This is a genomic window from Halobacillus sp. Marseille-P3879, assembly GCF_900240285.1.
Classification (GTDB): domain Bacteria; phylum Bacillota; class Bacilli; order Bacillales; family Halobacillaceae; genus Halobacillus_A.
Map to the genome: position 1 here is coordinate 1 of NZ_OESS01000001.1, position 113911 is coordinate 113911.

A 113911-nucleotide genomic window follows, 5' to 3' on the forward strand; every position below is an offset into this window, starting at 1 on the left:
CATTCCACCAGCGTCACCCCCGAAGGGGATCAGCTGGTTTCCTGCGCTCGACTTGCATGTATTAGGCACGCCGCCAGCGTTCGTCCTGAGCCAGGATCAAACTCTCCATAAAAGTTGAGAATGACTTACTTGTGCACGGATGCACTGACTTCAACGTTGCAACAGGACGTTGCGAACTTCGTTGAAGATCCTTTAGCTCTGCACACCGAATGTGCTTGTTTTACTTCCTTCTATATTATAAAAAGAATTGACGTACTGGTTGGTTCGTTCAGTTTTCAAAGATCAAATTTTCGTTTGCCGCTTCAAAATGGCGACTTAATTAATATATCATCATATCAAGTTGAAGTCAACAACTTTTTATGATTTTTTTGTTCCGGCTTTCTGTGCCGTTGCCGCTCTCTTAACGCGACAAGAAATAATATACCACGTACTCCAAAATATATGCAACCCTTTTTTAATAAAAAAATAAATTTCTCCAAACAAAAAGGCTGAGGAACTCCCCATGCCCTTTATAAGACCCATATGTGAATAGCTACCAGGGATAGCACTCCTGGAAGACCAAGCAATGCCGAAGCAGCTGTGGTAAACACATTAATCGGAATATGAAGTCCAAATTGAGCCCCAAACAGATTCACGAAAAACAACAATATCACGGCAATGACCACTCTCATTAATGCTCGTCCCACCCATTTAATTGGTGAAGCTGGCATTCCTACAATTAACAATAAAGGTATGGCAAGGCCTAGTAATAGAACGACTAATACCGGATCCATAAAAAATCCCCCTGTGCGAATAACTTTTCTTAGTACAAGTTATGTGCGTACACGAGAGGGTATGATCATTATTTATGATAGAGCGTTAATGTTTCGATGTCTTGCTTCTCTAAGTAAGTAAAAATATTTAGCTTTTGCCAGAGATAAGTCCAATAAGCCTTCTTCGCTAGGTTCTATGCTATGTTCAATTATGTTCTCGAGTGTTTCCCATTCATATTTCAATCGTTTAATGTCTGCTAATAACTTTTGGTCCATGGCTTTCTTTTTAACTTTTTTCTTCGTTAACAAGATGATCCACCCTTTATGTCACATTAACAAACAGCATGCTTTCCTTTTTCAACTATATAATGGATAAAGGAAGAAGACCACTACCTATCAATGTTCTTATGAAACTTTCCTATAGTATAAAAAGGAGAAACTTCCTCAATGGAAGTTCCTTTTTATAAATCCCGCCGTCCTTCAAGTGCTTTAGACAGCGTTACTTCATCTGCATACTCCAGGTCGCCGCCAACAGGGAGACCATGAGCGATCCTCGTCATTCTGATACCGGAAGGCTTAACGAGTCTTGAAATATACATCGCTGTAGCTTCCCCTTCAATATTAGGGTTGGTGGCCAGGATCAGCTCTTCCACCCCTTCATCCTTCAGCCTGTTGATGAGACTGGGTACATTAATATCTTCAGGGCCTATACCATCCATCGGAGAAATTGCGCCATGAAGCACATGATATTTACCGCTGAACTCTTTCATTTTTTCCATAGCGATGACGTCCTTAGGATCCTGAACTACACAAATAATAGAAGAATCGCGTGCTTCATCCTGACAGATCGAGCACGGATCCTGATCCGTAATATGTCCGCAGGTGCTGCAATGAGTTAGTTCCCGCTTAGCATTCACCAGCGCTTTCCCGAAGTCGAGCACGTCATCTTCTTCCATTTCAAGGACGAAAAAAGCCAGGCGGACAGCCGTCTTAGGGCCTATCCCTGGCAGCTTCGTAAAACTGTCGATCAGTTTTGATATTGGTTCTGGATAATACATGGAAACTCCTCCTAGAACATTCCTCCAGGCATCCCTTTCGTGAATTCACCCATCGTATCATTTGTTTTATCGTCTACTTGTTTTAAAACATCGTTTGTTGCTGCAATAATTAAATCCTGAAGCATCTCCACATCATCTGGATCCACTACTTCTTCATTAATTTCAACATCCGTAATTTCTTTCTTTCCATTGGCAGATACTTTCACCATTCCGCCGCCGGCTGTTGCCTCAAATGACATTTCATAAAGCTCTTCTTGAGCCTTCATCATTTTCTTCTGCATTTTCTGCATTTGCTTCATCATATTGTTCATGTTTCCTCCACCACGCATGGTAAAACTCCTCCTTTAATATCTTTCATTAATCTTGGATTTCAATAAGGTCATCGCCTGCAAGCTTTCTTGCTTCTGAAATGAGGGGGTCTTCTTCTTTACCTTCCTCATTAGAAGGTTCGCTGCCTTCTTCATCGCTGTTGTTTTTTTGTTTTCTGACATATTCTTCACGAAGCTCTTTCCATTTCTGAACGGGAATGGGGATCACCGTTAACGGTTTACCTGTAAATTCAGTGAGCATCGGTTCAATCGTTTTCTGATGTTCAAGAGCTAATGAACAATGAATATCATATCGGAATGCTACGATCAGCGCTTTAGAAGAAGCAGCACTCGGCTTGCTGTTTAATAATATAGCATGAGCAGGTGCATTACTTTGCTTAAGTCGATCCATAAAAGCGGGCCACTGCCCCTGAACCTGCTTCAATTCGTCCTTAGATGCTTCACTTAACACCATTCGTATCCGATCATAAGGAACATTATACCCGTTTTTGTTCGATCGTGCAGGTGTGCGCTTTTGAGATTGAGCCTGTGCCGCCCCTCCTGACTGTGCAGGAGGGTTTGCTTTAAGCTGTGCCAGTTCCTGCTCCATCTTCTCAAGCTTTTGAGAAAGCTTCGTTACAGCTTCTGAGTCATGACTCTCTTCAACAGCAGCGGGCGGCGTGTCGACAATATTTAAGATAGCAATTTCGATAAATACTTTAGGACTGGTCGTCCATTTCATCTCCTGCTGGCATTTATTGAACTCACGGATCGTCTGCTGAACCCATTGAGACTGTAAACGGTCGGCCAGACTTTTAAATGACTCATCGGGGATCGCTCTTTCCAGGTTGTGCTCAAGATCAGGGGCACTTTGGTAAAGTAAAATATCCCGAAGATAGTAAATGAGGTCAAAAACAAAGCGGCCGGGGTCTTTCCCCTGCTGGATCAGCTCGTCCACAATGCTTAACGCTTGATTAATCTCTTTATCGTTAAGGGCCTCAATCACTTCTGAAAGCTTCCGCTGCGAAACAGAACCTGTGACCGCCAATACATCTTCAACCAGAACTTGGTCTTCACTATAAGAGATTGCCTGGTCTAATAAGCTTAAGGCATCACGCATTCCGCCCTCAGCTGAGAGCGCTACGATCTCCAATGCTTCCCGGGCGATCGACACGTTTTCCGCGTCTACAATTTTCTCCATGCGGTCCACCATCGCCTGCTGGGTGATCCGTTTGAAGTCGAACCGCTGGCACCGTGAAATAATCGTAAGCGGAATTTTATGAGGTTCCGTTGTAGCTAAAATAAAGATGACATGCTTAGGAGGTTCTTCCAATGTCTTCAACAATGCATTGAAGGCTCCCATGGAAAGCATATGCACCTCATCAATAATATACACTTTATAAGAGACAGCGCTTGGGGCGTATTTGACTTTATCGCGAATTTCGCGGATCTGTTCCACTCCGTTATTCGAGGCAGCATCAATTTCAATGACATCTGAAATCGAGCCATCTTGAATACCAAGACAGGCGGAACACTCATTACAAGGCTCTTTTGCCGGACCCTGTTCACAGTTTACAGCTTTCGAAAAAATCTTTGCCGCACTGGTCTTCCCTGTACCACGAGGGCCTGAGAATAAATAGGCATGAGAAAATTTATCCTGGGCGATCGCATTTTGCAGCGTTCGCGTAATGTGGGCTTGTCCCACTACATCTTCAAAGTTTCTAGGCCGCCAAACACGATACAGTGCCTGATAACTCATTCAACCGCGCTCCCTTTTTAGTCTCTCATTTATTATAACTGATTTAAGGATGGGATGTGAACCTTTAGAAGCAAGGCCTGCTCCTTCCTTTACGGCGAGGGTTATATTTAATAATACCGGCGATTCGTCATGTGAAAATAAGGTGAGATTTCACCGTTTTTTATTTTTAAATTGTAAACGGGGTACTCCTAGTGAAAGCCGCTCGTTTTCCTGCCGCCTTTACAAAAAAAAGAGCTGCTATAACAGCAGCTCTTCTTTAGTATATGTAACCGTGCACCCACTTTCGATGGCTCGAACCCAAGCGTTACTCATGTTCATGGCTCGACCCAGGCACTCCCGCGGCACACGGGATGATCAGCTTACTGCTGCTTCCTTCCGGATCTGACAGGGTTCACTGGTTCCCGTTGCGCAGGACCTGGGTGTCAACACCACTCTCATGAGGCAGACCTTGAATTCGAACCACCTCGAGTGGGGATTCGGCCTCGCTATAGCGGATTGCGAGTACAGGGCACCGCTACCTCCCCGCTTAGCACGGTATTTTCAAGTATAGCGAGTTTTATCAAAAAATGCAATGGTTACATTTATATAATTGTTTCCAATTTATTTCTTTTTTCGTTTGGCTCTCAGTTCTTTAAAAAAAAGGGTCAGCATTTGGCCGCATTGCTCGCCAAGGACACCTGCCGTTACTTCAGCCTGATGATTAAACCGCTCTTCCTGCAGCAGATTCATTAATGTACCCGCACAGCCCGCTTTCGGATCAGAGGCTCCATAAACGACACGTGGTATTCTCGATTGAACGATCGCACCGGCACACATCGGACAAGGTTCCAGAGTGACATAAAGCGTACAATCTTCTAACCTCCAGCTTCCTATTTTCTGATTCGCTTCTTCAATAGCAATAAATTCTGCATGGGAGGAAGCTAATTGAGAAGTTTCACGCTTATTGTACCCCGCAGCTGCGACCTCGCCGTTATGTACAATCACGGCTCCAATAGGAACTTCACCGATCTCTTCTGCCAGACGGGCCTGATCTATAGCAAGTCCCATATAGTATTCATCGTTCGACAAAAAATCATCTCCATTATCAATATATTTTCGTATAAATGGCCCAAGTTCTTTCATATATTCATTGTAGTTGAGGAAGGAGTGTCTATATTATGCATATCCATGTTGTTTCCGAAGGGGAATCCGTTTATGCAATTGCAAATTTATATGAAGTCTCTCCAAATCAAATTGTGGAGGCAAATGAGCTCGAAACACCGTCCGATTTAGTTATTGGTCAAGCACTTGTCATCCCTATGGAAGGCCGGTTTTATTTTGTACAGCCTGGGGACACCCTTTATGAAATTGCCCAGCTTTTTAACACGAGTGTCGACGAGCTGATCCAGGTTAATCAGCTGCAGCCGGGAGCTATGCTGCCTGTAGGATACCGTCTCTACATCCCTCAGGAACCGAAGACGGATATTACATCTAATGCTTACATTGAACCAACCGGGGGTCAAGTATCCGAGAATTTAAAGAACTCAGCTGAGCGAAGAGCTGCCTTACTTACGTATTTGGGACCTTTTAGTTATCGAATAAATGAAGACGGTTCATTAGAAGCACCACCACTCGACGACTTTCCTGCGATTGCTCAAAATAATAACACATCCTTAATGATGATAGTGACGAATTTAACAGATGAGGGATTCAGTGATGAGCTTGGAGAAACAATACTTACGGATGAACAACTGCAGGATACAATCTTAGATAACATTATACAAACAGCTCAAGAGGTTGGCTATCAAGATATTCACTTTGATTTTGAATTCCTGCCTCCAGACCTTGGTGAACAGTACAATCAGTTTTTACGAAAAGCAAAACAGCGCCTGGCAAATGAAGGCCTGTTTATTTCGACGGCCCTTGCCCCGAAAACAAGCGCAGAGCAAGAAGGAGCATGGTATGAAGCGCATGACTATCAAGCCCACGGAGAAATCGTTGACTTTGTCGTGTTAATGACATATGAATGGGGGTACAGCGGCAGTGAACCTATGGCTGTGTCCCCTATTAATAATGTCAGGGAAGTCGTCGAATATGCTTTAACTGAAATGCCGCCTGAAAAAATACTGCTCGGACAGAATTTGTACGGATATGATTGGACTTTGCCTTTTGAAGTAGGAGAAGACACTGCTGAAGCCGTTAGTCCTCAACGCGCCATTCAACTGGCCCGGGAAAACAACGCTGCGATTTCCTACGACGATGAAGCACAGGCTCCATATTTTACTTACTATGATACTGAGGGGAACGAACACGAAGTATGGTTTGAGGATGCCAGGTCGATCCAGGAAAAATTCGATCTAATAAAAGAACTGAATTTAAAAGGCATCAGCTACTGGAAGCTCGGCCTCTCCTTTCCGCAAAACTGGGAGCTATTAAACAGTAACTTTAACATTGTAAAAAATGAATAAATCAGAAAGAAGGCAGCTGTATCAGCTGCCTTCTTCACTTGCCTACAAATGTTACAGCACGCTCACGGACTTCTGCATCGTGATAAGCTTTCTCTATCCCATGCTCCTCAACTTCACTCTTATATACAATACGATATGGAATTCTTACTTCAAACTCGTGCTCAAAAGGAAATGGGTCCAGAGCTACCCTTTCTTCATCCAGCCATTTTGGCATAATGCCTTCCGGTGCTACATCAAATTGCTGTCGGAAGCCGTTACGAAACCAGGAGACTTCTTCCACTTTTGCGATCCCGGGATCCTGCATGCAAACATACAAAGACAGGTCATCACAGAATTGAAGCCGCTCGAAGTGAAGCTGGTAAATGTCAGAAGGAACTTCCATTTTCATGGCTGCTTCCAGCTCCTGCCTTCGGTTCTCCTCCTCCTCAATAAACTGCTGAATAACCGGATCTTTATCATCTTTGGAAAAAAACGACTGATAGTGAGAGCTGCACAGCATAGCTGCATAGTTGGACCGTTCAGCTACTTCCTGAATTCCGTTTTGATAAGCCTGAAGCTTATCTGTTAAAGGATAATCAATAAATGAATAAGGACGTTCTTTCTCCTCATTCCACCTCGGATGTCGATCCAGCGGAATCCATGCTCGGTCGTGTTGAGAAACAGCCCAGTCAGCTTCTTCACGAAGTTTTGAACGAAGCAAGAATTTCTTTTTCCAATGCAATACAATTTCTCCGGATACTAAAGCGTGATCATGCTGTGCGATTAATAAAAAATGATCCTCTTTTTCATTTACAATCATATGACTCCCCCCGATCATTTTAATCCTTCTTTTTATCTTATTATAGTTTATTCGACGATCGCACACTATACGACTCTGGAAGATAGTTAAAAATTCTATAATTCATTGATAGTAATCAAGAAAGCCGCCAAGGAGGATTTCCCTGGCGGCTTTCCTTACATATTCCTTACTCTTATTGATATTAGTTAAGAAGTTTATTGGCTTCCTGATTGAACGCTGGGATATCATCCGGCTGACGGCTGGTTACTAGCTGATTGCCGCATACGACAACTTCTTCATCTTTAAACTTAACACCTGCATATTCCATATCGACCGCAATGGATTTAAATCCTGTCGCAGAACGCCCTTCCAGCGATTTTGCTGTAATGAGCAGCTGCGGACCGTGGCAGATCGCGAAAACGGGTTTCTTTTCATCCATGAAATGCTTCGCAAATTTAACAAATTTCTCATCACCGCGAAGCTGGTCAGGAGAGAAGCCGCCAGGAATAAACAGAGCATCGAAGTCTTCGGCTTTGACATCATCAATGGAAGAATCAATTGTAACCGTCGTTTGACCTTGTTTTCCAGTCACTTCTTTTCCTGCTTCCCATTCAATCGTAGTCACTTCATGCCCCTGCTTGGAGAAAGCATCAGCAGGCTGAGTGTATTCCACATCTTCAAACAATGACGTCATAACGCATGCAATTTTACTCATATTGCTATCACTCCTTGAATGTATTAAAGAAAGTCACAAATTTCATGTTCCCCAATTTATGGATATTAAACCTTAGATAACTCCAATAATGGAGGTAAACTTATGAATAATCTGCCATCGAAAATGTTTGAAAGGCTGAATGCTCCTGATTTTTATATAATTCTTCTCCAGCGATTTTATTGATTATATGAACATTACGATGCACTGATAAGCCCAGATTGGTGGCACCTGCGCCGTGGGAATGGACAAGGTTGGTTAGAGTGAAAAAGTGATGATCACGTTCATCTTTGAATTCGAGCTGATAATCCCGTGTCACTTTAAAGCTTCTTTCATCCTCCCACTTAATTTTCTCCCCAAAACGTTTCATAAACCAGTCCGGAATATTCGGTTTGTACCCTGTTGCGAGTATCACTTTATCCGTATGATAATTGAATTCCTGTTCCTCCTGCAGCTGTTCACATTTTAGATTATAACCTGATCCACTGCGTTCCACGGCCTTTACTTCCGTCATTGGATTAATCAAGACGTGACTTTTTCTGCCGGCAACTGTCTTGTGATACAGCTGAGTATAGAGTCTGGTCAGCGTTTCAGGATCTATTCCCTTTCTAAGAGCCCCGAGTGTTTCCAGGTTTTTCTGCCGCTGTTCAAAGGATAGGGAGTGAAAATAATCCACGTATTCCGGAGTAAAAAACTCCTGGGCGAACTTTGCTTGATCAAGTTGAAAAAGCCCTCCCGTTCTTGAAAGAAGCGTCAGTTCCATATCTTTTCGCTTCTGTTCCTCCAACAAATCTAAAAATACTTCAAGTGCGCTCTGACCAGAACCGACAACCGTTACATGCTTTGATTGAAGCAAGTTCTTTTTCTCAAATAAATATCGGCTCGTATGAATCACATCCTCACTCGGCAAGTCATCCATGCCTTCTAAAATGAGCGGTTTACTTCCTGTACCGAGGACGACGTGTTTAGAATAGTGGCTCTCCGTTTGGTTTGAGTCTTTGTCCAGAGCTACAACCTCGTAATGATCATTATGATCAATAACATCCACAACAGGATGGTTAAAATGTAATCCACTTAATTGTTGCGACACCCACTGCAGATAATGATTATATTCCTCCCGAGGGATCTTAAAATGCTTATGAAAATAAAAAGGGAACATACGATTATGCTCATGTAAATAATTCATAAACGTATAAGGGCTTTTCGGGTTTGCAAAAGTGGTGAGGTCGGCTAAAAAAGGGACCTGTAAATCCGCACCATCAATGAGCATACCAGGATGCCATTCCAACCGAGGGGTATCATCAAAAAATAAAGAAGATAATTCTGTTTCATCTAATAATGCAGCTAATCCTAAATTATAAGGACCAATTCCAATTCCTATTACGTCATATACTTTCGACACTTCTATCACTTCCTTTACACTAACTTGCGTATGTCGAGAACTCTATGTAAACAGTTGTCTATCTTGCATCTTTAGTTATTCCCTAATTGCCCGTCAAATAAGCTCATTTTAATAAATCCCAGAGAGTAGTTGTTTCACGTGAAACAATTTTAGACAAAGAAAAGCACACAGCAGTAAACTGTGTGCTTAATCTCGATTATTCTTCTAGTGTTGACGTATCTCCCGTCGGCAATCCAAGTTCCCATGATTTCAGGAGGCGTCTCATAATTTTACCGCTTCGTGTTTTAGGAATTGTATCTTTAATTTCAATTTCACGAGGAGCTGCGTGGGCACTTAAGCCTTTTTTCACAAATTGACGGATATCCTCGAGTAAATCATCAGATTCACTATAGCCCTCTCTTAAAGTGATGAAGGCTTTAATGATTTCACCGCGTTCAGGATCCGGTTTTCCGATAACTCCCGCCTCAGCTACTGCTTCATGTTCAATTAATTTACTCTCGACTTCGAACGGACCAACTCGTTCTCCTGAAGTATTGATCACATCATCAAGACGTCCCTGGAACCAGAAGTATCCTTCTTCATCTTGATAAGCACTATCTCCCGACACATACCAGCCATTAATAAAGTAGCTTTCGTATTTGCCCGGGTTATTCCAAATGGCTCTCATCATAGACGGCCATCCTTCTCTAATTGCCAGGTTCCCCATCTGGTTGGCAGGAAGCTTGTTACCTTCATTATCTACGATCGCTGCTTCAATTCCCGGTAACGGCTTACCCATCGATCCCGGCCGCATATCCATAGCTGGATAGTTACAGATCAGCATTGCACCTGTTTCTGTCATCCACCATGTATCATGAATGCGCAGGTCAAAAGCTTTAAGACCCCACGTAATAACCTCAGGGTTCAGCGGCTCTCCTACACTTAAAATATGACGAAGAGAGGAAAGGTCGTGCTTTTGTGCTGCTTCCTCTCCAGCACTTAACAATTTTCGAAATGCGGTAGGTGCGGAATACCAGACGCTTACGTTCTGATCTGCGATCGTGCCATACCAGTCATCCGGGCTGAAACGTCCGCCTCTAATCACATTCGTAACCCCATTTAACCACGGGGCAAAAATTCCATAGCTTGTTCCTGTAACCCAGCCAGGGTCTGCTGTACACCAATAAACATCATCCTCTTTAAGGTCAAGCACCCATTTCCCTGTCTGATAATGTTGAATCATCGCGTTATGAACATGATAGACCCCTTTAGGCTTACCAGTTGAACCAGAAGTATAGTGAAGAAGCATACCGTCCTCAAGATCCACCCACTCCAGTTCAAAGTCCTCAGAGGCTTTTTCCATTTCTTTTTCAAAGCTGATGTACCTGCTGTCATCTGGATCACCGCCGACAAGAACAATCTTCTCTAAGTTCGGAAGCTCATTCTGCGGTACACGATCAAGTAATTCCGGTGTCGTAATCAGCATTTTGGCTTCACTGTCCTCGAGCCTGTCACGTACCGCCTGCTCCATAAAGGCTTCAAATAGAGGACCAGCGATCGCACCCGTTTTCAAGATGCCTAAAAAAGCCGCATAGAATTCAGGGCTGCGGTGCATGAACAGAAAGACACGATCTCCTTTTTCAATACCTTGATCTTTTAATACGTTTGCAAATTGATTACTCTTTCTTTTTAATTGGTCAAAAGTTAATACTTCTTCCCGGTCAGGCGATGTGTAAATCAGCGCCGCTTTATCTTTTTTCGCAGGATCTGCAGCATGCTTATCAATCGTTTCATAAGCAATGTTTACTTTTCCTGTTTCGCTCCATGTAAAGTTAGCTTTCGCTTCATCCCATTTAAAGTTGTTGTACGTTTGTTCATAATTTTCTAAGTTGTGATTTCCTGATCTTGCTTTAATTGGTTGCATGTCCATAGTATCACCTCATAGAATGAATTTTTGTAAACGGTTTCTTCTGATTTCTGAAAAAAGCCCTGCTTGCATTTTTTGTTGAAACAGAGCTGCCTTCATGATTTTTTCAAAAAATTTCGTGAATTAATTACTATTTTAGTAGAAAGCGATTTATTTTTAAAGGGAAATGCCCGAAGATTTACATAATTAGTTCTTATTCACCTTTTCACACATTGACTTCCACACCCACGGTCCCTATAATAGACATGCTTCATAGGTGATTATTTCACTACAACATAAAGAAGGAGGGAACATCCTTTGGCAGGACGTAAAGATGAACAATTAACGGATTTAACCCTGTTAGGCAGCCAGAATAACGAATATTCCTTTGAATATAATCCAGACGTATTAGAGACGTTTGATAACCAGCATCCAAACCGTGATTATTTTGTAAAATTTAACTGTCCTGAGTTTACCACCCTTTGTCCTAAAACAGGTCAGCCTGATTTTGCCACGATTTACATCAGCTACATCCCAGACGTAAAGATGGTGGAAAGTAAATCGCTGAAGCTTTATTTATTCAGCTTTCGAAATCACGGAGACTTTCACGAGGACAGCGTCAATACAATTATGAATGATTTAATAAAACTAATGGATCCCCGCTATATTGAAGTCTGGGGTAAATTTACTCCAAGAGGCGGTATTTCCATCGATCCTTATTGCAACTACGGTAAACCAAATACCAAATTTGAAGAGATGGCTTCTCACCGCTTAATGAATCATGATCTCTATCCAGAAAAAATCGATAACCGATAAAAAAAAGATCTCCGGAGGTGGAGATCTTTTTGTTGCTTTTTCAAGCTTTTCCGCTGCCGGAGGGAGTGAAAAGGATTGTAGGAAACCACTCTTTACGATACACCGCTGTAACGGTTCATTTGATGACTATTGGCTGGTTTCGTTAAGATGTGTTTTCATTCTATCCCTGAACAGCGAAAACTTAATTAAGCATAAAAATATACTTAGACTTCTACAGGACAAGTGACTAAAGGCTGGCCCTGCAACGAGCTTTTTGGGGCATGGAGGGTCTTTTTATTTCTTCTTGTTGTTGTATTGCATATAAGCAACCTGGGTTACGAGGAAATCTTCCATGCCATGTTTTCCATCTGCTCCGCCGAGCCCGGATTTTCTCATGCCGGCATGATAACCCTGGACAGCTTCAAAATTCTCACGGTTCACAAAAGTTTCTCCAAATTTAAGCTCGTTTACTACACGCATAGCTTCGTTCAAATCTTCTGTATAAACAGAAGAGGAGAGACCGAATTCGGTATCGTTCCCTTTATCTATCGCTTCATCAAGGGTTTGAAAAGTGCTGATCGGGATTACCGGGCCAAAGATCTCCTCCTGCATCACGGTGGAGTCATGAGAGACATTCGTAAGGATCGTCGGCTTATAAAAGTAACCCTTCGCAAGGGAAGCTCGTTCACCGCCTACTGCAACTTGCGCTCCTTCTTTAATGGCATCAGTAACCATGCCTTCGACAGTTTCAAGCCGATCTTTACTTACGAGCGGACCAACATCGGCGTCTTTATTTTGACGCGGATCATCAATTGTAAGCTGTTCAAATGACTGCTTAAGCTTTTCTATTAGTTCATCAGCGACACTTTCATGAACATAGACCCGCTCCGCATTTGTACATGCCTGCCCATTATTTGCCAGCCTGGATGTTGTTATGCTCTCCACTGCTGTGTCCAGATCCGCATTAGCTGTAACAATAGCCGGGGCTTTCCCGCCGAGCTCGAGATTTACTTTTGTTATATTCTGTGCAGCAGCTTCCATAACCTTCGTTCCTGCAGGGACACTTCCCGTCATAGAAACCATCTGCACCTTCTCATGTTTGGCCAGACTATTTCCAATTTCTGAACCTGTTCCTGTCACCACGTTATACACGCCTCTTGGAATCTCTTCCATGGAATCAATGATTTTAGTAAATTCCATCGCTGTGTTCGGCGTTTGTTGACTTGGTTTAAGGACGATTGTACATCCTGTTACTAACGCAGTAGCTACCTTTCTCGCCAGAATAAATACAGGAAAATTCCATGGTACAATTCCAGCTACAACCCCAATCGGTTTTTTATAAATAAAAATGTTTTCATTTGGTCGATCACTTGGGACAATTTCCCCTTCTATTCGTCTCGCCCACTCTGACATGTAACGGAAATAATCAATAGCTAAATCAATTTCCCCGCTTGCCAGCTCATAATCCTTCCCTTGTTCTTCCTGGAGTAATTCGATGAAAGTATCCCGTTTATTTTCTATTTCGTCTCCAAGCTTTCTCACCATTTTCCCGCGTTCTATATTTGGTGTTAACTCCCATTCTTTTTGGGCTTGAAAAGCTGCCTCTACCGCATGATCTACGTCTTGAGAGGTACCTTTAGGAGTTTTGGAAATCACTTCTTCCGTCGCAGGGTTGACAATATCGATCCATTCCTCACCGCTTGATTCAGTATATTGACCATTGATATAAAGTTTGTGTTCGATCATAATAGTTCCTCCTCGTGACGTTCTACGTTGCTCATTCCACTTTCTGCCTTTTTTTAAACAGACAACACAGGTGTTCCATGAGCTCAGCAAAATTCGTTATACTAAAAGAATAGCAAGGGAGGGCTTCTTATGGATAAAGAAAATCAAATGTTTATTGTACTGAGTTTTGTTGGCACCGCGAATATTATTGCTGCTGTTATTCTTCTTGTAACGGTTCATAATCCGCTCGTTTCTGCTTTGCTGATCGTATCAGGAATTCTCCTCATCATTGGAGGTCTGGCTGACAAAAAAGCGCGCAAAAAAAGAAAAGGGAACTCCTGATCTGCCCTTTTCTTAAGTGACTACCATTCTAATATAAATCCTTTTACTTGTTTGGCACTGCCGCTGTCCTGTTTTTGTTGAGCAATGAAGTACGGGTTGTCCTCTTCCAGCTCATATTTAAGTGAGTCAGGCTCTAAGTACAGCTTGTACTCTAAGTCATTCACTTTATGAAGAGTGATGTCAGCAATTGTCTCTTGATTATTGTCTTCATCAATTAAGAAAATATCAATTTGATCATAGCCCTGACTGATCAGGCGGTCTTTTAAATCCATACGTAATTCCCCCAAAAGTCTCATAGTCAACTACTACTTATATACCCCATTTCCCGCCTTTCAAACTAAAGAAGCGTGAAATGATAAAAAGCGGGGAACCCCCGCTTTTTACTTAATAACCGTATCCACCGCCGCCGACGTATGCTGCACCAATAATAATTAATAAAATAAACAGCACAACCAACAGCGCGAATCCTCCACCATATCCTCCGCTCATATTGTGTACCCCCTTCCATACTTTCTTTACTACGTTATGTAGAAATAAGTATCCGGTAAGGGCGTTTGCGGAGTTCTCAAAATATTTTAGGAATCTACCCAGCTGCCTTCTCAAACGAGAAAGACCTTCTTCAACGCAAGCCAGGCAAAATACAAGGCCTGGGCGAAAAAGATGACACCGAATACAGGGGTTGGTATCAGCGGCACGATTCTTGCCAGGTTCGCTGCATCACCTGCCTGAGCAGGAGCAAAGAGACTAAGGATCATGATTTCAAATGCACTGCTAACCGCTTCTACCATAATTAAACAGGCTATAAATACGAGCACGTATTGAATTACGGTCTGATGGCCCGTGCGCAGCAGCCAAATAAAGCCCGCGCCAAACGTCACGATCCAAAAAACACCATAGATGTTTCGCACCCAAAATACAACATTTATAAGCAGGATAGCTAACAAAATATATACCATCCATCGGTAATGACCTTTGACGATGAGATAAAAAAAGAAGAATCCCATAAAAGACGCGAACACATACCCTGATAAACTAGTCAGAAATTGACTGAGCCATGAGGCGTGGCCCGTCATCGTCACCCCTGAAGTATTAGCGAACAGGGAAATGTTCCGGACTTCTCCCCCTGTTAACAGAGCCACTAGCGAGTGTCCTGTTTCATGAATCATCGTATTAATCATGGCAAAGTACTTTCCAAACACAGGAGCCTGAGTAAGTAAAAAAGCCAAAATAAGACTAATTATAATCTGCAGCTTCATAAAAAGTTCCCTTCCTTAAATCTATTTCTATTTTACTTGCCTTTTTCTCCTTCGTATAATAGTTACTAATGAAGGTTTGAGGAGACTAATCATGTATACGAATATAAAAGCGTTTTGTTTCATTGTGCTGCTTGTCCTGACAGGCTGCCAGCAGTCAACAGAACAAGAAGTGGAGCTTACGATCTCAGCAGCCTCCAGTACAATAGACGTAATGGAGGAAATCATAGAAAAATATGAAAGTGATCATAACGTAACGATTACATTGAATTCAGGGAGCTCAGGCAAACTAGCCCAACAAATTCAGCACGGCGCCCCTGTTGATCTATTTATCTCAGCAAATGAGCAGTGGTCCAACCGGTTGGCAGCGGGTGAAAATATCCGCCCTGATACTCAGACCTCTATTGTTAAGAATACGCTTGTATTAATTGCACCGGCTGAGAAACAGACATCAATCGATAATTTAAACCAGCTTACGACGAAAGAAGACCAAACTATTGCTTTAGGAGAACCAGATAGTGCTCCAGCAGGCAAGTACGCTAAACAAGCCCTTATGAACGCCGGAATCTGGGGTGAAGTTTCAGATCAGCTTGTTTACGGAAATGACGTAAGACAAGTACTCGCTTATGTCGAATCAGGGAACGCAGACTACGGACTCGTCTATGCCAGCGACGCCCAAATTACCGACAAGGTGAAAATCATTGCAGAAATCGACACGAATACCCATGACCCAATTATTTATCCAGCAGCTGTAACGAGTCAAAGTAATAACACCGAAGCGGCAGAAGATTTTCTTCGTTATTTAAAAACAGATATTCCCCAGGAAATCTTTAAATCTTATGGATTTAAGCTAGAACAGGAATGATACTTAATGTCAACTTCGCCTCTAATTCTATCATTACAAACCGCCAGCATCGCTACTTTGATCGTATTCATAACTGGAATTTCCCTGGCACGGCTGATCAGCCGGAAATTATTTCCCGGGAAAAGTATCATTGAATCCATCCTTTTGCTTCCAATGGTTCTCCCTCCTACGGTAATTGGATTTGGTCTACTATATTTATTCGGTAACAATGGACCGATCGGCCGGCTGCTGACCGACTGGTTTGGTATTCAGGTCGTTTTTTCCTGGCTTGGTGTCGTGATTGCAGCTATTGTCGTTTCTTTTCCTTTAATGTATCAGAGTGCATCGGCTTCTTTTCAAAACTATGATCCTCAAATTGAAAAAGCAGCGCTAACACTTGGAGCTTCAAAGTGGAAAGTCTTCTTTACAATCTCCTTTCCGTTAGCCTGGCCCGGGTTATTGGCCGGTACGGTTTTAACATTCGCCCGTGCATTAGGCGAATTTGGAGCTACGTTAATGCTTGCCGGTTATATACCCGGCAAGACAGATACCATCCCATTAGCCATTTACTTTGCTGTGGAATCAGGGAGAATGGAAGAGGCCCGCACCTGGGTAATTGTTATCCTGATTCTTGGATTCAGTTCGATTCTCTGGTTAAATTGGTGGAGTAAACGAAATATTCTTAGCTTTAGAAGCGGTAAATGAGGAGTTAAATAATGATGTTACAAGTACAAATAAGTAAAAAGCTGTCCCACTTCAGCCTGGACGTTTCTTTTAAGGTCACTGACGAAACCGTCATTTTGTTCGGTCCCTCGGGCTCCGGCAAAACGACAATTTTAAATTGCATTGCCGGGCTGAGTGTCCCTGATCAAGGGGAAATTCTTTTAAACGATACAGTTTTAACAAAAAACCACCGCTCTCTCGTCCCAGCGCAGAAACGGCGTACAGGCTATGTTTTTCAAGATTATGCCCTGTTTCCTCACAAGACAATAGTAGACAATATCCGCTACGGAGCCGATGATGAATACCTTGTCCACCACCTGCTTCAGATGTTGAACATTCATCACCTCCGCTCTCATTATCCACAGCAAATATCTGGAGGAGAAAAGCAAAGAGCCGCCTTAGCCCGGGCTTTAGCAGCTAAGCCCAGAGTTTTGTTACTCGATGAGCCCTTTTCATCCCTGGATGAAACAACTAAACACCATTGTCAGCAGGAGTTAATTCGACTGAAAGAAGAATGGAAGATTCCCATTATACTGGTCACTCACGATCAAAAAGAAGCAAAGCAGCTGGGGGATCGTATACTACAGATAGAAAAAGGGAAACTTATATAGTCGAACCACCTGCTTTATTACGATAACTCTTTTCTACACTTTTTAAAGGAGTGAGCATTCTGAAACCATCATGGATGTCCAATAAATATGTACGGTTGATTTTCCGGTGGATTATGATTGCTTTTATTTGTGCTATGATTTTAATAGGTGCTATTGTTGCTTACCTTTTTATTGCTGATAAATTCTATCAGGAAGAGAAAGATAACTTTAATGAAAACGGCGAAACTTCAATGATCCAAAAGAAGGACCAGCCGGTGTTCATCGAGTAAAGAGCCTCTCATAAAAGAAAGGCTCTTGAATTTAAACAACTTTTACGTACTTCTCATGGGCCGTAATGTAGAAGACCTGTCCCTTTGAATTCTTTACTTTATATTGACTGAATCCACTCACGGTAACAAGCGCAATAATTTCTGGAAAACCATACCCCTTTTGAACCTGTCCTGCCACCTCTTGATCCTTCCACGAGGGCGACTGGTAAAACCTTAAGTCTCCAGGGTAGATTGATTCCACTCTCCGCCCGATATACCATGACTGATTATCCTCTTTGCCTTTCTCGTGAAAGGGAACGTTAAAATAATTACAAATCCCTTTCGCGTGTTCTATCGCTGTTTCACTTTGAAACTGTTTGTCCACCATCAATAAAGCTTCTTTTGGATGGTCCATAAAACCACTCTCTGTTAAAACGGCAGGCATGGAGGTTTCACGAAGCACATGAAAATCAGCTTCTTTTATCCCGCGGTATTTTTGCTTTGTTCCTTGTTTTAGAGATTCTCCGATACAATGAGCCAGACGCCCGGCTTTTTTATTTAAGTGACCAGGGTAGACATAAATCTCGATTCCACTTGGGTTTGTTCCATTAAACGAACCATCAAATGCATTATAATGTACTGAAATATATGCATCTGCACCAGCTTGATTCGCAAGGTTCGTTCTCACTGCAAGCGGGACATCCTCATCCCCAGGAGCTACAAGCAATGTGCTGAAACCACACTTTTTCAACAATTTGTTTAATTGTTGAACGACCTCCCTATTAAACTCATTTTCTTTAACCACCCTGTTCAAGTCCTTAATATAGGGTGACTTCTTACCTTTTGTATTCATACCATGACCATCATCTAATGCAATCAATAGACTCAACCATCCACTCTCCCTTTTTCTTTTTTGCGCGTTACGCGTAACTATTAATATTAATAATATGTCGCCAATGTAGGCAAGTCAAGACTTTTTTCACAATACGCACAATTATTTACACAATTTGTGTAAATATAGTATGATGAAGCAAATGGCAAAAATGAAGGTGAAAAGAATGAACGCACTTGGAGAACGGTTAAAAGAAGCCCGCCAAAGAAAAGGATGGAGTCAGACCTTTGTCTGTGAACAGTTAAAGATTTCGAATTCCAGGTTATCGGGGTACGAACGAAATTACCGTGAACCTGACACAAAGATGTTAACGACGCTTGCTTCCTTTTACCAAGTATCGGTCGACTGGCTGACGGGTCTCTCTAATCAACATACTCACCCAAAGAGCTCTACGACTTTTCAAGACCCAGAGGTTCAACGCTGGTATAAGAATCTACCGGCTGCTAATGAAAACGATGTTAAGAAGCTTATGCGTATATGGGAAGTTATATCAGTCGATGAAAAAAGCTGAATCGGCGATCGATTCAGCTTTTCATTTATTTATAACATATAGTTTTTTGAAGATAATTTATTTGTCCTCCCGCTCTTTAGAAGATTTCGTAAAACCTTCTCTTCGATTCACGATCTCAAATAATCCGGTGCCCGACAGGCCTGCTCCAGCTCCTGCCCATAATCTCAGAATCAGTTCCATATCTGTCAGCGGGTAGGCTAAAGATCCAAGTAATAGTCCAGTCCCTACGCTTAGTAGAGGTACATAGTTTTTCGGAAGCTTAACCGTCCGTTTAACAACTTCTACACTTCCTGCCACGAAAGGACTTAACACGGTTACAAACAGCAGGAGATCCTGCATAATTGCATGCTCCAGGGGGTCCACCCCCTTTTATAAATCAAGACTGGATCGAATCACTCTCTCCCTGTCTTATATTAATATAGTACTCAGTTTAAAAGCAGATGTGTGAACGTTTGTCACTGTTTAGCACATTTTAGTTGACTTTTTCCTAAAAAATGAAACTTATGTTACCTTTATAATCATTCTCTTAAAACTTTCCCCTTATCAAACTTACCACAAGGGGAATTTCCTAGTGGCAGATCATTTTCTATCTGCACGTGGTTCATTACGTTTTTTCATTTCTGGGTATCCGCCTTTCCAATTCTAGGTATGAACACATAATTTACCTTATCGAATAGCTAAGGTGGTGAGCTTATGAATTACGGTTGCGGATGCGGTGGTTATGGCGGTTACGGCTACAAAGGTGGCGGCTTTGCCTTAATTGTTGTGTTGTTCATACTTTTGATTATCGTTGGGGCTGCAATTTGTTAAAGTTATGAAATAAAATACAAATCCACCTATAAATCATCACCCCGAAGCCAAGGATTCCTTGGCTTTTTTTATGTGTAAAAACATCAAATCCCTCACACAGTAATGACTGATTCAGTCAATCTTCGAACATGGTCTTAAATTGGTCGGTGCCTAGCGCCGAAAGACTTTTTAAGTAGAAAGAAGATAACGGTACAGCGAACTAAAACGTCATGATTCGCCTTTTCATCTACGTGTCGTTTACCATTGACTTCCCTATACCTTTAAACATTATAAAAAACGCTTTTTCGATTCTTGTAACAACAAGAACGAAAAAAGCGCCTTTTAGTATAACGTACACCCTATTATTAACGTTCAAAACCGCTCGCCCTCGTCTTTTACTTACGATAGTTTACACGGCTTAAACGCTGGTATTTCGCTGTTAAACGCCCCCGGCAGGATTCGAACCTGCGACACACGGTTTAGGAAACCGATGCTCTATCCCCTGAGCTACGGGGGCACATGAATTATATTATACAAAAGTACGCCCCAATTGAAAAGTGAATTTATTTGAGAAATCCATTCAATCTATTACTTCCCCTTCTTTCGTGTGGTAAAATGATACTTGTCTGTCTAAACGTATCGAATTTTGTTTTTTATCGGATATAAGGAGGATAAGAGATGAGACAATTACCTTTCATTGCTGTGGAAGGCCCAATTGGAGTTGGTAAAACGTCTCTGTCTAAAAAGCTCGCCTCCCAGTTTGATTTTCACTTACTTAAGGAAATCGTTGAGGAGAATCCGTTTTTAGGCAAGTTTTACGAAAATATCGATGAATGGAGTTTCCAGACCGAGATGTTTTTTCTGTGCAACCGGGTAAAACAACTGGAAGACATTGATCGTGATTATTTAACACAGGGCAAGCCTGTTGTAGCTGATTACCACATTTCTAAAAACATGATCTTCGCACGCCGTACATTGCGTGAAGATCAATTTCATAAATATGCTCAAATCTTTGATATACTCACGAGTGACATGCCAAAGCCTAATATGGTCGTTTACTTACAGGCGAGCCTTGATACGCTTCTAGAGCGCATTCGCATGAGAAGCAGGGATGTAGAAGCAAATATTCAGCCATCCTATTTAGAACAGCTCTCAGAGGACTATGAGGCCTTTATGACTCAATTTGAAGCCACTCATCCGGATATTCCTGTTATCCGTATTAACGGGGATGAACTTGACTTCGTTAAGCATCAGGATGATTTACACTATATCGTCGATCAAGTGCAGTACCACTTGAATAAAGGAGAAGTATTGAAATGAACGCACGTGAACGTTACGGAATTCCCCATGATAGTGTCATCACTATTGCCGGCACAGTAGGCGTAGGGAAATCCACAATGACCAACGCTTTAGCGGAGGCCCTCAACTTTAGAACTTCTTTCGAAAAAGTCGAAACGAACCCATACCTCGACAAATTTTATAATGACTTTGAGCGTTGGAGCTTCCACCTGCAAATTTATTTTCTTGCTGAACGTTTTAAAGAGCAGAAGAAGATTTTTGAATATGGCGGAGGTTTTATTCAGGATCGTTCAATTTACGAGGATACAGGAATTTTTGCCCAAATGCATTATGAAAAAGGTACAATGTCCGAGATCGATTACAAGACATATACGAACCTTTTTGAAGCCATGGTCATGACTCCTTACTTTCCTCATCCAGACCTGCTTATTTACCTTGAGGGCTCTTTTGATGATATTCTCAGCCGTATTCAAGAGCGAGGCAGGGAAATGGAGCAGCAGACACCCGTGGAATACTGGGAGGAAATGTTTAAGCGTTATGAGAACTGGATTGATAATTTTAATTCCTGCCCGGTGCTGCGTCTAAATATTGCAGATTATGATGTCTTAAATGATGACTCCAGCATTGAACCTGTATTAGAAAAAATCGGACACTTTATCCAGCAGTCCCGCAAATGGCGCTCCAGTCACCTATTAACTTAATACTATTGCATAAGTCCAAGCATTTCCTTCATGCTTGGACTTTTATTATTGAATTTTTATGTATATTCAGCTATCGAGAAGGTTAGTTGAGATCCGGTTTCGAGATGACGGGTGGAAATGCTCTTTTTTGAAACTTCATAAAGGTCTGTTCGTAGTTAAGTAAAGGAGGCTGTGTGGTGAGTAAATACATTAAATACTCGATAATTGCTGGATTAATTACATTCGCTTTGTGTTTGTTTGTTCTCTTAGCAATCAACTCTCCTTCTCCATATATAGGAAGTCTTGTTGTGGGCTTTGTAATATTTGAAATAAGTTTTTACCATTTCTTTGGAAGAGAAAAGGAAAAACAAAAGTTGATGTAAGGCTCAATATATTTGTGTTATTTGCGTATTAGAGAGAATATGCAATCTAAGCTACTTATCATACGAGAAAACATTGAATTAGGAAAAACCAGATCTGCGAAAAGTCTTCGAAATCATCTAGGGTGAGGTAAAATTATATACGGGGGCAGATATATATGATAGATTTCACACTGTTCGCTTTGAGTATTGTCATAGCTATATATATTATCTTTAACAACAGAAATAAAATCAGAGAATTAACATCATCTCAAATTATAGTTGTAGGTTTTTCCTATCTTATTACGGTTTTTATAGCGTTTATTTGTATTTATTATGGAGGGAATTGGATTGCTGAACAATTTTCAATTATCATCTTTAAATATATCATTTTCCTTATAATTGTTTTCATAACTATATACTTTTGCAAGAGTATTTTGAGAAAAATGATAAACAAGATTACAAATGGTGTTCTTCCGGGTAGTTGGAAGTAAACTTCTACAAATTGAGGTAAAAGCAAAAAATCAGTAAGACTGCTTCTATTCCGAGCCTTAAGCAATCAGGATGCTAATGAGGAACAAGGGAAAGAGAACAGATAATTCAGACTGAGGAATAAGAGATTTAATGAACTTATGTAGATATTAAGGAGAAGTAATATGAATAAGATACTTTTTTTCTTTTGTAATTTAATAGTCATTATAGGGATTTGTACGATATTTACTACAAGCATTCTGAATAAGGTGCTTCCTATGCTGGGAAAGGCTGCTTATCAAGCCGCAGCTGCTGGGAGCTACTTACGAAATGACTACATAATGAACTTCACTACTATCAACATATTTGCAATTTTATTGATAGCACTTGGCTTGGTATCAAGTTATAAGATTTATAAACAAGGTTTGTAGTAATTAAAATTTGTTCAAGAATAGGGATACATTTCACAATAGACTCGCTTTTATTACATAGTTCGAAGGGAAGAGAATAATGACAGTGAGATTAGACCGAATGAATTCAGAGGAATTTCAAAAATATTTAAGTTTTGCAATTAAGCATTTTGCCGAAGAACAAATAAAGTCTGGTAATTGGAAGCCGGAAGAGGCTGTTAGCAAGGCAACAGAAGAATATGAAAAATTGCTCCCTGAAGGACAAGATACGGAAAATAATCATTTATTCACAGTTCGAGATAGAAGCAAAGAAGTTGGCATGATTTGGTTTGCACAAATAACGAATGAAAAAGGTTTTATTTATGGTATAAACATTTGGGAAGGAAACCAAGGCAAAGGTTACGGTAAAAAAGCTATGCAAGAAATTGAAATCTTAGCTAAGAATTTGGGTTTAAAAAGTATAGGTCTCCACGTCTTTGCTCACAACAACATGGCACGAGATTTATATGAAAAGGTAGGATATACAGAAAAAAATATTAAGATGGAAAAAACTTTATAAGTCATAAAGCTTTTTAGGTGAAAGGGAGCTAAAGAATGAAACAAGCACTAATTTTTGATATGGATGGCACACTTTTTCAGACAGATAAAATATTAGAATTATCACTTGATGATACTTTCAGCCATTTACGGTCATTAAATAAATGGGATACGGCTACACCTATAGAGAAATACCGGGAGATTATGGGGGTGCCCTTACCAAAAGTTTGGGAAGCTTTACTACCCAATCATTCGATTGAGGAAAGAGAACAAACTGATGCTTTTTTTCTAGAAAGGCTGATTGAGAATATTAGAAATGGAAAAGGTGCTTTATATCCTAACGTAACTGAAGTCTTTAGTTATCTGAAAGAAAATAATTGTTCCATATACATAGCAAGTAATGGTTTAACCGAATATTTAAAGGCAATTGTTAGTTATTACAAATTAGATAGATGGGTTACGGAAACGTTTAGTATTCAACAGATTAATTCTTTGAATAAATCGGACTTGGTTCAAAGTATTATACAGAAATACGGGATTATTACAGGAGCAGTAGTTGGAGACCGGCTATCCGATATAAATGCAGCTAAAGATAATGATTTGGTTTCCATTGGATGTAACTTTGACTTTTCACGAGAAGATGAACTATCCCAGGCTGATATAGTAATTGATAATTTATTAGAGCTACAAACAATTTCATCTAAATTAAGCCAATAATATATTAAACAAACGAGCTTTAAAAAGAGCATAAAATAAGAAAAAACCGCTGCAAATGCAGCGGCTGTTGTTCTCTATAATCTCCAATATTTATGCGCGATTGTTGATAATAATGGCGGAGGAGGAGGGATTCGAACCCCCGCGGGCCGTGAAGCCCCTGGCGGTTTTCAAGACCGCTCCCTTCAGCCGGACTTGGGTACTCCTCCGTGTGACCGACAATAAATAATATATCATGGCTTATTAGATCCGTCAATTATTTTGTCGATTTTTTTGTAAAAATGTTTGCGAACAATCAGCTGCCTGCTTATTATACTAATTTGGAGATATAGAGTCAATACGGTGTCATGGCGAAAGTACATTTATTAAAAAAGGAACTGCCTCATCTTAAGAAGCAGTTCCTCTCTATCTATATTACTTAATAACGTCCTTGCCGCCCATGTATGGTCGAAGGACTTCAGGTACTACCACAGAGCCATCCTCCTGCTGATAATTTTCAAGAATAGCTGCAACAGTACGGCCGATAGCCAAGCCGGAACCGTTTAGTGTATGAACGAATTCAGGCTTTCCTTTTTCCTCGCGACGGAAGCGGATTGAGGCCCGGCGTGCCTGGAAGTCCTCAAAATTTGAGCATGAACTGATTTCACGGTACGTGTCGTTGCTTGGGATCCATACTTCGATATCGTACTTCTTCGCTGCAGTAAAGCCCAGGTCTCCTGTGCACATACTCATCACCCTGTAAGGAAGCTTGAGCAACTGCAGCACCTTCTCGGCGTGACCTGTCAGCTCTTCCAGTACGTCATAAGAATCCTCCGGCTTTGTGAACTGAACGAGCTCTACTTTGTTAAACTGATGCTGGCGGATCAGTCCACGTGTGTCACGGCCGGCTGAACCCGCTTCAGAGCGGAAATTCGTGCTGAAGGCCACAAATTTCTGCGGAAGCTGGTCCACGTTTAAGATTTCTTCACGGTAATAGTTGGTCACAGGGACTTCTGCAGTCGGCACGAGAAAATATTCCCAATCCTCAATCTTAAAGGCATCTTCCTCAAATTTAGGAAGCTGGCCTGTGCCTGTCATGGACGTGCGGTTAACAAGCTGAGGAGGCAGCATTTCTTGATAGCTATGTTCGTCAGAATGAAGATCCATCATGAAATTAAGTAAGGCTCTTTCTAAACGGGCGCCAAGCCCTTTATAGAATACAAAACGGCTGCCAGTCACTTTAGATGCACTTTCAAAATCTAAAATCCCTAAATCTGCAGCTACATCCCAGTGAGGCTTTGCTTCAAAGCTAAATTCCGGAACTTCTCCCCACTTGCGGTCCTCGATATTATCTTCTTCATCTTCCCCGACCGGAACGCTTTCATGAGGAATATTAGGAATCGACAGGAGCAGGGTTTCGAGTCGTTCCTCTACTTGCTTTAATTCGGTATCAAGCTCTTTAACTCGATCACCGACCTGGCGCATTTCTTTAATTTTCTCATCAGCATCCTGTTTTTCTCTTTTTAAAGCTGAAATTTCTTTAGAGACTTCATTTCGCTTCGCTTTTAGCTCTTCTGTTTCTTGAATTAATTCTCGGCGGCGGCTGTCCAGGTCGCCGAAAGTATCAAGCTCCGAGAGGTCTTCACCTCGATTTTGCAGCTTTTTTTTCACTTCGTCAAAGTTTTGACGTAAATATTTCATATCCAACATAGCCGTTGCCTCCTTTTTTTATTAAAAATAAAAAACTCCCGCCCCTTTTATAGAAAAAGGGACGAGAGCTTGGTTATCAATTTCCCGCGATACCACCCTGGTTGAAGGTACACTGACCTTCCGGCTTAACTCTCATAACGGTGAGGCGCCGGTTTATCCTACGTAAGCTTTCAGATAAACTACTCGAGGATGGATTCTCAAAATATTCTTCATCAGTTCCCACCAGCCACTGACTCTCTTAGGAAGAATGCATTTGATACTAGTTCCTGTCATCATATCTTCATATAGCATGATCTTTCAAATAAGAATAGCTGATATTCGATTAAGATGCAAGTGATTTTTTTGAAGCTTCCACCATTTCAACAAAATGCTCAGTTAATCTGTGGTCATCTGTTAACTCTGGATGGAATGAGCAGGCAAGGAAATTCCCCTGTTTTGCTGCCACGATACTGCCTTCGTAGGTAGCCAGCACAGAAGTTGTATCTCCTACTCCTTCAATATAGGGTGCACGGATAAAGACCGCGTTATACTGATCGGCGATGCCTTTAATATCAAGCGGAGCTTCAAAGCTTTCGCGCTGGCGGCCAAAGGCGTTCCTGCGCACCCGGATATCCATTAAACCTAAGTGGACATCATAAGACCCATCAATTTCAGAAGCTAACAAAATTAACCCGGCACATGTTCCAAAAATCGGCTTTCCCTGCTGCCCGAATTGACGAATAGGCTCAAGGAAATTGTATTTATCAATAAGACGACGGATCGTGGTGCTCTCACCACCTGGAATGATTAAACCGTCTATCTCTTCTAATTGTTCAATTTTCTTAACAACAATACCTTTTGCTCCAGATGCTTCTACAGAACGGATGTGTTCGCGAAAAGCTCCTTGGAGCCCTAACACACCAATTGTAGTCATGATGCATGTCTCCTTTTATATCATAAGATACCCTAAGCTTGCAGCTGCGGGAGGCAGGCTTGACCACCGCACTCCGCTTTCTTTAATTATTGACTTCTTTCCTGCATGCGCTGGTCGTCTGTCAGCGTGCTCATCTCAAGGCCTTTCATAGCTGTACCAAGACCTTTGGAGATTTCAGCGATTAGTTTATAGTCATCGTAGTGAGTCGTAGCTTCTACGATCGCACGTGCGAATTTAGCAGGGTTGTCTGATTTGAAAATTCCTGATCCGACAAATACCCCGTCTGCTCCTAACTGCATCATTAGAGAAGCATCAGATGGAGTAGCGATTCCGCCTGCAGCAAAGTTTACAACCGGCAGACGTCCTTCTTCACGGATTTCTAAAAGAAGGTCGAATGGTGCGCCGTTTTCTTTGGCGTATACCATGACTTCATCTTCAGACATGTTTTGCAGCTGGCGAATTTGAGACTGAATTTCACGCATGTGGCTTACAGCTTCAACGATGTTGCCTGTACCTGGTTCCCCTTTAGTACGAAGCATGGAAGCTCCTTCGCGAATACGGCGGGTAGCTTCGCCGATGTTACGGCATCCACATACAAATGGAACCGTGTAGTCATCTTTTTTAATGTGGTAGATTTCATCAGCTGGAGTTAATACTTCACTCTCATCGATGTAATCCACTCCCATGGATTCCAGTACACGAGCTTCTGTAATATGGCCGATACGTGCTTTTGCCATAACTGGAATAGATACAGCGTTCATTACTTCTTCTACAATTGTAGGGTCTGCCATACGAGCTACGCCGCCAGCCGCACGAATATCGGATGGAACGCGTTCAAGTGCCATTACAGCTACTGCTCCTGCTTCTTCAGCAATCTTAGCCTGTTCCGCGTTAACGACGTCCATAATGACGCCACCTTTTTGCATTTCTGCCATTCCGCGCTTTACGCGGTCTGTACCTGTTTGAGCCATGATAATTCCTCCCTGAGAATCTATAGTTGTCGATCATAATGATCTGAAATCATTTTTCCTAAACTCTATTGTAACGCATCCGGGCGTTAAATCCTACTAGATAAATTGGATTTTTTACAGTTTAGAACCAGCCCTTCACTACACTTACGGCGCTTGAGAAAATGTCACTGAAAAAGTCGCCGACCGCACCTATAGTTAGCATAAACCAGTTTGCTTTTTCTACCCCTGAAGAAGTTACAACATCTACTTCTGTACGGAGTTTCTCACCTGTATGAAGGTCGCTGTATGTTTCTTCCCCATTGTAGACAAGCTTTGCGGTTCCTACTTTTTCTCCTGCTTCAAATGGTGCTTCAAGCTGTCCATTCTTATCCAAGGCTTCTTCTGATAAGTTCACTTCAACTTCATACTGATCTTCTTCTCCGTTCTTCACCGGAGCAGAAATCGCTGCAGATGTTTCAAGCTCTACTGCATCTTCTTTTCCTTTTGAAACATCAAGCTCTGTTTGGCCGTCAATCTGGTGCCCAGCCTGAAACAGTTCTTTTTTTTCAAATTCACCAAACCCATATTCAAAGAGTTTTCTTGTCTCAGCAAATCGTGCTTCCTCACTGTCTGTCTTCATTACCACTGAAATGAGGCGCTGTCCGTCGCGCTCCGCTGTTCCTGTAAAGCAGTAGCCGGCAAGATCTGTAAAGCCTGTTTTAAGCCCGTCTACCCCTTCGTAGCTGTATTGAGCAAGCTGGCCAGGCATCCCGGGAAGCATGCGGTTCCAGTTAATAATATTCTGGTCGTCAAACTGTGTTTCCGGCACCGAGGAGATCTCCAGGGCTTCAGGATAGTCATTAACAAGATGATAAGCTAAAATCGCTGCAGATCGTGCAGATAAAAGGTTCGTATCGTCTCTTTCTGTGCCTTCAGGAACATTATCCCCAAGATCACTGTTCTCAAGGCCGGAAGAGTTGACAAATTGATAGTCTTCCATCCCCAATTCTTCGGCTTTCTCATTCATCATTTTGACAAATTCGCCTTCAGATCCTGCCACCAGTTCAGCAAGAGCGATTGAGGTGGCATTATCGGAATTAATCGCCATCGCTTCATACAGTTCACGGACTGTATAATCCTGGCCTTGTGTTAAGCCGACTCCGGAAAATGTAGAGTCAGCGGATATGCTATATGGATAATCACTAATTTGTGTTTCTGTGTCCCATTCTATTTCGCCTTCTTCTATTGCTTCTAATACGAGGTATTCCGTCATCATTTTCGCCATACTAGCTGGAGGTAATGTTAAATCAGAATCTTTCTCGTATAAAATTTTTCCTGATTCTGCATCCACCAGTATTGCTGAATCGGCTTCAACATCTACTGTGTCTGCGTATGTAGTTTCAGGATTTCCAAAAACCGTAATGACACTCAAAATCAAGGCCATCCCCAGGGCCATCGATGCTTGTAATCTTTGCTTCAACTCTCTCAACCTCCACGGAATATAAATAATATGCATCTTTGTTATTCTACCATATGCCACCATAAAAAAATAGACAGGGAATAGTCCCTGTCTACCTTTTATTTTACGGGTCAAATGGAGTAGTTTGGTGCCTCTTTTGTAATTTGAACATCGTGGGGATGGCTTTCTCTTAAACCTGCCCCTGTAATTCTAGTAAATTTGGCATCTTTACGAAGGGTCTCAATTTCACGGGCTCCACAATATCCCATGCCTGCCCGCAGACCGCCGAGTAATTGATGGATCGAATCTCCTAATGGTCCCTTATAAGGCATGCGGCCTTCGATGCCTTCTGGTACCAGTTTCTTCGCTTCGGATTCGCTTTGGAAATAACGGTCTTTCGAACCGGATTCCATCGCACCGACAGACCCCATTCCGCGGTAGACTTTAAAGCGGCGGCCTTGATAAATTTCCGTTTCTCCCGGGCTTTCTGAGACACCTGCTAGAAGACTTCCGAGCATCACAGCATGAGCGCCGGCAGCAATAGCTTTCACCATATCACCGGAATATTTAATGCCTCCGTCGGCAATTACAGGAATGCCGTGTTCAGCCGCTTCTGCTGCACAATCGTTAACAGCCGTAATCTGCGGCACTCCTACACCTGCTACGACACGGGTCGTACAGATCGAACCAGGGCCAATTCCCACTTTAACAACGTCTGCTCCTGCTTCTGCCAGTTCACGGGTGGCTTCCGCTGTAGCTACGTTTCCAGCGATAATATTTATGGCAGGATATTTCGCTCGAATACGTTTCACCTGTTCAATAACTCCCTGAGAGTGACCATGAGCAGTATCAACGACAAGAGCATCTACCTGAGCCTCAATAAGCTTGTCGATTCTTGTCATCGCGTCAGCTGTAACTCCTACTGCAGCAGCTACAAGCAAGCGTCCCTGTTCATCTTTCGCTGCCAGCGGGAACTCGATAACTTTCTCGATATCCTTAATCGTTATGAGCCCTTTTAACACACCCTGCTCGTCCACCATCGGCAGCTTCTCGATCTTATACTTCTGCAGGATTTTCTCCGCTTCATCCAGTGTGGTTCCTACAGGTGCTGTGACTAGGTCTTCGCTTGTCATCACTTCACTGATCGCACGAGAATAATCGTCCATAAACCGCAGATCACGGTTGGTAATAATTCCAACGAGTTTCTGTTCATCTTCGTTATTTACAATCGGAACACCGGAAATTCTGAATTTGCCCATCAAATGCTCGGCATCAAACACTTGATGCTCCGGAGTTAAAAAGAACGGATTGGTAATTACGCCGCTCTCAGACCGTTTTACACGATCCACCTGTTCTGCCTGTTCTTCAATGGACATATTTTTATGAATCACGCCTAAACCGCCCTGACGAGCCATACCAATTGCCATCGGAGCTTCCGTTACCGTGTCCATGCCTGCACTTATAATCGGCATGTTAAGCTTTAACGTGGGTGATAATTCAGTCGCTAGCGATACATCTCTCGGGAGCACATCAGACTTAGCCGGCAGCAAAAGAACATCATCAAACGTTAATCCTTCTTTTGTAAACTTATCCTCACGCATGCTTGATCCTCTCCTTAAATAGTTTGGGTAAATATGGGTAAAGTAAGTGGGTAATGGTTATACACTTTCTTATTGTTAATTACAATACGACAATAAAACTGCTTTTTCAAGAAGAAAATCAGCTGTACAGCTTGAAATAACAGGAAAGGAGAACAACGTTGACTAACCAGGGCCTGGCTTTTCTTACTTACTTAAAATCAACAGCTCATACGAGAGAATACTTACATTATTGTTATCGTCATCATGGAGAGGAACAGGCAAAACAGCTCGCTTATGAAAATGCGGAACGGTTTAGTTACGGTCTTCAATTAGGGGAAGAATTTCTAACGGCCGCTGAGCAGACCCCTTTTAGTGTAAAGCCTTTGCTTTATTACTATAGCTTAACCCATTTTCTAAAAAGCTGTATCGTAACAGTTGATCCTGAGTATCCCTCTACATCCAAGGTGCTCGCTCACGGCTTATCTACGCGCAAAAGAAAAAAACAGCATTACCGTTTCTTAGAAGATGAAATCCGAATCCAGCCGCATGGACTATTTCCTTATGCAGCTGCCAGCCTGTTTCACATTACGTCGTTTCCTAATAAAGTGTCTATGGATCACTTACTTCAGCCTCTAGATTTCATGAAGCCGATTTATCATTATAAACAAAAAACATCCATAAATGAGCCGTTTTTTCCAGACTTGGCCTCGTCATTTGCTGTGCTTTACAATTTAAGCATGCTTGTTCGGTATGAAGGCGAGTGGTGGGGGGAGATGATCCAGCTGCGTGACCGGGAAGATTACGTTTTTATTCATCACTTTCTTGCTTCGATCCCTGAACAAATTTATGATCTTACTTCGAATTGGTTAAAAAACCAGTCTCCTTATTAAGAGACTGGTTCAGAGTTAGTTTCGCTGAAAAGAGACTTCCGTGACCTGTTTTATGTCTCGTACACTTCGTCAATATGAAGATCCGCACGCTCCTTTAAAGCGACAATTTCTTCACTATCTTCCAGTCTTACCATCGGCCGGGCAGGATACGCGGGATCAATAAACACAATTTCCGCCATTTGATTGGTTGTTAACCTTACCTTCGTGCCTGTCGAATAATTAGTCATTTCATTGATGAAGGCGTTAACCACCTGGTGGTCATACCTTCCAAATTGCTCCTGCCTCATTTCCTCTAATACTTTAAACGGCGATTGCTTTTTTCGATAAAAGCGTTCAGAAGTCATGGCGTGATACATATCGCTGACTGCAATGATTTGACTAAATCGATGAATCTTTCCTTTTCTCAGCCCTAGAGGGTACCCGCTGCCGTCCAATCGCTCATGATGCTGCAGAACACCAAGCTTTGCCTGTGCTCCTAAGGATGCAATATTTTCAACAAGGCGATAGGAATAGACGGCATGCTTTTTCACTTCTTCATGTTCTATTTCTGTCAGCGGCTCTTTCTTTTGTGTGATCATTGGATCAATCCGGGCCATTCCGCTGTCACTCAACAGTCCGGCAAGCCCTGCCTGAATCCACTCTCCACGAGAGTATCCTAATGCCGATGCTATATAAGCTGAGATTAATCCCATGGCTACACTGTGATGAGCACCGTAGGTTTCCTTTGTAGAAAAGTGATGCAGCAAAAATAATTCTCGCTTAGACTCTACTGCTTTTTCAATGAGAGGGACCATAAATTCTCTTATTTCATGCATCTTAATGGAAGCACCGCCCTGCCAGCTCTCAAACCATGCTTCATATTTTTTTACAGCTTCTAAATAGTGATCATAGAAGGGGAGGGCATTTTGTGCTTGAGACGCACTGGCTTCTTTACTCTTCTCAACTTTTTGTTCAGTTGGAACGAAAGGTTTTCCATTTGATAATTTTGGCCCTACTTCGACTGTCTCCACCTGAAACTTATGTAATACTGAAAGATGAACCGACTGGACGATTGTGTTTTTAGGAATGATTGGTTTTTTTGTTTTACCCGTCACTTCTTGAATAATAAGGCAGCCTTGCTGCAGCTGGGATGGATGTACTTTCAAAATACTCACACCTCGTTTATATGTATAAAAAAAGCCGCCCTGCCTTTGAAGTAAGGTGCAGGCGGCATTTTTTAAAATGATTTATTGTTCAGTTGGATCGTCTGACTCTTCGATTTTCTCTTCATCCTCTGTTACATCAGCGGAGGATTCAGATGATTCGATCGCTTCTTCAAGCATTTCTTCTTCTTCTTTCTCTGATTCTATGCGAGCTACAGTCGCTACTTCTTCTTCTTCCTGAAGGCGGATCAGGCGGACACCCTGCGTATTTCTTCCGGTTTCAGAAATACTTTCAACCGGCATACGGATAAGTACGCCCTGAGCTGTAATAATCATAACATCTTCCTGACCGGTTACAGCTTTCGTGGCGACAACATGTCCGTTTTTCTCGGTAAGATTACACGTAATGATCCCTTTACCGCCCCGGTTTGTAATCCGGTAATCTTCCGCGGAGGTACGTTTACCGAAACCTTTGTTGGTTACAGTCAGTACCTGGAGATCATTACTTATAATTTCCATGGATACCACTTTATCATCCTCGCGCAGCGAGATCCCTTTGACCCCGGCTGCTGTACGGCCCATCGTACGAATCTGATCCTCGTTAAACCGGATCACGTATCCGTTCTTCGTACCGATCATAATATCCTGAGCTCCGTCCGTAAGTTTCACAGAGATCAGTTCATCATCCTCACGAAGACCAAGAGCGATTAGACCGCCTTTGCGGATATTCGCGAATTGAGAAATGCTCGTACGTTTGGTAATTCCACTTCTCGTCGTAAAGATAAAGTACCAATCATCTACGAAATCTTCAACGGCAATCACAGCATTAATCCATTCATCCCGTTCAATGTTCAGCATATTGATGATTGGAATCCCTTTCGCTGTACGGCTGAATTCAGGGACCTCATACCCTTTCGCTCTGTACACCTTCCCTTTATTCGAGAAGAACAGCAGCGTATTATGAGTAGAAGTGGATAAGAGATGTTCAACAAAGTCTTCTTCATGCGTGCCCATCCCTTGAACGCCACGCCCGCCTCTACGCTGAGAACGGTATGTGCTAGCCGGAAGTCGTTTAACGTAACCCTGGTGAGTTAATGTTACGATGACTGTTTCTTCCGGGATTAGATCTTCATCCTCGATGAAGTCGGTTCCGCCCAGCACAATTTCAGTGCGGCGCTCATCGTTAAAGCGTTCTTTAATTTCAAGCAGCTCTTCACGAATGATTTCAAGCACCTTCTCTTCATCCGCCAGGATCGCTTTCAGTTCAGCAATCAATGCTACAAGATCCTGGTATTCTTCTTCGATTTTTTCCCGTTCAAGACCGGTTAATCGCTGCAGACGCATATCCAAAATCGCCTGAGCTTGCTTTTCAGATAAGCCGAAACGCTCGATTAATCCATTTCTGGCAATCTCAGTCGTTTGAGAACCGCGGATTAATTGAATCACTTCATCGAGATGGTCAAGAGCCACGCGCAAGCCTTCTAATATATGAGCCCGTGCTTCTGCTTTTCTTAATTCGTAAGCGGTCCGGCGCTTAATAACAACCTTCTGGTGCTCTAAATAATGCTCCAAGCACTGTTTTAAATTTAAAACCTTAGGCTGTCCGTCAACGAGCGCCAGCATGTTAATTCCAAATGAGGTTTGAAGGGCCGTCATTTTGTATAAATTATTAAGAAGAACATTTGGATTGGCATCTTTACGCAGTTCAACGACAACGCGCAGTCCGTTGCGGTCGGACTCATCCCGCAAATCCGTAATGCCGTCAATCTTCTTATCTCTCGCCAATTCGGCAATTTTTTCAACAAGACGGGCTTTGTTCACCTGATAAGGAAGTTCCGTGACAATCAGGCGGGACTTGCCGTTCGCCTGTTCTTCAATATCCACCTTAGCCCGGATCGTGATCGATCCTTTCCCAGTTTCATAGGCTTTACGGATACCGCTCAGGCCGAGAATTTGACCGTGTGTAGGGAAATCAGGACCATAAATATAATCTTCCATTAATTCCTGAATCGTAATCTCAGGGTCTTTACTTAGTGCCAGCACGCCATCAATTACTTCTCCTAATTGATGAGGCGGAATGTTGGTCGCCATTCCTACAGCAATACCGGCTCCTCCATTTACGAGTAAGTTTGGAAATCTTGCCGGGAGTACAAGGGGTTCTTTTTCTGTACCGTCATAGTTATCGTCATAATCAATCGTGTCTTTATTAATATCACGAAGGATTTCCATCGAAATCTTTGACATACGGGCTTCCGTGTAACGCATCGCAGCCGCTGCATCTCCATCCACAGAACCAAAGTTTCCGTGACCGTCAACAAGCATGTTGCGATAAGCGAAATCCTGAGCCATACGCACCATCGTGTCATATACTGCAGAATCCCCGTGGGGGTGGTACTTACCGATAACTTCCCCTACAATACGAGCTGATTTCTTATATGCTTTATCTGCATGCATGCCTAAGTCGTGCATGGCATACAATATTCTTCGGTGTACTGGCTTTAAACCATCGCGAACGTCAGGAAGGGCACGAGCGACAATAACACTCATCGCGTAGTCAAGAAATGAAGTTCTCATTTCATTACTTATATTTACTTCCTCCACGCGTGGGCGTTCTGGTTGATCGACCATTTCATTACCTCCTAGTTACCTGTAGGGTGTTCCTGCTTGCTCAACTAAAGGAGCAGCTTCATTAAATATCTAAGTTCTTCACATATTGTGCGTTTTCCTGAATGAAGTTACGACGAGGCTCGACTTTATCTCCCATAAGAATATCGAAAGTTTCGTCTGCACTGATCGCATCTTCAAGATTAACCTGCAGCAGCGTACGGGTCTCAGGATCCATCGTTGTTTCCCACAGCTGTTCAGGGTTCATCTCTCCAAGCCCCTTATAGCGTTGAACACCTGGTTTAGGAGAGGCAGGCAGCTTGGCATATAATTCATCAAGCTGCTTATCACTATAAGTGTAGTACACAGCTTTCCCCTGCTGAATCTTATAGAGCGGCGGCTGCGCAATATATATATAGCCGTGCTCGATCAACGGGCGCATATAGCGGTAGAAGAATGTAAGCAGCAGCGTACGGATATGCGCCCCGTCCACATCGGCATCTGTCATAATAACAATTTTATGGTAACGGGCTTTAGAAATATCAAACTCTTCTCCAATTCCTGTGCCCAGTGCTGTAATAATCGTACGGACTTCATTATTAGATAAAATTTTATCAAGACGAGCTTTTTCAACGTTAATAATTTTACCACGCAGCGGCAGGATTGCTTGAAAATGACGGTCCCGTCCCTGCTTCGCTGAACCGCCGGCTGAGTCCCCCTCAACGATATATAACTCAGAAATGTTAGCATCCTTGGAAGAACAGTCGGCAAGCTTACCAGGTAAGTTGGATACTTCGAGCGCATTCTTTCGGCGCGTCAGTTCGCGGGCTTTTTTCGCAGCCATCCGCGCTCTTGAAGCCATTAATCCTTTTTCTACAACCTTTTTCGCTACATCTGGATTCTCAAATAAGAATTTAGATAATCCCTCAGAGAAAAGCCCATCAGTAATCGTACGAGCTTCACTATTGCCTAATTTTGTTTTTGTCTGGCCTTCGAACTGAGGATCCGGATGTTTAATTGAAATAATAGCTGTTAACCCTTCACGGACATCTTCCCCAGTTAAGTTGGGATCCGTTTCTTTAAACATATTATTTTTACGAGCATAGTCATTGATAACACGCGTCAAGCCTGTTTTAAACCCGGATTCGTGCGTTCCGCCTTCATACGTATGAATATTATTGGCATAGGAATAAAGGTTGCTCGCAAATCCATCGTTGTACTGCATCGCGATCTCAAGGGAAATACCATCCTGCTCATCTTCAATAAAGAAGGCTTCATGAAGAGGGTCACGGGTACGGTTCATATGTTCAACATAAGAAACAATCCCGCCTTCATAGTAAAAGTTCTGAGCTTCTCTTTCTTCGTCTCGCTTATCTTCAATCGTGATCGTAAGTCCTTTATTTAAGAAAGCCAATTCACGAATACGGTTGGCCAGTGTTTCGTAGTTATACTCTTGCGTTTCAGAGAAAATTTCTTTATCGGGTGTAAATTGAATGCGCGTCCCGGTAATATCCGTTTCGTCGATAACTTTCAAGTCTTCCTGAGGCACGCCGCGATGGTATTCCTGATAATGAACTTTTCCATCGCGATGGACAAAAATCTCCAGCTTGGAAGAAAGGGCGTTTACAACAGAAGCCCCGACACCGTGAAGACCGCCTGAGACTTTATAACCTCCGCCGCCGAACTTACCGCCGGCATGGAGAACAGTCATAATCACTTCTACTGCAGGGCGTCCGGCTTTTTCGTGCATACCAACAGGCACACCACGCCCGTTATCAATTACAGTGATGGAGTTGTCTTCCTCAATGATCACCTGGATATGATCACAGAATCCTGCCATTGCTTCATCAATACTGTTATCAACGATTTCCCACACCAGGTGGTGAAGACCTTTCTCGTTCGTCGAACCAATATACATTCCCGGGCGTTTACGTACGGCTTCCAACCCTTCAAGCACCTGTATCTGATTCTCATCATACGCCTGCTTTTCTTCTAGTATTTCTTCCTTCATGGTACGTTCACCTACATTCCTCAAGTGATATATGCCTAAGCTTCCGTTTCGTCCGTATAATCTTCTAATTTATTCAAGCTTGTCATCATGTTCGCTCGTTTCTTCAAGGTATAAACTGACAGCGGACTAAAATATATATAATCTTTCGTTATCACAACAGCCTTTGCTTCATTTTCATCCGTTTCGACCACCTGCTTATTCTTACGCTGGTTAAAAATCATCTCTTCAACAATGGAAGAAGATGATAATAAATTGTGGTCAATAATGCTTACAACATCTTCCGACTGGATCACATGGTCATCCCCAATATGAATGAACAACTTGTCACCTCATTTCTGAACTTCGATTGTACCGGATGAGACATGAAAGATTTCTGCTTCTTTCAGCGCTTCATGTTCAATCCCATCGATGCTCGTCGTCGATACAAACGTTTGTACTTTTCCTTGAATGGTATGGAGCAGGTGCGACTGTCGATAATCATCAAGTTCACTAAGCACATCATCTAACAAAAGAACGGGATACTCTCCAACTTCACTATGAATCAACTCTATTTCTGCAAGTTTCAAAGAGAGAGCGGTGGTCCGCTGCTGGCCTTGTGAACCATACGTCTGAACATCCTTGCCGTTAACGTAAAAAACCAGGTCGTCCCTGTGGGGTCCTGCCAGCGTAGTTCCGCGTTCAACTTCTTTTGCTTCTATATCATGAAACTTTTTTTCAAAGTTTATCTTTAGTGTTTCCAAATCCATATCCTCTGATACTTGAATACTAGCATCATAAGCAATTTCTAAAGATTCCACCTGCCTGCTGATCCCCTCATGGATCGGGACCGCCCAGGTTCGCAGGAGCTGAAGGAATTTAAACCTGCGTTCAACAATTGTAACGGCATGCTCAATCAGCTGATCTGTCAATATTTGAAGCATTGTCCGATCAGCCGATGGTTTGCGCTGCAGTTCCTTAAGCAGATGATTCCGCTGCTTTAGAACCTTTTGAAACTGTCCTAGATGGTAGATGTACCGGGGCTGAATCTGACCGATTTCCATGTCAATAAACCGACGACGCACCTGAGGGTTCCCCTTTACCAGGTTTAAATCCTCAGGTGCAAACATTACGACATTTAACGCACCGATATAATCACTCAGTCTCTTTTGCTCAATATGGTTAAGCTTTGCTTTCTTTCCTTTTTTCGAGAAAATGATCTCAAGAGGAAAACGCCGATTACGCTTAAACACGCTACCTTTTATTTTACCATACTCTGCGTCCCATTGTATGAGTTCTTTATCACGCGGCGTTCTATGGGACTTTGTAAAAGCTAATGCATAGATCGCTTCCATCAAGTTCGTTTTCCCTTGAGCATTTTCTCCAACAATTATATTTATCTTATCGTCAAATTTCAGTGAGAGCTGGTCATAATTTCGATAAGACCGCATCGATAATTCATTGATATACATAAAAAGGCCACTTCCGGCTACTCTTCCCGGACAACCTCATAATTTCCAAACTCTGGAATACTCACTACATCTCCCAGGTACAGCTTGCGTCCACGGCGCTGCTCTCGTTCACCATTTACGTAGACGTCAAACTCGGCTAGAAATACTTTGACCATCCCACCTGATTCCACTACATTGCTCAATTTCAGAAATTGACCAAGCTGGATATATTCTGTAGATATTTCTATACGTTCGTTCATATATTCACCCTATTTTTCATGGTTTGTCTTACTCTCTATTTTACTAAAGATAGGGCGGAAAAAAAAGAAAACCAAAAAATAAAACAAAAAATAGCTAAATTGCCCGCAATTTCATAAAAAAAAAAAAAAAACCGCCATGATTTTTAGATCACAGCGGTGTGAATTACTTTTTAATACGTACGAACAGGAAGAATGAGCTGCAGTATTTGGTCGTCATCCACAGGACGGATTAAGAAAGGACGCATTGCCCCGGTGAATTCAACTTTTACCTGATCATAATTGACAGCTTTTAAGGCATCCATCATATATTTGGCGCTAAATGAAATCTTTAACTCTTCTCCATCAATTTCATCAGCGACCACTTCTTCAACGACATTCCCTACCTCCGGCGAATTTCCGTTGATTTCAATTTGGTTGCCTTCTTTTGTTATTAATCTTACAACATTATTGCGGTTCTCTTTCGCTAATAAAGAAGCACGATCGATAGACTGAAGTAACTCTTTCGTATCAATTTTTACAACCGTTTTGCTTTGATCAGGAATCAGACGTGAAGTTTCTGGATAATTCCCGTCCAGTAAACGTGAGAGAAAATATAGGTGTTTCGTTCTAAACAGTACCTGGTTCTCTGTAACACTGATTTCAATAGGTTCATCGGAATCCGCCAGTATCTTGTTTAATTCATTCAAGCTTTTTCCTGGAATTACGACTGCTGGAATATTGCTTTCTCCATCTTTATTTTCAAGAGGAATTCTACGGGCAGCTAACCGGTGGCTGTCTGTGGCCGTAAAGTGAAGTTCTTCATTTTCTAACTTCACGTGAACTCCGGTAAGAATTGGTCTTGTCTCTGAAGAAGAAACAGCAAATACGGTTTGACGAATTAAGCTTTTTAATAGATCAATAGGAAGTTCAAAGCTGTCCTCAGTATGTAATTGAGGAAGCTGCGGATATTCTTCTGCATCCTGGCCATTTAAATGAAATTCTGCTTTACCGGAACGAATTGTTACATTTCGTTTGTCATCACTTTCAATATCCACATTTTTCTGAGGAAGTTTACGTACGATATCAGGGAAATACTTAGCCTGCAGTACGACACTTCCAGGTTCAATGTTTTCTACATAAACAATCCCATTCTCTTCAGCAGGGATAAACGATTCGATCGATATATCAGAATCACTTCCTGTCAGTTTTACCCCATTTGCTGTAGCTTCTAATTTAATTCCTGTCAGTATTGGAATAGTAGTTCGTGAAGATATGGCCTTCATTACATTTTGAACGCTTTCCATCAATTGTTCTCTCTGTATTGAAAATTTCATGGGAGAAACTCCTCCTGTATATATATTAATTATTATTAAAAAAATAGTAATAGAAGTAATAGGCACTGTGGATTTGTGGATAACCTATTTTTATTAAAGTCAACTCGATCTATCCACATGTGGACAAGTTGTTGATCAACGTGACCCACTTATTCACACTATTCAGCTAGTGTGCTTTCAGCTGTTCTGTAATTTCATCAAGTTCTTTTTGCAGCTGCTGATCGGTAGAAATCATCTTAGAGATTTTTTCATGGGCGTGAATGACCGTTGTGTGGTCACGACCCCCAAACTCCTCTCCTATTTTAGGAAGAGAGAAATCTGTTAATTCTCTTGATAGATACATAGCGATTTGACGTGGGAAGGCCACAGATTTCGTCCGTTTTTTAGCAGGAAAATCTTCCAAACGCACATTATACTTTTCCCCTACCATTTCCTGAATGGCTTCGATTGTAATCACTCGTGGTTTAGAGCTTGGAATGATATCTTTTAATGCTTCTGCAGCGAGAGAAGCATTAATATCATGATTAATTAAAGAAGAATAAGCAACAACACGAATAAGTGCACCTTCAAGCTCACGAATGTTTGTATCAATCTGGTTGGCTATATAAAGCATAACCTCATTAGGAATATCGAGCCCTTCAGCCTTCGCTTTTTTCCGTAAAATGGCGATTCTTGTTTCTAAGTCCGGCGGGGTGATATCGGTAATCAAGCCCCATTCAAATCTTGAACGCAAGCGATCCTCTAAAGTAGGAATTTCTTTAGGAGGGCGGTCACTGGAGATGACGATCTGCTTGCTTTCCTCGTGTAACGTATTAAATGTATGGAAAAATTCTTCCTGGGTTTGTTCTTTTCCAGCTAAGAATTGAATATCATCTATTAATAAAACGTCGACACTTCGATATTTGTTTCGAAAATTGACGGCTTTGTTGTCACGAATGGAATTGATGAACTCATTCGTGAATTTTTCCGAAGATAAATAAACCACTTTGGCGTTTGGATTATGGTCTAATACATAGTGGCCGATAGCGTGCATCAGGTGGGTTTTGCCCAGCCCGACACCCCCGTAGATAAAGAGAGGATTGTAGGCTTTTGCAGGCGCTTCAGCTACAGCCAGCGAAGCGGCATGAGCGAATCTGTTGCCAGAGCCAATCACAAATGTATCAAATGTGTACTTGGAATTAAGCATGCTTTGAGTCGACTCATCATTGCCCGAATTCCGTACATCAGGTGCTTTCTTATCAGCCAGCTTCACGTCATCAAGCTGATCATCCTTTGTTTCCGGAATAATAAATTTAGTGTTCAGCTCAGCTCCGGTTACTTCATGTAATGTTTCAATGATGAGGCCTTCATATTGATTTTCCAGCCAATCCCGTGCGAATTCATTTGGAGCTACGATGATTAAGGTATTTTCGTTTAGAGAATCTGCTTTTGTTGCTTTCAACCACGTTTCGAAACTAGGTTTACTAATCTTCTCTTTCATCTTTTCTAACGTGTTGTCCCATAATTCGTGTATATTCTCCAAGATTTCACCCCTTTCTCCCGTTTAAAGAAAACAAAAAAACCTTCCGTTCTCTTTTTCGAACGACGTCAAAAGATCGAAAGGCTATTGTACAATGTTTGTTTAATGTGTAAAGGATGCTCCTTCGTGATTGGATGTGGATGCATGCATACTTATACAAAGGAGAATCATCCAGGTTATTTTCATTATCCACACAGATGTTGATAAGTGTTTTAACAAGTGTGTTAATAAATGTCCACACGTTATCCACAGATTGTGTATAGTTTTTTGACTGCACGAATTTAATTCATGGTTAAACACAAATATAATACCAGATAAAATCAGTTCATGCAATGGTTTTAAAGAACTTATCCACAAGCCCCACAACTTGTAGACAATCTTTTTCCACAATACTAGATTTTGTGATTATCTTGTCGATATTTGTTGTGGATACTGTAAAATGGACGAAAAAGTTATTCACAGTCCGTGTGAATGTTCGCTAAAAGATTCTATCATTCGACATAATGTGTTATGCAACAGATACTGTTATATAACGGGTCGGTTTACTTAAATCAAGGGGCCTGTTAGTTGAAGAGCCATGCTGTAGGATCCGTACAATCAGATCATTTCCAGAAGAGTGATTAGAAGAATTTATTACAAACGATTGGACATTTTGGAGAAAATCAACACCATTTCATAGAGATTCTATCGAAGAAATTTTTATCCATTCACACCATCCATAGAGGAAAAGGCTGGCTGCCGTTTCTCTTTTCAGCAATAGAATGTAGTGAATCTATTCGGACAAATGGTGATTGACATAGAATGAGCAATTGATTATAATTATCGGGACTGCCTTTTAGATGTATGTTATGTAATTGGAATTTTCCTCAGGAGGTGTATATATAATGAAACGCACATTTCAACCAAATAAGCGTAAACGTAAGAAAGTACATGGATTCCGCAGCCGCATGAGCACAAAGAATGGTCGTAAAGTTCTTGCTCGCCGCCGCAGCAAAGGAAGAAAAGTTATATCAGCATAGGCCACTGAGATCTTCAGTGGTCTTTTTTCTAGTTTATGTGAAGGCGCGAGCGCTTTTCTGTTCGGAGGGGTCATAAGGTCATGAAGAAAGCTTACCGCATAAAAAAGAATAAAGAGTTCCAGCAAGTATTTCAGCATGGTCAGTCATTTGCCAATCGACAGCTCGTCCTTTATTACTTAAAGAGAAAGGAACAATCCCATTTCCGAATTGGTTTATCTGTCAGTAAAAAAATTGGACACGCCGTCATGAGAAACCAGATCAAAAGGTATTTACGCCAAGCCTTTCTCGAGATGGAAGATCAAATCAAGCCAGATTATGACCTCGTCATTATTGCGAGGAAACCAACTAATCAAATGGATTTCCATGAAATAAAGAGCAGCTTGACTCATGTTCTTCATAAATCAAAGTTATTGAACAAGAAGTCGCGAAACTGACAATTTTATATAGTCACTGCCTATCAAAAAGTGCTACACTATTTAATAGTGACAGTGAATGTGTAAGGAGGAAGGACGTTGCGTAACAAATGGATAGCATTACTTGCAATGACAGGTGTGCTTACGTTCTTATCCGGGTGTACCGAAATTAATCAGGAAATCACCGAGGATAGTACAGGTTTTTGGAATGAATATATTGTTTATCCCTTATCTCAAACATTACAATTTTTTGCCGATTCAACAAATGGAAGCTATGGTCTTTCGATCATTATCGTAACGATTATTATTCGATTACTCCTGCTTCCGCTTAACGTTAAGCAGCTGAAGAGCTCAAAGGCCATGCAGGAAATTCAGCCTCAACTTCAAGAGCTGCGTCAGAAGTACAGCTCGAAGGATCAAAAAACACAACAGCAGCTTCAGCAGGAAACGATGCAGCTTTTCCAGAAAAACGGTGTTAACCCGCTGGCTGGTTGTCTGCCGATTATCGTACAAATGCCGGTATTGATTGGTTTTTACCATGCAATTATGCGTACCGAAACGATTCAGACGCACGACTTCCTATGGCTGCAGCTGGGAACAGCAGATCCGTTCCTGGCGATTTTGACAGCTGCAACTACATTTTTACAACAAAAATTAATGATGGCCGGAGGAGCAGCGGCTCAAAATCCGCAAATGCAAATGATGCTTTACATCATGCCGCTTATGATCGGTACCTTTGCGTTCTTCTTCCCATCTGCATTAGCTTTATACTGGATCGTCGGTAACATCGTTATGATCTTACAAACTATTTTTATTCGTAAGCCTATGATGAAAGATACGACGGGAGGCACAGCCAAGTGAAGCAGCTGACTGCTACTGGAACTACAGTTGAAGAAGCGGTCCAATCAGCACTAGAACAATTACAGACATCAAAGGACCAGGTAAACGTGGAAGTCATTGATGAAGGTAAAAAAGGATTTTTTGGAGTTTTTGGAACAAAACCGGCGATTGTAAAAGTCGCCATTCAGAAGGATCCTGTGCAGGACGCCGAATCATTCATCTTAGAAGTAGCAGAACAAATGGGGGCCCCTGTTCAAGTGAAGTCAGAAACAAGCGGGCGTGAAATTTTTATTGAAATGACAGGCGAAAAAATCGCCATGTTAATCGGTAAACGTGGACAAACTCTTAACTCTCTGCAGTACCTGGCGCAACTAGCCGTCAATCGAGATAACGATCAGTATTTTACCATCATTCTCGATGCTGAAAACTATCGGGAAAGACGTAAAGAAACACTTGAAAATCTAGCTCAGCGCCTTGCTGAAAAAGCAGTGCGCATGAGAACATCAGTAAACCTGGAACCAATGCCGTCTTATGAACGAAAGATTATTCATGCAGCACTGCAGGATCACGAAAAAGTCGAAACAGCATCAGCAGGAAATGATCCAAAACGCCATGTTGTGATCCGTCCGGTTTAATAGAAATACTTCTGTCTCTACAGGCAGGAGTATTTTTTATTGTAAAAATCAGAGCAATCGCTGGATAGGATTGGCGGTTAACTAGATGCTGAAAGAGTTATGGGGAACAAGGGAAAGAACCTGTTTACCTGTGGATGAAGAAATTTTATTGCTCGTATAGAAAGTTATTCACATGTGGATAATTTGTGTTAAGTCTTCCCAAAACACCCCAATGTGTGATAATCTATTATGTTAGTGAGTTTAAAAATTTAACTAAACTGATCCCCATGTGGATAACTATATAGGATAACTAGTAAAGGAGGTGACCGCGTGTGGAAATGGATACGATTACGGCGATCTCAACACCAATGGGAGAAGGAGCTATCGCAATCGTTCGATTAAGCGGTCCTGAGGCTGTATCGATTGCAGACTCTTTATTTCGAGGAAAAGATTTAAATCAAGTGGAGACCCATACGATGCATTATGGTAAACTGATTGACCCTGAGACAGGAGACATTGCTGAAGAAGTAATGGTATCTGTAATGCGGGCGCCGAAGACGTTCACCCGTGAAGATGTTGTCGAAATCAACTGTCACGGCGGATTAGTATCGGTCAACCGCGTGCTGGAAATCGCGTTGGCGAATGGAGCACGGCTGGCTGAACCGGGAGAATTTACGAAGCGTGCTTTTATGAACGGCCGGATCGACCTTTCCCAGGCGGAAGCCGTCATGGATCTGATCCGCGCCAAGACGGATCGAGCGATGAACGTAGCTTTAAAGCAGATGGATGGACGACTATCCCACTTGATTCAGGATCTGCGCCAGAAGCTGCTTGAAACCCTCGCTCACGTAGAAGTAAATATTGACTACCCGGAGTACGACGATGTTGAGGAAATGTCGAATGAGATGATGCGTGAGAAAACGCGGGAAGTCCTGCAGGAAGTCGAACAGCTGTTAGAGACCGCACGCCAGGGGAAAATCTTGCGTGAAGGACTGGGTACAGCGATTATCGGCAGACCGAACGTTGGTAAATCTTCGTTGATGAACGCGCTCGTCCATGAAAATAAAGCGATCGTTACAGAAGTGCCCGGTACAACCCGGGATGTGATTGAAGAATACGTTAACGTCCGCGGCGTTCCTTTACGTTTAATTGATACGGCAGGTATCCGGGAAACCGAAGACATCGTTGAGCGAATCGGTGTCGAACGCTCAAGGCAGGTTTTACAGGAAGCCGATCTCATCCTCCTCGTGTTAAACTATGGAGATGAGTTAACCGAAGAAGATAAGAAGCTCTTTGAAGCAGTAAACGACCTGAACATTATTGTAATTGTAAATAAAATGGACCTCGATCCAAAGCTGGACCTTGAAGAAGTAAAAAGGTTAGCAGGAGATCATCCTGTGATTTCCACAGCACTCATTCGTGAAGAAGGCATCGATCAGCTCGAAAACGCCATCGCTGACACGTTCTTCGAAGGTGATCTGGATGCCGGCGATATGACTTATGTTTCAAACGTAAGGCATGTGCAGCTGCTCAAGCAGGCTAAACAGGCTTTAGAAGATGCACAGAACGGCATGGATATGGATGTTCCGATCGATGTTGTCCAAATCGATGTGACGCGGACATGGGAGCTGCTTGGCGAAATCATTGGTGATGCGGTCCACGAAAGTTTAATTGACCAGCTGTTTTCACAGTTTTGCTTAGGGAAATAAAAATTTATTAAAGGAGAGACAACCAAAATGACTTACAATGCAGGGCATTATGATGTAATTGTTATTGGTGCCGGTCATGCTGGAGTGGAAGCAGGGCTTGCAGCTGCCAAACGCGGCGCAAAGACGCTCATGCTGACACTAAACTTAGATTTGGTTGCATTTATGCCGTGTAACCCGTCTATCGGCGGACCGGCAAAAGGGGTAGTCGTTCGCGAGATTGATGCGCTGGGCGGCGCCATGGGGAAAGTTATTGATAAAACGCATATTCAAATGCGTCTGTTAAATACAAGAAAAGGGCCGGCTGTACGTGCGCTTCGTGCGCAGGCCGACAAGCCTTTATATATTAAAGAAATGAAACGAGTACTGGAAAGCCAGGAGAACTTAACGCTTCGCCAAGGAATGGTAGAGAAACTGCTCGTTGAAGACGATGAAATTAAAGGAGTTGTCACCGAAACGAAAGCAGCGTATTACGCGCCAACCGTTATTGTAACCACAGGAACGTTTATGCGCGGACGCGTTATTATTGGTGACCTTTCCTACGAGAGTGGTCCTAATAACCAGCGTACTTCAGTTTCTCTGTCTGAGCAGCTGGAAGAGCTCGGCATTGAAATGGTCCGTTTTAAAACAGGAACGCCAATGCGTGTTAACAGTCGTACCATCGACTATTCCAAAACAGAAATACAGCCCGGGGAAGAAGAGCCGCGTTTCTTCTCCTATGAAACGACGGAATTTATTACTGACCAAATTCCTTGCTGGCTGACGTATACGAACGAAGAAACGCACAAAATCATCAACGACAATCTTGGGTTGTCTGCCATGTATTCCGGCATGATTAAAGGAACCGGGCCGCGTTACTGCCCGTCAATTGAAGATAAGATTGTCCGATTTAACGACAAGCCTCGTCACCAGATTTTCCTTGAGCCGGAAGGACGTGACACAGAAGAAGTGTACGTGCAGGGACTTTCAACCTCCTTGCCTGAGTATATTCAGAAGGAAATGATGGAAACCGTTCCGGGTCTAGAGAAAGCAGAAATCATGCGAGCAGGCTACGCGATTGAGTACGATTCCGTTGTCCCAACAACACTTTGGCCGACGCTTGAAACGAAGAAAATCGGCGGTCTGTTTACAGCCGGACAAATCAACGGGACATCCGGTTATGAAGAAGCAGCAGGTCAAGGGCTGATGGCCGGCATTAATGCTGCGGCGAAAGCCCTCGACCTTGAAACACTGATTCTCGATCGCTCCCAGAGCTATATCGGTGTCATGATCGATGACCTTGTGACAAAAGGAACGGATGAGCCTTATCGTCTGCTGACATCACGTGCAGAATTCCGTTTGATGCTTCGTCACGATAATGCCGACCTCCGTCTTACGGAAATCGGCCATAAAATCGGAACGATCTCTGATGAGCGCTACGAACGTTTCCTTGAGAAAAAGCGTTTGATTGAGGAAGAGAAACAACGTTTGGAGAATGTCATTCTAAAACCAACAGAAGAGGTTCAGGCTGCTATCGAGGCATCAGGCGGAAGCCCGCTTAAAGAAGCAGTTCGTGCAACAGATCTTCTCCGTCGACCGGAAATGAAATACGATGTCATTGCAAAGCTTACACCAAGTGAAGTTTCACTAAGTGATGAAGTAGAAGAGCAAGTTGAAATCCAGGTGAAATACACGGGTTATATTAAAAAAGCTCTTGATCAAATTGAACGGATGCGTAAGATGGAAACCAAGACAATTCCTGAAGATATTGATTACGATGAGATACACGGTCTGGCAACAGAAGCCCGCGACCGCTTAAAACAAGTGCGTCCTCTGTCTGTAGGGCAGGCTTCCCGTGTGTCCGGAGTAAATCCAGCAGACGTTTCCATCCTGCTCGTTTATATTGAACAGGGGAATATCGCCCGCGTTTCCGGCGAATAAGGAAAGGATGACGGTATGGATAAGCAAACCTTTCTTACAGCATTAAAAGATCAAGGCATTGATCTGAATGAGCAGCAGGTAAAGCAGTTTGAACACTATTTTGAAATTCTGGCCGAGTGGAATGAAAAGATGAATCTAACAGCGATTACGGATCGTGAGGGCGTGTATTTAAAGCACTTTTACGATTCTTTAACGGCTGCTTTCTACTACGATTTCAGCCAGCCGCTCCGTATTTGTGATGTGGGAGCGGGGGCTGGTTTTCCAAGCATCCCGTTAAAGATCGCTTTCCCTCATTTGAAAGTAACCATTGTCGATTCTTTAAAGAAACGAATCACCTTTTTGAATCACTTAGCCCATGAATTAGGCTTGAATGATGTCGCTTTTTATCACGACCGTGCGGAGAACTTCGGCAAAAACGCGAAGTTTCGTGAAGGGTATGACCTCGTAATGGGGCGTGCTGTGGCCAGGATGTCCGTTCTTAGTGAATTGTGCCTGCCGCTCACTGAAAAAGGCGGCGTGTTTATGGCGATGAAGGGTCCCAACTTAGAAGAAGAAATGCAGGATGCTCAAACAGCCATTCAAACAGTTGGAGGCGAAGTCGTCGATGTTCATACGTTTGAGCTGCCGGAAAGTGGCGGCGAAAGGAACATCGCATTAATTGAAAAGCGTCGGAAAACACCGAAGAAATATCCGAGGAAGGCTGGCACACCAAATAAAGATCCGATTCAGTAACAAGTTCTTTTACAGCTTGCCGCCTGGATCCTGCAGTGAAGCCAATACTAAAACACCTTTTTCCCTGTCAGGGAAGAAGGTGTTTTTTTATTCATTAAGAATCTAAGAAAAACTACCACTTCGGCCATTGGCTTTGGCCGTTTCTGACATATCAGGAGAGCAGCTTTAATAATTCCTCGTTAAATTTGTCACGCTCATCATAAATGAGACCGTGTCCGCTTTCTTCAAATGCTATTAAATGGCTGCCGGAAATTCTCTGCTTCAGCTCGAGGGCAAAATTGTAGTCGCAGATCTCATCTTTCTTTCCATGCATAATCGTCACGGGAACTTGAATTTGATCCAGTTCCCCTCGTAAATCTTCATCTCTCAGCGATTCTGCGCATGCAATTGTTCCGTGGGCTGAAGCCTGGAGACCTAAACCAAGAAACCATTGATGCAGAGGCTCAGAAATAATGGACTGATAGAAATTGCTTCCGAAATCGTTGAGGGCGGCTGGACGATCCTGCTTAATGGAATGAATCAATCCGCTTACTTCTTCCTTCGGCATACCGAACTCATAGCCATCTTGTCTTGTGAAGCTTGGTGCGGCAGCCCCGATTAAGATTAATTTAGCCAGCTCTTCATTGGCATACTTAGTGGCATAACGTATAGAAACGGGGCCGCCCATGGAGAAGCCAGCCAAATAAAAGCTCTCAAGCTGTAAATATTCCACAATAATTTTCACATCGTTGGCCAGCGTGTCGTAATCGTAGCCAAAAGCAGGTTTGTCCGATTGTCCAAAGCCTCTGAGGTCAATGCCGATGAAGCGGTAGCCTTTTTTCGGCAGTTCGTTCATTTGATATTCGAACATTTGATGGTTTAAAGGCCAACCGTGAATAAAGACAATCGGCTGCCCTTCCCCAATGTCCTGTACGAATAATTCCACGTGGTGATCGACTTCTATAAAATGAGACATAGTATCCTGCTCCTTTTTTTCTTTTCATGTTCTTCTTCCCCGCTTTGCATATTTTAAACTTTTAGGTAGGATGACTAGAAAAGGAGGTCGTGGATTATGGAAATTGTGGTCGTTGCAGATACCCATCTGCCGAAAGGAAACAGAAAGCTTCCTGAGAGGCTTGTGGAGGAAATGAAAAAGGCGGACTTAGTCATTCACGCGGGGGATTGGCAGACCGTTGATATTTATGAGCAGTTCCAGCAATTTGGTGAACTGAAAGGGGTCTATGGAAACGTAGACAGTAAAGAAGTACAGGAAGCAGTTCCGCGAAGACACGTATTGCATCTCAATGGCTTTACGATAGGAGTCGTTCACGGCCATGGAGAAAAGAAGACGACGGAGAAGCGGGTTTACGAAGAGTTTGCCGAGGAAGAGGCAGACCTGATTATTTTCGGTCACTCCCACCTTCCCCTGCTGAAGTTTGTCAAACAAACGCTGCTGTTTAATCCAGGTTCGGCAACTGATAAGCGCCGCCTTCCTTATTACTCATTTGGAAAGTTGACGCTCGACGATCAGATCCATGCGGAGCATATTTTTTATTCTTCCTTGCTTTGACAACGTGGACAGAAATAGCATCGGCGCGAATTAGCTATTATTTTCCGGATTTCAGTTCCGCAAATTCGACAGGGCTGTCCCTCCCGGTTAAATACCCAGTGACGGTACTGCTCGCGTTCAGCCCCTTGTGCTTTTAAACGTTTCGCTAAGGCGAGATCATTGGTAATACCTCCATGCTCATAAGAGCGCCATATAAGCTCTATGCTCGCTTCGGCTGCTTTTGTTAGTTGGTTTTCCGTACAATCCATCGGGCGTAAATGAGGATGAATCCCGGCAGCAAACAAAATTTCACTGCGCAAATAATTTCCGACGCCTGCGATAAACGTTTGATCAAGTAAAAGTGCAGACCAGCGTCTCCGCCGGAACCGGTCGCTGTGGAAACGGCTGATAAGCTCAGCTGATTGAATGGGTTCATTTAATAAATCAGGCCCCGCCTTCATAATAAAAGGATGAACCGCTGCTTCTTCATGACGCATTACTTCAATATCGGAAGCACTGTAAAGTAAAGCTGATTTCTTCTCGTTATGCAGGGCTAAACGCAGCTGGCGGTTGGTCTTAGGATAATTATACGCGTTTCGCACATACCATTTTCCATACAGCTGGTTGTGGGAATAAATACTATATTGATTGGAGAAGCGAATCAGCATTGCTTTTCCTTTTGTATCTACTTTTATCACCTCTTCTCCCTTAAGGAGATCTTCGTAATCTTTCAAAGATGGAAAAGCAAAATAAACATCAAGCACAGGCCGGCCTTTTAACGCTTTTTCCACTTGATCAGCAGCTTTTCTTATCTCAGGTCCTTCAGGCATAATGATGAACTCCTTCGGTTAAATGTCTTTTTTATTTACCCCAAAGCCAGACAGAAACATTCTAAAAAAATTAAATTACTTTGGAAGTGCTTCAAAGGCGAGACATAAAAAATGCTTGCAGAGAAAAGTAATTTTTCCCTGCAAGCTGTGAACTTTAAAGGTTTGAGCATCAGCTTGTCATGATCATCCCGCCGTTTACGTGAATAAACTGACCCGTAATATAGGTGGAGTCATCTGAGGCAAGCAGTACATAGCTGCCTACGTGTTCCACAGGCTGACCCGGACGTCCCATTGGTGTGTTAGTACCAAATTCCTCAACTTTATCTTCTTCGAACGTAGAAGGAATCAGCGGTGTCCAAATCGGTCCGGGTGCCACACCGTTCACACGTATCCCCTTATCGACCAGCTGTTCAGCCATTGATCGGGTAAACGCCACAACGGCGCCTTTTGTCGCGGTATAATCCACCAGCTGCGGATTCCCTTTATATGGGTTCACAGAAGCTGTGTTTATAATTGCGCTGCCTCTCTTTAAGTGAGGCAGGGCGGCTTTCGTTAAATGAAACATGGAATAGATATTTGTCTTAAACGTGCTTTCAAGCTGTTCTGTCGATATATTCATAATGTCTTCCGTAGGATGCTGTTCAGCGGCATTATTGACGAGAATATCGAGACCTCCTAGTTCATTAATGGTCTGTTCTACAGCATCGCGGCAGACAGATTCTTCCCCGACATCTCCAGGGATCAATACGGCACGTCTGCCTTCAGCCTCAACTTGTTCTTTTGTATATTGTGCATCTTCATGTTCATCAAGATAAGAAATAGCCACATCAGCGCCTTCTTTGGCATAGCCAATCGCCACTGAACGTCCGATTCCGCTGTCCCCGCCGGTAATAAGGGCGATCTTTCCTGTTAATTTGTTACCGCTTTGGTAATCTTCATCAGCTTGTAAAGGGAGAGGCTCCATTTTATCTTCAAAGCCAGGCTGTCTTTCCTGCTCCTGCCCGGGTTGACCTTGTGTTTGTCGATTCATGCGATCCATTATAGATTCCTCCTTGATTCATTTAATGTTCTTTAGCCTTTATTCCACATGGCTGATTTTTCAAACTAACGGGGCGAGATAACGAAGTGAAATTATTTTAAAATAAAATAATTTAGTAATGTTTGTAACATAACGCGGGAATCTTTTGAGACAGCGCTTATTTTAAGCAGGTCCCTTCAGAATCCACTTGTAATAATCCATGAATATTATGCCAACCCAAGCGGAAAGTCTCGAAGATAAGGTTTTTATTTTTTTACATTTGGGAAGGTAATCTAGGAAGGTCAAATCACACATTTAAAGGATGGTGGAATTGAGCCGGAATGGAAACGAGAACAACGAATCACAAGGCATGCTGAGTAAAGTTGAAGGGGGTGTGAAGAAGACAACAAGAGCAGTAAAAAATCAATGGCCCCGCGTTTCTAGAGTACTAAAGAAATCCGATGATCCAATTGAAGCCAAGGAATACGCCGAAGAAGAAGTAAAAGATGAAATGGGCGATCAAGTACGCGAACAGTTTAAGAAGCAGCTGCAGTCGCAGGCCAGTGAATTAAGTGAAAATCTCCAGGAGAAGAAAGAAGAAAACGCTGATAAAGTTCACAGCAAAGCGGAAGAAGCGAAAGAAAAGATGCAGGACAATCTATTAGAGCTGAAAAAAGGGTTGTCCTCGTTTAAAGAGTCGGGCGAACAGCTGCAGGAAAAGATTAATGACAATAAGAAAAATAATCGTTCTACGATTAAAGGTGCGAATGATTTAAAAGGCGCACACAATCTTAAAAGCTATGATCAAGTGAAAGGACCCCAGGATATTAAAGGGGTAGACCATATAAAAACATATTTTAATTAATGGAAAGGAGCATCATTCACCATGGCTATACAGAAATCAACAGATAGTTCCAGCTTAGCAGAAGTTATTGACCGTATTTTGGATAAAGGAATTGTTATTGATGCCTACGCAAGAATTTCGGTAGTAGGAATTGAACTGATTACAGTGGAGGCAAGGGTCGTAGTAGCAAGTGTCGATACGTGGCTCCGTTATGCAGAAGCTGTAGGATTATTGCGTGATGAAGTTGAAGAAGAGGGGCTTGGCGGCCGATTAGGCGACCAAAACTATTCTTCTTCTCAGTCCCAGGATAATGAACGCGCGCAATTTAACATTTAAAAGGGATAAAGGGCTAGAGTTCCTCTAGTCCTTATCGTTTTATTGGAAGGTGAGGTTTTGAATCTATGAAGATTATGGATAATGTAACCCAGTTTTTCAGGGAGAATGTGGCCCCTCCTCATAAAATTATTTCAGTAAAGAAATTAGAGGAAGAAGAAGGCTGGAGAGTTCTCGTAGAAGTGATTGAAGAAAAAGAATATATGCGCAAGTACGCACACGACGAGATGGTTGGACTCTATGAAGTGATTGTTGATGCGGATAAAGAAGTGTCGGAATTCTCGAGATTGAGCCTTCGGTTCCGCAGTGATTTAGAGGAACAGCCTCAATAGAGGAGAGGAGGGCAGAGGATGACGAGCCTTAAGGACATCAAACCACGAGCCTCTTCAGGAGAGGATGTATACAACGAGCCCTATTTTAAAAGCCTGATCAAGCGGTCATTCCGTTATTTATCTGCAGGCTATCCCGTCCATTTCACCGGACCGTCGGGCATAGGGAAAACAACGTTAGCGCTTCACATCGCCAAGCAGCGTCGTCGCCCCGTACTGCTGATCAATGGCAATAAGGATCTCACCAACGAAGATCTAATTGGAGCTTATACCGGATACCGAAGAAAAAAACTAAACGACAATTTCGTGCGCTCCGTTCATAAAATTGAGGAAAATGTATCTGAAGAATGGGTGAATGGACGCCTCTATGAAGCTGTGAAAGAAGGATACACGGTTGTCTATGATGAGTTTACCCGCTCACAGCCGGACACGAATAATCTGTTTTTGTCGATTTTAGAGGAAGGGATTCTTCCGTTATACGGAACAAAAAGAACAGAATCCTATATCGAAGTCCACCCTGACTTTTCGGTGATTTTCACGAGTAATCCTGTCGAATATGCTGGAGTGTATCAATCCCAGGATGCGCTGTTAGACCGGATGGTTACTCTTTCGCTTGAGACGATGGATGAGCAGGCAGAAACGGCAGTTGTCGTAAACAAGACATCAATAAGCGAACAGAAAGCTGAAAAAATTGTGGCCTTCGTCAACCGGGTTAGAGACCTGTGTGAGGAAGAGGACAAGGCCTTTAGTTTAAGTCTGCGGGCTTCAATCATGATTGCGCAGATCGTTAAGCGATACGACGTGAAGGTAGATGGGGATAATGAAGAATTCAAAGATATTTGCTTAGATATTACGCATTTCCCGCTGCAAGCGTGCGGGTACGACAGCGAAGAAGTCCGTGAACGGATTCTTGAGGAATGCAGCAAGATTTAAGGGGGAAGCAACAATGGAACAAGAATCAGGTATTTATATATTCTGTGGAATTCAGACCGATGAGGAAAAAACGTTCGATTCGATTGAGTTTGAAGGTGACACGAGAGAAGTCTTTACCATTCATTATAAAGATGCAGCAATGGTTGCAGCCGAAGTCCCGATGAAGATTTATCATCCCAATAAGGAAAATTTAATGCTTCACCAACAGGTCATTTCTACAGTGATGGAAACGGAAGACACGGTGGTGCCGATCAGCTTTGGTAACGTTTTTCATTCCAAGGAAGACATTCAAGTACTGATCGAAAATTTATACCCACAGTTAAGCAAACTGTTTCCTGAAATTAAGAACAAAATTGAAGTCGGCCTTAAAGTCGTCGGAAAGAAAGATTGGCTGGAAAACCAGATTTCTAAGGATTCAAAAGTGATGAATCAAAAACAGCAGGTGGCTGGCAAGTCGAAAGACGCAGCCTATTTCGACCGCATGGAACTTGGGGAAATGGCACAGCGTTTTTTCAAGTCATTGCAGAAAGAAATCGAAGAAGACATTCATGAGCCTTTAGTAAAATTGGCTTCTTCAGCCAAGTCTAATGATCCGATAGGAGAGAAAATGCTGCTGAACGGCTCCTATTTAATCGACCGCAGTAAGGAAGAACAGTTTGATCAGAAAGTAAATGAACTTCACGACAAATGGGAAGATAAAGTTGAATTCAAATATACAGGTCCATGGCCGGCGTATAACTTTATCAACATTAAACTGAAAGTGGAGGAAACGACATGATTCATAAATTATTCACTTCCCCGATAGATCTGTTGATTAAGGTCGGTGAGCATGTCAAAGAAGAAGTGGATAAGGAATACTACGATTTAGAGCATATCCAGCAGAAGTTGATTCATCTGCAGATGATGTACGAGCTTGAGGAAGTTTCAGAAGAAGTATACAAAGAGCAGGAAGAAGAGCTGCTTCAGCGTTATGAAACAGCCAAGAGATTAGAAATGGAACAGTGGGAGAACTTGACGAAACGTAAATGAATTCAGGCAGGGGAGAAGGTAACGATGAGTCTATACGTTTATTTATACGGCATGATTCCTGCACCGGGGAATGGAAATCATCCTATTTCATCCTTAAAAGGAATCGACAATGAGCATGAGATTCAAATAAAAAATTATGAGGGCATTTCTGCAGTTTTTTGTCACGTCGACGAATCGGAATACGGAGAAAAAGTCCTGCAGGAAAAAACAAATGACATGGAATGGGTGCAGGAGAAAGCTTTTCATCACCATGAAATTTTAATGAAAATCAGAGAAAACGCGACATTAATTCCAATGAAATTCTGTACCATCTATCAATCTGAAAAGAATTTAGAGGACATGGTGAATCAACACCATGATCAAATGAAAGCTCTTATTGACCAGCTCGAAGGCAAGGAAGAATGGAACTTGAAAGTATATTGTGACCGGGAGCAATTGACACAATCTGTAGCCGATCACAATTTAAATATAAAGGAAAAGAAAGATGAAATTGCCCAGATGTCTAAAGGAAGGCAGTATTTAGAATCCAGGAAGCTGGATCAATACGTGCAGCAGGAAGCAGACAAGGAGCAGGAAGCGTTCGGCTCTGCCCTTCATGACCAATTAATAAAATATAGTGTAGAAGATACGGTGAAGAAGAACTGGAACCGTGATGTCACCGGGAAGGACGAAGAAATGTGCTGGAACAGCGCTTACCTCGTTCCGCTTGAGCAAGTAGAAAACTTTTTAGAAATCATTACGAACGAAAATGAAAAGCATAAGGATTCAGGCTGGATTCTGGAAGCTACCGGCCCTTGGCCGCCGTACCATTTTGCCAAATTAAATGAGAAGTGAGGTGGCAAGCAGGTGACACATCGAGAAGCCTATGAAAATAAGGAAGTAGGATTAATTGATATTTTAGATACGGTTTTAGATAAAGGGGTTGCTATCAAAGGAGACATCATTATTTCCATTGCAGGCATTGATTTGGTCTACCTTGATCTACGTGTGCTCATCTCTGCTGTTGAAACCCTCGTTCAATCGAATATGGATGCGGCTGAATCGTTATCATCTGAACAATTTGACCAGGAAAAGGAGGAGTTAACGAATGCCACAGAGCGATCTTAAGCACCAGCCGCCGCAAAGCGGGAGGATTAATTTAGATCCTGAAGGTGCGGAGCAGGGACTGGCCCAGCTGGTATTAACGGTCATTGAACTCCTGAGACAACTCGTGGAACGACATGCGATCCGCAGAGTAGACGGAGGAACATTGACAGAAGAAGAAATCGAGAACTTAGGGGTTGCTCTTATGAACCTTGAAGTAAAAATGGATGAACTAAAAGAAATATTTGATTTAGACGACGAAGATTTAAACATCGATCTCGGACCACTTGGAAACCTATTATGAGGAAGGAGAATGACGAACGATGAGTATTGAACATCCTACACAGTCCAGCAGTATTGTAGACGTACTGGAGACTGTCCTCGATAAAGGTGTAGTTATTGCCGGGGATATTCGAGTCGGCTTAGCAGACGTAGAGCTGTTAACCATTAAGATCAGGTTAATCGTTGCTTCTGTAGATAAAGCGAAGGAAATTGGAATGGACTGGTGGGAAACAGATCCTTACCTGAATTCCAAAGCAGCTGAACAAAACACGAAGCAGCTGGAGGAAGAAAACAAAGAATTGCAGAAACGAATTGAACAGCTTGAGAAAAATGCTGGTCAATCTAATCGTTTTGTATAAAAAAGATAAGAGGAGTGGATCAAAATGGGAGATAAGAACAACGAAACTTTTACGAGAGCAGTGATTGGCGGATTATTAGGAACGGCTGCCGGGCTGATTATGCGTCCCCGTAAGAAGAACCAGTCAGAACCGGAAGAGAGTAATGAGGAAAAAGAAGGACTAAAAGAAAAAGGAAAGCAGGCTGGCAGTAAAGTAAGCAGTGGAGTTAAGAAAGCAACAGATGCAACGAAAGAAAAAGCAGAACGTACAAAAGAAAAAACAAAAGAAACTACAGCTAAAACAAAGGAAAAAACGAAAAATGCTGCTGGTAAGCTGAAGAGATCAGACGATCAGAAAGAAGATCATCAGGAAGAAGACCAGCAGGAAGAACAATCAAATGCAGAAGCATCTGCAAATCAAGAGGCGGCGGCTACGACAGAAGCACCTGCCAGAGAAGAAAAACAAGATACCGAAGAAGAAGAGAACAAAGGTAAGGAACAGCAGCAGGAAGAAACCAAGACATCTTCGGAAGAGGAATCCGAAAAAGAAGAGAAAGAGGAAGATCAAAATCAACTGCAGGAAGAAGAACAGACCGAAGATAAAAAGAAACCAGTGAAAAAGTCAGCTTCTAAACCTGCAAAAAACACTTCAAAGTCTGCGGCTAAGCAGCCTAAGAAAAAGGATGAAAATTCCGAAAGCAAGACAAATGAATCATCCAGTAAATCTTCTGGTAAAGCAAAGACCACAGTAGCGAAAAATGACGACACGACTCAAGGCAAATAAGAGGAGGAAGCAGAATGGATGATATACTCGTAACATTCGTAAAAGCAGCGAACAATTATGATTTTTCCTTAGATATCACATTAAACATTAAAGGAGCTCTCGTCACGGGGACAACGATATCCGCTCAAGAATATTTAGAAGGGATTTCCCATATCTTTGAAGAAGGGAATGACGTTTCACAGGCCATCAGCGAGAAGCTTGCTGAAGCCAGCGATTCCGCGAAGGAAGAGTCAAATGGAGATATCTCCTACATTCATTTAAAAAATGCTCAGGTGTATAATGGAGACGCGGACCCTACGCCCTCCGATGGAGAATTCCAGTGGCGGGGGAAAATTGAAGAGGTGGATGGTTTTTTCTTGGGAAGAATTTCAGCTGAAGAATAAAATGGGGAAGCGGATCGGTCCCGCTTCTCTTTTTTTTGGCGGCAAAGAGTGGTAATTTAATAGATAAGAGATAGGTGAGTATGAAAAGACGTGTGGGTTCCTACGGTAACCAGGGAGGAAGGAGGAATCGGGATGTACCCATATGTCTTGATGATTCTAGTGGTGTTTATGTATGCCGGAAACATCTTAATGGGAAAGGCAATTAACGACCTCCCCCCGTTAACGATGACTTTTTTCCGTCTGCTTGTGGCTTTTCTTATTCTGCTGCCGATCGGATATCGAAGTGTAAGGAAACATAAGTCCTCTTTTTTGGAAAACAAAAAGCCGGTCTTAGCCCTGGCATTATCAGGGATTGCCTTATTCAATACGTGTATCTATGGAGCCCTGCAGTTTACTTCCTCTTCCAACGTGGCCATATTAGAATCGGCTATTCCGGCAGTAACTGTAATATTAAGCATTTATTTAGTGAAGGAGAAGATTAACAAGTTTCAGAGTCTTGGAATTTTGTTATCTCTATTTGGCGCTGTCTGGGTGATCGTGGACGGTCGTCTCTTTCAACTGGGAAATCTTCACTGGAATGCGGGCGATCTGATAATGATAGGAGCTATTGTGTCATGGGCTCTCTATTCCATTTTCGTAAAACTCTACATGTTTCGCTTCCCTCCTTATGGAGCGGTTCTCGTCATTACCGGCGTTGGTCTGGCTGCGATGGTGCCGGCTGTCGCTGTTGAATGGATCGCTGTCGGGGTGCCGGATTTACTTCGCATGGATTACATAGGCGGAATTCTGTATTTAGGTATTTTTCCCTCGTTTATTGCGCTGATTTTTTATAATCGTGCCGTGGAGCTGCTGAGTGCTTCCAAGGCATCGATCTTCTTAAACTTTCTGCCTGTGGTTACGATGGCAGGGGCGGCGCTTTGGCTTGGGGAACAAATCACACCTATGCATATTACAGGGGCAGTTATCGTGATTGCGGGAGTTTTATTGACGACCCAGGGGGGAAAATTAACAAACAGGGAGAAGACTATGAAAGTTTCCTAGATTCTTCACAAGAGGAGGCTGAGGAAAGAACGCATTATTGCGGAACAAGCATAAATTGGATGAATGTTGGAGCCAATTTGACGTTTTGCAGCTACAGATTAGGGTATCTTTTACATAACAAGGAGGAATGATGGGAATGTCCTTAACAGCAATCAGTCTATTAATTATTGCCGTTGCGTTTGCACTTATCGCAATTTTTGTTGTAAGAGTGCTAATAGCAGCTTCCAGTACAATGAAAAGCGTAGCTGGTACATTAGAAAGCGTAGAAAGTAAAATTGACGGAATCACAAAGGAATCAGAATACTTACTCCAAAAAACGAATGTCTTAGCAGAAGACGTTCAGCATAAAAGTGAATCACTAGACAGCCTGTTTACCTCGCTTAATCATGTCGGAACGTCAGTGGGACATATGGGTGAGACGATGAACCAGCTGTCTGCAAGCGTGTCTAAATCCTCACAGAAGCATTCGGAAGATATGGCGAAAGTAATGAAGTGGGGAGATACCTTTATAAACTTATATTCCAAATGGAAATTAAGAAAACAGACGTTCCATTCCCGGACAGATAACGAATAAATTCAAATTATAAAAGGAAATGAGGTAATCGTATGGATTTTTTAGGCATTGGAGTCTTCATCATCGGCATCGTTTTTGCCATCGTATCTATTTTTCTAATGAAAACTCTTAATAATTTGGCCAATGTGTTAAATGGCGTAGACAAAACCGTAGAGAAATTGCCAGAACAGCTTGATCAAGTAATGACACAGACAAGCGATGTGCTCCATACAAGCAATGACACACTCGCTGATGTGAATGAGAAGATTAAAGCACTAAGTCCGTTGTTCTACATCGTCGGCGATATCGGGGAGTCCTCCCGTAAATTGACCTCATCCTTAGTTGATGTGACTGCCAGTATGAAAAAGAACACAGAAAATGGAGAAACAAAAGTTAAAGAGAAAGATGTCAGCGGCTTATATGGCGCTGTGGCTTTAGGCTACTATCTAACTCAAAGACGAAAAGCTCTTAAAGAAGCGGCAGCAGCCGGGAAACCAGGTAAAACGGAAGCTGGTCAATCATGAGTCATACGATTGAAGAACGTAAGCAATCCAATAAATTAAGCATCGGAGCGGCTCTCTGTGCCGGTTTATTGGGCGGTGCGTGGCTGCGTTCGAAACTAGCGCCGGATGACCCATCCATTCGTAAAACAACAACGAATTACGTAAAGGATAAATATTCAACTAAAAAAGCGAGACTAAATGAGACAGGCAAGCGTAAGTATGAAAAGATTTTAATTAAAAAACAAGGATTAAAGTCTGCAGCCCGCAAAGATGCGATTATGAGAAAATAATTTTTAAATATAAAAAATGAGAATCGAAAGGGGAAAAAAGACATGCCAAATGAACAACAGTCTCAACAACAACCGCAATCCCAAAAAGGAAAGCTTTCCTTAGCTATTACGATTGGAGCACTTGTGGGAGGTGCCGTTATGTTAATGAAAAGCCCTTCCGCACGAACCCGCATCAAACAGAGCTCTGCTTCGACGAAAGAAAGTGTCAGTCAATACGTATCTGAGGTGAAAGCTGATCCTGCCGGAGCAAAAAACGATTTGCTCGACCGCATTCAGAAAACAGCCACGATTACTAAGGAAGCTCTGAACAAAATTCAGGAAATCCTTGATAATCAAGGAAAGGAAATTACGGATAAAGTTCAGGAAGTCAAAGATGAATCTGAGGACATCGTTTCTACAGCAAAAGATGCTGGAGATGAGTTAAAGGATGTAGGAGATAAAGTAAAAGAAGCAAAAGATGAGCTTACAGAAACTTCCGAGGATGAAGTGGCAGCCACGACTAGCAGTGAAAATCAAGACAACGATGAAGATGATACGGATCATACCGTAACAAAAACACCAGTAAACTAATGAAGCTTCGAGGAAGCTGAGGCTCTGCCTGCGGAAAGCGAAGGGTTTTGACGGAGCGATAGTAAAAATCTTTTATTGGCCCATATATAATCCGAACTGATTTCAACAAAATCGTTCGGATTATTTTATGCATTAATCAGTTTTGTCCCGACTCCTTTTTTCATAAATAAAGGTATGAGATAGAGAAATATCGAAATATAAAGATAAAGGAGTTGATGAGATGACTATAAACCAAACAGGGTCACCCGTCCGGTCGATTTTCGACAAATTTTCGCGTGAGAAAGAAGCCGGACTTGTATATGGAGAACCGATTGCAGCGGGAGCAAAGAAAGTACTTCCGGTTGCGAAAGCTTCCTATCACGTAGGCGGGGGAGGGGGCACATCTCATGGAAATGAGCATCATCCCGCATCCGACGGAGAAGGCGGCGGAGGGTCCATTAGAGTAAAACCGTTAGGCATTTATGAAATCACTGAAGAACGGACTACATACCTGCCCGCTTATGACGTTAATAGAATGGTACTGATTGCTGCTTTGCTGACAGGCGGACTGGCGTGGTGTTTTTCCCGAAAAAGAAAGTAGCTCAGGGTAACCCTGGCTGCTTTTTTACGTGAAATATTCAAGTGTGGCAGAAGGAAAGTGCTGTTCAATGTAGTCGCCAAGCGTATCTTTCATATCTTCCTGCTTGTCTTTTTTGTATACGTACTTGCCAATTCCGTAACGACCCCACTTATACTGCCTTTTCTCTTCATCCATTTCCAGCTTTGTCATCGGGTAATTCTTTTGAATAACTCGTTTCGCCGGCTGGGTAAAACGGTGCTGAATCAGCTCGAAAGTTAGATCTTTTGTCGCGTAGTCCGGCAATTTGGCTTCCAGCTTTTCAAACAACTCTTTATAGCCCTCTTTCCACCCCTCATATAAATAAATCGGCGCAATAATAAAACCTAATGGATAGCCGGCTTCTGCCACTTTAGCCGCTGCTTCAATACGATCATCCAGCCTTGACGTTCCCGGCTCCAGAAACTTAATGACATAATCAGCGTTTAAGCTGAAACGGAAACGAGTCCGGCCGTTATGGTCCGCATCAAGCAAATGATCCACATGAGCAAACTTTGTCACAAACCGGAGGCGTCCGTACTTTGATTTTCCGAAATATTCAATCGCTTGTTTTAACGTGTGAGTAAGATGGTCAACGCCTACAATATCAGAGGTACAGGAGGCTTCAAACCGTGTCTCTTCAGGGGCACGCTCTTTCATATAGCGTTCAGCCGAGTCAAAAATCTCCTCAACATTGACATAGGTACGGATGTAGGGCTTGCTTCCCATTGTCGTTTGCAGATAGCAGTAATGGCAGTGACCCATACAGCCTGTAGCAAAAGGGATTGCATATTCAGCTGATGGTTTAGACGTATCAAATTTCAATGTCTTGCGGACACCGACGACAAGTGTAGATTTAGCCACCCGGTATTTTTGAAAATCGTTCTCTCCAGGCAGATTTCTTACTTGATTATGAGATGTCGTTTCCCGTATTTCTATGTTCATCTCTTCAAATTTATCTTTTAGTTTACGACCGAGGGGGTATTCAAGTGCCCGTGGTTCAATATATACGAGCTGAGGAACAAAAGGCTTTACCACTCTAGTCCCCCCTCGTGGATGGAGCCGAAGCTTTCTTCGTACGCCATTTCTGCTTCAGCCAGCGAAGAATAGACGGCAATATTCTCATCTAAAGGAAAATACGTTTCATATAAAAACATAGCAAGCTCCCCGGGCTGTTCGGGGTGATGAACAACGGCAGCTTCCTGGACATTGGCTACGTTATACGTGTGAGGATTTCGGTAAATGACGTAAACAATATCGCCTGCCTGATAACTTTGATGACCCGTTTCCATACAATTCACACCTTTCTTCTTGTGCTTTCATTGTTCCACTCGAGAAAAATTATATGTATCTTGACTACTTTATTCGAAAAATATTGAATTATATATATTAAAAATATAGAATTAAAGAAACTTACAAAAAAGAGGTGGAACGATGGAAGTAATTCACTATAACTATAAAAAGAGAGAAACGTATGAGGTCCATATCGAGCATTCGATTTTATTTGAATGTGCACTCGGAATAGCCGCATTTACCAACCAGTCCCTGATCAATACGCTGGAGAGAAAGGATTGGAACTTGTCCCGTTTTTCTGAGTCGCTGCATCACGAATTGGAATACGTGACTATGCATAATACGTGGAAAGCCCTTCTCCAGATTTTACATCATGACGCCTTTTCTTCCCTTCACTCCTTTACTGAATTTCTTACCCATGCAGAAAGTGAAAAATTAAAACACCTCTGCCTGCCTTATGCAGGAGAAGCGCTGGAACAACTGCGAATAGAAGCTTCACGAGGACGCTTGGACGCCGTTCAGTCGTTTGCCGAAGAAGTAAATGACCACCCTTTTTTCCCTGCTTACGTTACATTTATCAGCGAAATCGATACAGAGAAGTTAAAACAGCATTTAATACGTGTTATGGAATTGTGGTTTGAAGCCGTCGTCCAGCCTGAAGAAGAGAAGCTGCGGGAATTGTTGCGATACGACCATGAAGCGAAAGAGAAAATGAAGCAGAAATTAGAGCCGGAAGCTTTTGTTGAATGGGCGACCGGCGGCCTTACCTATCGTCCAGAACCAAGTGTATATCAAGTTCTGCTGATCCCGCATTATACGTATAGACCGTGGAATGTAGAAGCCGACCTTAAAGGAACAAAGGTTTTCTATTACCCTGTGTCCAATGACAGCTTATACAAGGAGGACCCTTATATCCCCGGCCAGATGCTCGTTCAGCAGTATAAAGCATTAGGAGATGAAGTGCGCTTAAAGCTGGTCAAGTATTTATATGAGCGGGAACGATCGCTACAGGAACTGACGAACATATTACAAATGCGAAAATCGACCCTTCATCATCATTTAAAAATGTTAAAAGCGGCCCGCATGGTCGAATCAAATCATTCCACCTACCGTTTGAACCGCCATAAATTGGAGGCGATGCCGATTAATCTTGAGCAGTTTCTAGACAAGAAAGATGAACAGTAATATGGAAGAGCTGGCTCACGGAGACAGCAGACCGGAATGGAGAAAAAATTATCCGGCTTTTCGTTTAATCGGAGGAAATGTAGTCTCTTTTTTTGGTGACCAAATTTATTTACTTGCTTTACCGTTAATCGTACTGGCCCTGACGGATTCCCCAGTTGCAATGGGGATCGCAGCGTTCTTAGAAAGACTGCCGATTCTTTTGCAGCCGTGGCTTGGGGTTTTAACGGATCGGCTTTCCCGCAAGCGGATTTTGCTTGCGTGTGATGCGTGCCGTGCTTTCTTAGCAGGCGTAACGGGCGTACTGTTTATAATGGATCAGTTAACTGTCTGGCAGTTATTTTTGACTGCTTTTCTAATCGGATTGTTTACGCAGCTTTATAATACTGCCCAATTTACCGTCATTCCTTATTTAGTTCGCGAGCATGATCTAAAGAAAGCAAATGCTGTAAACAGCGGGCTTTTTCAAACAGCTGTCTTACTCGGTCCAGGACTTGGAGGAATGATCGTGAGCATCTATCATCCCGGATACGCCCTCATCATTAATGGGACAAGTTTTCTGGCAGCATGGCTTGCTATTAGAAGCCTTCCACTGCCCCGGGCAAGTGAGCATACTGCTCAACAGAAGGTATGGAAGCAGGTGGAGGAAGGGTTTCGATATGTTTTTAAACGAAAGCCGATTCTTTTTACTAACCTTGCGATGATGTTCTCAATTTTTGGTACTACGCTGTTTTTAACGATGATGGTTTTTCATCTTAAGGATGTTATTGGTTTATCACCAGCTGCGATCGGATGGCTGCTTTCGAGCGGTGGGGCTGCTGCGATTGGCGGGGCATTTCTGTCTCCAGTTTTAACAAGCAAGTGGAGCTATAGGCACATTTTGTTTACTGCTTCTATATGTGGCGGTATATCAGTCATCGGTTTTGGCCTCATGGGAGCCTTTACTAGTCTTCTCATAATGAATGCGATAGGAACATTTGCCGCTTCGATTCAAAGCCCTTGTATTATAACTATTCGGCAAAAGCTGACACCTAAACGATTACTTGGGAGGGTACAGGCAACCAGCCGTTTAATCAGCTGGGTCTCCATGCCCGCAGCAGCCTTACTTGCCGGATTTATTTCCGAATGGTTCAGCACCGACGTAACGATAGTGATAGGAGGCGTGATTACGACATTGGCCTCGTTTTTTTACTTACATCCTTCGCTAAAAACTGCTTAAGAAATGTGGCAGAAATGTGGGATTTAAGAAAAAGATCTTCAAAAGAAGGAATCTCCCTGTTTTAATGGAAATGAAGAGTAGGAGAAGATTTTTTCATAAGGAGAAAAACTTATATGAATATCACACACGCTACAAGAGAAGAGATTAACGAAATTATGCCTTATTTAGGAGAATCTCTTGAAGAAGGTTCCCGTGGCTACTACAAAATTGATCAGGATCAAGCAGCAAAAATGGTTCAGGACGTCTTAAGCGAAGATGGTCAAATACAAGTAGCTAAAGAAGATAACCAGGTAGTAGGCTGGGTCCTCTATGGCCATCAAAAGGACAGCTTTACTGGAGAGCTTATTGGCTTTATTTATGATTTGTTCGTTCTGCCGGATTACAGGTCTAGAGGGTTTGCCAAAAGCATGATGGAAAATGCAATGACGGAATTAAAATTACAAGGGATGACATCCGTAAGGCTTGTGGTTTACGCCGGAAATGAAGCAAAGAAGCTGTATGAAAAGCTGGGCTTTGCTGAAAACCGCACGATTATGAATAAACCACTTTAAGAGGTGTTCGGTTTGAGAAAGGCAGCCTTTTGTTGTATTCTTGCTTTTATTTTACAGGGAGGGGCAGTCTCAGCGGTAAGCTGGGCTTACCCTTTTGTAGTTTGGAATGGCGGCGTCTATCAAGTTACGGAGGAAACGGTAGAGGAAGTCGGCAAAGTCATTGGAGAAGTGGAAACAAAGCCGGATGAAGAAGGGAATTATCGAGGCAATGCCTCCAATGCGTATGAAATTGGGACAAAATATTACTCGATTTCTGACTCGGATCCAAAAGAAGAGATAGCTGTGGAGGATGGGAATCAATATGTGAAGGCCGTTTATGAAAATAAAGCCCCGAAATCAGCTTCTTTTTATATCTATACGTTTTTCCTTAGTATTGCAGTAATTGTGAGTGCTGTGCTTATCTACTTGCGTTTTCAAAAAAACTATTAAATGTTTCACGTGAAACATTATTTTAAGGAGGCACTTTATTTGAATCCCATTTCAAAACAAGTCGGAGCTATTTTTATTCCTGTTAAAGACATTGAAAAAGCTCGTGATTGGTATTGTGACTTGCTTGGAGAAGCAGCGGAAGGAGAGATTCCGTTCGGCCATCTTTATATTCTGCCGATGGAAAGTCCAAGAATTGTACTTGATAGTAAAATATACGCTGCCGATGCTGTTTATAAAGTGCCGTCTTTTCATTTTAATACGAAGAATATTCAAGCTGCCTATCAATTTATGAAATCGAAAAACGTCGAGCTTATGACGGAAATTCAACATGGTCACTGGTTTACCTTTAAAGATCCTGATGGAAATCTGCTGATGGTCGCGGAGTGTTAAAAAATGTCGATCCTATATGAGCCGATTGTGAAAAATGTCGGCGAAATAAAGATTGTCGGATTCAGAGTGTATTGTGAAGACGGGGATAGATACATAGACGAAATTCCGAAAGCATCCCTCGCCTTAGATAAAAGAAAACAGGAAATTTGTCATCTAATTCACCCCGTTTATCAAATCGGGGTTTTTATTATTGAAACGGCATATATCGAAGAAGAAGGATATTGGGTCGGATTCGCCGTTCATCAATTTGTTGAGGTTCCTAATGATATGTCGGCGCTTACGATCCCTCCTCAAACTTATGCGGCTCTAACGGTGAAAGGGTCTAATGACCAAATCCGTCCTGCTTATCAAAAGCTTCAGCAATGGATGGAACAAAACAATTATCCCCGTCTTTTACACAAATGGCATGTTGAAAAATATACAAAATGGGGAAGGAAAGAGAATATAGAAGTGGAATTACTGGATACCACGGAACTGAATGAGGGCTTTCATTCAAATTACTAAGGTAGAGGAGGGAAAAACGTGGATTTATTTATTTATGCTGTACTCATTCTCATGCTTCTCCTCTTCGTTGGACGGGGAACTTCCATGGAAAAAAGGGTAAAAAGACTTGAAGAGACACTTCGCCGTGTAACAGAGCAAGTGGATCTTCCTCCTTCATCTACTGATGAGGAATTAAAACAGCTTGTACGTGAAGGCAAGGATGTGCAAGCGGTTAAACGAGCACGAAAAGAACTTGGCTTATCTCTGATAGAAGCTAAGGAATATATCGATAAGTTATAAATGAGCAACGAAACCTTTGATCGTTCTTCTACGTATGTAGTTTGAAACAGCTCTTTTTTAATTTGTAAGCATACTTACTAGATTAAGGTGACGCTATATAAATTCAATCATTAGGAGTGGGTGTTATGGATGTTTTATTAGCTTTGGGAATTGCAGCAGCAGGCTATTTCATAGGCGATGGATTAAAAAATTTCAAAAATCCTTCCGCTCCGGATGTTTTAAGCAGTCTTAATGACGATGATGATCCTCAATTAGTGAAAGAAAAGGATGTGCATATTTATTTAGGCATGTCTAAAGAGGATGGCAGGCAGCTTCTCCAAGAATACCCCGATATTCCCCACGTCACGATTAACCAAAATATTTATTATCCAAAAGAGCAGCTGAAGGCATGGGTGAAGAAAATAGGAAATTAATTTTTTAATCAAAGGAGTCGAAAATTTGAATTTTTCCTTTTACAATAAATAATAGAAATTAATTTTATCAATGTATACGATACAGAAAAAGCGAACTTTCAATTATTCTATTTACTTCATGCTTTTAATAGTCAACTTGTGATAAAATAGATTAAGAGTGAAAAAGGCATACGCATGCGCAGCAGCACGTTTGGCCTGCAGCGCTTTTTTCTATTCTTATATGAATTGTTTCACGTGAAACATTTATGAATCGTGTGCTTGATCGAAAAAGGTGGTGTCTAATCGTGTTACATCCTTTTAGCCGTTTGTTCGGACTGGGGGATAAGTCGGACCCTGAGAATCACGATAATCAACACGAAGAAGAGTATAGTCCCGACGAAGTAATTCAAGTTCCTGTCGATCGTGTTCAACCGAACCGATATCAGCCGAGAGCTATCTTTAATGAGGAAAAAATAAGCGAACTTGCCCAGACGTTACATACACATGGGATGATTCAACCGATTGTTGTACGTCGACTAAACGAGGAACAATTTGAAATTATCGCCGGGGAACGCAGGTGGAGAGCCGTCCAGACGCTCGAGTGGGAGACAATACCTGCGATCATACGGGATATGAACGATGCAGAAACAGCATCAGTAGCCCTAATAGAAAACCTTCAACGTGAAGAGTTAACGGTTATAGAAGAAGCAACAGCTTACGCCCGGCTTCTTGACATTCATGAACTGACCCAGGAGGCGCTGGCCCAGCGGTTAGGAAAAAGCCAATCAACAGTTGCTAATAAGCTGAGGCTGCTGAAGCTTCCGGAATCTGTACAGCAGGCTGTAATGAACAAGGAGATTACAGAACGACATGCCCGTGCTTTAATTGCCGTGAAAGATGAAGAAAAACAGGAAAAATTACTTCAGGAAATTATTGAGAAGCAGTTGAACGTTAAACAAACTGAAGACCGGATTAATAAGATTAATGATTCTACTCCTAAAAAGAAAAAACCAAAATTAAAAGGCGTAAACAAAGATATGCGAATTGCCATGAATACCATTCGTCAATCGCTGGATATGGTTACAGATACCGGAGTTGATTTAGAAACGAATGAAGAGGACCATGAAGATTACTATCAGTTTACGATTAAAATACCGAAGAAAAAATCATAAATTCTCAGACCTCACCCATCTTAAACTGCAATGAGATGGGTGTTTTTAACAAAAATCGTACGTCAGTACTAAAGAAAAAGGCAGGTGGCAGCATGGGCAGAGTAATTTCTATAGCCAATCAGAAAGGCGGCGTAGGGAAAACTACGACAGCTGTAAATTTAAGTGCATGCCTCGCTTACTTAGAACACAGAGTTTTACTCGTTGATATAGATCCCCAGGGAAATGCGACCAGTGGTGTAGGTGTTGAAAAAGGGGGAATTGACCAGTGCATTTATGATGTACTTGTAGACAGTGTCAGTGCAGAAGAAGTATGCACAAAAACAATGGTGCAGAATTTGGATGCGCTCCCTGCTACCATACAGCTTGCCGGTGCTGAAATTGAATTGGTGCCGACCATTTCCAGAGAAGTCAGGCTTAAAAAGGCGATTGATGAAGTGAGACACGAATACGATTACGTGATTATTGACTGCCCCCCGTCTCTGGGACTGTTAACGATCAATTCGTTAACGGCTTCCGATTCCGTGTTAATTCCCGTTCAATGTGAGTACTATGCTTTAGAAGGGCTGAGCCAGCTGTTAAACACGATCAGGCTTGTCCAAAAGCATTTAAATAAAAACCTTATGATTGAAGGTGTTTTATTAACAATGCTTGATGCGCGCACAAATCTAGGGATCCAAGTTATTGATGAAGTGAAAAAATACTTCCAGGAAAGAGTCTATCAATCTATCATTCCCCGAAATGTCCGCTTAAGTGAAGCTCCCAGTCATGGAAAACCCATTATTTTGTATGATGCAAAGTCGCGTGGTGCTGAGGTTTATCTAGATCTAGCGAAGGAAGTGGTGTCTAATGGCGAGAGGGTTAGGTAAAGGTATTAACGCACTTTTTACAGATTTCAATGCTAAAGAGGAAGATCAGTTTCTGGAAGTGAAGGTGAAGGATTGCAGGCCTAATCCATACCAGCCCCGGAAGGAGTTTGCTGAGGAAGCCATTAAAGAGTTGTCGCAATCGATCCAGGAACATGGGGTTCTTCAGCCTTTAATTGTACGCAAAAGCATTAAAGGTTATGAGATTGTTGCAGGAGAACGCCGCTACCGGGCTGCGAAAGAGGCAGATTTAGAGAAAGTTCCTGTCATTGTCAAGGAGATGACTGATGAGCAGATGATGGAGGTGGCGCTGCTGGAGAATCTGCAGCGGGAAAACCTCACTCCGATTGAGGAGGCTCAAGCCTACAAGAGTTTAATTCACACGTTAGAGGTGACTCAGGAGGTACTCGCCAAAAGGCTTGGCAAGAGCAGGTCTCACATCGCTAACTCGGTAAGGCTGCTTGGATTATCCCCTGAAGTCATTCAAAAAATTAATGACGGTACGTTGTCCATGGGACACGGACGTGCATTACTCGGATTAAAGGATCAAGACAAATCCATGGCTGTTGTGGAACGGATTGAAGCTGAACGTTTAAATGTAAGACAAACTGAAAAGCTGATTACAGAATTAAACGAACGGAAAACAAAGAAAAAAACAAAGCCTCCAGAAAAAGATATATTTATTAAGGAAAGAGAAGAAACGTTGAAAGAGCGTCTCGGCACAGGTGTTACCATTCACCAGGGCAAGAAAAAAGGTAAGATTGAGATCGAGTTTTTTGACAATGAGGATCTGGAACGCATTTTAAATTGGCTGGATCACAAGTGATGGTTAAGATCACAGAAGACCTGGCAGGGAATCCGTCCAGGTCTTTTGTTTATGCCTGAGTCAATATTTCGAGCACGTTTTTAACGATTTACATAATGTTTCACGTGAAACATGAACATTGGAGAGAAAGCTATGGCACTATTAGGAACAATTGTAAACGGAATTTGCATTATTATCGGAACGCTTCTAGGTTTGTTTTTCACAAAAATTCCTGAGCGGTTTAAAGAAACAGTTATGAGCGGGGTTGGTTTAGCGGTTCTGTTAATTGGCTTACAAATGGGCTTTGAAACAGACAATATTGTTATTGTTTTGGTGAGTTTATTAACGGGAGCTATTATCGGTGAAGCTCTTCATTTAGAAGAAAGACTTGAATACATAGGACGCTGGATCGAGAGGAAATTCATTAAACCTGATCAGATGTCGACGATGGCCCAAGGGTTTATTACGGCTTCACTGATTTTTGGTATTGGAGCCATGTCGGTTATTGGAGCATTGGATGGAGGATTGCGTAACGATCACGAAATATTGATTACTAAGGCGGTTATTGACGGATTTGTCGCATTAGTATTAACGTCAACGCTTGGGATCGGTGTCATTTTTTCTGTCATCCCTGTCGTTCTCTATCAGGGATCGATTGCTTTGCTGGCCACCCAGATTAACCGCTGGATTCCGCAGGAAATGCTTGACCTTTTTATTGTGGAGATGACAGCCACGGGAGGACTTCTAATCGTGGCGCTAGGCTTAAATTTATTAAAGCTGACTAAGATACGTGTGGCCAATCTTCTTCCTTCTTTAATTATGGTGGGCTTAGTATTATATATTTCGCAGTTATTTTAACAGCAGTGAGGGGGCAAATCTCTCATTGCTGTTTTTTTGTTGCGGCCAGAAAGTTCTGATAGGGCTGATTTTTAAATCGCTCATTCATACGTTTGGCTTCTGTTAACCGAAGGGAGGCTGCTATTTTTGCTGCCATATTCATCACTAAGTGCAGTCGTGTATTTTGCAGCACGACGTATTCCATGAACCCGCCTACGTTTACTAATCCGCTTATATGATAGTCCCCCACAGCAGGTAAATTCTTGTTCAGAGCGGCACCAGGTGTAAGGGCTCCGCGTCCAAAAACGACAGATCCAATAGAAGCTTTTTTTCCAAGGCAAGCATCGATCGCAAGTATAGTCGGCTTAGGGTGCAGACGCTGGATCGATTGCATCGTTTCACTTAAGTTTAAAGCGTGCACAGGTTCTTCCAGCGTTCCGTAAATGTGAAAGCTTTGCATCGCCTGATCGCGCAGCATCGAACCGACTAACGGACCTAAAGCATCTCCTGTGGAACGATCGGTCCCGATGCATACGATAATAACGTTCCGCTCCACGGGCAGCACTTCATACAAACAATCGCTCAGCTGTTCACACATGAATGGATCATCGGATTGAAAACGGTGCTCGTTTTTTGAAAACTTGTCCTTCCTATTCATAGCTTCTCCTCCACACACATATTAGTAACAGTATATAAAGCCGTTAGAATTTCTATACGTAGCAAATACATAGAGTAAGGGAGCGGTTCTTACAATGATGTCAGGATTGAAGTGGATGTTCTTAATTATTGGAACAATGATCGGTGCAGGCTACGCTTCTGGCCGGGAGCTTTGGCAGTTTTTTGGACAAGACAGCAGTCTGGCCATTCTTCTTTTTACTCTTATGTTTATGATTTGCTGTGGTTCGATTATGAGCATAAGCTTTGAACAGCAGACCGGTCATTATCTGCCTGTATTACGGAGGATCGTAGGCAGACATTTGACAGGGATCTATGACTGGATGATTATTGTGTATTTGTTTACGACGACTGTAATTATGCTGGCAGGCAGCGGGGCTACTTTAGAAGCTTTCAACTTGTCCTACCGCCTGGGCGTTTTAGCCATCGCCATACCTCTCATCCTGCTGTTTATATGGGATATAAAAGGGATCGTTGCTGTAAACAGTCTCATTCTTCCCTTATTAATAGGTGGATTATTGTTTATATTGCTGCTGTTTATTACGGATCAGAAGCTTTCCTTATTTGGTCACCTGCATGAGACAAGCAATTGGTTATCAGCATTTCCATTTACCGCTTTAAATGTTCTTCCGTTAATTGCAGTCCTCGGGGCGATCGGCAACCGGATGACGAGTAAAAAAGAAGTATGGGTGGCAAGCATCGGCAGCGGGGCCGTGCTGGGAGCGGTTTCGTTTTTGTACAACAGCAGTTTAATTCAGATTGCAGATGAAATCCTCGTTTATGAAATTCCTTTGTTCGCCATTCTTCAGCATTATCCTTACTCGATTATGGTATTTATGTCGGTTATGATGTGGATTGCTATTTTTACAACGGCGGCATCAGGGACGTTGGGGCTGGTGACGAGATTTCGGGATTATTGGGACCAGCCGCTATGGATTGTAGCTTTTGGGATTATAGCCATTATGCTTCCGTTTACATCTTTTGGTTTTTCAACCCTTATCGAATATCTTTATCCTTTATATGGATTGCTTAATTTGTACGTCTTATTGTCTCTGCTCATTTATCCGGTTGTACATCGATTTAAAATCAGCTGAAAACCTGTTAAAATAGACCTCAGAATATGAGAGGCAGGGGAGAGCTGTGGAGGATGCTTTAACACAATGGGATGAAGCTGTAGACTATATTACTGGACCGGAGTTATGGTTTACGATTGGACAGGGTGCTTTAAAGATTATCGCCATCTTAATTATTTCCTACTTAATTATTAAAGTAGGCAACCGGGTGATCTCCCAGTTTTTCGCCAGGCGCAGAGAGGGTCCTTTCTCCATTACGGAACGAAGAGAAGCGACGCTGAAAAAACTCATTATTAACGCTTTAACCTACGTGGTTTATTTCACTGCGTTTATTATGATTTTAGAAACGTTTACTCTCGATATCGGGGCTTTATTAGCAGGAGCTGGAATTGCCGGGCTGGCCATTGGTTTTGGAGCCCAGAACCTCGTTCGCGACATTATCAGCGGTTTTTTTATCATCTTTGAGGACCAATTTTCTGTGGGTGACTATATACTTGCTTCCGGGGTCGAAGGGATTGTGGAAGAAGTAGGGATTCGCACGTGCAAAATTAAAGGATTTACCGGTGAAGTGCATATTCTGCCCAATGGCAATGTGACGCAGGTCACCAACTACTCGATTCATAATAGTTTTGCTATAGTAGATGTAAGCATTGCTTATGAAGAGAACATTGAAAAGGCGGAACAGGTGATCGCTGACCTGCTTGAAGAACTTCCTGACCGGTATCCTGAAATGATTACGGTGCCTGAACTGCTTGGTGTGCAGAACCTGGCCGCTTCTGAAGTGGTCATTCGGATCATGGCAGAAGTTGAACCGATGGAGCATTTCTCCATGTCACGCGCGATTCGCAAAGAAGTGAAGAACCGTCTCGATATGGAAGGCATCGAGATTCCATTCCCTCGCCTGGTGATGTATTCCCGTCATGAAGAAGAGACGGCACAAGAGCCATCAAAAACAGGAGGTTAACCAAATGGTGGAGAAAACCTATGAATTAAACGATGTAGTACAAATGAAAAAAGCTCATCCATGCGGGGAGAATCGCTGGAAGATTATTCGTATGGGCGCGGACATTCGGATAAAGTGCGAGGGCTGCGGACACAGTGTCATGATCCCTCGTAAAAAATTCGAATCCAAGCTGAAAAAAGTGATCGAAAAAAATGAAGCAAAGTAACATTTTTCGGGAATAGGACTCCTTCATTTTTCAGAATTTAATAAGGGAAATGAGAAAAACAGGCTCTATGAGGAGCTTGTTTTTTACTTTTTGTATAGGTTGTTATTTTTTTGTGTAGTATCTATAATTGGTATGACCAACATACATGTATGGAAATCCTTAAGGAGTGGAAGTTTTATATGGCACTAACAGCTGGAATCGTAGGCTTGCCGAACGTCGGTAAATCTACTTTATTTAATGCAATTACACAGGCAGGAGCTTTATCTGCAAACTATCCGTTTGCTACGATCGATCCTAACGTTGGGATCGTAGAAGTACCAGACTACCGTCTGCAGAAGCTTACTGAACTGGTTAATCCGAAAAAAACAGTACCGACAGCTTTTGAATTTACGGATATAGCAGGGATCGTTAAAGGGGCAAGCAAAGGGGAAGGACTGGGCAACCAATTCTTATCCCACATTCGTCAGGTGGATGCCATCTGTCATGTCGTGCGGGCCTTTGAAGATGAAAATATTACGCACGTCTCAGGTCAGGTGGATCCCATTTCAGATATTGAAACAATTAATCTGGAGTTAATCTTAGCCGACCTTGAAACTGTTTCGAAGCGGATCGACCGCGTGGCTAAAATGGCACGTCAAAAGGACAAGGATGCCCTGGCCGAGTATGCTGTTCTTGAAAAAGTGAAAGAAGCGCTGGAAAATGAAACACCTGCTCGTGCCGTGGAATTTTCTGATGATCAGCAGAAGATTGTAAAAGGCCTTCATTTGCTGACGTCTAAGCCGATTCTATATGTAGCGAACGTAAGTGAAGATGAGATTGGCGAGGAAGACAACGATCAGGTAAAGCAGATTCGTGAATTTGCCGCTAACGAGAACGCTGAAGTGATCGTGGTATGCGCTAAAATTGAGGCAGAAATTGCGGAACTGGATGGAGAAGAAAAGGAAGAATTCTTAGAAGATCTGGGCATTGCTGAATCTGGTCTTGATCAGCTGATTAAAGCGACGTACAACCTTCTTGGGCTTGCGACTTACTTTACAGCAGGAGAGCAGGAAGTACGCGCCTGGACGTTTAAGGAAGGGATGACAGCTCCTCAGTGTGCGGGTATTATTCATACAGACTTTGAACGCGGCTTTATTCGTGCAGAAACGGTCTCTTATGAAGATTTAGTAGACGCGGGGACTATGGGGACAGCGAGAGAACGTGGACGAGTACGCCTTGAAGGTAAAGAGTATTTAGTGAAAGATGGCGACGTGATTCATTTCCGTTTTAACGTATAAGCGAGGATCTCTCCGTTAACTATTGTTTTTATAATAGAGTTTTGATATAATACAACATTGTGAGTAATTAAAGTTGAATTACTCCTTGCTCCTTCCGAATTGGAGGAGGAGCCGTTAAGTCCACAAGGAGGTGAATACGGATGAGAAACTATGAAATTATGTACATCATCCGCCCAGATATCGAGGAGGAAGCCAAATCAACAGTAGTTGATCGTTTCAGCGGCATTCTTACTGATAACGGTGCGGAAATCGAAGAAGTTAAAGAAGTTGGCAAGCGTCGTCTTGCATACGAAATTAACGACTATCGTGATGGCATTTATGTTACAATTAACTTCAAAGGCGATCGTGAAGCTATCAACGAATTCGACCGTCAAGCGAAGTTCTCTGATGACGTAATTCGTCATATCGCTGTACGTGAAGATGATCAATAAGGAGTGGTTCTGATGTTAAATCGTGTCGTTTTGGTCGGCAGATTAACGAGGGATCCGGATTTACGCTATACGCCAAACGGAGTAGCTGTTGCCAACTTCACTCTTGCTGTGAATCGTCCTTTCTCCAACAATCAAGGAGATCGGGATGCCGATTTTATCAACTGTGTCGTTTGGAGACGAGCAGCTGAAAACCTCGCTAACTTTATGAACAAAGGCAGTCTTGTCGGAGTAGACGGACGATTACAGTCCCGCAGCTTTGACAATCAGGAAGGCAAGCGTGTGTTTGTAACAGAAGTTGTTGCTGACAGCGTACAGTTCCTTGAGTCAAAAGGCGGTTCTTCACAAGGTGGAGGCGGCCAGCAAGGATTCCAGCCAAATCAGAATCAACAGCCTAACTATAACAACAACAATAATAATGAGGATCCTTTCGCAGACAAAGGTGAACCTATTGATATTTCCGATGATGATTTACCATTTTAATCAAATGTAAGGAGGGAAAGCCATATGGCACGTCGTGGACGCGGTAAACGTAAAAAGGTGTGTTTCTTCACAGCGAACGGAATTACACACATCGATTACAAAGATACTGACTTGCTAAGACGTTTCATTTCCGACCGTGGAAAGATTCTTCCTCGTCGCGTAACTGGAACTTCTGCTAAGTACCAACGTAAATTGACTAAAGCGATCAAACGCTCTCGTCAAATGGCTCTTTTGCCATACTCTGCTGAATAACAGCAGACGAAAAAGCCTTGAAGTCTACGATAGACTTCAAGGCTTTTTTCTATTTCATATCCATTAATGCCTGGAGCTCATCTTTGTTGGAGAGCAGGTCTTCAAGCGTGTATTCATCAAGAACTTTTAAAAAGGCATACAAGGCATCGTTGAGGATGTGCTTCAATTTGCAGGCAGGTGTAATAACGCAGTAATTGGTATCACGATCAAAGCACTCGAGCAGGTGAAAATCGTCTTCCATCGCGCGCACGACATAGCCGATATTGATCTCTTTTGGATGCTTTGCTAATTTAATGCCCCCGCTCCGTCCTCTAATCGTTTCTAACATTCCCAGTTTATTCAGCTGGTGAATGATCTTTCCTAAATGATTTTCAGAGATATGAAAAACCTTTGAGATTTCTCCTTTGCTGGCCAGTTCACCATCGGGCTTTGAAGCCGTATAGATCATTACACGCAATGCGTAATCCGTATATTTTTTTAATCTCATAGGAATATCCCTCATTTAATAGATTGGTTACTTTCTATTCTATCATAGGGCTTCACAGCATGTCTTTCTTATTGATTAGAAGCTTCTTCCATCAATGTACCAAATCTGTCACAAAAGATGTATTTTAAATATTGCTTTAAACGTGTAATTGTTTTTATAATAAAGATGTAAAATAAATGCATCTTTAAAAAGGGGTTTTTACCATGGCTGTTGCACTTAGTGAAAAAACCATTCAAACTGTTAAGTCCACCGTACCGGTACTGGCTGAGCATGGAGAAGCGATTACGACTCATTTTTACAAGCGGATGTTTGAGAATCACCCGGAGCTGAAAAACATATTCAATATGACCAATCAAAAGGCGGGCCGGCAGCCTAGAGCCCTAGCCAATGCGGTTTATGCTGCGGCACAGAATATTGATAACTTAGAAGCCATTCTGCCGACCGTTGATCAAATTGCAGAAAAACACCGGAGCTTAAATGTGAAGCCGGAGCATTATCCTATTGTAGGGGAATACTTATTGTTGGCGATTAAAGAAGTGCTGGGGGAGGCGGCGACGGACGAAATTATTGAGGCCTGGGGAGAGGCTTACGGCGCGATTGCCGATGTTTTTATCAAGGTCGAGCAGGAGAAGTACCGTGCCGTGGAGGAGCAGACAGGGGGATGGAGCGGTTATCGTAACTTTACCGTGACTCACAAAGTAAAAGAAAGCGATGTGATTACCTCGCTGTACCTGCAGCCCGAAGACGGCGGAGAACTGGCTCCTTTTCATCCCGGGCAGTACATTACCGTACAGGTAAATATTCCAGGAAGTGAGTACACTCAATTGCGCCAGTACAGCTTATCGGATGCCCCTGGGAAAGATTATTACCGTATCAGCGTCAAGAGAGAAGAAGGAAATGGAAGTCAGCCTGATGGGATCGTCTCCACGTTTTTACACAACCATTTAAAAGAGGGCGATATCCTGCCGATTACAGCTCCTGCCGGCGAGTTCTACCTCAATGAAGAAAGTGTAAATCCGGTTGTTTTCATAAGCGGAGGCGTTGGTTTAACTCCTATGATGAGTATGCTCAACCAGATCGTTGAGGAAGGGGTTGAGCGGGATGTCTACTTTATTCACGCTTCTCAAAACGGTGAGGTTCATGCATTTAAAAATGATGTGGCTCAATTCGAGCACACGGTTTCAGCTGTACAGTCCAAAGTCATCTACAGTGATCCGCGTCCTTCTGATGAGGAATATGACAAGCAGGGCCATATTGATTTAGAATGGCTGAAGTCTGTCGTTCCTTACGATGCAGAGTTTTATTTCTGCGGCCCCGAAGGTTTTATGAAAGCTGTTCATTCCGCCTTACGAAATTGGGGAGTGCCTGAGGGTCAAATATATTATGAATTTTTTGGACCGGAATTAAGCTTACAGTAAAAAAACAAGCAGCCGCTTTATGCGCTGCTTGTTTTTTTAAAATTTTTTATTCTTCAACATAGGCCCATTTGAATTCTAGTTCAGGTCCCGTTGCTGTGGTGAATACGCCTTTAATCGAAGGACGGAAAAGCTGTGCTTTAGAATCCTGGTACATCGGCGCTACTGCTGCATCTTCTTCAAGAAGAAGTCTTTCTGCTTCCAGGAAGGTTTCAAAACGCTGATCAGGATCTTGAGCATATTCCCCGTTCGCTTGCTCGATAAGAGAGTCATATTCTTCACTTGAGTAGTTCATATTGTTATTTTGTCCATCGGTCAGGTACATATTGAGATACGTGTTCGGGTCAACATAGTCAGGACCCCACGTAGCGGCTTCTATCTCAAATTCAGAGTTCTGGTCACGCTCGACACGCTCGTTAAATGGAACTTCCATAACATTGATGGTAAGGCCGTCCAGAGTCGATTCCAGCTTTTCTTTATAATAAGCCATGACGTTACTTACGGTTCCAGTATCATCACCGAGAAGTTCAATTTCAACTTCATCGGTTCCAAGCTCTTCAAGGGCTGCATCCCAATGTTCTTTTGCTTTTTCTTCATCATATTCAACTAAAGGACCCTGTGCATCGCGGAAATCTTCGTCACTGTCCGGCATGTTGACAAAGTTAGAAGGAACATAGCCTTCTGCAGGTACAGAGCCATCGTTTAAGATCGTGTCCACGAGGGCTTGACGATCGATGGAATAGGAAATCGCTTTACGCACGTCCACATTGGCTAAAGCTTCGTTTGCTTCCTGGTTAAATTTAAAGAAGTACAGGTATGGCTTCTCAGCAATGTTGAAATCTTCCGTGGTGCGGTATTCATCTACGAATTCGGCGTTAAGCTCGGTTTGGTCAAGATCACCAGATTCGTACAAGTTAACACCTGTAGAAACTTCTTTTACCACCTGAGCATTTACCGCATTTAACTGCACTGTGTCTGCATCCCAGTATGTGTCGTTCTTCTCAACGGTCCATCCTTCTTCATGATCCCATGAAGTCATTTCAAAAGGTCCGTTAGCCAGGGTGTATTCAGCTTCCGTGCCGAAGTCTTCGCCGTGTTCTTCAACGAAGTCCTGGTTCAATGGCATAAAGGTTACAAATACAGTCATTGATTCAAAGTATGGTACAGGTTTTTCTAATTGAACTTCTAATGTATGTTCATCTACTGCTGTAGCGCCAAGCTCGTCCAACTCTGCTTCGCCGTCAGCAATTTCCTGAGCGTTTTCAATGACTCCGCCTAAGAAGTAAGGACCGTATTCAGATCCCGTATCAGGATCAACGGCACGCTGCCATGCATAGACAAAATCATCTGCTGTTACAGGATCACCGTTAGACCATTCGGCATCCTCACGTAAATCAAAGGTCCATGTCAGTCCATCATCGCTGACGGAGCTGTCTGTTGCAATTCCTTCCGACAGGTTGCCATCTTCATCCAGGCGGTAAAGTCCTTCAAGTGTCTCACCGGCCCACTGAAATCCAACCGTATCTGTGATTAAGGATGGATCCATGCTGGAAATTTCACTTTTAGCAGTTACGGTGATTTCCTGGTCGCCGCTTGCTTCCCCTGACCCTTCGCTGTCTCCTCCATCGGAATCACCCGTTGATTCTGTTTCATCTCCACCGCTGCATGCCGCAAGGAAAAGAGCTAGTACCAGAGCGAACATCAGCCACAGGCTTTTGTGCTTTCTCAAAAAAATCTCCCCCAATTATTAATTTTCTGAATAATAACCACCTTTTAATTATATAGACAATTCCAAATTCTTTCATTATTTAGTATAAAGAAAAAAAAGAAAAAAACGTTTTGTTTAGATTGCTTAGTTTACATTGACAATGCCTGTTCATTTGATAGGATAAAGGAATATTAAAAATTTTCTACCGTAGGTACTAGTTTGTACGCGTAGGATGTACAGGAGGGAAATGTTCACCATGAATCGTGAGTGGGAGATATTGCAAATACCCGGCCCGACACCTATACCGCCAAGTGTAGAGCGGGCAATGGTTCAGCCGATGATCGGCCATAGAGGACAAAAGTGTAAAGAGTTAATTGAAGATATCGCACCGAGGCTGAAGCCGATTTTTGGCACAACGGGCGATGTTCTTGTGCTTTCAAGCAGCGGGACTTCTGCTTTAGAAGCTGCCGTAGTCAACACGACGGCCCCTGGAGATGAAGTGATTGTAGTCGTAGCGGGAGCTTTTGGAGACCGTTTTGCAAAGATCTGTAAGACGTACGAGCTGAACGTTCACCGTATAGATGTAGAATGGGGTCGAGCGGTCGATACAGCTGCGATTGAAGAACAGCTTCAGGCACATCCTGATGTGAAGGCGGTTTTCGTCACACATTGTGAAACGTCTACCGGTGTGATGCATCCGATTGAGGAAATTGCTGAGCGCGTTCATCAAGCAAGCGACGCATTAGTGATTGTTGATGGAGTATCTTCCATTGGCGGAGCAGAGGTAGATATGGATGGTTCTGGAATCGATCTCTTAGTCTCTGGATCTCAGAAAGCAATGATGCTGCCAGCTGGACTGGCATTCGTGGCTGTCAGCGATCAAGCCTGGAAAGTAATCGACGATAATCCGCGTCCTCGGTTTTACTTAGATCTGCGCAGCTATAAGAAGAGCATTGATAACGGGCAGACTCCGTTCACCCCTGCTTTATCGTTGTTGTTCGGCCTGCAGGAAGTATTGCGTTTAATTGAAGAAGAAGGCCTCCAAAACGTTCATGAGCGTCACCAGATTATGAAGGAAATGACGCGTGCAGCTTTTCGTGCTGTCAATGTGCCACTGTTAGTTTCAGATGAGGATGCTTCTTCAACCGTAACTTCTGTACGTCCTCAAACGTTCGAAGCTGAGCAATTTAGAAAAATTGTTAATCAGGAATTCGGTTTAATGACAGCAGGAGGACAGCAGCACATGAAGGGTGATATTTTCCGAATCGGCCATATGGGGTATTCACGCCCGGCCAATGTTCTCCAATATATCAGTATTATTGAAATTGCATTAAAACGCCTCGGCCATGATTTTGAACAAGGTGCTGGAACGACAGCCGCACAGGAAGCCTATTTACAAGCAACAAGGGAGATGGATTAAATGTACCGCGTACTTATAAGTGATCCGCTAAGTGAAGAAGGAATTAAGCCTTTACTCGAAGCATCAGACGTAGAAGCCGTTATTGATCCGGCATTGTCCCACGAAGAGTTATTCAAAGAAATCAGTACGAGCGATGCACTGATTGTCCGCAGTCAAACCCAGGTGACAAGAGAACTGATCGAAAACGCACCCCGGCTTAAGGTGATCGGCCGCGCTGGAGTAGGAGTAGACAACATTGACCTCGATGCAGCGACGGATCATGGTGTCGTTGTAGTGAACGCTCCGGACGGCAATACGATTTCAACAGCGGAGCACACGATGGCGATGTTGATGTCGCTCGCCCGTAATATCCCGCAGGCGTATCACCAGCTCAAGCAGAACCGCTGGGAGCGCAAGAAGTTTGTCGGGGTGGAATTAAAGGGCAAGACGCTTGGAATTGTCGGGTTTGGACGTATTGGTAACGAGGTAGCCCAGCGTGCCAAAGGCCACCGCATGAAAGTGATTGCTTATGACCCGTTTTTAACGCAGGAAAAAGCAGACAAAGCAGGTGTGCAGCACGGAACATTAGAAGAAGTCCTGCAGCAGGCTGACTTTCTAACTGTCCATACCCCGTTGATCGAAAAAACGAAGCACTTAATCAATAAAGAAACGATTCAACTGATGAAGCCGGGCGCCCGCATTTTAAATTGTGCCCGCGGCGGTATTGTAGAAGAAGATGCGTTGTACGAAGCGATTGAAAAAGGAAAAATTGCCGGAGCAGCGCTTGATGTTTTTGAAGAAGAGCCGGCAATTGACCATCCGCTGCTCTCGCTGGAAGAAGTGATTGCGACTCCCCACTTAGGAGCAAGCACGATTGAAGCACAGGAAAACGTTGCGACCGACGTGAGTATTGATGTAATGGATGTCCTGCGCGGGGGAGCTGTGAAACACCCTGTAAACATGCCTTCTGTATCTTCCGAAGTAATGGAACAACTGGCTCCTTACTTTACGCTCGTTGAAAAACTAGGAAGCTTTATTTCCAACGTCACAGATGGTGCACTTGAGCGCGTTAATGTCTATTATTCTGGTGATCTGCTGGATGTAGATACGACGCCGCTGACGCGAATTTCTGTAAAAGGGATTCTCAAGCGTTATATCGGTGAGCGTGTGAACGATGTTAACGCGTATAAGACGGCATCCGATAAGGGAATCGTCATTAATGAACAGAAATCCACATCCACTAAAGGGTTTACAAACCTTGTGACGATCGAAATTGAAACCGACAAGGAGAAACGTATGATTTCAGGTACGCTCCTAAACGGTCTGGGTGCTCGTATTGTAAAACTAGATGAGTACTCCATTGACGTCGTACCTGAAGGGCATTTAATCGTCGTTCACCATACGGACCAGCCAGGTGCCATCGGACGCGTCGGTAGTCTGCTTGCTGAACACCACGTCAACATTGCGACGATGCAGGTTGGACGTACGAATCAGGGTGGAGAAGCTGTCATGGTCTTAACCGTTGATAAAGCGGTAGAAGAAGATTGTCAGGATCAGCTCGGAGGAGTTGCTAACATTCACCAGGTACAGTGCTTAACGTTATAAAATAAGTAACAGGCAGGCCACGGGTCTGCCTGTTTTTTTAGTAGAAGTAGATGCCTTACGATAATGAAGGGGTCTTCGTTCCTGGCGGCAAGAAAAAAGCTTGCAGAAAATCAGGAGATTCTCCACAAGCAGAAGGCTGTCGAGTGGATCTCGACAGCCTCTTAAGTATGGGGTGTGCTTTTCAGGACAAGCTTCCCGGGCCCATCAATCAATTTTCTCAACGCGGGCTTCGCGCTGCGTAAATACATGGACTTCATCGTAACCTACAGAGCGCGCGAAATCGATCGCATCTTCGTAGGCATAGCCAATATGGGCCGGCTTATGAGCATCGGAGCATAGCACAATGCCGATTCCTTTTTCCTTGCAAATGCGCAGGAATTCAGGGTCAGGATACATTTCGCCGACCGGCTTGCGTAATCCTGCTGTACTGATTTCGATGCATGTACCGCTTTTTGCCAGGGCCTCAGCAGCGCGTTCATACTGCTGAAGTAAAAATTCGCGGTCGTCGGGACGGTAGCCGAATACTTTAATCACATCAATGTGGCCGACGAAATCAAATAATCCGGATTCAGCAAGCGTTACCACCCGGTCAAAATATTGGCGGTACACTTCTTTCAGGTCACGTTTTTCATATTCTTCGCGGAAAATCGCAAGGTCAATGCCCCACTCATCAATCCAGTGGACCGACCCGATCACATAATCAAAGGGATGGGCTTCAATGAAAGCTTTCATTTCCTCCTCTTTGCCTGGCATGTAGTCCATTTCAATCCCCATTTTAATAGGAAGACCTGCTTCATTCGCTTCATCAAACATTTGCTGGTAGGTTTCAAAATCAAGGGTTCTGCGATTCTCAACCCACTCATTCGATAAAATGTCTCTCGTTTCCTGGAAGAAGTAGGCGTGCTCTGAGATCCCGAGCTCTTCGATGCCTTCCTCTTTCGCTTTTTCAATATAAGTGCGTAAGTAGTCGACGGATAGGTCGCCGGTTTCTGCCATATGAACATGATAATCTGTGCGCATGGTAGCCTCCTAGGTTCTAAGTGTTTCACCTATCATATCAAACTACCAGAATAGAAACAAAAGCTTGTGTCAATAAGAGGTTTGAGGAGAAGAAAGTGGGTTTTCTATGTTAGAATAGGGAAGTTAGCATAGAACATTGAGGAGCATGAAATCATGAATGATACAAGAAAAATTACAGAAGGGGCTTTAATGACGGGGTCTTACCTGCTATTATTGTTGATAATTCTATTTACACCGGGATTTATCGGGTCCTTCTTCCTATTTATTTTACCCGTTCCGTTTATTTTTTACAGCTACCGGCATGGGTGGAAGCCGGGACTGCTTATGCTTGCGGCAGCCATGGTTTTTTCATTTATTTTTGCGACGGTCTTTTCGCTGCCCGTAACCTTGCTTTCAGGGATCGGTGGTTTGTTTCTTGGGGGAGCGATGTTTAAGAAGAGGAGCGCTTATGAGACCCTTGCCGCTGGTTCGCTTGGTTTTATTATCGGTCTGGTGGCCGTCTATTTAATTTCTCAGTTATTCTTCGGGCTAAACTGGGCAGACGAGATCCGTACAGCGATCGGGGACGCTTTTTCCACGACGGAAGGATTAATGAACACGTTTGGAGGCAGTGAAGGAGCCGAGGAGCAGCTGACAGCCCTTCAAGAGCAGTTTACATCCCTTCCTGACTATCTGCCGAGTATCCTGGCTATCTTGGGGCTCGTTTACGCTTTCATCAGCCAGTGGCTCAGTTATAAAGTGATCAACCGTGTGGAAGGCAAAAAGTTTCATTTCCCGGCTTTCCGTAACTTTAACCTTCCTATCTCAGTATTATGGTATTATTTTTTTGCGTTAATTTTCACCTTTATCTTTAATGATAGTGATAACATCTGGCACTTAGCTGCGATTAACGTATTTACGCTTGCGGGGGCCTTTCTCGTCCTTCAGGGCTTTGCGTTTATTTTTTATTACACACACGTGAAAGAGAAGTCAAAGGCACTTCCGATACTGGCAATTGTTGGTTCGTTACTTTTCCCAACAATTCTGCTGTATCTTGTTCGAATCTTAGGTATAATTGATTTAGGATTCTCGCTTCGTGAACGATTGCAGAATAAATAAAGATCGCCCGTATTTGATGGCAGGAGTTGAATGACATGCCGAATTTTTTTAAACAACCGACCATGAGCGGCCATTTATGGATCATTTATACAATCTCTCTCATTCTTCTCGGGTTCATCTGGTATTACCAGTGGATGCTCGGGCTGATGATGACGCTGCTTCTGGCTGGTTCGATCTTTTACAGTGTTCGAACAGAACAAAACATGATTAATCAAACGGAAAATTATATATCGACTCTCTCTTACCGTGTGAAAAAGGTGGGGGAAGAGGCGCTTTTAGAAATGCCGATCGGAATTGTTCTCTACAGTGACGACTACAAAATCGAGTGGGCCAACCCGTATATGAATAAGTTCACAAATGAGGACACGATTGTTGGGGAGTCGTTGAACAATCTGTCGGAAGACCTCATTCCCTATATTAAAGAAGACCATGGGGAAGTATGGGTTGATATTGATGAGTACAAGCTGCAGACATTGGTAAAGCGGGATGAGCGGCTGCTGTACTTCTTTGATCGGACGAATCAGACTAAGATTCATAACTTGTATAAGAATGAGCAGACGGTGCTGTCGATCATTTTCTTAGATAACTATGAAGAAATTACCCAGGGCATGGACGATACAGCGAAAAGCCAGATTAACTCGCAGGTGACGTCCATTTTAAATAAGTGGGCAAGCGATTATGGGATTTACTTGAAACGGACGTCCCAGGAACGATTTATCGCCGTAATGAATCAGGAAATTCTGCAGCGGCTTGAACGGAATAAGTTTGAAATTCTTGATGAAGTTCGTGAATTAATTACCGATCAAAATGTGCCGTTAACTCTCAGTTATGGCATCGGTGTCGGTCCGGTACCTCTGCCTGAACTGGGCGAGCTTGCGCAGTCGAGTCTTGATTTAGCGTTAGGCCGCGGCGGGGATCAGGTCGCCATCAAGGATGATAGTGGAAAAGTCCGTTTCTACGGAGGAAAAACAAATCCGATGGAAAAACGTACGAGAGTCCGGGCCCGCGTGATTTCCCACGCGCTGAAGGAGCTTGTGCAAAACAGTGAGCGCGTGCTTATTATGGGGCATAAATCTCCTGACATGGATGCCGTTGGGGCGTCGATCGGGATTTTAAAAATCGCCCAGGCGAACCAAAAGGAAGGCAGTATCGTGCTCGATCCGGACGAAATCGATACAGGTGTTCAGCGGATGATTGAAGAGATCGAGAAAGACGATGAGTTGTGGTCGAATTTCATTACTCCTGAGGACGCGATGGAGCTTGTCACAAACGATACGCTGCTCGTTGTCGTCGATACACACAAACCTTCCCTGGTGATGGAGGAAAAACTGCTATCGAAAACAGAGCACGTCGTCGTCATTGACCACCACCGCCGGGCAGAAGAATTTATTTCTGATCCGACGCTTGTATACATGGAACCTTATGCTTCCTCTACGGCTGAACTTGTGACAGAACTGCTTGAGTACCAGCCTAAGAAGCTTAAGCTATCCATGCTTGAAGCGACCTCCCTGTTGTCAGGAATTATTGTGGATACGAAAGCATTTACGCTCCGTACAGGTTCGCGAACGTTTGATGCTGCTTCCTATCTCCGGTCAAAAGGCGCCGACACGGTGCTTGTTCAGAAGTTCATGAAGGAAGACCTTGATGTGTATGTCAGGCGCAGTCGGCTGATCGAAAAAGCCGACATCTACCGCGACGGCATTGCGATCTCAGCAGGCGAGTCTGGAGAATTGTATGGTCCTGTGGTCATTGCCCAGGCAGCGGATACACTGCTGACGATGACTGGGATTGTTTGTTCCTTCGTAATTTCTGAACGAAAAGACGGACGAATTGGCATCAGCGCCCGTTCCCTTGGGGATGTAAACGTACAGGTGATCATGGAGCGCATGAACGGCGGCGGTCACTTAACCAATGCTGCTACCCAGCTTGAAGATACAACGATTGAAGACGCGAGAGCTTTATTGCAAGATATAATTGATGAGTATTATGAAGGAGGAGACGAAGAATGAAAGTCATATTCACATCTGACGTTAAAGGAAAAGGAAAAAAAGGGGAAATCAAAAACGTCTCTGATGGTTATGCACGTAACTACCTTTTAAAAAATAATTTAGCTGTGGAGGCTACAAGCGGCAACATGAAAGCCCAGCAGGCAAAAGACGCAAAGAAAGAGCAGGAAGCGGAAGAAGTGAAAAAGGAAGCTGAACAGCTAAAAGAGAAGCTTGCCGATATGGAAGTGAAGCTTACAGCTAAATCCGGAGATAATGGAAGATTGTTCGGCTCTATTACGAGCAAACAGATCGCGGAAGAGCTTAAAAAATCCCATAATATAAAAATCGATAAACGCAAAATTGAACTGGACGATCCGATTCGTAACCTCGGTTATACGAACGTACCCGTTAAGCTTCACAACGATGTGACAGGAACGATTCGTGTCCACGTGGCCGAGAAATAAATGTTCGTTTTCGTTTCGCAGGTAGAGGAGGAAACAGCTTGTGAGTGAATTATGGAATGACCGTACACCGCCGCACAACATTGAAGCTGAGCAGGCGGTTCTTGGTGCGGTCTTTTTAGAGCCTGAAGCGATGTCTACGGCTGCGGAATATTTAATCCCGGAAGATTTTTACCGGGCGAGTCACCAGCGGATCTTTGAGGTAATGCTTACGCTCTCTGACCGCGGAGAGCCGATCGACCTGGTGACCGTGACAACGGCATTATCCAATAACAAAGTGTTGGAAGAAGTCGGCGGTGTGTCTTATTTAAGTGATATCGCCAATTCCGTCCCGACCGCTGCCAATATTTCGTATTACACAAAGATTGTCAGTGAGAAATCAACGCTGCGCGGCTTGATCCGGACGGCCACCAACATTGTGACAAGCGGATTCGCCGAGGAAGAGAATATTGAGGATGTCTTGAATTCCGCTGAGAAAGAAATACTCGAAGTTTCCCAGCGTAAAGATTCAGGAGCCTTTAAAAATATAAAAGATGTTCTAATCGATGTGTACGATAACATTGAAATGCTTCATAATAATGACGGCAGTACAACGGGCATTCCTACCGGGTATCGCGATCTGGACCACATTACGTCCGGGTTTCAGCGGAATGACTTAATCATTATCGCAGCCCGTCCTTCAATGGGTAAAACGGCGTTTGCCTTAAACATTGCGCAAAACGTTGCCGTGAACTCAGATGAAAACGTAGCGATTTTCAGTCTTGAGATGGGAGCTGACCAGCTCGTATCAAGGATGCTGTGTGCAGAAGGTAACATTGACGCGCAGCGGCTGCGTACGGGAGCCATGGAGGCAGAAGACTGGAACAAGCTGACGATGGCGATGGGAAGTTTATCGAATGCCGGGATTTATATCGATGATACCCCTGGCGTCCGCGTTAACGAAATCAGGTCTAAATGCCGTCGTCTCAAGCAGGAGCACGGGCTTGGAATGATTTTAATTGATTATTTGCAGTTGATTCAAGGAAGCGCTAATTCCAAGGAAAACCGACAGCAGGAAGTGTCGGAAATTTCCCGGTCGCTTAAAGGGTTAGCCCGGGAATTAAATGTGCCGCTTATTGCCTTATCCCAGCTTTCCCGTGGGGTGGAATCCAGGCAGGACAAGCGTCCGATGATGTCTGACCTTCGTGAATCCGGGTCGATCGAGCAGGATGCCGATATTGTCGGATTCTTGTACCGTGATGATTACTATGACCAGGAATCAGAGAACCAGAATATCATCGAAATTATTATATCAAAGCAGCGTAACGGCCCGGTCGGCAACGTTGAGCTTGCCTTTGTAAAAGAATACAACAAATTCGTCGACCTCGACCACCGCTACACCGATGCTGATATACCGCCGGCATAAAGGCAAATAAAAAGCCGTTCATCACAATTAACTGCGATGAACGGCTTCTTTTATATATTCATCACTTACCGTTACGCCTCCCGCTATCATGGAGTTACGCCGGCTCATGAATGAACGCTGTTTAACCAATGCGTAATCGCGTGGGCTACGCCATGCTCATCATTCGTTTTTGTAATAAAATCACATACTTCCAGTACAGCATCTCTTCCATTGCCCATCGCTGCTTTATGCCCTGCGACGCTTAACATCGATAAGTCGTTCGGACTGTCGCCGATCGCGGCCGTATCGCGTAAATCATAGCCCAGGTGCGTGGCGAGCTTTTCTAATGCGATTCCTTTTGAAGCATACTTGTGCTCAAGCTCAAAGTTATGCACACCAGAACTGACAAGGGTAAGGTGCGGGTAATTTTCAAAATGGCGCCAGCCTTGGTCGCGTTTTTCTTTTTCAAAAGTGAACGCAAGCACGTTATAAAGGGGAGCTCCAGATTCTATAATTTCCCGGTAAGACGGCACCTTTTTAAATCCGGTCTGACCGAATTGTTTTTTAAGCGCATGCTCAAGCTCCGCGATATTGGCATCCGGGTTCGCCGTACGGATCCGGTCAAGTTCAATATAAAGCAAATCACGGCCTTTTTCCGGCGTAAGAATCGCATCATCACTGAACACTTCATAATAATAGTCTTCGGCTTCAAGCCAGCTTAAGATCTCTTCGGCGTCCTTAGGCTGAATTGGTACAGAATCAAACAGTTCACCTTCCGGGGTATGGATGGTCGCCCCGTTCGCCCCGATCACCCACGTGGAGAGCCCCGTTTTTGAGAAAACTTCCCGAACGTCGAATTCGGCGCGTCCTGTGGCCACAACCACCTCTACGCCTTCGTTTTGAGCTTTTTTGATCGCTTCCAGGTTTTCTGCACTGATTTGACTTTCATTGTTTAACAGCGTGCCATCCAGGTCAATTGCAATCATCTTCATCATTTATTCCTCCTCTGTCACCAATAATTCCACTTGATTATTTTCTAAAAGCTGTTGAAACTCTTTGCTGGGCGTCTGATCGGTAATGAGGAGATCGATATCGGCCAGCTCGGCGTACTGGTAAAAATCTGTGACTCCGAGTTTTGTATGGTCGGCGAGCACCGTTACCTGCTGAGCCTGTTCGGTCATCTTCCGTTTGACCATCCCGTCTTCCTCGTGGGCACTCGTCAGTCCGTATTCGGAAATCCCGACGACCCCGATAAAGGCATGATCGACATAATATTTGGACAGCCGGTCAATCACTGACGTTCCAAAGAGGAAGCGGTGCTCTTTGTTCAGCTGCCCTCCTAATAAATGAATATCCACCTGCGTATTGGCAGAGAGCTGGTCAGCTAAATTGATCGAGTTCGTAATCACAGTGATGTCGATGTTATCCATTTGGGCCGCACATGACTGGACCGTCGTGGATGCGTCGAGAATAACTTTATCTCCGGTACGTAAAAGGGAAGCGGCTTTACGACCGATGGCCAGCTTCTCTTCAGAGACCGTCTGCAGGCGGTTAGAGTAGTCTTTGACCTCATTATGACTCGTAGGCAGGATCGCCCCGCCTCTCGTCCGCACAATCGCCTGCTGTTCCTCCAGCTTGACGAGATCTCTTCTTGCCGTATCGCGTGAGACATTAAATAGCTCGCAGATTTTATCCACTGAAATCCGCTTCGTCTGTTTAAGATAGCTCAGGATTTCAATCAGCCGTTCCTCTTGATACAAAACATCCACCGTCCTATGATTTAGTATATAAGTCATTTTAAGTAATTATGATAATAATATCAAGTATTTTAAGTTTTTTTAAGTATTTGTAAGTAATTACGAATTTGAGATAAATCGAACATTAAAATAATTTTAAATTAAAATGTTCGTGTTTTGCGTTGACGGATGGCTGTAAACTTGATAAACTGACGTTGGAATTAATGAAAAAGTAAATTTAACAGGCGGAGGTGCCTTATGTCTTCAGTAGTAGTCGTCGGAACCCAGTGGGGAGACGAAGGTAAAGGTAAAATAACAGATTTTCTATCACAAAATGCCGAAGTTGTGGCACGTTATCAAGGTGGAAACAACGCCGGCCATACGATTAAATTTGACGGAATTACGTATAAGCTCCATTTAATTCCATCAGGGATATTTTTTGACGATAAGGAATGCGTGCTTGGCAATGGCATGGTGATTGATCCGAAAGCCTTATTAGAAGAACTTCAATACTTACATGACAGAGGTGTGTCTACGGATAATCTGCGTATCAGCAACCGCGCCCACATTATCCTTCCATACCACTTGAAACTAGATGAACTGCAGGAAGAACAAAAAGGTGCAAATAAAATCGGGACAACGAAGAAAGGAATTGGTCCGGCTTATATGGACAAGGCAGCGCGTACCGGTATTCGTATCGCTGATCTGCTTGATAAAGACGAGTTCCGCGAGAAGCTTGAGCAGAACCTTGCCGATAAGAACCGTTTCTTTGAAAAAGTTTATGAAACGACACCATTTACAGTTGATGAAATTTTAGAAGAATATTACGAGTATGGACAGGAAATCGCGAAATATGTATGTGATACGTCCGTAGTGCTTAATGACAACCTTGATGAAGGACGCCGTGTGCTGTTTGAAGGAGCCCAGGGTGTAATGCTCGATATCGACCAGGGAACGTATCCATTCGTGACTTCCTCCAACCCGATCGCAGGCGGAGTAACGATTGGTTCCGGAGTCGGACCTTCGAAAATCAAGCATGTTGTTGGTGTATCTAAAGCCTATACTACACGTGTCGGTGACGGACCTTTCCCGACGGAATTAGAGGACGAAACCGGCGATCAAATCCGTGAAGTCGGTAACGAATATGGTACAACCACCGGACGTCCGCGCCGTGTCGGCTGGTTCGACAGTGTCGTTGTCCGCCATGCCCGCCGTGTCAGCGGGATTACGGATCTTTCCCTTAACTCCATTGATGTGCTGACAGGGATCCCGACGTTAAAAATTTGTACCGCCTACAAATACCGCGGAGAAGTTATGGAAGAATTCCCGGCTAGCCTGAAGATGCTGGCGGAATGTGAACCCGTGTACGAAGAGCTTCCTGGATGGGATGAAGACATCACTGGAGTCCGCTCCCTGCACGAACTTCCGGTAAACGCGAGAAACTACCTGGAGCGAGTATCTCAGTTAACAGGCATTCCGCTATCGATCTTTTCTGTCGGTCCAGACCGCGCACAGACAAACGTTGTCCGCAGCGTGTACAGCGAATAACTTTCATAGAAGGACACGTCTTCCTTATACTATAGGAAGGCGTGTTTTTTTGGTTACAGATGGACGAGGAGCGCTTCTGACCAAAGAGGAGGAGAACATATGAAGCGAATCAGTGTGTTTGCCGGGGCAAGTACGGGACATGACCCGGCATTTATCGAACAGACGAAAAAGCTGGGTAAAGCCTTTGCGGAAAAAAAGATTGAGCTCGTTTATGGAGGAGCAAAAAGCGGCCTTATGGGAGCCATGGCCGATGCGATTCTGGAACATGGAGGCAAGGTGACAGGCATCATGCCCACCGCCTTATTTGAAAAGGAAATCGTGCATCAAGGGGTGACGACCTTTATCGAAGTCGATACCATGCACCAGCGTAAAGAGAAAATGAGCCAGCTGGCTGACGGGTTTATTGCCCTGCCGGGAGGGTTCGGTACGTTGGAAGAATTATTTGAAACGATCACTTGGGCGCAGATCGGACTTCACGAAAAGCCCGTCGGTTTGTTTAACATTCAAGGCTATTATTCGCCGCTGCTGAACTTAATGGATCATGCGATCGAGGCGGGGTTTGTGTCTCCTGAGAACCGTACCATTCTATTAGAATCAGCCGATCCTCATAACCTGCTTTCTTTACTGGAAAACAAGGAAATTTAAAAATCTATTGCGTATTTAAAAAAAGGTATGGTATGATATTCTTCGTTGCAGTTAAGAAGAAATATCATACACGGTCCGGTAGTTCAGTTGGTTAGAATGCCTGCCTGTCACGCAGGAGGTCGCGGGTTCGAGTCCCGTCCGGACCGCCATTTCTACTTAATACAGCTTAATAGAATATGGTGGCTTGAAGTAATCGGCAGAGAAGCCCTTCCTTAAAAAACCTATTACGGCTCGGTAGCTCAGTCGGTAGAGCAACGGACTGAAAATCCGTGTGTCGGCGGTTCGATTCCGTCCCGAGCCACTCACAAAGAAGTGTCAGTGAACCTCACGTTCGCTGGCGCTTTTTTATTTTATAGCAGGTCAAAAAACTATGTAATCGTATCGCAAAAATACATGAATATTATTCCAATTTAAGGTGTAAAATTACACAAAAAGAGTAGATTATTAATTTGAACATGAGATTTTTGGAAGCAATATTATAAATACATTACATCCTTTAATAACGGTTCATTAGACTTTATTACTATGGTAAATTGATAAAGTGTCAATAAATACGAGAAAACTACACAATATACAGAAAAAGAGAGAGAAATTGTCATAGGGGGAAGTGGACGTGAAAGAGACGACGGGGCTTTGGAAGAAAGCTGCCGCCATCGCTTTGCTTGCTGTAAGTTTAAGTTTTGGGACGGTTTACGCCGAAGATAATCTAAAGACTGTATACCACGTATATGTAGGGGATAAACATATTGGTATCGTCGATGACAAAGAAACAGCCGAAGAAAAGGTTCAGCAAAACTTAGATGAAGAACAGGCGAAGCATGAGGAGTACGATGTGGAGCTTTTAGAAGATGTGTCATACGTACCGGAAAAGATTTTTTCTCCATCGCATGATTCTAAAGAAACGGTGCGCGAGCTTGAAGAATCCATAGAAGTGGGTGTATCTGCTGTCGAACTGACTGTAGACGACGAGACGGCAGCTTTTCTTCCAAGTGAACAAGAAGCTGAGGAAGCGGTGCGCAGTTATAAGGAACAGTATGTGGATGCTGAGGACCTGAAGGAAGCAGAAGCAAGAGACGAGAACGAAGAACCGGAGATTAAAGACAAGACCATTGTCGATGTCGAACTGTCGAAAGATGTGGAGCAGACAGAGAAAATTATTGAAGCATCGGATATGAACGATATCGAGGAAGCGGTAGAGATTCTGCAAAATGGTAAGAATAAAGAAAAGATTCATAAAGTAGAAGACGGTGAAGTTCTTGGAGAAATTGCTTCTCAGTATGATCTTTCTGAAGACAAGCTGCTGGAACTCAATGAAGAACTAGAGGAAGAAGAACCATTGCAGATCGATCAGGAGGTCACTGTAACCGATACGGAACCTTTAACTGAGGTGCTGATTAAAGAAGAGGGAATAAAAAAAGAGAAAATCCCTCATGAGACAGAAGTAGTCGAAACCGACGACTTACTTAAGGGTGAAAAAGAGACAAAACAAGAGGGTAAAGACGGCGAGAAAGAAGTACATTACTACAAAGATAAGAGAAATGATCGTACGACGGACGAAGGGACGATAGAAGAGAAAGAACTATCGGAACCGAAGAAAGAAATCGTATTAAAAGGCACAAAAGAAATTCCTTCTAAAGGCACCGGCGATTTTGAATGGCCGGCAGTAGGAGGAACCATTACGAGTAAGCAGGGTGAACGATGGGGCTCTCACCACAAAGGCATTGACATTGCAGGCGTTTCTGACCGGACGATTAAAGCCGCTGATAATGGCAAGGTCATCGAGGCTGAAAAGAGCGGAGCGTATGGCAACAAAGTAGTCGTCGATCACAATAACGGCTACGAAACGACTTATGCTCACCTGAAATCCATGGATGTTAAAGTAGGAGACACCGTGGAGAAAGGCTCCTCCCTCGGGGTGATGGGCACTACCGGACGTTCCACCGGTGTTCACTTACACTTTGAACTTCACAAAAATGGTTCTCTGGAAAACCCATTAGACCATGTTCAACAATAATACGCTAGGCCGCTATGATAAGAATCGTAGCGGCTTTTTTGCTGGAGTAAGACATTTTTCATGAAATAAGTTAAAATGAGGGAAAGAATAGAAGTTGACAAAAAGGAAGTGACTGAAAATGGCACAGAAAATTTTAGTAGTAGATGATGAGAAGCCAATTGCAGATATATTGAAATTTAATTTAGAGAAGGAAGGCTACGAGGTGGTGTGCGCCTACGATGGCGATGAAGCGATCCGTAAAGCCGATGAAGAAAAGCCGGAATTGATTTTGCTGGATATTATGCTTCCGAGCAAAGATGGAAACGAAGTATGCCGTGAAGTGCGTAAAAATCATGCGATGCCGATTATTATGCTCACGGCAAAGGATGCGGAAATCGACAAAGTTCTCGGCCTTGAAATGGGAGCCGATGACTACGTAACGAAACCATTCAGCAACCGTGAACTAATTGCCCGCGTTAAAGCTAATCTGCGCAGGCAGCAGCAGGAGCCTGAAGACCAGGGGCAGCAGACGAAGGACATTACCATTGGACGCTTAGCTATTCATCCTGATGCCTATACGGTGACGCGAGACGGCTCATATATTGAACTGACACATCGTGAATTTGAGCTGCTGCATTATTTAGCCCGTCATATCGGACAAGTCATGACCCGTGAGCATTTGCTGGAAACGGTATGGGGCTATGACTATTACGGTGATGTGCGTACGGTGGATGTAACTGTTCGCCGTCTGCGTGAGAAAATTGAGGAGAATCCAAGTAACCCGGCGTGGATCGTAACACGAAGAGGGGTTGGGTATTATTTAAGAAATCCAGAGCAGGAGTAGTGTTCGTGTATGAAGAAGGTAGGTTTCTTTCAGTCGGTTCGGCTGAAGCTGACAATTGTTTATATACTTCTTCTTCTGCTTGGGATTCAAGTCATCGGATCCTACTTTGGCGGAGAGCTGACAGAGCGGTTAGAGCAGAACTTCAACGATTCGATTGACGGAAGGCTGAGGTCTTTAGCCTACAGCGTCCAGAATTCGTATGAGACTGACCGCAGTGACTCGGATTCTTCTTTAGAATCCGACGTCCAGGTGTTAATCAATGAGTTTAATGAAAATGACATTCAAAAGGTGATGGTTGTCGACTACTCCAACAGGCGGGTCATTGCTACATATGACCGGGACTTGTCCGAATCGGATGTCGGGAAAAAAGCCAACAACCCGATGATCACGAGTGCCCTTCTTTATAAAAATTCCGACTGGGAAATGAAAGTCGATCCCGCTACGGAAAATCGCCTCAGAGTAGGAGCCAGGCCGGTAGAGAGCAGTGATGGAGAAGAAGTCCATGCTGCTATTTACTATGAAGCCGATATGAGTTCAGTGTATAACCAGCTTCAGCAAATCAATAACATTTTTGCCCGCGGAACGGTGTTAGCCATCACGGTAGCGGCGCTTCTTGGCATCTTAGTGGCCCGTACGATTACGAAGCCGTTATCTGAGATGAGAAGACAGGCTCAGATTATGGCGACAGGAGACTTTTCCCAGAAGGTAAGTGTTCATGGAAACGATGAAATCGGCCAGCTCGGGATTACGTTTAACGATTTGAACGATAAGCTTAAGCAGTCTCAGGCCACAACCGAAGGGGAACGGCGGAAACTGAGTTCGGTGCTTTCCAACATGTCGGACGGCGTTATAGCAACTGATCGATCAGGAGCCATTACGCTTATGAATGCTCCTGCTTCAAAGCTGATCGGGCAGAGCTTTGAAGAAGTACAGGGGCAGTCGCTCGTCGATATCCTTGATCTTACCGATCAGGTGAACGAGATCAACGATGTGGAAACGATCGGTTCGATCATTGTCGATTTAAGCAACGAAGACCAGCAGCTTCTGTTAAAAGCCAACTTCTCCGTTGTCCAGGATGAGAACGACGAAATGGACGGCTTCATCACCGTGATTAGTGATGTAACAGAACAGGAAAAAATCGAACAGGAACGCAGAGAGTTTGTTTCCAACGTGTCACACGAACTGCGGACGCCGCTTACTACGATGCGCAGCTATTTGGAAGCTTTAACCGACGGAGCCTGGGAAGATAAAGAAATCGCCCCGCGTTTCCTCGATGTGACACAGAACGAAACTGACCGGATGATTCGTCTTGTCAATGATCTGCTGCAGCTTTCGAAGATGGACCGCAAAGACACCGGGCTGTTTAAAGAAAAAGTCGAATTTATAGAGTATTTCAGTCATATTATTGATCGATTTGAAATGAATCGTGACGAAAAAAATACATTCAGGCGGGAGTTATCGAACGAGAACCTTTTCGTATGGATTGATAAAGATAAAGTGACACAGGTTCTCGACAATATTATTTCCAACGCGATTAAATATTCCCCAGAAGGCGGAACCATCACCTTTAAAGCGGAAACGCTGAAGAAGCAGCTGCTCGTCAGCGTCAGTGATCAGGGGATGGGAATGCCGGCAGACACAGTTGACAAGATTTTTGATCGATTTTACCGAGTCGATAAAGCCCGCTCCCGGGAAATGGGCGGTACGGGGCTTGGACTGGCTATTGCCCGGGAAATAATTGAATCCCACCATGGTCAAATATGGGCGAACAGTCAAGAAGGGAAAGGTACGACCGTATTCTTTACTCTTCCGCTCATTAACCAGAAGCGGAGGAAGCGCAAATGAATGTAGAAACACTTAAATCCATCATACTTGTGATCCTAATAGGATTCAGCCTGCTGCTTACTGTCGCATTATGGAACTTCCAGCCGGAATATGAAAATTTAGAAAAAGAAGAAGGCTTAATTGAGGAGACGACTATTGGCGGGGAAGAACAGGATGTTTCGTCCCTCGTTCGCCCCAGTCAGTTTGTCTTTCATCAGTCCGGGGATTATTATGATTTTGAAGATGCAGAAGATATTGAATTAACGTATAGCAGTATGAAGAATTGGACGATCAGAAATTTCAGAAGTACGGAAAGCCAGGATCCTCCGACCGGGGAGGAGGCAATGGTAGAAGTGATTTTTCCAGCGGAGGTGCCGGCTCAGGCCATTCCTGACATTTTTACCTTTGATGACTCCGAAATGGAGCCTCCCTCCGGACAGTTTAATCGGATCTTTATTACATTGAATACAGAAGGGAATAATGCAGAACTGTTGTTTACTTCAGATCAAGCCGGCTCGACATCCTTTAGAGCTTCGATCGGAAGCAGTGATGCGGCTGAGCTTAGTAATATGATGAATGATGACGACCTGCTTCGTGAAAACATTATGTTTGATGGAGATGAAGAAAAACGTATTTTTATCCCTAAAGAAAGAGTGGAACTGCCGGAAGACCAGATAGATTCTACAGAAATCGGGCTGCTTCCGTTAACGAATGAATTATTTGGAGAATCTCCCGTCGTAAGAGAACACTCCTCTTCCACTTCAGATCAGAGACTTACAGATTATAGTAACCGACTTGAAGTCCTGGGAGATGGGAACCGCCTGGAATTTACAAAGCTGAACAGCAGCTCAGCATCAGGGGTGCAGACAGCATTGAGCTCGTTTGATTTATTAAATAACAGCATGGATTTCGTGAATACTCATGAAGGATGGACGGATACTTTCCATTTAACATCCTTAAATCCATCCACTTCTATGGCTCAATTTCATATGTATTTTAACGATCTTCCTCTGTTGGAGAGCTCTGATGATCTTCACAAGATAGAAGTAGAATACGATGGGGAAGAATTAGCGAGATATATGCGGCCTTTACGTGATTTCGACACGTCATTTCCTCCAACAGGATCAACGCAGGAGCTTCCTTCAGGTGAATCAGTTGCTTCTTACCTCATGGAGTCCAGGCAGTATAATATGAACTTAATTGAGGATATCCAGATCGGCTATACTCTTGAGCCGCAGGATGCTTATGAGGTGTACAAGCTGGTACCGGCCTGGTTCGTTTTAGAAAACGGCAGCTGGAAGGAAATTTCGGATGTATCCCCGGCTGAAGAGGGAGGGGTAAGCAATGCAATGGGGTCAAATTAAAACCTTGTTTATTTTGAGTTTTCTCGTTCTTGATTTGTTTCTGCTGCAGCAGTTTTTAACAAAGCAGGAGGATGCGTCTATCGGTACGATCGATGAAGGGTCGATGTTTGAAGAGAGTCCGGCAGAGGATAATGTATCTATATCAGATGATGTCCCTCAGGAAGCGCCCGAAGTCGATTTCCTTATTGCTTCCCTTAGTGAATTCTCCCAAAGCCAGTTAGACCGAATTGGCGAGTTGGAAGGGCAGCGGGCAGAGGTTTATGGAAGCGAGCTTCTTGTCTCTACCTTTGAGGAACCGGTCAGCCTTGGCCAAAGCGAAGAGTCTATTAACGAAGCTGTAAGTGAGCACGTACCGTTCAGTGATCAGTATTCGTACTGGGGCTGGAATGAGTCAGAGGACCGGCTTTTGTTTTTCCAAACGACAGATTCACGAACCGTTTATTTTAATCCAGCCGGAGTGCTTATGATTGAAGTGGAAGACGGCCGGATGACTGGTTATCAAATGTCCCAGCTGCGGGAAGACGAAGATGAAAATAGTGATCAGCGGGAGTTGCTGGATCCTCGTGATGTGATTGATATCCTGTATGAAGAGCGGGAAATCTCTTCAGGTGATGAAATCACAAATATGAAAGTCGGCTATCACTCGGCAGCAGGATTTGAACCCACTCAAGTGTTTGCGCCGATCTGGAAAGTAACCGTGAATGATGAGGAAGATTTATTCCTTAATGCAGTGACCGGGGAAGGACAGCTGCTTGACTTAGAAGAAGAAGATTTTATTGGGGATACATCAGAGTATTTCCAGGAGCTGATTTCTGACAATCAGCAGGATATTTTCTCAAATGAAGAAGAGGTTGGAGAGGAAGAAAATAACTCTGATGAATAGAAAAACATGGAGTGTCATACAATGACGTTACAATTTAGCGTGCTTGCCTCCGGAAGTACAGGCAACGCCTTTTATATTGAATCAGGAGAGGAAAAAATATTAGTCGACGCCGGACTCAGCGGCAAGAAAATTGAGGGGCTGTTTGATCAGATCAACGTTGATCCTCATGAGTTGTCCCGTGTTCTTGTGACGCACGAGCACAGCGATCATATTAAAGGGCTCGGTATTATGGCCCGCCGCTATAACCTGCCGATCTACGCCAACGAAAAAACATGGCAGGCGATGGAAGGGCAGCTCGGCAAGCTTTCTGTTGATCAGAAGTTTCATTTTAATATGGAAGAAACGAAAGACTTTGGCGGCATTGACGTACAGTCCTTTGCCGTATCGCATGACGCTGCAGAGCCGATGTTCTATACGTTTCATAAGGACGGCAGAAAAATCTCTCTCGTCACCGATCTAGGCTACGTGTCTGAACGAATTAAAAAAACGGTCGAAGGGTCGGACGCGCTCATTTTTGAATCGAATCATGATGTAAGCATGCTGCGAATGGGCCGTTATCCGTGGAACGTTAAACGACGGATCTTAGGAGATTCCGGCCACGTGTCGAATGAAGATTGCGCGCTCGCGCTTTGTGATATTATGGATGACCAGACGAAACGGGTCTACCTCGCCCACCTGAGTAAGGATAATAATATGAAGGATTTAGCCCGCATGTCAGTAGAGGATGTGTTAAAAGAACGCGGATTTGAAATAGGTACACGGATTGAAGTGCACGATACAGACCCTGCGGAAGCGACACCTCTGTATAAAGTATAAAAAGGTTTTAAAAAACAGGGTTACGGTAACAATAAAATAAATAAGATGTGGAAAGAAAGGAAAGGTGATAGCCGTGGGCTACTACGACGATCATTCACCAGCCACACAGCAGCAGAAAAAGAGCCGCAGATTTATGATGCCTACACTGATCGGCATCGTCCTCGGTGCGGTTCTTATTTTGCTGGCGTTACCTGCGCTGGTTCAAACCAATTTGCTCCCTTACAGCATTACAACGCCAAACGAAGAGAATGAAGCAACAGATAATGAAGGAACCGGGATCAGCAGTGAGAAGGTAGAAGTCGATGTGAATACACAGATTACCGAAGTCGTGGAAGAGGTTACCCCTTCTGTCGTCGGAGTGGTCAACCTTCAATCTCAGTCCAACTTCTGGGATGAACAAAACGGCTCAGAAGAAGAAGCAGGCGTTGGCTCTGGAGTGATTTATAAGAAGGAAGGCGGAGAAGCCTACGTAGTCACCAACAACCACGTCATTAACGGGGCCAGTGAAATAGAAGTGGTTCTCTCAGATGAAACAAGGGTACCGGCTGAATTAATCGGAGGCGACGTATTCTCGGATTTAGCTGTATTAAAAATGTCCGATGAACACGTAACGAAGGTAGCGGATATTGGATCTTCGGAAAACTTAAAAGTCGGCGAACCGGCCATTGCGATCGGAAATCCCCTGGGTCTGCAGTTTGCCGGGTCTGTGACTAAAGGAATTATCAGCGGCAAACAGCGAGCGATCCCGCAGGACTTTAACAATGACGGTCAGGAAGACTGGCAGGCCGAAGTTATTCAAACAGACGCTGCGATTAACCCTGGAAACAGCGGAGGAGCCTTAATTAATGTGGAAGGCCAGCTGATCGGAATTAACTCAATGAAAGTCGCCCAGTCTTCCGTAGAAGGAATCGGTTTTGCTATTCCAATTGATTCTGCCCTGCCGTTAATAGAAGAATTAGAGCAGGACGGCCAAGTGAGCCGTGCATTTATCGGAATAGAGGCCTACGGATTAAATGAAGTCCCTACCTCAGAATGGGAGAATACGTTAAACCTTCCGGATGATGTAGAAGGCGGGTTATATATTCGAAGCGTGTCACAAATGTCACCAGCCTCCAAAGCAGGGCTGGAGCAGCTCGATGTGATTACCGAGCTTGACGGCGAACCTGTAGAGGATATCATTGATCTGCGTAAGTATTTATATGAAGAAAAAGATCCAGGCGAGGAACTAGAGGTTACCTATTATCGAGATGGTGAGCCTAACCAAACGACACTCACCCTGGATACGCAGGAATAAAGAAGAATGGTCACACCCGGGCTGTCGAGAAATTAAATCTCGACAGCTTTTTTACTTTCGTCGTCTTAATTATACGGAATAAATGCCCTTATATGAGTCAAGCTCGTGGTCTCCCAAGCCCTACAGCCAGCTGCTTGGCGGAACCTGGAGTAGAGTCTTACACAAACGGCATGTGCTTCTCTATAAGTAAACGTTATTTAGTTATCCCAAAGTAAATTTTCATTATCCACACCATGTGCATATTGATCTGGACAGGGTACATATATGGTAGCGAACATACATACGAAATACCATATACATGATCTCTTTTGTGTATATGTGGATAGTTTTGTGGATAATGTGTTTATACGATGGGATAACTTGTGAATAGCTCGAAATCAGAAAGTTCTGTGCATAAGTCTGTGGATAATTGTGGGTAACTCATTTCGTTAGTTGAGTTACCCACATATTCACAAAGATATCCACGGTACACCTGACTTTATTAAACATTTCTCGACATTATTCAACTTTCTTCACAAATCAATACTAACGACTCCCGAGACTGAGTTATCCACAGCAAAAAAGTTGTCCACGTTCCTCATGTTTCGTAAAATGAAGCTATTGAGGAGGAATACATATGATAGATTTACGAAGCGATACCGTCACAAGACCCACTCCCGGGATGCGGCAGGCCGCCTTTGAGGTAGAGGTCGGGGATGACGTATATGGCGAAGATCCAAGTGTCCTAAAGCTGGAAGAAACGGCGGCACGGCTGCTTGGTAAAGAAGCAGCGCTATTTGTCACCAGTGGTACACAAGGCAACCAAATTGCAGCATTAACGCACTGTCAGCCTGGAGACGAAGTTCTGCTGGAAGCTAATGCTCACCTTTTTCTCTATGAAGGAGCTTCGATGAGCGCTTTAGCGGGTGTCCAGCCTCGCACGATCGAAGGCGACCGCGGGGCGATGGATCCTAATAAAGTGCGTGCGGCTGTACGCCCTGACGATATTCATTTTCCAGAAACAGGTTTGATTTGTGTGGAGAACACACATAATAAGGCGGGAGGGGCGGTTGTATCGCTTGGCAATATGCAGGCGATCTATGAAGTGGCCCGGGAAAATGGGATTCCCGTTCACCTGGACGGAGCGCGTTTGTTTAATGCTGTGACAGCATCCGGCGTATCGGCCAAGCAATACGCATCGCAGGCCGATACGGTTCAATTCTGTTTATCTAAAGGATTAGGAGCTCCTGTCGGTTCGATCATTACCGGCTCTGCTTCATTTATTGCCCGCGCACGCAAATGGCGCAAGCGCCTCGGAGGCGGACTTCGCCAGGTCGGTGTGATCGCAGAACCAGGCTATATCGCTCTGACGCAAATGGTAGACAGACTTGCCGATGATCATGACAATGCCCGTCTGCTGGCAGATTCAGTCAACCAAATTGCCGGGCTGAGGGTCGAGTGTCCTGTAGAGACCAACATCGTGCTCGTTAATGTCGAGGGAGCCGGCATGACCGCAGAGCAGTTCCTCGACGAGCTGAAAAAAGAAGGCATACTCGCTGTGCCGTTCGGAACGCATACGGTCCGGTTCGTCACCCATTTTGATGTCAGCCGTGAGGATATTAAAGAAGCGATTGATCACATGAGGAAGATTATATAGAAGATCGAATCTCGGCAGTCTCCGTATACTTTTTTATTAAATTAGAGAGTTCTGCCCATGATTGGCGAATTTTTAGCTATAATAAGAGAAAAGGCTTTTGACCGTGAGGAGGTCTGTATCATGAAATCGAAAAGATGGTTAATCATCGCAGCCACTCTATTACTTATCAGTATCGGGATAAACATCTATCAATACCAGTCGCATCAGGCGGTTCTGACCGAGGCAAAATCAACAGATCTGACAGCCATCCGCGGTGTCATGACGGAACTCGCTGTGCGCATCGGCGATGAGGATGCATCAGAATCCGAGATTGAGGCGCTGGCTTTTTCATTAAACCGCCTGACGTCCGACCTCTCTTCATCGGTCTCTTTATACCCGGGCAGCACGGCTGATTACGAGTTTTACCAAAAAACCGCCCGCACATTGATGACTTTTGTAAACAATCATGAAGTCACAGAGATGAGCATTCAGAAGCGTGATGTGATTTTTCAAACGATTATGAGCGGTGTCGGCTCCAAAGATGCAGACTTCATAGAACAGCAGTTAACAGAACTGTCACAAGACGTTGAATAGGATGGGAAACAGTAAGGATATCATATTGACATTAAATGACAAGCATCTATAATTGATTATAACGGCCGATACAAACGACTTGTATCGGCTATTTTGTGGAAAAGGATGGATAAATTATACTTCTAAAGTAAATTTTAAAATAACTTTTCTAAAAAATTATAATGAATGAAAACTTTTTCCCATGTTCGCAGGTATATAAAGTGAGAGTGCTTTAAAAGGTGGAGTTAAGCTATGGGGACGGACGTCGAACGGAAACTGATTCAGAAGGTGAAAAAAGGGAATCAAAAGGCTTTTAAGAAGCTGTATGATCTCTATTCAGGCTACGCTCTGCGAACCGCTTTTGCGATCGCAAAAAGTGAAGCCGACGCCGCTGATATTGTTCAGGAAACGTTCATCCGCGTATACCGCAGCATTGACTCCTATGATGCAACGAAGCCCTTTAAACCATGGTTCTACCGCATTCTCATGAATGAAACCCACCGCCTTCTAAAAAAACGGTCGGACCCACGAAGCGTGATTATCGATGTAGAGACAGATGAAGCTCTGCACCCGGCGTCTTCCATTCAAGGAGAGTACGAGGACTTACAGGAAGCACTCGACCAACTTGACCATCATCATAAAACCGTATTGGTCCTGAAGTATTTGCACGGTTTTTCGGAAAAAGAGATCGCAGCGATTCTCGACGAAAACCAAAATACGATCAAATCCAGGCTTTTTAAAGGAAGAAAAAAGCTTAAACAGGTTTTAGGAGCGATCGAACATGAATAAGGAAAAAGTAAGCATGGAAGAGTTTCTAAAAAAGAAGACCGACGATGCTGAAGAGTTGAAGGAAGCAACGTGGGCCGGCATAGAGAAGGAATTATTCCCGAAGCCGAACAAGCAGTTTCTTTGGGTGAAAGCCGCCAGTTTCGTTGCGGCCATTTTCATTCTCGGTCTGTCTTTAACGACCCATAAAGGGCAGGCGCTGATTCAAAACATTTGGGATTTGTTTGAAGAAGAGAAGACCGTTCAATTCGAGCTTGAGGGCCAGCGTGAGATTAATTACGCCAAGCTCAATGCGAATCAAGAGCTGGATTACGTCATTTATGTGGATGAATCACGTTACAGACTGGAAGAAGGCGAGGAAAGCGACCGGATTGTTCCTGAAATGGAGCTGGGGCCGCAGTATCCCGAAGTCTCTATGGAGATTGAGCCGGTGACAGGTTCTACAGCAGATCAGGAGGTCGAACGCATCAGGCAGTCACTGACAGACAGGGACTTTCGCATCATAAAAGATTCCGAAATTGTGAAACCTGTGGACGGCTCAATCGTTATAGCAAGTGAGGCAGAAGCAGGTGAACAGCAGTGGGACTCCGTGATGGAGAAGTATTACGTCACGGAAAGCGACAATCAAGCCTTATTTGTCATTAAACAGAAGTACTTTCTTGAAGCGGAAGAAGGGCATGGGGTTCGATTTGACACCATGCTGGAAAGCTTCGAAATTGTAGATGAATAAAGGAATCCCGTTAGAAAAAGATAAAGGGATTCCGCATGTTTTAGGAAATACTATTAAAAAGGGGATATCTATTAAATGTGTGGATTTATAGGTATTTTACACAACAAAGGTCAATCTGACAACGAAGATTTTGTAAAAGCGTTTGAAGCAAGCAATGAACTGATTAAGCACCGCGGGCCGGATGACGAAGGTTATTATCACGATGATCACATTTCCTTAGGATTCCGCCGGTTAAGCATTATCGATATTGAAAGCGGACACCAGCCATTTCATTTTGAGAACGAGCGCTACTGGATGGTCTTTAACGGTGAAATTTACAACTATGTCGAGCTTCGCAAGCAATTAATCGAAAAAGGATATACCTTTGAAACCGAATCAGACACGGAAGTCATCGCCGTCCTCTTTCAGGACAAACAAGTGGAGGCGTTTAACGACCTGCGCGGCATGTTCAGCATCTTAATCTGGGATAAGCAGGAGAAATCCCTGTACGGCGCACGCGACCCATTCGGCATCAAACCGCTCTATTACAGCGATGCGGACGGCATGCTGAGCTTTGCTTCGGAGAAAAAAAGCCTGGCCAAAAAGGGCGATGAAGTCTCCACGCTTGCGCTGCAGCACTATTTAAGCTACCAATTTGTACCCGAGCCACTGACAATGACAGACGGCGTACATAAAGTAGAACCCGGGCACTACTTTGTGAAAAAAGCGGATCAGCCGCTTGAGATGGAGCGCTATTTCCATGCCACATTCAAGCCCGTGATCACAGAAGAGAAACGCCAGATCAAACAGATTCAAGATGTGATGTTTGACTCGGTCGGCGTGCACATGCGCAGTGACGTACCCGTCGGCTCCTTTTTATCCGGCGGCATTGACTCCTCACTGATCGTATCGATTGCCAAGCAGTATAACCCGAATATAAAAACGTTCTCCGTCGGATTTGCCCGCGAAGGCTATTCTGAAGTAGACGTTGCCCAGGAAACCTCAAACGCGCTGAACGTAGAGAATCATTCCTACTTAATTACAGCCGAAGAATACGTAGAGAAGCTGCCGAAAATCATGTGGCACATGGATGATCCACTCGCCGATCCATCCTGTGTACCGCTTTATTTCGTCGCCCGTGAAGCCCGTAAAGACGTCACAGTTGTCCTCTCAGGGGAAGGCGCCGATGAATTATTCGGCGGCTACAACATTTACCGTGAACCGGAATCCCTAAAAGCGTTCCAGTCCATGCCGGAAATGCTGAAAAAAGCATTGAACAAAGTCGCGAATGTACTGCCTGAAGGCGTAAGAGGAAAAAGCCTGCTTGAACGAGGCACCACTCCGCTGAAGGACCGCTACATCGGCAACGCGAAAATGTTTGAAGAAACCGAAAAAGAACGCCTGCTGACACAGTATGCGAAGGAACATCCATACCAAACCGTCACCAGGAGCCTGTATCAGAACGCTGGTGAATATGAAGCTACGCACCAAATGCAGTACGTGGACATCCACACGTGGCTGCGCGGCGACATTCTGTTGAAAGCCGATAAAATGACGATGGCCAACTCGCTTGAGCTGCGCGTCCCATTTTTAGACAAAGAAGTATTCAACGTCGCCCGCGAGCTCGACGTCAGCCGCACGATTGCTGACGGAACAACCAAATCAATCCTGCGAAAAGCCGCCCGCGGCATCGTCCCGGATCACGTGCTCGACCGCAAGAAGCTCGGCTTCCCGGTCCCTATGCGCTACTGGCTCCGCAACGAGCTTTACGACTGGGCGAAAGGCCTGATTGAAGCAAGCGCCACCGACCATCTTGTTAGAAAAGACGTCGTCCGCGACCTGCTTGAAGCCCACGTACAGCAAAAAGGCGACTATTCCCGTAAGATCTGGACCGTGCTCATGTTCATGCTGTGGCACCAGATCTACATCGAAGGCGTCTACTCCTTTGATGAGCTTCGCAAAGAGGACGAAACCGAAAGTAAAGTCCTCGAACAGATGCAGCTCGTTTAATTTGGTCAGCACCAGGGTCTGTGGCTGATTTATTGAAAAAATCGCCAATATAAACAGAAAAACGCTGATATTAAACAAAGGTCCGCTCTCTCTGGCATCAAGCTAGAGAGAGTGGACCTTTGTTATAGTTCCAGTGTTTCCTTCAACATCTGCAGATCATTCGCTATCATCGCTGCATCCAGCATGAAATGATCCTCCGACATCTCCGGCAGCCGGAATAACGTAAACAATACCTCGCATCCCGGACCATTCGGAATCACCCGCATCGGATTAAGGATCTCCGCCCCACCACCTATCGTTACATAATGATCCAGCACCCCATATGGATTATCATCAACAAATCGAATTTTGGCCGGCCCATCCTCCGTCTCTACCATCCACTCGTCATTCCGATTCGCCACCGTCAGACAGAACGATTTCGCCCATGCCGGCAGGTTCATCGGCTCATGCACAAAACGGTACACCTCCTGCATCGGCCTGTTGATCGTAACACTTATCGTTTTCGTCTCAAACATAGTCAGCAACTCCTTCACCTATCCATACCCTGTTTTGAGAAGAAAATATCCTGAATTATTGTTCTTTCTGGCAGCGAAATTCCGGGTATTCAAATTACAAATAATGTCACAACATGACTGTCAGTCGTATTCTGACAATAAATGGGAACAAGAGAGACAGATCTCCTTATCACTCTGGTGATTTTTTCCAACAAAAAAGCCAGCTTTATAGCTGACCTGCGATGCATTCGATGGTATGTACTGTTTATGGATAAGAGTTGGAATGGTTTAGAGTTTCTTGCTTGTAAGCTCTAAAGGAATGGTTTCTTTTTTCTCACCCCATTCAATCGTAAGTTCAAGAGAAGCATCTTCTTTTAAGTAAGCTTCAGATCCATCTGTCTCATGCAAAGCTTCAGAAGAAGATAAGATACCTAATCGTGATTGGAAATGACTCAAGGATGCTTGTGATTCTACTATCTGTTCACCCTGGATTTCCCAACTAATCGGATAATCGTCATCATTCTTCTCTTTTTCTTCCTTATTCTCTCCAATATATTTGATCACTGGTTTTTCAAGATAATTATATTTGCCATGGGACTCTTCATTGGGAGATTGCTGAACTTCAAAGACCACTTCCCAGTTCGAGTTTTCCCCTTCAAACACAAGCTGAGCAGGAATATTTCCTTCACTACTGGTTGTTTCAGTGTCAGAACAGGCTGTAAAGAATAACGTGATCATTCCTAATAAGAGAAAAGTGTGCTTCAATATTTTTATCACTCCAAATACGTCTAAAAGCATAACTGCTTTGAATAAACAGTTATGCTTCTATACGATCGATTTCTTTATTTAATGGTGGTAATTTTAGCAGAGCTATCTAAAGAAATCCATGGCTCACGCAGGATAGAAACTGAAAAAGAAGACAATAAAAACTAGCCTTCTATTTGTTCAACGGTCTCCTTCAGCCGCCGCAAATCATCAAGCAGCAGCGATCCATCCAGCAGGAAATCCTCCTCCGACACCTCAGGGCGGCGGAACAACGTCGCGACCACCTCAGAGCGGTCTCCATTTTCAAGCACCCGCAGCGGATGATTCATCTCCTCACCCGTCGCAAGCTTTAAGTAAAAGTCCAGCACCCCGTACGGATTATCTTCGGTGAACCACACGCGGGCCGCTCCGTCTCCCGTTTCGACGAACCACTCATCGTTTTTATATGCGACCGACAGGCAGAAAGACTTGGCCCAGGCTGCCAGGTTCATCGGCTCGCGCACGAACCGGTAGACATCCTCTGCGTGTGCATCTATCGATATACTGACTGTTCTTGCATTCAGCATTTCATCCCCTCCACAAACAACAAACATTTTCTACTTCTTTACCCCATCATCCCCTTATGGTAAAACCTCTATTCTACCCAGGAGGGAAAAAAGGACATAAAAAAGATTCCGTTCCAAAATACAATAAGGAATCCCTTTCTACAAAAGATATGATTTTCGTTATAGTGCACCCCGTTCATACAGAGTCCAAATGTCCCCCGATTGGAAAAAGCCTGCCCCGACTTTTGCGGGAACAGGCTTTTCACTTACTGATAATTGATAATCGCTGGATTAGGATCCATTTTTAAAACATCTTCAGGCTCCATGACTGGCTCATCTTTATCATAAAAGATCTTAAACCCGCCGTACTGGTTCGGTTCATCCCGCACAAATTTGCGGTAGAGCGAGTGTTTGGCGTCAGAGTTGCCCCAGCCGTCATAATTGAGGGCAACTTGAACATTGTCCGTTGGCTCAATCGCTTCTTTATTCGTCAGCGCCGCATCGGTAAACTGGTGGACAAAAACGAATTTATCCGGAAGATCGTTCTCTTCCGTCAGCTGTGAGACATACTTAACGGCTTCCTGCACTTCCGCACCATCAACCTGGCCGAGATCCTCTCCAGGGGTTTCTCCTTCCCCGACATGGAATTCCGTATCAATCGCCAGATGAACATGAGGGTGCTTCAGCCACTTCTCAATCGATTTCACCTGATTCATAACAGAGTCCGTGCCAAGCTGAACATCCAGCATCACAAGCGCATCATGCTCCTCCGCCAGCTCAACATACTCCTCAATATTCTCATCCGAGGTCTTACGCACATAATCCCCATCCGGACCAGGTTCACTCTGAGCCATCGTCGTAATCAGCTCAATCGTCGGAACCGCCGGACGTTCCGGATCCGCATCCGAATACGCCTGCGTCTGCTCCTTCAGTTTCTCCATATACTCATCCGGCTCCATCGTACCCAGAATCCCCATATTCTCAGATTCCGGCGTCCCATAAAAAGCGACAAGACGATGGTCCTTCAACGGCCCGTCCGACTCATCTTCAGCCCCGGCAGACAGCGTTTCCCCAACAGGAATCGAACGCTCAGGATCGCCGCCCTGCGCCTGCGCTTCAGGCATCTGCTCCCGCTCCTCCTCAGACAAGCTTTCCTTTAAAGGCTCAGCATCCTCCGAAGGCTCTACAGGCTTAAACGGCTGCTCCGGCTCTTTACTTTCTTCCTCTTCCTTCTCATTTTCCTTTTCTTCCTTTTCACCCGGATCGCTTTCTTCTTCAGTCGAATCCTGATTCTCATCATCCGAAGAAGTCGGAGACGAATCCGTACAAGCCGCCAACAGCACCATAAGTCCAACAGCCGCTAACAGCAGCAAGAATTTTTTCATCAACGCATACACATCCTTTTTCATAAGCAGTAAAGCTAACTATAAATAGAATATTGAGGAAGTGTATCACATTTTTTCTAAATTCAAACCCATGTAAACAAATTGATAGAAAACCTTCACAACACACTAAAAAAGCACTCAGAAAGCACCCCCTCATTCATGGTAAAATAGAACGAAGAAAAACAAGCGGGAGGACGAACCCAATGAAAATAACCATCGTAACCGTCGGAAAACTAAAAGAAAAATACTTAAAACAAGGCATTGACGAATACATCAAACGCCTCACCCCTTATGCGAAAGTCGATATCGTTGAAGTCCCCGACGAAAAAGCACCCGAGAACTTAAGTGAAGCGCAAATGCTTGAAGTCAAGCAGAAGGAAGGGGAGCGGATTCTATCAAAAATCCAGCAGGATACATACGTGATTACGCTTGAAATCGAAGGCAAGCAGCTGACTTCTGAAAAACTCGCCAAGCAGCTTGATGACCTGGCGACGTATGGGAAGAGTAAGGTGGCGTTTGTGATTGGCGGATCACTTGGCTTGAGTGACGAGGTGCTGAAGCGGAGTGATTATGGGATGTCATTCTCGAAGATGACGTTTCCTCATCAGTTGATGCGGTTGATGTTGGTGGAGCAGGTGTATCGGGCATTTAAGATTATTAGGGGGGAACCTTATCATAAGTAAGTACAAAGTCATCTTGAGATAAAACGTCAAACAACAATTTAATGCCCATGGCGCTTTTTTTATCTGGCGAATTATTTTCATTGACTTTATTTTATTTATAATATTATGAAAAAATTCTTTTGTTTTTCAGGGTTTATTTTCGATATCACCTCTGAAATCGCGTTTAATTTTGTGCAAAACTTTTGAACTAGAATATGGACTTTTTTGAACTATAAAGTACGGGAGTTTTAGCTTCTGGTTTGGCTACTGAAATAACTATTTCTGGCGAACTAGTATATTCAGATTTCGATAAGACAAAATCTTTTCTTCTTATAATAGAATTTATTTTATCGTTTGTTTATGTATCGTTATATTTAAAGAAAAAGTAAACAAACTAATAGATATTAATAAACAATTTATTTGAAAGAGGACAACTAAAAATATAAAAAGCGATATTGATGAAATAAAATCTAAGTTAAATAATGAGAATAATCAGCTGACCAATATTTGTGATTTAACTGAAATAAATTATCGATTCAATCGTAGAAATTATAATTTTCTGATTATAGATAAAGTTTAAAGGGCGAGTAAATCGCTCTTTTTTATTTCTTGGCTCTAAAATATTTCTTATTGTATTAAAAACGTACAGTTAAAAAAAATGATGTAAAAGTTACGAAGAGGTGGTAGTGTCTACAGGCTATAACCTTGCTCCAATTATGACAGAACTGACTTTTCCTGACGTTTCTTTAGCTTATATGCATGTACAAAAAGGCTCAAAGTCAATTAACTTAATTCAAGTGGTTCACAAATATCATAGGTGGATCTTTTTCTTGTCCGAAGTGGGTTGAAAAGATGTCAGTGGTGGCTACCAACCATGTCTCTCTAAAGTGTTAGTATATAAATTAGAAAGAATAAGTAGAAGAACAAAACATTTGATTGAAATGTCATACCTATTTGCTTAGAAAGAAGTAGCCTTATCGTTACAAAACCAATTTGATACAGTACCACGATG

The 113911-nt window shown here is 43.4% G+C and carries 126 protein-coding genes, 4 tRNA genes, 1 rRNA gene, 1 other RNA gene and 1 other annotated feature; of the genes, 84 read left to right on the forward strand and 48 right to left on the reverse strand.

Annotated features, from left to right (window positions below; translation table 11 throughout):
• From C1A12_RS00005 to tadA, 8 genes are all read right to left on the reverse strand, one after another.
• Positions 1 to 112 (reverse strand): 16S ribosomal RNA (locus C1A12_RS00005); the annotation flags it as partial.
• A gap of 397 nt (positions 113 to 509) precedes the next feature.
• The gene (locus C1A12_RS00010) at positions 510 to 773 is read right to left on the reverse strand and encodes a pro-sigmaK processing inhibitor BofA family protein (protein WP_101841809.1); all 264 of its coding nucleotides are present in this window, start codon (positions 771 to 773) and stop codon (positions 510 to 512) included.
• A 72-nt stretch (positions 774 to 845) separates the two neighbouring features.
• Complete coding sequence (locus C1A12_RS00015) at positions 846 to 1061, reverse strand: YaaL family protein (RefSeq protein ID WP_101841810.1); 216 nt, start codon at positions 1059 to 1061, stop codon at positions 846 to 848.
• A gap of 152 nt (positions 1062 to 1213) precedes the next feature.
• On the reverse strand, positions 1214 to 1810 hold the full coding sequence (gene recR, locus C1A12_RS00020; protein ID WP_101841811.1) for a recombination mediator RecR: 597 nt from the start codon (positions 1808 to 1810) through the stop codon (positions 1214 to 1216).
• Positions 1811 to 1821: 11 nt separating this feature from the next.
• Positions 1822 to 2139, reverse strand: a complete 318-nt coding sequence (locus C1A12_RS00025; protein WP_101841812.1) for a YbaB/EbfC family nucleoid-associated protein — start codon at positions 2137 to 2139, stop codon at positions 1822 to 1824.
• A 28-nt stretch (positions 2140 to 2167) separates the two neighbouring features.
• On the reverse strand, positions 2168 to 3877 hold the full coding sequence (gene dnaX, locus C1A12_RS00030; RefSeq protein WP_101841813.1) for a DNA polymerase III subunit gamma/tau: 1710 nt from the start codon (positions 3875 to 3877) through the stop codon (positions 2168 to 2170).
• A 269-nt stretch (positions 3878 to 4146) separates the two neighbouring features.
• An RNA gene (gene ffs / locus C1A12_RS00035) (signal recognition particle sRNA large type) lies at positions 4147 to 4412 on the reverse strand.
• 65 nt (positions 4413 to 4477) lie between these two features.
• Positions 4478 to 4945 (reverse strand): tRNA adenosine(34) deaminase TadA, encoded by a 468-nt coding sequence (gene tadA / locus C1A12_RS00040; protein ID WP_101841814.1) that lies wholly within the window; start codon positions 4943 to 4945, stop codon positions 4478 to 4480.
• Positions 4946 to 5034: 89 nt separating this feature from the next.
• On the opposite strand from tadA, the gene C1A12_RS00045 reads away from it, so the two are divergent.
• Positions 5035 to 6324, forward strand: a complete 1290-nt coding sequence (locus C1A12_RS00045; RefSeq protein ID WP_101841815.1) for a glycosyl hydrolase family 18 protein — start codon at positions 5035 to 5037, stop codon at positions 6322 to 6324.
• A 34-nt stretch (positions 6325 to 6358) separates the two neighbouring features.
• On the opposite strand, the gene C1A12_RS00050 is transcribed toward C1A12_RS00045, so the two are convergent.
• From C1A12_RS00050 to acsA, 4 genes are all read right to left on the reverse strand, one after another.
• On the reverse strand, positions 6359 to 7123 hold the full coding sequence (locus C1A12_RS00050) for a DUF3891 family protein (RefSeq protein ID WP_101841816.1): 765 nt from the start codon (positions 7121 to 7123) through the stop codon (positions 6359 to 6361).
• 181 nt (positions 7124 to 7304) lie between these two features.
• The gene (locus C1A12_RS00055; RefSeq protein WP_101841817.1) at positions 7305 to 7817 is read right to left on the reverse strand and encodes a type 1 glutamine amidotransferase domain-containing protein; all 513 of its coding nucleotides are present in this window, start codon (positions 7815 to 7817) and stop codon (positions 7305 to 7307) included.
• 100 nt (positions 7818 to 7917) lie between these two features.
• A complete protein-coding gene (locus C1A12_RS00060; RefSeq protein ID WP_101841818.1) occupies positions 7918 to 9216 on the reverse strand; it encodes a lysine N(6)-hydroxylase/L-ornithine N(5)-oxygenase family protein in 1299 nt (432 codons plus the stop codon).
• 196 nt (positions 9217 to 9412) lie between these two features.
• Positions 9413 to 11125 (reverse strand): acetate--CoA ligase, encoded by a 1713-nt coding sequence (gene acsA, locus C1A12_RS00065; RefSeq protein ID WP_101841819.1) that lies wholly within the window; start codon positions 11123 to 11125, stop codon positions 9413 to 9415.
• 294 nt (positions 11126 to 11419) lie between these two features.
• On the opposite strand from acsA, the gene queF reads away from it, so the two are divergent.
• Positions 11420 to 11917, forward strand: coding sequence for a preQ(1) synthase (queF, locus tag C1A12_RS00070; protein ID WP_101841820.1), 498 nt, complete (start codon positions 11420 to 11422; stop codon positions 11915 to 11917).
• 273 nt (positions 11918 to 12190) lie between these two features.
• On the opposite strand, the gene aldA is transcribed toward queF, so the two are convergent.
• Positions 12191 to 13642, reverse strand: coding sequence for an aldehyde dehydrogenase (aldA, locus tag C1A12_RS00075; RefSeq protein WP_101841821.1), 1452 nt, complete (start codon positions 13640 to 13642; stop codon positions 12191 to 12193).
• Positions 13643 to 13771: 129 nt separating this feature from the next.
• Between aldA and C1A12_RS00080 the strand changes: the two genes are divergently transcribed.
• Positions 13772 to 13963, forward strand: a complete 192-nt coding sequence (locus C1A12_RS00080) for a hypothetical protein (RefSeq protein WP_101841822.1) — start codon at positions 13772 to 13774, stop codon at positions 13961 to 13963.
• Positions 13964 to 13983: 20 nt separating this feature from the next.
• Here C1A12_RS00080 and C1A12_RS00085 read toward each other — a convergent pair whose 3' ends face one another.
• The 3 genes from C1A12_RS00085 to C1A12_RS00095 all read right to left on the reverse strand — a co-directional run bounded on the left by C1A12_RS00085 (position 13984) and on the right by C1A12_RS00095 (position 15219).
• Entirely contained in the window at positions 13984 to 14235 is a 252-nt protein-coding gene (locus C1A12_RS00085) for a hypothetical protein (protein ID WP_101841823.1), read from the reverse strand.
• Positions 14236 to 14347: 112 nt separating this feature from the next.
• Complete coding sequence (locus tag C1A12_RS00090; RefSeq protein WP_101841824.1) at positions 14348 to 14452, reverse strand: YjcZ family sporulation protein; 105 nt, start codon at positions 14450 to 14452, stop codon at positions 14348 to 14350.
• 110 nt (positions 14453 to 14562) lie between these two features.
• On the reverse strand, positions 14563 to 15219 hold the full coding sequence (locus C1A12_RS00095) for a M50 family metallopeptidase (RefSeq protein WP_101841825.1): 657 nt from the start codon (positions 15217 to 15219) through the stop codon (positions 14563 to 14565).
• 91 nt (positions 15220 to 15310) lie between these two features.
• Between C1A12_RS00095 and modA the strand changes: the two genes are divergently transcribed.
• The 4 genes from modA to C1A12_RS00115 all read left to right on the forward strand — a co-directional run bounded on the left by modA (position 15311) and on the right by C1A12_RS00115 (position 17663).
• Positions 15311 to 16081 (forward strand): molybdate ABC transporter substrate-binding protein, encoded by a 771-nt coding sequence (gene modA, locus C1A12_RS00100; protein ID WP_101841826.1) that lies wholly within the window; start codon positions 15311 to 15313, stop codon positions 16079 to 16081.
• A gap of 6 nt (positions 16082 to 16087) precedes the next feature.
• Positions 16088 to 16765 (forward strand): molybdate ABC transporter permease subunit, encoded by a 678-nt coding sequence (modB, locus tag C1A12_RS00105; protein WP_101841827.1) that lies wholly within the window; start codon positions 16088 to 16090, stop codon positions 16763 to 16765.
• Between the two features lie 11 nt (positions 16766 to 16776).
• Positions 16777 to 17394 (forward strand): ATP-binding cassette domain-containing protein, encoded by a 618-nt coding sequence (locus C1A12_RS00110; protein ID WP_306416990.1) that lies wholly within the window; start codon positions 16777 to 16779, stop codon positions 17392 to 17394.
• Positions 17395 to 17468: 74 nt separating this feature from the next.
• Complete coding sequence (locus C1A12_RS00115) at positions 17469 to 17663, forward strand: hypothetical protein (protein ID WP_101841828.1); 195 nt, start codon at positions 17469 to 17471, stop codon at positions 17661 to 17663.
• 31 nt (positions 17664 to 17694) lie between these two features.
• On the opposite strand, the gene C1A12_RS00120 is transcribed toward C1A12_RS00115, so the two are convergent.
• The gene (locus C1A12_RS00120) at positions 17695 to 18531 is read right to left on the reverse strand and encodes an N-acetylmuramoyl-L-alanine amidase (protein ID WP_235001491.1); all 837 of its coding nucleotides are present in this window, start codon (positions 18529 to 18531) and stop codon (positions 17695 to 17697) included.
• A gap of 145 nt (positions 18532 to 18676) precedes the next feature.
• Between C1A12_RS00120 and C1A12_RS00125 the strand changes: the two genes are divergently transcribed.
• Positions 18677 to 19045 carry a helix-turn-helix domain-containing protein gene (locus C1A12_RS00125; RefSeq protein ID WP_159462113.1) on the forward strand — a complete coding sequence of 123 codons (369 nt, stop codon included), beginning with the start codon at positions 18677 to 18679 and terminating at the stop codon, positions 19043 to 19045.
• Positions 19046 to 19102: 57 nt separating this feature from the next.
• On the opposite strand, the gene C1A12_RS00130 is transcribed toward C1A12_RS00125, so the two are convergent.
• Positions 19103 to 19384: a holin gene (locus C1A12_RS00130; RefSeq protein ID WP_101841830.1), complete on the reverse strand. Its 282-nt coding sequence runs from the start codon at positions 19382 to 19384 to the stop codon at positions 19103 to 19105.
• A 354-nt stretch (positions 19385 to 19738) separates the two neighbouring features.
• Between C1A12_RS00130 and C1A12_RS00135 the strand changes: the two genes are divergently transcribed.
• Entirely contained in the window at positions 19739 to 19855 is a 117-nt protein-coding gene (locus tag C1A12_RS00135) for a YjcZ family sporulation protein (RefSeq protein WP_101841831.1), read from the forward strand.
• A 423-nt stretch (positions 19856 to 20278) separates the two neighbouring features.
• On the opposite strand, the gene C1A12_RS00140 is transcribed toward C1A12_RS00135, so the two are convergent.
• Positions 20279 to 20351: transfer RNA gene (locus C1A12_RS00140), tRNA-Arg, on the reverse strand.
• 161 nt (positions 20352 to 20512) lie between these two features.
• Between C1A12_RS00140 and C1A12_RS00145 the strand changes: the two genes are divergently transcribed.
• The 5 genes from C1A12_RS00145 to C1A12_RS00175 all read left to right on the forward strand — a co-directional run bounded on the left by C1A12_RS00145 (position 20513) and on the right by C1A12_RS00175 (position 24307).
• Positions 20513 to 21154, forward strand: coding sequence for a deoxynucleoside kinase (locus tag C1A12_RS00145; protein ID WP_101841832.1), 642 nt, complete (start codon positions 20513 to 20515; stop codon positions 21152 to 21154).
• The gene (locus tag C1A12_RS00150) at positions 21151 to 21834 is read left to right on the forward strand and encodes a deoxynucleoside kinase (RefSeq protein WP_101841833.1); all 684 of its coding nucleotides are present in this window, start codon (positions 21151 to 21153) and stop codon (positions 21832 to 21834) included. The genes C1A12_RS00145 and C1A12_RS00150 overlap by 4 nt, the downstream gene beginning before the upstream one ends.
• A 176-nt stretch (positions 21835 to 22010) precedes the next feature.
• Positions 22011 to 22196 carry a hypothetical protein gene (locus tag C1A12_RS00155; protein ID WP_235001492.1) on the forward strand — a complete coding sequence of 62 codons (186 nt, stop codon included), beginning with the start codon at positions 22011 to 22013 and terminating at the stop codon, positions 22194 to 22196.
• A 957-nt stretch (positions 22197 to 23153) separates the two neighbouring features.
• Positions 23154 to 23612 carry an N-acetyltransferase gene (locus C1A12_RS00170; RefSeq protein ID WP_101841837.1) on the forward strand — a complete coding sequence of 153 codons (459 nt, stop codon included), beginning with the start codon at positions 23154 to 23156 and terminating at the stop codon, positions 23610 to 23612.
• A 35-nt stretch (positions 23613 to 23647) separates the two neighbouring features.
• Complete coding sequence (locus C1A12_RS00175; protein WP_101841838.1) at positions 23648 to 24307, forward strand: HAD family hydrolase; 660 nt, start codon at positions 23648 to 23650, stop codon at positions 24305 to 24307.
• A gap of 113 nt (positions 24308 to 24420) precedes the next feature.
• On the opposite strand, the gene C1A12_RS00180 is transcribed toward C1A12_RS00175, so the two are convergent.
• The 6 genes from C1A12_RS00180 to guaB all read right to left on the reverse strand — a co-directional run bounded on the left by C1A12_RS00180 (position 24421) and on the right by guaB (position 30916).
• Positions 24421 to 24513: transfer RNA gene (locus C1A12_RS00180), tRNA-Ser, on the reverse strand.
• A gap of 205 nt (positions 24514 to 24718) precedes the next feature.
• Positions 24719 to 25993, reverse strand: coding sequence for a serine--tRNA ligase (gene serS / locus C1A12_RS00185; protein ID WP_101841839.1), 1275 nt, complete (start codon positions 25991 to 25993; stop codon positions 24719 to 24721).
• A gap of 54 nt (positions 25994 to 26047) precedes the next feature.
• Positions 26048 to 26275, reverse strand: a binding site (T-box leader).
• A 40-nt stretch (positions 26276 to 26315) separates the two neighbouring features.
• Entirely contained in the window at positions 26316 to 26906 is a 591-nt protein-coding gene (gene pdxT / locus C1A12_RS00190) for a pyridoxal 5'-phosphate synthase glutaminase subunit PdxT (RefSeq protein ID WP_101841840.1), read from the reverse strand.
• An 86-nt stretch (positions 26907 to 26992) separates the two neighbouring features.
• Positions 26993 to 27877 (reverse strand): pyridoxal 5'-phosphate synthase lyase subunit PdxS, encoded by an 885-nt coding sequence (gene pdxS / locus C1A12_RS00195; RefSeq protein WP_101841841.1) that lies wholly within the window; start codon positions 27875 to 27877, stop codon positions 26993 to 26995.
• A 121-nt stretch (positions 27878 to 27998) separates the two neighbouring features.
• A complete protein-coding gene (locus tag C1A12_RS00200; protein WP_235001493.1) occupies positions 27999 to 29336 on the reverse strand; it encodes a serine hydrolase in 1338 nt (445 codons plus the stop codon).
• Positions 29337 to 29446: 110 nt separating this feature from the next.
• A complete protein-coding gene (gene guaB / locus C1A12_RS00205) occupies positions 29447 to 30916 on the reverse strand; it encodes an IMP dehydrogenase (protein WP_101841842.1) in 1470 nt (489 codons plus the stop codon).
• Between the two features lie 158 nt (positions 30917 to 31074).
• On the opposite strand from guaB, the gene C1A12_RS00210 reads away from it, so the two are divergent.
• Positions 31075 to 31785: a YaaC family protein gene (locus tag C1A12_RS00210; RefSeq protein WP_235001494.1), complete on the forward strand. Its 711-nt coding sequence runs from the start codon at positions 31075 to 31077 to the stop codon at positions 31783 to 31785.
• A 50-nt stretch (positions 31786 to 31835) separates the two neighbouring features.
• Here C1A12_RS00210 and C1A12_RS00215 read toward each other — a convergent pair whose 3' ends face one another.
• The 8 genes from C1A12_RS00215 to dnaA form a co-directional block, all read right to left on the reverse strand.
• The gene (locus C1A12_RS00215) at positions 31836 to 32930 is read right to left on the reverse strand and encodes an HD-GYP domain-containing protein (protein ID WP_101841843.1); all 1095 of its coding nucleotides are present in this window, start codon (positions 32928 to 32930) and stop codon (positions 31836 to 31838) included.
• 81 nt (positions 32931 to 33011) lie between these two features.
• Entirely contained in the window at positions 33012 to 35555 is a 2544-nt protein-coding gene (gene gyrA, locus C1A12_RS00220; RefSeq protein ID WP_101841844.1) for a DNA gyrase subunit A, read from the reverse strand.
• Positions 35556 to 35616: 61 nt separating this feature from the next.
• Positions 35617 to 37542, reverse strand: coding sequence for a DNA topoisomerase (ATP-hydrolyzing) subunit B (gyrB, locus tag C1A12_RS00225; RefSeq protein ID WP_101841845.1), 1926 nt, complete (start codon positions 37540 to 37542; stop codon positions 35617 to 35619).
• 35 nt (positions 37543 to 37577) lie between these two features.
• The gene (remB, locus tag C1A12_RS00230) at positions 37578 to 37862 is read right to left on the reverse strand and encodes an extracellular matrix regulator RemB (protein ID WP_101841846.1); all 285 of its coding nucleotides are present in this window, start codon (positions 37860 to 37862) and stop codon (positions 37578 to 37580) included.
• A 9-nt stretch (positions 37863 to 37871) separates the two neighbouring features.
• A complete protein-coding gene (recF, locus tag C1A12_RS00235) occupies positions 37872 to 38990 on the reverse strand; it encodes a DNA replication/repair protein RecF (protein ID WP_101841847.1) in 1119 nt (372 codons plus the stop codon).
• Between the two features lie 17 nt (positions 38991 to 39007).
• Positions 39008 to 39229, reverse strand: a complete 222-nt coding sequence (gene yaaA, locus C1A12_RS00240) for a S4 domain-containing protein YaaA (RefSeq protein ID WP_101841848.1) — start codon at positions 39227 to 39229, stop codon at positions 39008 to 39010.
• 170 nt (positions 39230 to 39399) lie between these two features.
• A complete protein-coding gene (dnaN, locus tag C1A12_RS00245) occupies positions 39400 to 40542 on the reverse strand; it encodes a DNA polymerase III subunit beta (RefSeq protein ID WP_101841849.1) in 1143 nt (380 codons plus the stop codon).
• Positions 40543 to 40708: 166 nt separating this feature from the next.
• Entirely contained in the window at positions 40709 to 42064 is a 1356-nt protein-coding gene (dnaA, locus tag C1A12_RS00250; protein WP_101841850.1) for a chromosomal replication initiator protein DnaA, read from the reverse strand.
• An 881-nt stretch (positions 42065 to 42945) separates the two neighbouring features.
• Between dnaA and rpmH the strand changes: the two genes are divergently transcribed.
• The 7 genes from rpmH (at position 42946) to rsmG (ending at position 49305) form a co-directional block, all read left to right on the forward strand.
• A complete protein-coding gene (rpmH, locus tag C1A12_RS00255) occupies positions 42946 to 43080 on the forward strand; it encodes a 50S ribosomal protein L34 (RefSeq protein WP_101841851.1) in 135 nt (44 codons plus the stop codon).
• A gap of 80 nt (positions 43081 to 43160) precedes the next feature.
• Positions 43161 to 43514 carry a ribonuclease P protein component gene (gene rnpA / locus C1A12_RS00260; protein WP_101841852.1) on the forward strand — a complete coding sequence of 118 codons (354 nt, stop codon included), beginning with the start codon at positions 43161 to 43163 and terminating at the stop codon, positions 43512 to 43514.
• A 78-nt stretch (positions 43515 to 43592) separates the two neighbouring features.
• Positions 43593 to 44354 carry a YidC family membrane integrase SpoIIIJ gene (spoIIIJ, locus tag C1A12_RS00265; protein WP_101841853.1) on the forward strand — a complete coding sequence of 254 codons (762 nt, stop codon included), beginning with the start codon at positions 43593 to 43595 and terminating at the stop codon, positions 44352 to 44354.
• Positions 44351 to 44968, forward strand: a complete 618-nt coding sequence (gene jag, locus C1A12_RS00270) for an RNA-binding cell elongation regulator Jag/EloR (RefSeq protein ID WP_101841854.1) — start codon at positions 44351 to 44353, stop codon at positions 44966 to 44968. Before spoIIIJ ends, jag begins: the two co-directional genes overlap by 4 nt.
• Before the next feature lie 311 nt (positions 44969 to 45279).
• The gene (gene mnmE / locus C1A12_RS00275; RefSeq protein WP_101841855.1) at positions 45280 to 46656 is read left to right on the forward strand and encodes a tRNA uridine-5-carboxymethylaminomethyl(34) synthesis GTPase MnmE; all 1377 of its coding nucleotides are present in this window, start codon (positions 45280 to 45282) and stop codon (positions 46654 to 46656) included.
• A gap of 27 nt (positions 46657 to 46683) precedes the next feature.
• Positions 46684 to 48573, forward strand: a complete 1890-nt coding sequence (gene mnmG / locus C1A12_RS00280; RefSeq protein WP_101841856.1) for a tRNA uridine-5-carboxymethylaminomethyl(34) synthesis enzyme MnmG — start codon at positions 46684 to 46686, stop codon at positions 48571 to 48573.
• Between the two features lie 15 nt (positions 48574 to 48588).
• Entirely contained in the window at positions 48589 to 49305 is a 717-nt protein-coding gene (gene rsmG, locus C1A12_RS00285; protein ID WP_101841857.1) for a 16S rRNA (guanine(527)-N(7))-methyltransferase RsmG, read from the forward strand.
• Between the two features lie 151 nt (positions 49306 to 49456).
• Here rsmG and C1A12_RS00290 read toward each other — a convergent pair whose 3' ends face one another.
• The gene (locus tag C1A12_RS00290) at positions 49457 to 50260 is read right to left on the reverse strand and encodes an alpha/beta fold hydrolase (protein WP_101841858.1); all 804 of its coding nucleotides are present in this window, start codon (positions 50258 to 50260) and stop codon (positions 49457 to 49459) included.
• 96 nt (positions 50261 to 50356) lie between these two features.
• Here C1A12_RS00290 and C1A12_RS00295 point away from each other — a divergent pair, with 96 nt between their 5' ends.
• A complete protein-coding gene (locus tag C1A12_RS00295) occupies positions 50357 to 50854 on the forward strand; it encodes a metallophosphoesterase family protein (RefSeq protein ID WP_101841859.1) in 498 nt (165 codons plus the stop codon).
• On the opposite strand, the gene nei is transcribed toward C1A12_RS00295, so the two are convergent.
• Both nei and C1A12_RS00305 read right to left on the reverse strand, forming a co-directional pair.
• Positions 50836 to 51663, reverse strand: a complete 828-nt coding sequence (gene nei / locus C1A12_RS00300) for an endonuclease VIII (RefSeq protein WP_101841860.1) — start codon at positions 51661 to 51663, stop codon at positions 50836 to 50838. The two genes, C1A12_RS00295 and nei, sit on opposite strands and share 19 nt — an antisense overlap.
• A 169-nt stretch (positions 51664 to 51832) precedes the next feature.
• Positions 51833 to 52702 (reverse strand): SDR family oxidoreductase, encoded by an 870-nt coding sequence (locus tag C1A12_RS00305; RefSeq protein WP_101841861.1) that lies wholly within the window; start codon positions 52700 to 52702, stop codon positions 51833 to 51835.
• A 310-nt stretch (positions 52703 to 53012) separates the two neighbouring features.
• Between C1A12_RS00305 and gvpQ the strand changes: the two genes are divergently transcribed.
• The 18 genes from gvpQ (at position 53013) to C1A12_RS00395 (ending at position 62555) form a co-directional block, all read left to right on the forward strand.
• Positions 53013 to 53546: a gas vesicle protein GvpQ gene (gvpQ, locus tag C1A12_RS00310; protein ID WP_145997021.1), complete on the forward strand. Its 534-nt coding sequence runs from the start codon at positions 53013 to 53015 to the stop codon at positions 53544 to 53546.
• A 21-nt stretch (positions 53547 to 53567) separates the two neighbouring features.
• Complete coding sequence (gene gvpA / locus C1A12_RS00315; protein WP_101841863.1) at positions 53568 to 53861, forward strand: gas vesicle structural protein GvpA; 294 nt, start codon at positions 53568 to 53570, stop codon at positions 53859 to 53861.
• Between the two features lie 65 nt (positions 53862 to 53926).
• The gene (locus C1A12_RS00320; RefSeq protein WP_101841864.1) at positions 53927 to 54190 is read left to right on the forward strand and encodes a gas vesicle protein GvpO; all 264 of its coding nucleotides are present in this window, start codon (positions 53927 to 53929) and stop codon (positions 54188 to 54190) included.
• Positions 54191 to 54208: 18 nt separating this feature from the next.
• Positions 54209 to 55120: a gas vesicle protein GvpN gene (gene gvpN, locus C1A12_RS00325; protein WP_101841865.1), complete on the forward strand. Its 912-nt coding sequence runs from the start codon at positions 54209 to 54211 to the stop codon at positions 55118 to 55120.
• A gap of 13 nt (positions 55121 to 55133) precedes the next feature.
• Positions 55134 to 55898 carry a GvpL/GvpF family gas vesicle protein gene (locus C1A12_RS00330; RefSeq protein ID WP_101841866.1) on the forward strand — a complete coding sequence of 255 codons (765 nt, stop codon included), beginning with the start codon at positions 55134 to 55136 and terminating at the stop codon, positions 55896 to 55898.
• Positions 55895 to 56149, forward strand: coding sequence for a gas vesicle protein GvpG (locus C1A12_RS00335; RefSeq protein ID WP_101841867.1), 255 nt, complete (start codon positions 55895 to 55897; stop codon positions 56147 to 56149). The genes C1A12_RS00330 and C1A12_RS00335 overlap by 4 nt, the downstream gene beginning before the upstream one ends.
• A 24-nt stretch (positions 56150 to 56173) precedes the next feature.
• Positions 56174 to 56983 carry a GvpL/GvpF family gas vesicle protein gene (locus C1A12_RS00340; protein WP_101841868.1) on the forward strand — a complete coding sequence of 270 codons (810 nt, stop codon included), beginning with the start codon at positions 56174 to 56176 and terminating at the stop codon, positions 56981 to 56983.
• A 12-nt stretch (positions 56984 to 56995) separates the two neighbouring features.
• Positions 56996 to 57256 (forward strand): gas vesicle protein, encoded by a 261-nt coding sequence (locus C1A12_RS00345; RefSeq protein WP_101841869.1) that lies wholly within the window; start codon positions 56996 to 56998, stop codon positions 57254 to 57256.
• On the forward strand, positions 57237 to 57536 hold the full coding sequence (locus C1A12_RS00350) for a gas vesicle protein K (protein WP_101841870.1): 300 nt from the start codon (positions 57237 to 57239) through the stop codon (positions 57534 to 57536). The genes C1A12_RS00345 and C1A12_RS00350 overlap by 20 nt, the downstream gene beginning before the upstream one ends.
• 19 nt (positions 57537 to 57555) lie before the next feature.
• A complete protein-coding gene (locus C1A12_RS00355; protein ID WP_101841871.1) occupies positions 57556 to 57873 on the forward strand; it encodes a gas vesicle protein in 318 nt (105 codons plus the stop codon).
• 24 nt (positions 57874 to 57897) lie between these two features.
• The gene (locus C1A12_RS00360; RefSeq protein WP_101841872.1) at positions 57898 to 58635 is read left to right on the forward strand and encodes a hypothetical protein; all 738 of its coding nucleotides are present in this window, start codon (positions 57898 to 57900) and stop codon (positions 58633 to 58635) included.
• Between the two features lie 14 nt (positions 58636 to 58649).
• On the forward strand, positions 58650 to 59018 hold the full coding sequence (gvpU, locus tag C1A12_RS00365) for a gas vesicle accessory protein GvpU (protein WP_101841873.1): 369 nt from the start codon (positions 58650 to 58652) through the stop codon (positions 59016 to 59018).
• 132 nt (positions 59019 to 59150) lie between these two features.
• The gene (locus C1A12_RS00370) at positions 59151 to 60059 is read left to right on the forward strand and encodes a DMT family transporter (protein WP_101841874.1); all 909 of its coding nucleotides are present in this window, start codon (positions 59151 to 59153) and stop codon (positions 60057 to 60059) included.
• A 136-nt stretch (positions 60060 to 60195) separates the two neighbouring features.
• A complete protein-coding gene (locus C1A12_RS00375) occupies positions 60196 to 60633 on the forward strand; it encodes a DUF948 domain-containing protein (RefSeq protein ID WP_101843235.1) in 438 nt (145 codons plus the stop codon).
• Between the two features lie 32 nt (positions 60634 to 60665).
• Positions 60666 to 61136, forward strand: a complete 471-nt coding sequence (locus C1A12_RS00380) for a DUF948 domain-containing protein (protein WP_101841875.1) — start codon at positions 60666 to 60668, stop codon at positions 61134 to 61136.
• Positions 61133 to 61405, forward strand: a complete 273-nt coding sequence (locus C1A12_RS00385; protein WP_101841876.1) for a hypothetical protein — start codon at positions 61133 to 61135, stop codon at positions 61403 to 61405. The genes C1A12_RS00380 and C1A12_RS00385 overlap by 4 nt, the downstream gene beginning before the upstream one ends.
• Positions 61406 to 61447: 42 nt before the next feature.
• Positions 61448 to 61975, forward strand: coding sequence for a hypothetical protein (locus C1A12_RS00390; protein WP_101841877.1), 528 nt, complete (start codon positions 61448 to 61450; stop codon positions 61973 to 61975).
• A gap of 220 nt (positions 61976 to 62195) precedes the next feature.
• Positions 62196 to 62555 (forward strand): hypothetical protein, encoded by a 360-nt coding sequence (locus tag C1A12_RS00395; protein ID WP_101841878.1) that lies wholly within the window; start codon positions 62196 to 62198, stop codon positions 62553 to 62555.
• Positions 62556 to 62579: 24 nt separating this feature from the next.
• Here the strand turns inward: C1A12_RS00395 and splB are convergent, their stop codons facing one another.
• Both splB and C1A12_RS00405 read right to left on the reverse strand, forming a co-directional pair.
• Positions 62580 to 63608, reverse strand: coding sequence for a spore photoproduct lyase (gene splB, locus C1A12_RS00400; protein WP_101841879.1), 1029 nt, complete (start codon positions 63606 to 63608; stop codon positions 62580 to 62582).
• On the reverse strand, positions 63602 to 63862 hold the full coding sequence (locus C1A12_RS00405; protein ID WP_101841880.1) for a transcriptional regulator SplA domain-containing protein: 261 nt from the start codon (positions 63860 to 63862) through the stop codon (positions 63602 to 63604). Before C1A12_RS00405 ends, splB begins: the two co-directional genes overlap by 7 nt.
• Before the next feature lie 142 nt (positions 63863 to 64004).
• Between C1A12_RS00405 and C1A12_RS00410 the strand changes: the two genes are divergently transcribed.
• The 12 genes from C1A12_RS00410 to C1A12_RS00465 all read left to right on the forward strand — a co-directional run bounded on the left by C1A12_RS00410 (position 64005) and on the right by C1A12_RS00465 (position 72507).
• Positions 64005 to 65048 carry a helix-turn-helix transcriptional regulator gene (locus C1A12_RS00410; protein ID WP_101841881.1) on the forward strand — a complete coding sequence of 348 codons (1044 nt, stop codon included), beginning with the start codon at positions 64005 to 64007 and terminating at the stop codon, positions 65046 to 65048.
• A complete protein-coding gene (locus C1A12_RS00415; RefSeq protein ID WP_235001495.1) occupies positions 65038 to 66264 on the forward strand; it encodes an MFS transporter in 1227 nt (408 codons plus the stop codon). Before C1A12_RS00410 ends, C1A12_RS00415 begins: the two co-directional genes overlap by 11 nt.
• A 113-nt stretch (positions 66265 to 66377) precedes the next feature.
• On the forward strand, positions 66378 to 66815 hold the full coding sequence (locus C1A12_RS00420) for a GNAT family N-acetyltransferase (protein ID WP_101841883.1): 438 nt from the start codon (positions 66378 to 66380) through the stop codon (positions 66813 to 66815).
• A gap of 12 nt (positions 66816 to 66827) precedes the next feature.
• Positions 66828 to 67244, forward strand: coding sequence for a hypothetical protein (locus C1A12_RS00425; RefSeq protein WP_101841884.1), 417 nt, complete (start codon positions 66828 to 66830; stop codon positions 67242 to 67244).
• A 39-nt stretch (positions 67245 to 67283) separates the two neighbouring features.
• Complete coding sequence (locus C1A12_RS00430; RefSeq protein WP_235001496.1) at positions 67284 to 67634, forward strand: VOC family protein; 351 nt, start codon at positions 67284 to 67286, stop codon at positions 67632 to 67634.
• A gap of 3 nt (positions 67635 to 67637) precedes the next feature.
• Positions 67638 to 68138, forward strand: a complete 501-nt coding sequence (locus C1A12_RS00435) for a GyrI-like domain-containing protein (RefSeq protein ID WP_101841886.1) — start codon at positions 67638 to 67640, stop codon at positions 68136 to 68138.
• 18 nt (positions 68139 to 68156) lie between these two features.
• Positions 68157 to 68417, forward strand: a complete 261-nt coding sequence (locus C1A12_RS00440; RefSeq protein WP_101841887.1) for a hypothetical protein — start codon at positions 68157 to 68159, stop codon at positions 68415 to 68417.
• A gap of 125 nt (positions 68418 to 68542) precedes the next feature.
• Complete coding sequence (locus C1A12_RS00445; protein WP_101841888.1) at positions 68543 to 68830, forward strand: DNA-binding protein; 288 nt, start codon at positions 68543 to 68545, stop codon at positions 68828 to 68830.
• Positions 68831 to 69114: 284 nt separating this feature from the next.
• Positions 69115 to 69981, forward strand: coding sequence for a nucleoid occlusion protein (gene noc, locus C1A12_RS00450; protein ID WP_101841889.1), 867 nt, complete (start codon positions 69115 to 69117; stop codon positions 69979 to 69981).
• A gap of 92 nt (positions 69982 to 70073) precedes the next feature.
• On the forward strand, positions 70074 to 70847 hold the full coding sequence (locus tag C1A12_RS00455; RefSeq protein ID WP_101841890.1) for a ParA family protein: 774 nt from the start codon (positions 70074 to 70076) through the stop codon (positions 70845 to 70847).
• Positions 70828 to 71670: a ParB/RepB/Spo0J family partition protein gene (locus tag C1A12_RS00460; RefSeq protein WP_101841891.1), complete on the forward strand. Its 843-nt coding sequence runs from the start codon at positions 70828 to 70830 to the stop codon at positions 71668 to 71670. Before C1A12_RS00455 ends, C1A12_RS00460 begins: the two co-directional genes overlap by 20 nt.
• 132 nt (positions 71671 to 71802) lie before the next feature.
• A complete protein-coding gene (locus C1A12_RS00465) occupies positions 71803 to 72507 on the forward strand; it encodes a DUF554 domain-containing protein (protein WP_101841892.1) in 705 nt (234 codons plus the stop codon).
• Positions 72508 to 72529: 22 nt separating this feature from the next.
• Here C1A12_RS00465 and yyaC read toward each other — a convergent pair whose 3' ends face one another.
• A complete protein-coding gene (gene yyaC, locus C1A12_RS00470) occupies positions 72530 to 73144 on the reverse strand; it encodes a spore protease YyaC (protein WP_101841893.1) in 615 nt (204 codons plus the stop codon).
• Between the two features lie 94 nt (positions 73145 to 73238).
• On the opposite strand from yyaC, the gene C1A12_RS00475 reads away from it, so the two are divergent.
• From C1A12_RS00475 to rpsR, 7 genes are all read left to right on the forward strand, one after another.
• A complete protein-coding gene (locus tag C1A12_RS00475) occupies positions 73239 to 74255 on the forward strand; it encodes a hypothetical protein (protein WP_101841894.1) in 1017 nt (338 codons plus the stop codon).
• Between the two features lie 46 nt (positions 74256 to 74301).
• Positions 74302 to 75198: a mechanosensitive ion channel family protein gene (locus C1A12_RS00480; RefSeq protein WP_101841895.1), complete on the forward strand. Its 897-nt coding sequence runs from the start codon at positions 74302 to 74304 to the stop codon at positions 75196 to 75198.
• A gap of 4 nt (positions 75199 to 75202) precedes the next feature.
• A complete protein-coding gene (locus C1A12_RS00485) occupies positions 75203 to 75403 on the forward strand; it encodes a DUF951 domain-containing protein (RefSeq protein ID WP_101841896.1) in 201 nt (66 codons plus the stop codon).
• A 179-nt stretch (positions 75404 to 75582) separates the two neighbouring features.
• Positions 75583 to 76680 (forward strand): redox-regulated ATPase YchF, encoded by a 1098-nt coding sequence (ychF, locus tag C1A12_RS00490; protein WP_101841897.1) that lies wholly within the window; start codon positions 75583 to 75585, stop codon positions 76678 to 76680.
• Between the two features lie 140 nt (positions 76681 to 76820).
• Entirely contained in the window at positions 76821 to 77111 is a 291-nt protein-coding gene (gene rpsF, locus C1A12_RS00495) for a 30S ribosomal protein S6 (RefSeq protein WP_101841898.1), read from the forward strand.
• Positions 77112 to 77123: 12 nt separating this feature from the next.
• On the forward strand, positions 77124 to 77591 hold the full coding sequence (ssb, locus tag C1A12_RS00500; RefSeq protein WP_101841899.1) for a single-stranded DNA-binding protein: 468 nt from the start codon (positions 77124 to 77126) through the stop codon (positions 77589 to 77591).
• A 24-nt stretch (positions 77592 to 77615) separates the two neighbouring features.
• Entirely contained in the window at positions 77616 to 77843 is a 228-nt protein-coding gene (rpsR, locus tag C1A12_RS00505; RefSeq protein ID WP_101841900.1) for a 30S ribosomal protein S18, read from the forward strand.
• Positions 77844 to 77892: 49 nt separating this feature from the next.
• On the opposite strand, the gene C1A12_RS00510 is transcribed toward rpsR, so the two are convergent.
• Positions 77893 to 78330, reverse strand: coding sequence for an Rrf2 family transcriptional regulator (locus C1A12_RS00510; protein WP_101841901.1), 438 nt, complete (start codon positions 78328 to 78330; stop codon positions 77893 to 77895).
• Positions 78331 to 78533: 203 nt separating this feature from the next.
• Here C1A12_RS00510 and hmpA point away from each other — a divergent pair, with 203 nt between their 5' ends.
• Complete coding sequence (gene hmpA / locus C1A12_RS00515; RefSeq protein ID WP_101841902.1) at positions 78534 to 79748, forward strand: NO-inducible flavohemoprotein; 1215 nt, start codon at positions 78534 to 78536, stop codon at positions 79746 to 79748.
• Between the two features lie 46 nt (positions 79749 to 79794).
• Here hmpA and C1A12_RS00520 read toward each other — a convergent pair whose 3' ends face one another.
• Positions 79795 to 81447: a peptide ABC transporter substrate-binding protein gene (locus C1A12_RS00520; RefSeq protein ID WP_101843236.1), complete on the reverse strand. Its 1653-nt coding sequence runs from the start codon at positions 81445 to 81447 to the stop codon at positions 79795 to 79797.
• A gap of 262 nt (positions 81448 to 81709) precedes the next feature.
• On the opposite strand from C1A12_RS00520, the gene C1A12_RS00525 reads away from it, so the two are divergent.
• Both C1A12_RS00525 and serA read left to right on the forward strand, forming a co-directional pair.
• On the forward strand, positions 81710 to 82873 hold the full coding sequence (locus C1A12_RS00525) for an alanine--glyoxylate aminotransferase family protein (protein WP_101841903.1): 1164 nt from the start codon (positions 81710 to 81712) through the stop codon (positions 82871 to 82873).
• Entirely contained in the window at positions 82874 to 84457 is a 1584-nt protein-coding gene (gene serA / locus C1A12_RS00530) for a phosphoglycerate dehydrogenase (RefSeq protein ID WP_101841904.1), read from the forward strand.
• A gap of 204 nt (positions 84458 to 84661) precedes the next feature.
• On the opposite strand, the gene C1A12_RS00535 is transcribed toward serA, so the two are convergent.
• A complete protein-coding gene (locus C1A12_RS00535; protein WP_101841905.1) occupies positions 84662 to 85477 on the reverse strand; it encodes a histidinol-phosphatase HisJ family protein in 816 nt (271 codons plus the stop codon).
• A 153-nt stretch (positions 85478 to 85630) separates the two neighbouring features.
• On the opposite strand from C1A12_RS00535, the gene C1A12_RS00540 reads away from it, so the two are divergent.
• Genes C1A12_RS00540 through dnaB form a run of 4 tightly spaced genes read left to right on the forward strand, consistent with a single transcriptional unit; the run spans position 85631 to position 90429 of the window.
• Positions 85631 to 86575, forward strand: coding sequence for a YybS family protein (locus tag C1A12_RS00540; protein ID WP_101841906.1), 945 nt, complete (start codon positions 85631 to 85633; stop codon positions 86573 to 86575).
• A gap of 35 nt (positions 86576 to 86610) precedes the next feature.
• On the forward strand, positions 86611 to 88584 hold the full coding sequence (locus tag C1A12_RS00545) for a DHH family phosphoesterase (protein WP_101841907.1): 1974 nt from the start codon (positions 86611 to 86613) through the stop codon (positions 88582 to 88584).
• Positions 88581 to 89027: a 50S ribosomal protein L9 gene (gene rplI, locus C1A12_RS00550; RefSeq protein WP_101841908.1), complete on the forward strand. Its 447-nt coding sequence runs from the start codon at positions 88581 to 88583 to the stop codon at positions 89025 to 89027. The genes C1A12_RS00545 and rplI overlap by 4 nt, the downstream gene beginning before the upstream one ends.
• A 40-nt stretch (positions 89028 to 89067) precedes the next feature.
• Positions 89068 to 90429: a replicative DNA helicase gene (gene dnaB, locus C1A12_RS00555; RefSeq protein WP_101841909.1), complete on the forward strand. Its 1362-nt coding sequence runs from the start codon at positions 89068 to 89070 to the stop codon at positions 90427 to 90429.
• Between the two features lie 104 nt (positions 90430 to 90533).
• Here dnaB and C1A12_RS00560 read toward each other — a convergent pair whose 3' ends face one another.
• Together C1A12_RS00560 and C1A12_RS00565 are read right to left on the reverse strand one after the other, a co-directional pair.
• Positions 90534 to 91400: a Cof-type HAD-IIB family hydrolase gene (locus C1A12_RS00560; RefSeq protein WP_101843237.1), complete on the reverse strand. Its 867-nt coding sequence runs from the start codon at positions 91398 to 91400 to the stop codon at positions 90534 to 90536.
• Positions 91401 to 91403: 3 nt separating this feature from the next.
• Positions 91404 to 92168 (reverse strand): DeoR/GlpR family DNA-binding transcription regulator, encoded by a 765-nt coding sequence (locus tag C1A12_RS00565; protein ID WP_101841910.1) that lies wholly within the window; start codon positions 92166 to 92168, stop codon positions 91404 to 91406.
• A gap of 234 nt (positions 92169 to 92402) precedes the next feature.
• On the opposite strand from C1A12_RS00565, the gene C1A12_RS00570 reads away from it, so the two are divergent.
• The 16 genes from C1A12_RS00570 (at position 92403) to asnB (ending at position 109048) form a co-directional block, all read left to right on the forward strand.
• On the forward strand, positions 92403 to 93692 hold the full coding sequence (locus C1A12_RS00570; protein ID WP_101841911.1) for an adenylosuccinate synthase: 1290 nt from the start codon (positions 92403 to 92405) through the stop codon (positions 93690 to 93692).
• A 99-nt stretch (positions 93693 to 93791) separates the two neighbouring features.
• Positions 93792 to 94337 (forward strand): TIGR00730 family Rossman fold protein, encoded by a 546-nt coding sequence (locus C1A12_RS00575; RefSeq protein WP_101841912.1) that lies wholly within the window; start codon positions 93792 to 93794, stop codon positions 94335 to 94337.
• 72 nt (positions 94338 to 94409) lie between these two features.
• Positions 94410 to 94486: transfer RNA gene (locus C1A12_RS00580), tRNA-Asp, on the forward strand.
• A gap of 79 nt (positions 94487 to 94565) precedes the next feature.
• Positions 94566 to 94638: transfer RNA gene (locus tag C1A12_RS00585), tRNA-Phe, on the forward strand.
• A 312-nt stretch (positions 94639 to 94950) separates the two neighbouring features.
• Positions 94951 to 96351, forward strand: a complete 1401-nt coding sequence (locus C1A12_RS00590; protein ID WP_101841913.1) for a peptidoglycan DD-metalloendopeptidase family protein — start codon at positions 94951 to 94953, stop codon at positions 96349 to 96351.
• A gap of 118 nt (positions 96352 to 96469) precedes the next feature.
• The gene (gene yycF, locus C1A12_RS00595; protein ID WP_101841914.1) at positions 96470 to 97174 is read left to right on the forward strand and encodes a response regulator YycF; all 705 of its coding nucleotides are present in this window, start codon (positions 96470 to 96472) and stop codon (positions 97172 to 97174) included.
• A 9-nt stretch (positions 97175 to 97183) separates the two neighbouring features.
• Positions 97184 to 99019: a cell wall metabolism sensor histidine kinase WalK gene (gene walK, locus C1A12_RS00600; protein ID WP_101841915.1), complete on the forward strand. Its 1836-nt coding sequence runs from the start codon at positions 97184 to 97186 to the stop codon at positions 99017 to 99019.
• Positions 99016 to 100362 (forward strand): YycH family regulatory protein, encoded by a 1347-nt coding sequence (locus C1A12_RS00605; RefSeq protein ID WP_101841916.1) that lies wholly within the window; start codon positions 99016 to 99018, stop codon positions 100360 to 100362. The genes walK and C1A12_RS00605 overlap by 4 nt, the downstream gene beginning before the upstream one ends.
• Positions 100343 to 101245, forward strand: coding sequence for a two-component system regulatory protein YycI (locus C1A12_RS00610; protein WP_101841917.1), 903 nt, complete (start codon positions 100343 to 100345; stop codon positions 101243 to 101245). The genes C1A12_RS00605 and C1A12_RS00610 overlap by 20 nt, the downstream gene beginning before the upstream one ends.
• Before the next feature lie 21 nt (positions 101246 to 101266).
• Complete coding sequence (locus C1A12_RS00615) at positions 101267 to 102061, forward strand: MBL fold metallo-hydrolase (RefSeq protein ID WP_101841918.1); 795 nt, start codon at positions 101267 to 101269, stop codon at positions 102059 to 102061.
• 73 nt (positions 102062 to 102134) lie between these two features.
• Positions 102135 to 103355: a S1C family serine protease gene (locus tag C1A12_RS00620; RefSeq protein ID WP_101841919.1), complete on the forward strand. Its 1221-nt coding sequence runs from the start codon at positions 102135 to 102137 to the stop codon at positions 103353 to 103355.
• 616 nt (positions 103356 to 103971) lie between these two features.
• The gene (ltaE, locus tag C1A12_RS00625) at positions 103972 to 104991 is read left to right on the forward strand and encodes a low-specificity L-threonine aldolase (protein WP_101841920.1); all 1020 of its coding nucleotides are present in this window, start codon (positions 103972 to 103974) and stop codon (positions 104989 to 104991) included.
• A 120-nt stretch (positions 104992 to 105111) separates the two neighbouring features.
• Complete coding sequence (locus C1A12_RS00630; RefSeq protein ID WP_101841921.1) at positions 105112 to 105564, forward strand: hypothetical protein; 453 nt, start codon at positions 105112 to 105114, stop codon at positions 105562 to 105564.
• A gap of 231 nt (positions 105565 to 105795) precedes the next feature.
• Entirely contained in the window at positions 105796 to 106332 is a 537-nt protein-coding gene (locus tag C1A12_RS00635) for an RNA polymerase sigma factor (RefSeq protein WP_101841922.1), read from the forward strand.
• Positions 106325 to 107059, forward strand: coding sequence for a hypothetical protein (locus C1A12_RS00640; RefSeq protein ID WP_101841923.1), 735 nt, complete (start codon positions 106325 to 106327; stop codon positions 107057 to 107059). The genes C1A12_RS00635 and C1A12_RS00640 overlap by 8 nt, the downstream gene beginning before the upstream one ends.
• Before the next feature lie 75 nt (positions 107060 to 107134).
• Positions 107135 to 109048, forward strand: a complete 1914-nt coding sequence (gene asnB / locus C1A12_RS00645) for an asparagine synthase (glutamine-hydrolyzing) (RefSeq protein WP_101841924.1) — start codon at positions 107135 to 107137, stop codon at positions 109046 to 109048.
• 122 nt (positions 109049 to 109170) lie between these two features.
• Here asnB and C1A12_RS00650 read toward each other — a convergent pair whose 3' ends face one another.
• The 4 genes from C1A12_RS00650 to C1A12_RS00665 form a co-directional block, all read right to left on the reverse strand.
• The gene (locus C1A12_RS00650; protein WP_101841925.1) at positions 109171 to 109563 is read right to left on the reverse strand and encodes an SRPBCC family protein; all 393 of its coding nucleotides are present in this window, start codon (positions 109561 to 109563) and stop codon (positions 109171 to 109173) included.
• A 267-nt stretch (positions 109564 to 109830) separates the two neighbouring features.
• Positions 109831 to 110307, reverse strand: coding sequence for a hypothetical protein (locus tag C1A12_RS00655; protein WP_101841926.1), 477 nt, complete (start codon positions 110305 to 110307; stop codon positions 109831 to 109833).
• Positions 110308 to 110471: 164 nt separating this feature from the next.
• Complete coding sequence (locus C1A12_RS00660) at positions 110472 to 110873, reverse strand: polyketide cyclase (protein WP_101841927.1); 402 nt, start codon at positions 110871 to 110873, stop codon at positions 110472 to 110474.
• 245 nt (positions 110874 to 111118) lie between these two features.
• Complete coding sequence (locus C1A12_RS00665; RefSeq protein ID WP_101841928.1) at positions 111119 to 112237, reverse strand: hypothetical protein; 1119 nt, start codon at positions 112235 to 112237, stop codon at positions 111119 to 111121.
• Between the two features lie 203 nt (positions 112238 to 112440).
• On the opposite strand from C1A12_RS00665, the gene rlmH reads away from it, so the two are divergent.
• Positions 112441 to 112920 (forward strand): 23S rRNA (pseudouridine(1915)-N(3))-methyltransferase RlmH, encoded by a 480-nt coding sequence (gene rlmH, locus C1A12_RS00670; RefSeq protein WP_101841929.1) that lies wholly within the window; start codon positions 112441 to 112443, stop codon positions 112918 to 112920.
• Positions 112921 to 113911: the final 991 nt, after the last annotated feature.

Bases quoted from the DNA above. Each gene is read 5' to 3' on its own strand.
- rplI (WP_101841908.1), top strand. From the start codon at position 88,581: ATGAAAGTCATATTCACATCTGACGTTAAAGGAAAAGGAAAAAAAGGG.
- recF (WP_101841847.1), bottom strand. From the start codon at position 38,990: ATGTATATCAATGAATTATCGATGCGGTCTTATCGAAATTATGACCAG.
- C1A12_RS00055 (WP_101841817.1), bottom strand. From the start codon at position 7,817: ATGAGTAAAATTGCATGCGTTATGACGTCATTGTTTGAAGATGTGGAA.
- C1A12_RS00125 (WP_159462113.1), top strand. From the start codon at position 18,677: ATGGCAAAAATGAAGGTGAAAAGAATGAACGCACTTGGAGAACGGTTA.
- C1A12_RS00130 (WP_101841830.1), bottom strand. From the start codon at position 19,384: ATGCAGGATCTCCTGCTGTTTGTAACCGTGTTAAGTCCTTTCGTGGCA.
- C1A12_RS00465 (WP_101841892.1), top strand. From the start codon at position 71,803: ATGGCACTATTAGGAACAATTGTAAACGGAATTTGCATTATTATCGGA.
- aldA (WP_101841821.1), bottom strand. From the start codon at position 13,642: ATGATCGAACACAAACTTTATATCAATGGTCAATATACTGAATCAAGC.
- C1A12_RS00535 (WP_101841905.1), bottom strand. From the start codon at position 85,477: ATGCGCACAGATTATCATGTTCATATGGCAGAAACCGGCGACCTATCC.
- C1A12_RS00360 (WP_101841872.1), top strand. From the start codon at position 57,898: ATGGGAGATAAGAACAACGAAACTTTTACGAGAGCAGTGATTGGCGGA.
- asnB (WP_101841924.1), top strand. From the start codon at position 107,135: ATGTGTGGATTTATAGGTATTTTACACAACAAAGGTCAATCTGACAAC.
- C1A12_RS00610 (WP_101841917.1), top strand. From the start codon at position 100,343: ATGCAATGGGGTCAAATTAAAACCTTGTTTATTTTGAGTTTTCTCGTT.
- C1A12_RS00665 (WP_101841928.1), bottom strand. From the start codon at position 112,237: ATGAAAAAATTCTTGCTGCTGTTAGCGGCTGTTGGACTTATGGTGCTG.
- C1A12_RS00375 (WP_101843235.1), top strand. From the start codon at position 60,196: ATGTCCTTAACAGCAATCAGTCTATTAATTATTGCCGTTGCGTTTGCA.
- serS (WP_101841839.1), bottom strand. From the start codon at position 25,993: ATGTTGGATATGAAATATTTACGTCAAAACTTTGACGAAGTGAAAAAA.
- C1A12_RS00460 (WP_101841891.1), top strand. From the start codon at position 70,828: ATGGCGAGAGGGTTAGGTAAAGGTATTAACGCACTTTTTACAGATTTC.
- rpsR (WP_101841900.1), top strand. From the start codon at position 77,616: ATGGCACGTCGTGGACGCGGTAAACGTAAAAAGGTGTGTTTCTTCACA.
- C1A12_RS00525 (WP_101841903.1), top strand. From the start codon at position 81,710: ATGAATCGTGAGTGGGAGATATTGCAAATACCCGGCCCGACACCTATA.
- ssb (WP_101841899.1), top strand. From the start codon at position 77,124: ATGTTAAATCGTGTCGTTTTGGTCGGCAGATTAACGAGGGATCCGGAT.
- C1A12_RS00290 (WP_101841858.1), bottom strand. From the start codon at position 50,260: ATGTCTCATTTTATAGAAGTCGATCACCACGTGGAATTATTCGTACAG.
- C1A12_RS00385 (WP_101841876.1), top strand. From the start codon at position 61,133: ATGAGTCATACGATTGAAGAACGTAAGCAATCCAATAAATTAAGCATC.
- C1A12_RS00370 (WP_101841874.1), top strand. From the start codon at position 59,151: ATGTACCCATATGTCTTGATGATTCTAGTGGTGTTTATGTATGCCGGA.
- yyaC (WP_101841893.1), bottom strand. From the start codon at position 73,144: ATGAATAGGAAGGACAAGTTTTCAAAAAACGAGCACCGTTTTCAATCC.
- rpmH (WP_101841851.1), top strand. From the start codon at position 42,946: ATGAAACGCACATTTCAACCAAATAAGCGTAAACGTAAGAAAGTACAT.
- C1A12_RS00650 (WP_101841925.1), bottom strand. From the start codon at position 109,563: ATGTTTGAGACGAAAACGATAAGTGTTACGATCAACAGGCCGATGCAG.
- C1A12_RS00175 (WP_101841838.1), top strand. From the start codon at position 23,648: ATGAAACAAGCACTAATTTTTGATATGGATGGCACACTTTTTCAGACA.
- C1A12_RS00335 (WP_101841867.1), top strand. From the start codon at position 55,895: ATGATTCATAAATTATTCACTTCCCCGATAGATCTGTTGATTAAGGTC.
- hmpA (WP_101841902.1), top strand. From the start codon at position 78,534: ATGGCTGTTGCACTTAGTGAAAAAACCATTCAAACTGTTAAGTCCACC.
- C1A12_RS00570 (WP_101841911.1), top strand. From the start codon at position 92,403: ATGTCTTCAGTAGTAGTCGTCGGAACCCAGTGGGGAGACGAAGGTAAA.
- C1A12_RS00420 (WP_101841883.1), top strand. From the start codon at position 66,378: ATGAATATCACACACGCTACAAGAGAAGAGATTAACGAAATTATGCCT.
- C1A12_RS00090 (WP_101841824.1), bottom strand. From the start codon at position 14,452: ATGAGCGGAGGATATGGTGGAGGATTCGCGCTGTTGGTTGTGCTGTTT.
- C1A12_RS00350 (WP_101841870.1), top strand. From the start codon at position 57,237: ATGCCACAGAGCGATCTTAAGCACCAGCCGCCGCAAAGCGGGAGGATT.
- pdxS (WP_101841841.1), bottom strand. From the start codon at position 27,877: ATGGCTCAAACAGGTACAGACCGCGTAAAGCGCGGAATGGCAGAAATG.
- C1A12_RS00435 (WP_101841886.1), top strand. From the start codon at position 67,638: ATGTCGATCCTATATGAGCCGATTGTGAAAAATGTCGGCGAAATAAAG.
- C1A12_RS00575 (WP_101841912.1), top strand. From the start codon at position 93,792: ATGAAGCGAATCAGTGTGTTTGCCGGGGCAAGTACGGGACATGACCCG.
- rsmG (WP_101841857.1), top strand. From the start codon at position 48,589: ATGGATAAGCAAACCTTTCTTACAGCATTAAAAGATCAAGGCATTGAT.
- rlmH (WP_101841929.1), top strand. From the start codon at position 112,441: ATGAAAATAACCATCGTAACCGTCGGAAAACTAAAAGAAAAATACTTA.
- mnmG (WP_101841856.1), top strand. From the start codon at position 46,684: ATGACTTACAATGCAGGGCATTATGATGTAATTGTTATTGGTGCCGGT.
- yycF (WP_101841914.1), top strand. From the start codon at position 96,470: ATGGCACAGAAAATTTTAGTAGTAGATGATGAGAAGCCAATTGCAGAT.
- C1A12_RS00410 (WP_101841881.1), top strand. From the start codon at position 64,005: ATGGAAGTAATTCACTATAACTATAAAAAGAGAGAAACGTATGAGGTC.
- C1A12_RS00475 (WP_101841894.1), top strand. From the start codon at position 73,239: ATGATGTCAGGATTGAAGTGGATGTTCTTAATTATTGGAACAATGATC.
- guaB (WP_101841842.1), bottom strand. From the start codon at position 30,916: ATGCGTGAGGATAAGTTTACAAAAGAAGGATTAACGTTTGATGATGTT.
- C1A12_RS00085 (WP_101841823.1), bottom strand. From the start codon at position 14,235: ATGGATTTAAAAGACCGCCTGATCAGTCAGGGCTATGATCAAATTGAT.
- serA (WP_101841904.1), top strand. From the start codon at position 82,874: ATGTACCGCGTACTTATAAGTGATCCGCTAAGTGAAGAAGGAATTAAG.
- dnaX (WP_101841813.1), bottom strand. From the start codon at position 3,877: ATGAGTTATCAGGCACTGTATCGTGTTTGGCGGCCTAGAAACTTTGAA.
- C1A12_RS00050 (WP_101841816.1), bottom strand. From the start codon at position 7,123: ATGATTGTAAATGAAAAAGAGGATCATTTTTTATTAATCGCACAGCAT.
- C1A12_RS00415 (WP_235001495.1), top strand. From the start codon at position 65,038: ATGAACAGTAATATGGAAGAGCTGGCTCACGGAGACAGCAGACCGGAA.
- C1A12_RS00080 (WP_101841822.1), top strand. From the start codon at position 13,772: ATGGATAAAGAAAATCAAATGTTTATTGTACTGAGTTTTGTTGGCACC.
- dnaN (WP_101841849.1), bottom strand. From the start codon at position 40,542: ATGAAATTTTCAATACAGAGAGAACAATTGATGGAAAGCGTTCAAAAT.
- C1A12_RS00150 (WP_101841833.1), top strand. From the start codon at position 21,151: ATGAACGCACGTGAACGTTACGGAATTCCCCATGATAGTGTCATCACT.
- modA (WP_101841826.1), top strand. From the start codon at position 15,311: ATGTATACGAATATAAAAGCGTTTTGTTTCATTGTGCTGCTTGTCCTG.
- C1A12_RS00445 (WP_101841888.1), top strand. From the start codon at position 68,543: ATGGATGTTTTATTAGCTTTGGGAATTGCAGCAGCAGGCTATTTCATA.
- C1A12_RS00305 (WP_101841861.1), bottom strand. From the start codon at position 52,702: ATGGATCGCATGAATCGACAAACACAAGGTCAACCCGGGCAGGAGCAG.
- C1A12_RS00660 (WP_101841927.1), bottom strand. From the start codon at position 110,873: ATGCTGAATGCAAGAACAGTCAGTATATCGATAGATGCACACGCAGAG.
- modB (WP_101841827.1), top strand. From the start codon at position 16,088: ATGTCAACTTCGCCTCTAATTCTATCATTACAAACCGCCAGCATCGCT.
- gyrB (WP_101841845.1), bottom strand. From the start codon at position 37,542: ATGAAGGAAGAAATACTAGAAGAAAAGCAGGCGTATGATGAGAATCAG.
- C1A12_RS00380 (WP_101841875.1), top strand. From the start codon at position 60,666: ATGGATTTTTTAGGCATTGGAGTCTTCATCATCGGCATCGTTTTTGCC.
- C1A12_RS00110 (WP_306416990.1), top strand. From the start codon at position 16,777: ATGATGTTACAAGTACAAATAAGTAAAAAGCTGTCCCACTTCAGCCTG.
- C1A12_RS00545 (WP_101841907.1), top strand. From the start codon at position 86,611: ATGCCGAATTTTTTTAAACAACCGACCATGAGCGGCCATTTATGGATC.
- recR (WP_101841811.1), bottom strand. From the start codon at position 1,810: ATGTATTATCCAGAACCAATATCAAAACTGATCGACAGTTTTACGAAG.
- C1A12_RS00630 (WP_101841921.1), top strand. From the start codon at position 105,112: ATGAAATCGAAAAGATGGTTAATCATCGCAGCCACTCTATTACTTATC.
- C1A12_RS00145 (WP_101841832.1), top strand. From the start codon at position 20,513: ATGAGACAATTACCTTTCATTGCTGTGGAAGGCCCAATTGGAGTTGGT.
- C1A12_RS00640 (WP_101841923.1), top strand. From the start codon at position 106,325: ATGAATAAGGAAAAAGTAAGCATGGAAGAGTTTCTAAAAAAGAAGACC.
- rnpA (WP_101841852.1), top strand. From the start codon at position 43,161: ATGAAGAAAGCTTACCGCATAAAAAAGAATAAAGAGTTCCAGCAAGTA.
- C1A12_RS00540 (WP_101841906.1), top strand. From the start codon at position 85,631: ATGAATGATACAAGAAAAATTACAGAAGGGGCTTTAATGACGGGGTCT.
- gvpU (WP_101841873.1), top strand. From the start codon at position 58,650: ATGGATGATATACTCGTAACATTCGTAAAAGCAGCGAACAATTATGAT.
- C1A12_RS00115 (WP_101841828.1), top strand. From the start codon at position 17,469: ATGTCCAATAAATATGTACGGTTGATTTTCCGGTGGATTATGATTGCT.
- walK (WP_101841915.1), top strand. From the start codon at position 97,184: ATGAAGAAGGTAGGTTTCTTTCAGTCGGTTCGGCTGAAGCTGACAATT.
- C1A12_RS00395 (WP_101841878.1), top strand. From the start codon at position 62,196: ATGACTATAAACCAAACAGGGTCACCCGTCCGGTCGATTTTCGACAAA.
- C1A12_RS00135 (WP_101841831.1), top strand. From the start codon at position 19,739: ATGAATTACGGTTGCGGATGCGGTGGTTATGGCGGTTACGGCTACAAA.
- nei (WP_101841860.1), bottom strand. From the start codon at position 51,663: ATGCCTGAAGGACCTGAGATAAGAAAAGCTGCTGATCAAGTGGAAAAA.
- yaaA (WP_101841848.1), bottom strand. From the start codon at position 39,229: ATGAACGAACGTATAGAAATATCTACAGAATATATCCAGCTTGGTCAA.
- C1A12_RS00605 (WP_101841916.1), top strand. From the start codon at position 99,016: ATGAATGTAGAAACACTTAAATCCATCATACTTGTGATCCTAATAGGA.
- C1A12_RS00405 (WP_101841880.1), bottom strand. From the start codon at position 63,862: ATGGAAACGGGTCATCAAAGTTATCAGGCAGGCGATATTGTTTACGTC.
- C1A12_RS00615 (WP_101841918.1), top strand. From the start codon at position 101,267: ATGACGTTACAATTTAGCGTGCTTGCCTCCGGAAGTACAGGCAACGCC.
- gyrA (WP_101841844.1), bottom strand. From the start codon at position 35,555: ATGGTCGATCAACCAGAACGCCCACGCGTGGAGGAAGTAAATATAAGT.
- ychF (WP_101841897.1), top strand. From the start codon at position 75,583: ATGGCACTAACAGCTGGAATCGTAGGCTTGCCGAACGTCGGTAAATCT.
- C1A12_RS00485 (WP_101841896.1), top strand. From the start codon at position 75,203: ATGGTGGAGAAAACCTATGAATTAAACGATGTAGTACAAATGAAAAAA.
- C1A12_RS00025 (WP_101841812.1), bottom strand. From the start codon at position 2,139: ATGCGTGGTGGAGGAAACATGAACAATATGATGAAGCAAATGCAGAAA.
- C1A12_RS00635 (WP_101841922.1), top strand. From the start codon at position 105,796: ATGGGGACGGACGTCGAACGGAAACTGATTCAGAAGGTGAAAAAAGGG.
- C1A12_RS00330 (WP_101841866.1), top strand. From the start codon at position 55,134: ATGGAACAAGAATCAGGTATTTATATATTCTGTGGAATTCAGACCGAT.
- pdxT (WP_101841840.1), bottom strand. From the start codon at position 26,906: ATGACTACAATTGGTGTGTTAGGGCTCCAAGGAGCTTTTCGCGAACAC.
- C1A12_RS00320 (WP_101841864.1), top strand. From the start codon at position 53,927: ATGAAGATTATGGATAATGTAACCCAGTTTTTCAGGGAGAATGTGGCC.
- C1A12_RS00010 (WP_101841809.1), bottom strand. From the start codon at position 773: ATGGATCCGGTATTAGTCGTTCTATTACTAGGCCTTGCCATACCTTTA.
- C1A12_RS00390 (WP_101841877.1), top strand. From the start codon at position 61,448: ATGCCAAATGAACAACAGTCTCAACAACAACCGCAATCCCAAAAAGGA.
- ltaE (WP_101841920.1), top strand. From the start codon at position 103,972: ATGATAGATTTACGAAGCGATACCGTCACAAGACCCACTCCCGGGATG.
- C1A12_RS00045 (WP_101841815.1), top strand. From the start codon at position 5,035: ATGCATATCCATGTTGTTTCCGAAGGGGAATCCGTTTATGCAATTGCA.
- C1A12_RS00170 (WP_101841837.1), top strand. From the start codon at position 23,154: ATGACAGTGAGATTAGACCGAATGAATTCAGAGGAATTTCAAAAATAT.
- C1A12_RS00295 (WP_101841859.1), top strand. From the start codon at position 50,357: ATGGAAATTGTGGTCGTTGCAGATACCCATCTGCCGAAAGGAAACAGA.
- C1A12_RS00095 (WP_101841825.1), bottom strand. From the start codon at position 15,219: ATGAAGCTGCAGATTATAATTAGTCTTATTTTGGCTTTTTTACTTACT.
- acsA (WP_101841819.1), bottom strand. From the start codon at position 11,125: ATGGACATGCAACCAATTAAAGCAAGATCAGGAAATCACAACTTAGAA.
- C1A12_RS00560 (WP_101843237.1), bottom strand. From the start codon at position 91,400: ATGAAGATGATTGCAATTGACCTGGATGGCACGCTGTTAAACAATGAA.
- C1A12_RS00355 (WP_101841871.1), top strand. From the start codon at position 57,556: ATGAGTATTGAACATCCTACACAGTCCAGCAGTATTGTAGACGTACTG.
- C1A12_RS00510 (WP_101841901.1), bottom strand. From the start codon at position 78,330: ATGAGATTAAAAAAATATACGGATTACGCATTGCGTGTAATGATCTAT.
- rpsF (WP_101841898.1), top strand. From the start codon at position 76,821: ATGAGAAACTATGAAATTATGTACATCATCCGCCCAGATATCGAGGAG.
- gvpA (WP_101841863.1), top strand. From the start codon at position 53,568: ATGGCTATACAGAAATCAACAGATAGTTCCAGCTTAGCAGAAGTTATT.
- gvpN (WP_101841865.1), top strand. From the start codon at position 54,209: ATGACGAGCCTTAAGGACATCAAACCACGAGCCTCTTCAGGAGAGGAT.
- C1A12_RS00455 (WP_101841890.1), top strand. From the start codon at position 70,074: ATGGGCAGAGTAATTTCTATAGCCAATCAGAAAGGCGGCGTAGGGAAA.
- C1A12_RS00340 (WP_101841868.1), top strand. From the start codon at position 56,174: ATGAGTCTATACGTTTATTTATACGGCATGATTCCTGCACCGGGGAAT.
- C1A12_RS00520 (WP_101843236.1), bottom strand. From the start codon at position 81,447: ATGTTCGCTCTGGTACTAGCTCTTTTCCTTGCGGCATGCAGCGGTGGA.